The organism is Pseudomonas putida (assembly GCF_003228315.1).
GTDB lineage: Bacteria > Pseudomonadota > Gammaproteobacteria > Pseudomonadales > Pseudomonadaceae > Aquipseudomonas > Aquipseudomonas putida_S.
Genome location: NZ_CP029693.1, coordinates 4,447,917 through 4,560,157 on the forward strand (window position 1 = coordinate 4,447,917; position 112,241 = coordinate 4,560,157).

The window sequence follows — 112,241 nt, forward strand, 5'->3', positions numbered from 1 at the left end:
GCCCGCTGCATCACCCGCCGCGCCGGGCGGTAATCATCGACCGCGTAATGTTGGGTCACGCGGTTGTCCCAGAACGCGACGTCGTCTTGCTGCCAGCGCCAGCGAATGGTGAATTCCGGGCGGGTGGCGTGGGCGAACAGGAATTTCAGAATCGCCTCGCTCTCGGTGTCTGACAGTTCATTGATCTTCGAGGTGAAGCCTTCGTTGACGAACAGCGAACGGCGCCCGCTCACCGGGTGCGTGCGGATCACCGGATGTGACAGCGGCGGATTCTTGCGTCGCGCTTCTTCCCATTGCGCCAATGCTTCAGGGGTATTGCCGTAGCGCTCCAGTGGAAACGAGCGAGTGAAGTCATGGGTGGCGGTCAGCCCTTCGAGCAGGGTTTTCATTGGTGCCGACAAGGCTTCGTACGCCGCGATACCACTGGCCCACAACGTGTCGCCACCAAACTCCGGCAACAGCTTGGCGCTCAGCACCGCGCCCATGGCCGGGGTCGGCAGAAAGGTGACATCGGTGTGCCAGATCGCATTGTCACGCACGTCGGTGACGGCAGTGTCGAGGATCAGCACTTCCGGTTGTTCCGGCACATTCGGGTAGATCGGGTGAATGTGCAGGTCGCCGAAGTTGGCCGCGAAACGCGCCTGCTGTTGCGGGGTGATCGGCTGGTCGCGGAAGAACAGCACCTGATGCTTGAGTAGCGCCTGCTCGATGGCGTCGCGCTGTTCCAGGTTCAGCGGCTGGCTGATGTCGACGCCGCTGATTTGCGCGCCGAGGGCGGAGCTTAAGGGGACGATGTTCAAGATACTCATGAAAGTTCTCTTCAATTCGGGGTGTATCCAATTCCCTGTGGGATTTGCACATGACTAATGTTCAGTGGGATTGGCCGTGCCAAGGCACCAGCTTTCGCTGCAGGGCACGCAGGCCCATTTCCATGGCAAAGGCGATCAAGGCGATCACCAGAATCCCCAGCACCACCACGTCGGTGACCAGGAACTGCGCGGCGGACTGCACCATGAAGCCCAGGCCGCTGGTGGCGGCGATCAGCTCGGCGGCGACCAGGGTCGACCAACCCACACCCAGGCCGATGCGCACGCCGGTCAGGATGTCCGGCAGGGCGCTGGGCAGAATCACATGACGGATCAATTGCGCGCGAGTCGCCCCCAGGGACTGGGCGGCGCGCAATTTCGCCGGGTCGACGGTGCGCACGCCAGTGGCGGTGGCAATGGCGATCGGCGCGAAAATCGCCAGATAGATCAGCAGGACTTTCGACAGCTCACCGATGCCGCACCAGATCACGATCAGCGGTAGATAAGCCAGTGGCGGAATAGGGCGGTAGAACTCGATCAGCGGATCGAGCACACCACGGGCAATACGGTTGGCGCCGATGGCAATGCCCACCGGCACGGCGGTCAGCACCGCAAAACCCAGGCCCAGGCCGATGCGGCTGAGGCTCGCGCCCAGGTGCTGCCACAGGGTCGAGTCCATGTAGCCGGTGGTTGCCAGCAGCCAGCCTTTTTGCAGCACGGCGGACGGTGGCGGCAGGAACAGCGGTTCGATCAAACCGCTCGCCGTGACGGCCCACCAGATCACAATCAGTGCCACCAGGGTCAGCGCGCTGATCCAGCGAGTGCTCAAGCTGCGACGTACCGGAACCAATGTTGAGCCCGGTTTGACCGCCGCGACGGGAATTTCATAGCTGCTCATGCGCGCTCCTGCCGCTGGGCGGCGCTGCGTTGGGAGAACACTTTGGCGAGCACGTGTTCACGGGTTTCGATAAAACGCGGATCTGACTTGATCGAACGTGCCGACTCGCCGGCGGCGTAACGCTGGCCGAAATCCAGGTGAAGGCGTTCGACGATTTGCCCGGGGTTCGGCGCCAAAAGGATAAGGTCGGTGGCGAGGAACACCGCTTCTTCAATGTCGTGGGTAATCAGGAACACCGGCTTGGCGGTTCGGCGCCAGACTTGCAGCAGCAGTTCCTGCATCTGTTCGCGGGTGAAGGCGTCGAGGGCGCCGAACGGTTCGTCCATCAGCAGCACGCGCGGGTCGGCGGCGAGGGCGCGGGCCAGGCCGACACGCTGTTTCTGCCCGCCGGACAGTTGCCAGATGCGGCGGTGTTCGAAACCGGAAAGGTCCACCAACGAGAGCATCTCGCGGGCACGCAGTTCGCGCTTTTCCTTCGCAACACCGGCCAGCTCCAGGCCGAAGCCGACGTTGGCCAGTACGTCCTGCCAGGGCAGCAGGGCGTCGTCCTGAAACACCACGCCGCGTTCGGCGCTCGGTCCTTTGACCGGCACGCCATCGAGGGTGATGCGCCCGGCGCTGGGCTCGACGAAACCGGCAATCAGGTTCAACAGCGAGGTCTTGCCACTGCCGGACGGGCCGAGGGCGACCAGCAATTGCTGGGGCCCCAGGGTCAGGGAAATATCCGCCAGCACCGGTGTCGGGCTGCCGGGGTACTGTGCGCTGATGCGCTCCAGCTGTAGCAAGGCCATCGCTTTAACTCCCGATCAGTTGCTGATGAATTTGGCGCTGACGTACGGCGCGTAGTCCGGCAGCACGGCCTCGACCTTGCCTTGCTCCTTGAGGAACACGGCGGTGTCGGTGATGGCCTTGGTGGTTGGCGCGCCGAGGGTGACCACCTGATCAGCCGCCAGCGGGTAGACGTTGCCTTGCAGCAGCAGCGGGATGTCGCTGGCCTTGGCGCCCGAGAGCTTCACCAGCTTGTCGACATTGGACGGGTTGGCGAGCCAGGCTTGCGGGTCCTTGCGGTAGTCGGCGTAGGCATCCAGGGTCACTTTGGCAAACGCGGTGACGATTTCAGGATGCTTCTCGGCGAAGTCCTTGCGCACGATCCAGGCATCGAAGGTCGGCGCGCCGAACTTGGCCAGCTCGCCGGAGGTGATCAGCACTTTGCCGTTTTCTTTGGCCACGCCCAGGGCTGGATCCCAAACGTAGGTGGCGTCGATATCACCGCGTTTCCACGCAGCGATGATCGCCGGCGGGGCGAGGTTGAGGACGGTGACTTTGGAAGGGTCGATGTTCCAGTGTTTCAGCGCGGCCAGCAGGCTGTAGTGGCCGGTGGAAACGAAGGGCACGGCGATCTTCTTGCCGATCAGGTCTTGCGGCGTCTTGATCCCGGAACCGTCGCGCGCCACCAGGGCTTCGGCCGCGCCGATCTGGGTGGCGATGAGGAAGGTTTCCACCGGCACCTTGCGGGTGATGGCCGCAGTCAGCGGGCTGGAACCGAGGTAACCGATCTGCACGTCGCCGGAGGCGATGGCGGCGATGATGTCGGCGCCGTTGTCGAATTTGCGCCAGCTGATTTCGGCCTTGGTGGCTTTCTCGTAGGCGCCGTCGGCCTGGGCGACTTTTGCCGGATCGACGGTGGTCTGGTAGGCGACGGTGACGTCAGCCGCTTGGGCAAACAAACTCGCCGCAGCCAGGGACGCGGCCGCCAGCAAGCGAAGGGGGAAAGTGAATTTCATGGGGATGCTCCTTGTCAGGCGACCGAGAGTCGGCGTGAAAGGAGACTAAATGATCTAAGAATTCGAAAATAAATAACTTTTTCGAATTAGCTTATGTGGGGAAGATTTTAGAGCGACCGCTGCGCGGTCATCGCGAGCAGGCTCGCTCCCACAGGGATAACTCATAACCTGTGGGAGCGAGCCTGCTCGCGATAAGGTCCGCAGGACCTTCAAGGGATCAGTTGCTGATCGCCAGAATGCTCGCCTGATACGCCCCGACAAACACATCGAAATCGCCGACTTCGTTCTGTTCCAGCTCCACCTGCTCTGCCAGCGACGAGCGCGCGCGCTCTTCAAAGGTCGCCTGCACGTTGGCGGGCAGCGGCTCACTGCGGAAAAACTCCGCATGGGTTTGGCTCTGGCGCAGGGAGAATTGGGCAAAGCTTTCCTTGTGCTCGGCCATCGCCGCCAGGACCTGGGCCGAGGGTGTCAGGGACGGGTCATTGACCTTGGCCATCTGCGCATCCAGCGCCTTGCTGTGAGCGTCGCCGCCATGGCTCTGATCCAGCAGCGCGGCCAGCGGCGCGATGTTTTCCAGCAATTGGCTGGCCCATTCCTTCAGGTCTACCGGTTGGCCATCGCGCTGCAGATGCAGGCCTGGACGCCGGCCTTCCTTGACCACCTTGAGGAAGTTCGAGGTGGCGTTGCCGCAGCTGGTATTGGTCAGCAGCGGGCTGTCGTTCAGGGCGCAGAACAGCAGGAAGGCGTCGAGGAAGCGCGATTCGGTGATGTCGATACCCATCGGCAGGAACGGGTTGATGTCCAGGCAGCGTACTTCGACGTACTGGATGCCACGGGCCATCAGGGCCTGGATCGGACGCTCGCCGGAATAGGTCACGCGTTTCGGGCGGATGTTGGAGTAGTACTCGTTTTCGATTTGCAGGATGTTGGTGTTGAGCTGAACCCACTCACCGTCCTTGTGCGTGCCGACTTCAACGTACGGGGCATAGGGTGTGGCCACCGCTTTGCGCAGGCTGTCGGTGTAGCTGACCAGATCGTTGTAGCAAGGCGTCAGGCCGGCCTGGGCGTTGCTCTGGTAACCCAGGTCGCTCATGCGCAGGCTGGTGGCGTACGGCAGGTACAGGGTGTCCGGATCCAGTTGTTCCAACTGGTGCGAGCGACCGCGCAGGAAACCGGCATCCAGCGCTGGCGAGGCACCGAACAGGTACATCAGCAGCCAACTGTAGCGGCGGAAGTTGCGGATCAGGGCAATGTAGGACGACGACTGGAAATCGCGGTCGGTACCGACAAAACCTTCAGCCGCCTTGAGCAACGGCCAGAGTTTTTCCGGCAGGGAAAAGTTGTAGTGAATCCCGGCGATGCACTGCATGGTCTTGCCGTAGCGCAGGGCCAGGCCCTTGCGGTACACGTACTTGAGCTGACCGATGTTGGACGTGCCGTAGTAGGCGATCGGGATATCTTCCTCGGCCGGCAACGGGCACGGCATCGATGGACTCCACAGGTACTCGTTGCCGAGTTTGCTGTAGGCAAAGCGATGAATGCTGTCCAGGCTCGCCAGCGTATCGGCCGGATCGGTCAGGGCCGGGGTGATGAACTCCAGCAGCGACTCGGAATAGTCGGTGGTGATCTGTTCATTGGTCAGCGCGGAACCCAGTTCTTCCGGGTGCGGCGTTTGCGCCAGGCGACCTTCGCCGGTCACGCGCAGGCATTCACGTTCGATGCCGTGAAGGCACTGTTCGAGCAGAGAGAGGTTAGCGCGCTCGCCGAGCAGGGCCAGGCGGCGGTTGAGAAGTTCGCTCAAGTTGGATTCCTTCACGCGTCAGTCGCCCCAATATGGGGGTGGGCAGGACGGTCTACAAGGGTGAAGTTAAAACTGGCGTTATCGCCTGGTTTTCGGACTGATCGCCGCAATTCCCTGTGGGAGCGAGCCTGCTCGCGAAGAGGGAGTGTCAGCCGACATTGAAGTCACCTGACACACCGCCTTCGCGAGCAGGCTCGCTCCCACAGGAAAATTCGGCGCTGCGGTCACAGCGCCGAAATTACCTCAAATTGATGGCGACTAGCTACAGGACAGCGAACGTGCCTTGTGCTTTTGCGACCAGTTTGTCGCCTTGCATGACGTCGGCCTCGACCACCAGGGCGCGACGGCCCGGGTGGATCACCCGGGCCGTGCACATCACCTCGCCGTCGGTGACGGCGCGGATGTAGTTGATCTTGCACTCGATGGTCGCGCTCTGCTGGCCGAAGCCGTGGCTGCTGGAGCAGGCCAGCCCCATGGCAATGTCCACCAGGCTGAACAAGGCCCCGCCGTGCAGTTTGCCGGCGCGATTGCGCAGCTCAGGTTCCAGCACCAGGGCGACTTGCGCCACCCCGGTTTCCAGGCTGTGCAAACGGCAACCCAGCAGCTTGAAAAACGCGCTTTCGGTGTACCCGGCCGGGATGTCCATCAGCGCTTCTTCAACTGCTTGGCGTTGGCGAACAGCGACGCCATGGCGTTGTTGCTCGGAGCCGCCGTCGCGGTTTCCTTGCGGGGTGCGTTGTTCTGCGACTGGCGTGGCGCCGAGCCAGGACGAGCACCGCGAGCGCCATCGATTTTCTCGCCCGGTGTGTCGCTCATGCGCATCGACAGGCCCACGCGTTTGCGCGGAATGTCGACTTCCATGACCTTCACCTTCACCACGTCGCCGGCCTTCACCGCTTCACGCGGATCCTTGATGAACTTCTCCGAAAGTGCGGAGATGTGCACCAAACCGTCCTGATGCACGCCGATATCGACGAAAGCACCGAAGTTGGTCACGTTGGTCACGACGCCTTCGAGGATCATGCCCAGCTCCAGGTCCTTGAGGTCTTCGACGCCTTCCTGGAACTCGGCGGTCTTGAATTCCGGACGCGGGTCACGGCCCGGCTTTTCCAGCTCTTGCAGGATGTCGGTGACCGTTGGCAGACCGAAGGTCTCGTCGGTGAATTTCTTCGGATCGAGGCGTTTGAGGAACGCGGCGTCGCCGATCAGCGAGCGGATGTCACGGTCGGTCTCGGCGGCAATGCGTTGCACCAGCGGATAGGCTTCCGGGTGCACGGCAGACGAGTCCAGCGGGTTTTCGCCGTTCATGACGCGCAGGAAGCCGGCGGCCTGTTCGAAGGTTTTTTCACCCAGGCGTGCGACTTTCTTCAGTGCAGCACGGGTCTTGAAGGCGCCGTGCTCGTCGCGGTGGCTGACGATGTTCTGCGCCAGGGTCGCATTGAGGCCGGAAATGCGCGCCAGCAGCGCCACGGACGCGGTGTTCACGTCCACGCCAACGGCGTTCACGCAGTCCTCGACCACAGCGTCCAGGCCACGGGCCAGCTTCAGTTGCGACACGTCGTGCTGATACTGGCCGACACCGATGGATTTCGGATCGATCTTCACCAGCTCCGCCAACGGATCCTGCAGGCGACGGGCAATCGACACCGCGCCGCGGATCGACACGTCCAGGTCCGGGAATTCCTTGGCCGCCAGTTCCGATGCCGAGTACACCGATGCGCCGGCCTCGGACACCATGACCTTGGTCATCTTCATGGCTGGGTATTTTTTGATCAGCTCAATGGCCAGCTTGTCGGTTTCGCGGCTGGCGGTGCCGTTACCGATGGCGATCAGGTCCACCGAATGCTTGGCGCACAGGGCGGCCAGGATGGCGATGGTCTGATCCCACTTGTTGTGCGGCACGTGCGGGTAAACGGTGGCGTGATCCAGCAACTTGCCGGTGGCATCGACCACGGCGACCTTGCAGCCGGTGCGCAGGCCCGGGTCGAGGCCCAGGGTGGCGCGTGGGCCGGCCGGAGCCGAGAGCAACAGGTCGTGCAGGTTGTGCGCGAATACGTTGATCGCTTCGGTTTCCGCGCCGTCGCGCAGTTCGCCCAGCAGGTCGGTTTCCAGGTGGGTGTAGAGCTTGACCTTCCAGGTCCAGCGCACCACTTCGCCCAGCCATTTGTCGGCCGGACGGTTCTGGTTCTGGATGCCGACGTGCTGGCCGATCATGCCTTCGCACGGGTGCATGGTGCCCGGCAGTTCATCGCCGACTTTCAGCGCGGAGCTGAGGATGCCTTCGTTGCGGCCACGGAAAATCGCCAGGGCACGGTGCGACGGCATGGTTTTCAGCGGTTCGTCGTGTTCGAAGTAGTCGCGGAACTTGGCGCCTTCCTCTTCCTTGCCGGCAATCACGCGGGCACTGAGGATGGCTTCCTGCTTGAGGAAATTGCGCAACTTGTCCAGCAGGCTGGCGTCTTCGGCGAAGCGCTCCATCAGGATGTACTTGGAACCCTCGAGGGCGGCCTTGACGTCGGCGACGCCTTTTTCGGTGTTGACGAAGCGTGCCGCTTCGGTTTCTGGGGTCAGGCTCGGGTCGTTGAACAGACCGTCGGCCAGCTCGCCGAGGCCGGCTTCCAGGGCGATCTGGCCCTTGGTGCGGCGCTTCTGCTTGTACGGCAGGTACAAGTCTTCGAGGCGGGTCTTGGTGTCGGCGAGCTTGATGTCGCGTTCAAGTTGCGGGGTCAGCTTGCCTTGCTCTTGAATGCTGGCAAGGATGCTGATGCGCCGTTCGTCGAGTTCTCGCAGGTAGCGCAGACGCTCTTCTAGATGACGCAATTGGGTGTCATCGAGGCTGCCGGTCACTTCTTTCCGGTAACGGGCGATGAAGGGAACGGTAGAGCCTTCATCGAGTAGCGCGACGGCCGCTTCGACCTGTTGTGGGCGTACGCCGAGTTCCTCGGCGATGCGGCTGTTGATGCTGTCCATAAAACCACCTGACAAATTGTGAAAGCAGGCTCGCAGGTGCATCGTAGGGCCCTGGCGAGTCTGGTTGAGCGGTCTAGCCTGCACCGCTGCCTGGATCAAAAGGTATCCCGTTGACCCGTGAAATCGAACAATTACTGCCAGTGCCATGAAAAATAAAAGTTGGCCACCGGGTGTAACGATCAGACGTTGCCTGACACAAAAGGCCGCGCATTATAACCAGCGTTCGGTCATTCGGGGGCATCGCGGCCTGCAGGTGCAGGGGCCGGTTTTCTGGCGGTACAGGAAAAATCTGCTAACAATGCACACGGTGCGTATAACGGCAGCTAAGCCATAATGCGCGCCGAGCTAAAAGGAGCATCCAATGAGCAGCACTGCAAACATTGCTGAAGGCGAAAAAATTCTTATTGTTGACGACGACCCGGGCCTCAGCAGCCTGCTGGAGCGTTTTTTCGTCAGCAAGGGCTACCGCGCCCGTGCCGTACCGAACACTGAGCAAATGGACCGCCTGCTGGCGCGCGAAGTGTTCAACCTGGTCGTCCTCGACCTGATGCTGCCCGGCGAAGACGGCCTGACCGCTTGCCGCCGCCTGCGCGGTGCGAACAACCAGATCCCTATAATCATGCTGACCGCCAAGGGCGACGAGCTGAGCCGCATCAAGGGCCTGGAACTGGGCGCCGACGATTACCTCGCCAAACCATTTAATCCCGATGAGCTGATGGCCCGCGTCAAGGCCGTCCTGCGCCGTCAGTCGGCCCCGGTGCCAGGCGCACCGGGCAGCGAAGACGAAAGCGTGACCTTCGGTGACTACGAACTGTCCCTGGCAACCCGCGAGCTCAAGCGCGGTGAAGAAGTGCACATGCTCACCACCGGTGAGTTCGCGGTACTCAAGGCGCTGGTGATGAATGCCCGTCAGCCACTGACCCGCGACAAACTGATGAACCTGGCCCGTGGCCGTGAGTGGGATGCCCTTGAGCGTTCCATCGACGTGCAGATTTCCCGCCTGCGCCGGATGATCGAACCCGATCCGTCCAAGCCGCGTTATATCCAGACCGTCTGGGGCGTGGGTTACGTGTTCGTGCCGGACGGCGCCGCCACCAAGTGACCGGCCCATTGCAGGAGCGGGTCGGCGGTTGAAAGGTCAGATGACCTTGGCCGCAGACTCGCGACCTGCAATATGCGAGCATCGCTCGTTCCTGCAAGTGTGTAGCGCCTATCCATGAAAACCCCGGTTTGGTTTCCTCAGAGTTTCTTCTCCCGCACCCTTTGGCTGGTGCTCATCGTCGTTCTGTTTTCCAAGGCACTGACCCTGGTTTATCTGTTGATGAACGAAGACGTGCTGGTGGACCGTCAGTACAGCCACGGCGTCGCCCTGACGCTACGTGCCTACTGGGCAGCGGATGAAAACAACCGCGACAAGATTGCCGAAGCTGCCACCTTGATTCGCGTGGTAGGGGCCGGTGTGCCGGAAGGCGAGCAACATTGGCCTTACAGCGAAATCTATCAACGGCAGATGCAGGCCGAGCTGGGGGCCGACACCGAGGTGCGATTGCGCATGCACACGCCTCCGGCATTGTGGGTGCGAGCGCCAAGCCTGGGTGATGGCTGGCTGAAAGTGCCGTTGTATCCGCATCCGCTGCGTGGTCAGAAAATCTGGAATGTGCTGGGCTGGTTCCTGGCCATCGGTTTGTTGTCCACAGCGTCGGCATGGATCTTTGTCAGTCAGCTCAACCAACCCCTCAAACGCCTGGTCTACGCCGCCCGGCAACTCGGCCAGGGTCGCAGCGTGCGTCTACCGATCAGCGATACGCCCAGTGAGATGACCGAGGTGTATCGCGCCTTCAACCAGATGGCCGAAGATGTCGAACAGGCCGGTCGCGAGCGTGAGCTGATGTTGGCCGGGGTATCCCATGACCTGCGTACGCCGCTGACCCGCTTGCGCCTGTCACTGGAGCTGATGGGCGATCGCAGCGACCTGACGGACGACATGGTCCGCGATATCGAAGACATGGATGCGATCCTCGACCAATTCCTGGCCTTTATCCGCGATGGCCGTGATGAGTCGGTCGAGGAGGTGGACCTGAGCGATCTGGTCCGCGAAGTCGCCGCACCGTACAACCAGATGGAAGAAAAAGTGCACCTGCGGCTGGAGCCGATCCAGCCGTTTCCGTTGCGTCGGGTGTCGATGAAGCGGTTGCTGAACAACCTGATCGGCAATGCGTTGCACCACGCGGGCAGTGGCGTGGAAGTGGCCGCTTACGTCTCCGGTGACACTGCCGCTCCCTATGTGGTGTTGAGCGTGATGGACCGTGGCGCCGGCATCGATCCGGCGGAACTGGAAGCGATCTTCAACCCCTTCACCCGTGGCGATCGTGCCCGGGGTGGCAAGGGTACGGGGTTGGGCCTGGCGATTGTGAAGCGGATTGCTTCGATGCATGGCGGCAATGTTGAATTGCGCAACCGTGAGGGCGGAGGGCTGGAAGCTCGGGTCAGGTTGCCGCTGGGTTTGATGTTGCCGCGGGATGCGGTTTAACGGCTAAAAAAGATCGCAGCCTGTGGCAGCTCTACAGGGTACGCATTCCCATGTAGGAACTGCCGCAGGCTGCGATCTTTTGCTTCAACCCTTCCCTTTGGTCCGGGTCATGTTCGGCCCACCATTCTTCTCCAGGTGCTCGATGATGATCCCCGCCACGTTCTTGCCCGTGGTGGTCTCGATGCCTTCAAGACCCGGCGACGAGTTCACTTCCATCACCAGCGGTCCGTGATTGGAGCGCAGGATATCCACGCCCGCTACCGTCAGGCCCATGACCTTCGCTGCGCGCAAGGCGGTCATGCGCTCTTCCGGCGTGATCTTGATCAGGCTGGCGCTGCCGCCGCGATGCAGGTTGGAACGAAACTCGCCGGGCTTGGCCTGGCGTTTCATCGCGGCAATCACCTTGTCGCCCACCACGAAGCAGCGAATATCAGCGCCGCCGGCCTCCTTGATGTACTCCTGAACCATGATGTTCTGCTTGAGGCCCATGAAGGCCTCGATCACCGATTCCGCCGCCGTCGCGGTTTCGCACAGCACCACGCCAATACCTTGGGTACCTTCCAGCACTTTGATGACCAACGGCGCACCGTTGACCATCGCAATCAGGTCGGGAATGTCGTCGGGGGAGTGGGCGAACCCGGTCACCGGCAGGCCGATTCCACGGCGTGACAGCAATTGCAGCGAACGAAGCTTGTCCCGCGAGCGGGCAATGGCCACCGACTCATTGAGGGGAAACACACCCATCATTTCAAACTGGCGCAACACTGCGCAGCCATAAAACGTCACGGATGCCCCGATCCGAGGGATCACCGCATCGAACCCTTCCAGCGGTTTGCCGCGATAGTGGATTTGCGGCTTGTGGCTGGCGATGTTCATGTAGGCACGAAGGGTATCGACCACCACCATTTCATGGCCGCGTTCAATGCCGGCTTCGACCAGGCGGCGGGTGGAATACAGACGCGGGTTACGCGACAGCACAGCGATCTTCATGCAACACCTGTGGAAGAGGTAGATACCGGGAACACCGGCTTGTCTTGTACATATTTAATGCCCGGATTGACCACCAACTGGCCTTCGATCAGGGCTTTGGAACCGAGTAGCAGGCGATAACGCATGGATTTGCGGCAGGCGAGCGTGAACTCGACCCGCCAGACCCGATCACCGAGGGCCAATGTGGTGCTGATCACGTATCGCACCTGCGCGTGACCGTTGGAGCTCTTGATGGTTTTTTTTGTTACCAGCGGCGCTTCGCAGCGACGGTGACGCAGTTGCACCACCGTGCCCAGGTGCGCCGTGAAGCGCACCCATTGCTCGCCATCGCGGTCGAATACTTCGATGTCGGTGGCATGCAGGCTGGAGGTGCTGGCGCCGGTGTCGATTTTTGCCCGCAGGCCCGCGACTCCCAGATCCGGGAGCGCCACCCACTCGCGCAGACCGACAACGGTCAAATGGTCAAATGTCTTCAAATTTGCTCAACCGGTAGAAACCGCGGTGGCCAGAGGCGGCCGAATTCGCGGTATTCACGCAGAATAATGGTTCAAAGGCGACAGATATCTACGGACCCGATTTCCTGTTTCCCAAGGAGGTTAGGAAATGTCGGCATTGTAATCCGGGGTCACGTAATTTTTCGTACGACAGAACGGTAGTACAGTTCACCAATATTTCAGAACGAGGAAATCCCATGGCACAAAAAAACGAAGAGGACGACAAAGTCCGCCTCGATAAATGGTTGTGGGCTGCACGTTTCTACAAGACACGCGCCCTGGCCAAGGCCGCGATCGAAAGTGGCAAGGTGCATCACCGGGGCGAGCGCTGCAAGCCGGGCAAGGAGCCGCGTATCGGTGATGAGTTCGAGATTCGTACCGGTTTCGATGAGCGCACGGTAGTGGTCCAGGCATTGTCGATCGTGCGCCGCGGCGCGCCGGAAGCACAGACGCTGTACACCGAAACCGAGGCCAGCATCGCCAAACGCGAAGCCGCGGCGGCCCAGCGCAAGGCCGGCGCCCTGGGGGTGAGCACCGACGGCAAGCCGAGCAAGAAGCAGCGGCGGGACCTGTTCAAGTTTCGCGGCAGCAGCAACGAATAGGCGCAATTGGAGCCCTTTGTCCGCGACCTACTTGCAATTGTCCGGACGAGTAACCATATCGGGGGATTCCCCAACGGCGTAACGAGCAAAAACCAGCCGCTCGTCGAATATCGCTACGGCACCCGACCCCATGGGCCATAAAGAGGGCCTGCGGCGTCAGCGGCGTTGAATTCCATCTTTCACCATTCAGATACTCAGACTTATGACCGACCTACCGGATACCGACTTCACTCAACGCTTCATCTTCGATGACAGCGACACCCGTGGCGAAATGGTTTCGCTGGAACTCAGCTACGCCGAAGTCCTCGCCAAGCACGCCTATCCGGAGCCGGTCGCGCAACTGCTCGGCGAACTGATGGCGGCCGCGTCGCTGCTGGTCGGCACCCTGAAGTTCGATGGGCTGCTGATCCTCCAGGCCCGCTCCGAAGGCCCGATCCCGCTGCTGATGATCGAGTGCTCCAGCGAGCGCGACATCCGTGGCCTGGCCCGTTACGAGGCGGACCGCATCGCGCCCGATGCGACCCTGTCCGACCTGATGCCGGATGGCTCGCTGACCTTGACCATCGACCCACGGCAGGGCCAGCGCTATCAGGGTGTCGTTGATCTCGACGGCGAGAACCTGTCCGAGTGCTTCACCAACTACTTCGTCATGTCCCAGCAGATTGGCACGCGCATCACGCTCTGCGCCGATGGCCGTCGTGCCCGGGGCATCCTGTTGCAGCAACTGCCTGCCGACCGCATCAAGGACGAGGAAGAGCGCGCCGCCAACTGGCAGCACCTGTCTGCGCTGACCGGGACGCTGACTGTCGATGAGCTGTTGAGTCTGGATAACGAAACCGTTCTTCATCGTCTCTACCACGAAGAGCAGGTTCGCCTGTTCGATGTGCAGAAACTGCGCTTCCGCTGCAGTTGCTCCCGCGAACGTTCGGCCAATGCCCTGGTCAGTCTGGGAATGGAAGACGCGCAAAACCTGGTGGTCGAACACGGTGGTCATATCGAAATCGACTGCCAGTTCTGCAACCAGCAATACCTGTTCGATGCGGCCGATGTCGCTCAATTGTTCGCCGGAGCGGGTGTCGATACGCCGTCAGATACCCGTCACTAAAACGGTTCAGCGCAGGTAAATTCACTGGCCAGTGCCGGAATAACGCCGTTACGACGGGAGGGCCCTACTCTTTTTGGGCATTTCTGGCATAATCCGGGCCACTTTTTTCGCGGTAGTAGTGCACGACTTTCTACTACAAAACGTTTGGAGCACACTCGGCCACTGGCCGACGGGGAAACTCATGACGCAAGCCAATAACGCCGTGTACACCGATCTGAGTGTTGATGATCTGGTAAAAGAAGCCCTGAATCGCGGTGAGGGCGAGCTTGCCGATACCGGCGCACTGGTGGTTCGTACCGGTCACCGTACCGGCCGTTCGCCAGTCGATCGCTTCATTGTTGAAGAGCCGAGCACTCAGGCCGCTATCGCCTGGGGCCCGATCAACCGCAAGTTCCCGGCCGACAAGTTCGATGCCCTGTGGGCTCGTGTTGAAGCATTCAACAACGCGCAGGAGCACTTCGTTTCCCACGTTCACGTAGGTGCCGCCGACGAGCACTACCTGGCTGTGAAGATGACCACCCAGACGGCCTGGCAGAACCTGTTCGGCCGCTGCCTGTTCATCAACCCGGAGCAGTACAACCCGGCTGGCCGTGCAGAGTGGCAGATCCTGAACGTTGCCAACTTCGAGTGCGTGCCTGAGCGTGATGGCACCAACTCCGATGGTTGCGTGATCATCAACTTCGCACAGAAGAAAGTGCTGATCGCCGGCATGCGTTACGCCGGTGAAATGAAGAAAGCCATGTTCTCCGTGCAGAACTTCCTGCTGCCGGCCGCCGACGTGTTGCCAATGCACTGCGCCGCCAACATCGGCGAAGCAGGCGACGTGACCCTGTTCTTCGGTTTGTCCGGTACCGGCAAGACCACCCTGTCGGCCGACGAAAGCCGTTACCTGATCGGTGACGACGAGCACGGTTGGGGCGAAGGCGTTGTCTTCAACATGGAAGGCGGCTGCTACGCCAAGTGCATCGACCTGTCCGAGAAGAACGAGCCGGTCATCTGGAAAGCCATCAAGCACGGCGCTGTACTGGAAAACGTCGTGATCGACGATGCCAAGCACGCCGACTACGCCGATGTCAGCCTGACCCAGAACAGCCGCGCGGCCTACCCGCTGGAGCACGTTGCCAAACGTTCCGAAGCGAACCTGGGCGGCGAGCCGAATGCTGTGATCTTCCTGACCTGCGACCTGACTGGCGTACTGCCACCGGTGTCGATCCTGAACAACGAGCAGGCGGCCTATCACTTCCTGTCCGGCTACACCGCGCTGGTCGGTTCGACCGAAATGGGCTCGGGCAGCGGTATCAAGTCGACTTTCTCCACCTGCTTCGGCGCACCGTTCTTCCCGCGTCCGGCTGGCGAATACGCTGAGCTGCTGATCAAGCGCATCAACGGCTTCGGCTCCAAGGTTTACCTGGTCAACACCGGCTGGACCGGCGGTGGTTACGGCGTCGGCAAGCGCTTCAACATCCCGACCACCCGTGGCGTGATCGCAGCGATCCAGAGCGGCGCTCTGATCGGTGCCGAGACCGAGCACCTGGACACCATCAACCTCGACGTGCCAAAGGCCGTTCCGGGCGTTGAGACTGGCCTGCTGAACCCACGCAACACCTGGGCCGACAAAGCCGCCTACGACGAAGCCGCCAAAGCACTGGCCGGCCTGTTCATCGAGAACTTCAAGAAGTTCGACGTGAGCGATGCGATCAAGGCTGCGGGTCCAAAGCTGTAAGCTTTGGTTTGAAGCCATGAAAAAGCCGCCCCTCGGGGCGGCTTTTTTGTGCGCGACGTTTCAGGTCTTCAGGTGCAGGATAAACGCCCCGACCAGCACCAGCATGACCCCCAGCACCTGCACTTTCGCCAGCCGCTCCTTGAAGAACATAAAGCCCAGGATCGCCGCGATCCCGCCCGACAATGTGCTGATCACCGTCACCACCGAGACGGAGCCAGCCACCGCGCCCCAGGCAAACGCCGAAAAGCCGCCGAGGTTCATCACGCTGGCACCGGTCAGCGTCAGGCAGTTTTTCAGCGGCGGGATTTTCAGGCCGTCGTCGACTCTCAGGACGATCGCCACCAGCACAATCAAGCCGATCAGGTACGCGAGCCACAGCATCGTCACAGGCCCCAGGGCGTGCAGCACATAACGACCTTGCAGCCAGAAACTGGTGCCGTAGAAAGCCGCCGCCAACAGTGCGAAGGCAATGGAACTGCTCGCTTCAGCGGTGTGCGGTACTTGCGGTTCGGAGTGAATGCTGGAGAGGGTCACGCCGATTACACAGAGCGCGATACAGGCCAATTGCAGCAGGCTGATGTATTCACCCGCGGCCCAGGAAAGCAGGGTCGTCACCACGCCGTAAGTAGTGACCAGCGGTGCCACGATCGAGGCTTTACCGAGGGCGAAAGCCTTGGACAGCGACAGCGCGCCTGCCACTGTAAGCATTGCGGCGACAACCCCGAGCAACCAGGTTTCCAGTGGCGCGGCCATGGCGCGCAGAATGAAGACGGGGAAGCTGATCAACAACAGGCTCATGATGCTGAAGCCCAACGCCTGGCCGAAATACACGGCACGTTTAACGCCAACCGCACGGGCGTTCACACCCACCAGGAAATCCGTACCGCCCCACAACAAGGCGGCCAACAACCCCATCAGTACGTCCACGCAATATCCTTATCGTTATGCGCCCGGGACTTCACAGGCCTTCGAGTACCTCTGTGTCCCAACGTTGGGCCTTGATCGCCCGGTAGAGCATGCCGATGGTCAACGGCACCTTCTCGCCACGACCCTTGGCCTTGCGCTTCACATACACATCGTAGCCGTCGGGCTGGAAATAGCGATAGTTGTCGTAATCCGCGAAATCGATGGGGAAACGGTCTTCCAGGGTTTCGATCAGGTGCTTGGCATCGGCGCCGTTGCAGCGCAGGTCGAAATTGATGGAGGTGGTGAGACTGATGGTTTTGCGTACGGGCAGGCCGATTTCTTCGTGGAGGAGTTGGATGAGTTGGTGGAGGGTGGGGTCGTCGGGGAGGGCGGGGGAAAGGTTCATTGAAGGTCTATCTGACTGGGGGTGGGGCTAGTCGTGGAATGGCTCGCACATTCAAGAAGCACTGGCATTTATTCCATGGCAATGGAGTTTGAGGCGGGAGCGGTTTGGCGGCGTGGCGCTATTCAGCTGGCTAGAGCATTCAATACATGGACAGGGTCATTATGTATGGCTTTCAGCAAAGCTTTGGCCGGGCCCGTCGGTTCGCGGCGGCCCTGTTCCCAATTGCGCAAAGTGCCCAGTTGCACGTCGATCAAGGCTGCGAACTTGGCCTGTGTAAGTCCGGTTGCCTTGCGGATTTCTTTGACATGCAATGCGTCGACAGTGAATTCGCGAGAGGGCTTGCGCTCGCCTCGCAAAATTTCATTCATTTCTTCAACGCTTCCCATCAGCTCATCAAAAAATTTACTCATGTTTATCTCCAGTGCTCTATAGCTTCCTTCAATGCTTTACGTTCGTCGCCAGTCAGGTCCTGCTGTTCATTTTTAGGGTAGATCATCAATAAAACGATCTGTGACATCGAGACGAAGTGATAGTAGATCACTCGCGCTCCACCCCGTTTGCCGTGACCTTTGGCTGCGATCCTGATTTACCGAATCCCGCCCGTATTTTCAATCACATCACCGGCCAAAGGATTCAATACCAGTACATTCTGAAAGGCCGCGTAGGCTTCATCATCTATCAGATCTTTGGCCCTGCGAGTGAAGACGGAAGTTTCGATAAAAATCATAGCAAGTGTACGCCATTGACTTACTTTTGGAAGTGTTGGTCTGGATGATCTTCCTTGGTAGAAAGAAAGAGCGGTCATCCATCGGGTGATGATCAACCGGCGCTTTTCGGGAGACGTTGCCGGGCAATGTCGAGAAGGTCGTTGCCGTCCTGGGTCAGCAAGTACAGGGCGCTGATGATGTTCGGGATATCGCTGGCGTCGGCTTGTTTGAAGCACAGGCAATACAGGGTTTCGAGCAGGTCGCTGGCGGCGCGGATGCGTTGGCGAGCGGCGTCGAGGATCTCGAACGGATCGGCTTCGGTGTCGATGACCAGCACCGCGGATTCGCTGTAACTGGATTTGAGCGGTCGGTAGCGGTTGGTCAGTGGATCGGCGTTGTTCATCGAGTGGGTCCTGAGCGAAATCGGCAAGTGTTTCCGGCAGGCCGAGACGCTGTTTTCAGCCGCGGCGAAGACTATAGATGGGTGTCTTCCGATGCGACAAGACGGCCGTGATGGACAGGTTTTGTAGGGATTTTGTCGGTTTTGAGGACGGGACTACACGTTGATGGCATTTCTTTGCCGCGTAACTGCCAAGGGTAAAAATACCTACGGGATTGTCAGACCATGCGTGGTCAGGTCCGTTTAATGCAGCTTCAGAAACTGTAGGTATTTTCGATTTTTTCGGTGATCGATATGGCCTCTTCGCGAGCAGGCTCGCTCCTACAATGGATCTGCCTGTGCCGGACCGCTGTGGGAGCGAGCCTGCTCGCGAAGCAATCTGTCAATCAGTCATCTCCCAAGCCACCCGCTGTATCATCCCGTATCGTTTCGCCCCCGACCTTTGCTCGACTCGCTGCCATCGCCGTCTAGGCTTTGGGCTTCGCAGCGGTCAACGGAGTGACAGCTTATGCACAACACCCTGGAACAGGTTTTCGGTTATCCACAGTTTCGGCCGGGTCAGGAGGCGGCCATCAGCGCGGTGCTGGCCGGGCGCTCGGCGGCGGCGATTTTCCCGACCGGTTCCGGTAAGTCCCTGTGCTACCAATTGCCGGCGGTCATGCTGTCGCACCTGACGCTGGTGGTTTCGCCGCTGTTGGCGCTGATGCAGGATCAACTGGCATTCCTTAAACGCCATGGCATTTCTGCGGGCAGTATTGATTCGGCACAGAGCCGCGACGAGGCCAGCGATGTCATGGCCCGCGCCAGGTCCGGGGAATTGAAGATCCTGATGATTTCCGTGGAGCGCCTGAAGAACGAGCGCTTCCGTAACTTCCTGCAGCAGGTACCGATTTCGCTGCTGGTGGTGGACGAGGCGCACTGCATTTCCGAATGGGGCCACAACTTCCGCCCTGACTACCTCAAGCTTCCTGACTATCAACACCAGTTCAACATCCCGCAAGTGTTGCTGTTGACGGCCACTGCAACGCCCCAGGTGATCGCCGACATGCAGGCCCGGTTCGCCATCGCTCCCGGGGACGTGGTGACCACCGGCTTCTATCGGTCGAACCTCAATCTATGGGTGGAACCGGTGCGCGGCCAGGACAAGCGCCGACGCCTTGTCGAATGGATGAGTCAGCGTCCGGGCCAGCCGAGCATCGTCTACGTCACCCTGCAAAAGACCGCCGAACACATCGCCGAGCACCTGCAGCGCAACGGCATTGCCGCCGAGGCCTATCACGCCGGTTTGCCCCACGAGCATCGCGAAGCGCTGCAGAAACGCTTCATGGACGGACTGTGCAACTGCATCGTCGCCACCATCGCCTTCGGCATGGGCATCGACAAGAGCGACATCCGCAACGTGGTGCATTTCGACCTGCCCAAATCCATCGAAAACTACAGCCAGGAAATCGGCCGTGCCGGACGTGACGGTCAGCCGTCCGACTGCCTGGTGCTTGCCAACCGTGACAGCCTCAACGTGCTGGAAAACTTCGTCTACGGTGATACGCCAGAACTGGACGGCATCCGTCATGTGCTCGACGAGTTGCAAGCAAGCGCGCCGGAGGGGCAGTGGGAGTTTCTGCTGGGACCATTGGCTGACAACAGCAACATCCGCCAGCTGCCGCTCAAGACCTTGCTGGTGCAGCTGGAGCTGCGTGGGATCATCGCCCCGCGTTACGCCTACTACGCCGAGTACCGATTCAAATACCTTGAGGAGCCTGAAGTGTTGCTGGCCCGTTTCGAAGGCGAGCGCAGGGATTTCGTCGCGGCGATCATCCAGACCTCCACCCGCGCTCGTACCTGGGCCACGGTGAATTTCGAGACCTTGTACGAACAGCATCGAGCCGAGCGCGATCGGGTGGTCAGGGCGCTGGATTACTTCCAGGAGAAAGGCTGGGTAGAACTTGAAAGCAAGCTGATGACCGAGGTCTACAGCCTGCTGCGCAGTGATTTCGACAGCGCTGCATTGAGCGAAGAACTGCACGCTTACTTCACCCGGCATGAACAGACCGAAGTCGCGCGGATACACGCCATGCTCGATCTGTTCGCCACCGATCGCTGCCTGGGTTTTCGACTGGCCGAATATTTCGGCGACCACGATGCGCCGCTGCAGTGCGGACACTGTTCGGTGTGCCACGGACAGGTGGCCCATCTGCCAGAGCCTCCCGCGTTACCGGCGCTTGTGGATAAGAATTTCGAGGCGTTGTGCCACGAATTTATCCACAGGCATGAGCAACACACCGGGCATGCGCCGTCGGCGCAGCGGCTGACGCGGTTCCTCTGCGGAATCAGCGTGCCGTTGTTCACCAAGCTGAAGGCGCGGACGATTACGGGGTATGCCGTGCTGGAAGATTACCCCTATGCCGAAGTAAGGTCGTGGGCTCAGGCGCACCTCTAACCTGTGCAGGCGCTACGATCTTTTGTTCTTTTTCTCAGGAACCAACCCGATGCCCCAACGTACCGAATACCCGCATTTCCAGCCCATCACCACCCGCTGGCACGACAACGATGCCTACGGTCACGTCAACAATGTTACCTACTACAGCTTCTTCGACACGGCGGTGAATACCTACCTGATCGAGGTCGGTGGCCTGGATATTCACGAGGGTGAGGTGGTGGGTTTCGTGGTGAGTTCCACCTGCGACTACTTTGCTTCCATCGCCTTTCCGGACCGAATCGAGATCGGCCTGCGGGTGGGCAAGCTGGGTAATAGTTCGGTGCAGTATGAGCTGGCGGTTTTCAAGCAAGGTGAAGACGAAGCTTGTGCAGCGGGGCGCTTCGTCCATGTATTCGTCGATCGTGCGTCGAACCAGCCGGTGACGATTCCAAGCGGGTTGCGCGGGGCCCTGGAGCGTCTGGTGGTTTAGGCCAGGCAAAAAAAATCGCAGCCCTCGGGCTGCGATTTTTTTACCTGCGCGTGAAACCGCTTTGATTAGTCGCGGTGGCGCCAGTATTTGTGGTGCTTGCGGTGGCCATAATGGTGGCCACGGTCGTGACGGTAATCGTCACGGTAGTAGCGACGGCCGCCGCGACGATCATCATCGTCGTCTTCATCGGCTTTGTTGCCCATGTAGTTACCCAGCGCGCCACCAGCGCCGCCGCCGGCTGCGGAGCCGATCAGGCTGCCGGTGGTACCGCCCATGCTGCGGCCAACGACGTTACCGCCTGCCGCGCCCAGCGCACCACCAATGGCGGCTTCGCCACGGCTGTGTTTGTTTGCGCCGACGGCGCTACCACCCGCGCCGCCCAAGGCTGCGCCGATGGTGGAACCTGTATTGCCGCCAAGCGACTGGCCGACGACCGAGCCTAGAACCCCGCCCAATGCGCCGCCCACACCTGCTTCGGTGGTGCCGCCAGCAGAGGCAAAGCCACTGACCAGGCCAAGGGACAACAAGAGAATCGAGGAGAACTTCATGGAGGAACCTCAAGGGGATGACGGCGCGATCCTGAGGCTGTGTCATGGGTGTGACAATCGAAATCCGACGAGTAACACGACTTGAGCACATTTCTATAAGTTACTGTTTTTTAGACGGAACTTAATGGTTTTTCGCCGGTCTTTAACTACTTCGGAATGGCCGTTTTTGTGAAAAAACGGCCTTTTTTGTGGGCGTTTGGAAAGTGATTGCATCAGCTTTGAAATGATCTTTGACAGGTCAAACGCCATCGCGGGCAAGCCATGCTCCCACAGGATTTGTGTCGTGCATGGAAAATGCGTACGACACAAATCCTGTGGGAGCATGGCTTGCCCGCGAAGAGGCCGGACCTGCTATCTCATCAAGCCGACCTGGCCAGAATCAACCCACTCTCACTCGCCGCTTCCAGCCGGATCGCCACGAACTTCGACGTCGGCGTATGGCTGCCATCCCCAGTACTTTCCAGCGGCACCAGCGGATTCACTTCCGGATAGTACGCCGCCGCCTGCCCGGCCGGGATATCAAACGCCAAAAGCGTGAAGCCTTTCACCCGACGCTCGACGCCATCGTCCCACAGCGAAACGATGTCGGCCTTCTGGCCCGGCTTGAAGCCCAGGCGAATGATGTCGGCCTCGTTGACGAACAACACATCGCGCTGACCCTTGACCCCGCGATAACGGTCGTTGAGGCCATAGATCGTGGTGTTGTATTGGTCGTGGGAGCGCATCGACTGCAGGATCAGATCCGGCTGTACGCCCGTGGAGCGCGTGCGTTCGTGGATCAGGTCCTTTGGCAGCTCGTTGGGACGGAAGTTGGCCCGGCCTGAAGCGGTGGCCCACTTGCGCGCGCCGGCGGTGTTGCCGAGATAGAAGCCACCCTTGTTCTTGAGCTTCTCGTTGAAGTCCTTGAAGTTGGGGATGGTGTCGGCAATCAGGTCGCGAATACGGCTGTAGTCCGCCACCAGCCAGTTCCAGTCCACCGGGTGGTTGCCCAACGTCGCTGCGGCGATGCCGGCCAGGATCGCCGGCTCCGAGCGCATCTGGTTCGACAGCGGCTCTAGCTGGCCGTTGGACGCGTGGACCATGCTGAAGGAGTCTTCGACGGTCACCGCCTGTGGCCCTTCGGTCTGGCGGTCGATGTCGGTGCGGCCCAGGCACGGCAGGATCAGTGCGTCTTTACCGTGGGTCAGATGGCTGCGGTTGAGCTTGGTGCTGATCTGCACGGTCAGGTCGCAGTTGCGCAGGGCCTGGAACGTGCGTGGGCTGTCAGGAGTGGCCTGGGCGAAGTTGCCGCCCAGGGCAATAAACACCTTGGCTCGACCTTCGGCCATGGCATGGATCGCCTCGACCACGTTGTGGCCGTTCTCACGGGGTACCTTGAACTGGAAACGACGCTCCAGCGCATCGAGGAAGACCGCTGGCGGGCGTTCGTTGATACCCATGGTCCGGTCACCCTGCACGTTACTGTGGCCACGCACCGGACACAGACCGGCACCCGGCCGGCCAATGTTGCCGCGCAGCAGCTGCAGGTTGGCCAGCTCCTGGATGGTCGCCACCGAGTGGCGATGCTGGGTGATGCCCATCGCCCAGCACATGATGACGTTCTTGCTCTTGGCGTACATGCGCGCCGCTTGCTCGATTTCAACCAGGGTCAGGCCCGACTGCTCGACGATCTGCTCCCATGGCGTCTCGTCGATGACCGCCAGGTATTCCAGAACGTTGGCGCTGTGTTCGTTGAGGAAGTCGTGATCGAACACCGCCGGGGCACCGGTTTTCTGCGCCTCGCGCTCCCATTGCAGCAGGAACTTGGCCATGCCGCGCATGATCGCCATGTCACCGCCCAGTGCCGGGCGGAAGTAGGCGGTGTTGGTTGGCTTGTCGCCGTTGGTGAGCATTTCGATCGGGTGCTGCGGATGCTGGAAGCGCTCCAGTCCCCGTTCCTTCAAAGGATTGATGCACACCACCTGGGCACCGCGTTTCACCGCTTCTCGCAACGGTTCGAGCATCCGTGGGTGGTTGGTGCCGGGGTTCTGGCCCCAGACGAATATCGCATCGGCGTGTTCGAAGTCATCGAAGGTCACGGTGCCTTTGCCCACGCCAACACTCTGCGACAGCGCGACGCCGCTGGCCTCGTGGCACATGTTCGAGCAGTCGGGAAAGTTGTTGGTGCCATAGGCGCGCACGAACAATTGATAGAGAAACGCCGCTTCGTTGCTGGCACGTCCCGAGGTGTAGAACTCGGCCTGATCCGGGCTCGGCAGAGCGCGCAGGTGCTTGGCGATCAGGGCGAAGGAGTCGTCCCAACTGATGGGCTGGTAGCGATCGGTTTCGGCGTTGTACACCAGCGGTTCGGTCAGGCGGCCCTGATACTCAAGCCAGTAGTCGCTCTGCTCCAGCAATGAGGTGACGCTGTGCTTGGCGAAGAATTTGCCGTCGACACGACGCTTGGTCGCTTCCCAGTTCACCGCCTTGGCGCCGTTCTCGCAGAACGCCACCATGCCGGCTTCCAGCGAGTCACCCCAGGCGCAACCGGGGCAGTCGAAACCACCGTTCTTGTTGGTCTTGAGCATCATGCGCAGGTTTTTCAGCGCGTTGTCGCTGGTCAACCAGGCCTGGGCAACGCTGATCAGCGCGCCCCAGCCACCGGCCGGGCCTTTGTAGGGTTTGTAACGGGGAACGGGTGTCTGGTCGGCTTGACGGTGTTGACTCACGCTTGGTTCTCCAAAGCCGGGCTGTAGACCCGCGGCGCATTCTTTTGTGGCAGATGAATGAGATTGAGGTTGTGGCGACGGGCCCATTGCACGGCAAGGCCCGTGGGCGACGACAGGCTAACGAGGGTCTGGATGCCTGCACGCAGCACTTTCTGGATCAGTTCGAGGCTGCAGCGGCTGGTGACAATCGCCAGGCCGCCAGCCATCGGGATGTTGCGGCGGATCAGCCCGCCAATCAGCTTGTCGAGGGCGTTGTGTCGGCCAATGTCTTCACGACCGAGCAACAGCTCACCCTGGTCGTTCATGAATACCGCCGCATGCACCGCGCCGCTGTACTGGCCCAGGGGCTGGAAGGCGCCGATCCGCTGGCGCAGGCCCTCGAGCCATTCGGCCGGCGGCAAGGGCGCGCCGGGCAGCACTTTCAGCTCGGGCAATGCTTGCTCGACCGCTTCCACGCCACAGAGCCCGCAACCGCTGGTGCCGGCCATTTGCCGACGTTGCTGCTTGAGATTCCAGAACGCACGGTTGGCGATGGTCACTTGCGCGTATTGCGCCGATCCCGAGCCGGTCAGTTGCAGGTCATAAATGTCATTGGCGTCCTCGATGATGCCGCTGCCGAGGCTGAAACCGACGATGAAATCTTCAAGGTCGGTCGGCGTCACCAGCATTACCGCCTGGCTGATGCCGTTGTAGGCGATCGACAGTGCCACTTCCTCGGCCAGCGCGGTGCTGGTCGATTCCGTGTTTTCGAGGTTGCTGTAGCTGTAGGACTGGCTGGCAGCAGGCGCGGGCGTTTCTACGGCGGGCGCCGGGCAGGAAGGGCGCTGGGTGTCCATGGCATCACCGAGGGTTTGATCAGGTTTAAGACTAGGCGCGTCAACTTGTCGCGTCTAATCGCTAATACTGATCTACCGATAGATGCCGTCGATCAAGCGCCTGCCAGCGATTGCTGATAAATCGCGAAACAGGCTTCCGCCAGCGCTGATCGTGGCGCGCTTCGGCGCATGATCAACCCCAGCCGGCCGAGGGTCTGGGCGTTCTCGATGGGTTGCAGGCGCAAATCATCGGTCAGGCTTTCCAGGCCGCTGTCCAATGGCATGATCGCGCAGCACAAGCCGCCATGCACCGCCTGCAGCAGCTGATGCACGGCATCGGTTTGCAGCAGGGGGCGGGGTGTGAGGCCACGGCTGTGGAAGTTGTGGTCGATGGACTGGCGAAAGTGCATGCCGCTGGTCAGCATGCCCAGCGGTAGCTCGATCAGCGATTCCCAGCTCAGCGGCGCCTCGCCGAAGTTGAAAAAACGGTGATCGTAGAGTAAGCCCATGCGGGCCTCGCTGAACGTGAGCGAATCGAAGTGCTCGGTATCCAGGCGCTCCAGGTACGACACACCGAGGTCCAGGCGGTTGTTCGCCAATTGCTCGAGGATTTGCTCGGAACTGAGCGAGGACAACTCGAAGCGCAGGTTCGGGTGCTCGGCGTGCAGGCGTTGCAACAGCGGCAACGGGTCGAAGCTCGACAGCGGCACCACGCCCAGGCGCAGGGTGCCGACCAGATTGCCGCGACAGGCCGCCGCTTCAGCGTACAAACCGTCATAGGCCGCCAGCACTGTGCGCGCCCAGGCCAGCACCCGTTCGCCTGGAGCGGTAAAACCTTCGAAGCGCTGCCCGCGATTGACCAACGGCAGATCGAGCTCTTCTTCGAGGCTGCGCAAGCGCATGGACAAGGTTGGCTGGGTAATGTGACAGCGCGCGGCGGCCTGGCCGAAGTGCCGGGTTTCGTCCAGAGCGATGAGGAATTTCAGCTGCTTGATGTCCATCTTCGCTCCAGGGAAACGGGAAAGCTGCGGATTCTATCGTTAGGGGCGAAGCCGCGTCATTGGTCGGGTTGGATCCGTGCCTTGGATGGGTGGTCTAGGCTTTTGCGTCTGGACAACTAACTTTCCAGGGAGAGCAAACGATGAGTCTTTTAAGCTTTGTGAAAGAGGCAGGCGAAAAACTGCTGGATCTGTTGACGCCCGGTAACGCCAATGCCAGTGAGCAGTTGAAAGATCACATCAGTAAGGTTGGCCTGGGTAATCCGAACGTACAGGCGACGGTAGATGGCGACAAAGTCACTGTGACCGGCGAGGTAGGCAGTCAGGAGGAGAAAGAAAAAATCCTGCTGGCAGTGGGCAATATTGCCGGAGTCGGCAGCGTGGATGATCAGATCACCGTGACCGGGCCAGTGGTGAAGGCTGCCGTATTTGTCACCGTTGTGAAGGGCGACACCCTCAGCGCCATTTCCAAGCGCGTGTATGGAGATGCCAACCTGTACAACAAGATCTTTGAAGCCAACAAACCGATGTTGTCCCATCCGGACAAGATCTATCCGGGGCAGTCATTGCGGATTCCCGAGTAAGGCTTGAGACCGCATGAAGGCCATCGCGGGCAAGCCTTGCTCCCACAGGATTTGTGTCGTTCACAAATGATGTTCACGACACAGTACTTGTGGGAGCAAGGCTTGCCCGCGATGGCCGCGCCTCGGTCTCACAGCCCGGTAATCAAATCCCGATAATCCCCCACCGCCGCAAACTCCGCCGTGTCCTTCGGCCCCTTGCGGCTGTCCGGCTCGCGCACTGCCAGCAAATGCGCCACGCCGAAATTTCGTGCACTGCGCAATATCGGCAAGGTGTCATCGATGAACAGGCTGCGCGCCGGGTCGAAATCGATGTCCGCCTGCAACGCGTCCCAGAACTGTGGGTTTTCCTTGGGGAAGCCGTAATCGTGAGAGCTGATCAAACGCTCGAAGTACGGAGCCAGTTCAATTCTCTCCAACTTCAGCGACAGTGAGTCGCGATGGGCGTTGGTGATCAGAATCACGCGTTTACCGGCCTGTTTGATTGCCTCCAGGAACGTGTCCGCATCCGGGCGTAAAGCAATCAGGTGGGCGGTTTCCAGTTTCAATTCGCGCACCGGCAGTTTCAGTTCGGCACTCCAGAAATCCAGGCAGTACCACTGCAGCTGACCGGCGTTGCGTTCGAACAGCGGCTGCAACTCCAGCTCGGCCATGGCCCGGCTGACCCCGTGCAATTCGGCGTAGCGCCGGGGCAAGTGCTCCAGCCAGAAATGGTTGTCGAAGTGCAGGTCCAACAGCGTGCCGTCCATGTCCAGCAGGACGGTGTCGATGTCAGGCCACGGTAATAAAGGCATGGCAGTGTCTCGGGCAATAGATGGATATCTGGCGTAAACAATCGGAAAGCCGCGTTATAGTAGCGCGTTCACGCCAAGGAGCTTTGCATGCGCCAGAAACCCACCGTCCTCGCCCGCGAGATCGTTGCCACCAGTCGCTTGTTCTGCGTCGAAGAGCTCAAGCTGCGCTTTTCCAATGGCGTGGAGCGTACCTATGAGCGTTTGGTCGGCAAAGGCGCAGGCTACGGCGCGGTGATGGTCGTGGCGATGCTCGATGCCGATCATGCGGTGCTGGTCGAAGAGTACTGCGGCGGTACCGATGAATACGAACTGTCGCTGCCCAAGGGCCTGATCGAACCGGGCGAAGATGTGCTGGCGGCGGCGGAGCGTGAACTCAAGGAAGAGGCCGGTTTTGGCGCGCGGCAGCTGGAGCATTTGACCGAGTTGTCGTTGTCGCCTGGTTACATGAGCCAGAAAATCCAGGTGGTACTGGCCACCGACCTCTACGAAGAACGCCTGGAAGGTGACGAGCCCGAGCCGATGGGCCTGGGCAAGGTCAACCTTCGGGAGTTGTCGGCGCTGGCTCAAAATCCGCAGTTCACCGAAGGTCGTGCCTTGGCGGCGTTGTACCTGGCCCGAGATTTGTTGACCCAACGCGGAGTGTTTCTGCCATGAATTTCCCTCACCCATTGATGACGCCTGTGATTGAGCTGGCCTTGAAGGCTGGCGATGCGATCCTGCCGTTCTGGCGCATCAATACCGAAGTGACTGCCAAGGCCGACGATTCGCCGGTCACCGCCGCCGATCTGGCCGCCCATCACGTGATAGTGGCCGGGCTGACGGCGCTGGACCCCAGCATCCCGGTGCTGTCCGAAGAAGACGCCAACATCCCTCAGGACGTACGCGCCGGCTGGCAACGCTGGTGGCTGGTCGACCCGCTGGACGGCACCAAGGAATTTATCTCTGGCAGCGAAGAGTTCACCGTCAACATTGCCCTGATCGAGCAGGGGCGCGTGGTGTTTGGCGTGGTTTCGATGCCGACCAACGGCCGGTTTTATGTGGGCGGCGCCGGATTGGGTGCATGGCGCGGCGACAAGGGTACCGAGCCGCAACCGATTCAGGTTCGTGACGTGCCACCGAGGGGGGCCGCGTTCACGGTGGTCGCCAGCCGCCGCCATTCCAGCCCGGAGCAGGAGCGCTTGCTCGCCGGCTTGAGTGCCGGCCTGGGTGAGCTGGAATTGGCGAACATCGGCAGCTCGCTGAAGTTCTGTCTGGTGGCCGAAGGGGCGGCCGACTGTTATCCGCGCCTGGCGCCGACTTCCCAGTGGGACACGGCGGCAGCACAAGGCGTGCTGGAAGGGGCGGGCGGTGATGTGCTGGATCTGGACGGTGAACCGTTCAGCTATCCGGCGCGGGAATCGTTGTTGAACGGGTTTTTCCTGGCGTTGCCGGCGAAAGCGGCGTGGCGGGAGACGTTGCTGGAATTGGCGCGTTCGTAACCTTCGCAAGTCGCAGTCAATTCTGCGAAATCCCTGTGGGAGCGAGCTTGCTCCCACAGGTTTTTGTAGATATCCCAGGTTACCGGTGCAGGACGTACTGCCCGACAAACCTCACCGCATCCTCATCACTCCCCGCATTCACCACCCGCGTATTCAGGGTCAGGCGCGCCCGCCCGTAGCGCTGATACATCGCCAGAAACTTCTTCCACACCTGCGCGTTCGGCGCCGGGCAGATGGCATGGGCATCGCCCGTCACCGGCAGCGGATAGTTGATCTGCCCTTCCTGGATCACGATGTGCCCGTCGGTGATGCCTTCCTCCTTCAAGCGCAGATGCATCCAGCCCCAGCCGGCCAGTACCGCGCCGCAATACAGGCTGCCGCCGAACATGGTGCTTTTGTGGTTGACGTTGGCATCCAGCGGCAAGTGCAGGCGCAGTTGCTGATCGTGCCAGTCGAGCACTTTGAGGCCCATGTCCCGGGTGAGGGGGATGTCGTGGTGGAGGACGGATTCCAGTTGACGACTGTCGCGGCTCATTCAGCAGCCTCTTGTGTGCAAGGGTTGATGGGACGGTAGCTCAATCGAGTTCTTCGCTGTGGCTGGCAGCACCGCTGTCGGCGAAGCTCAGGCCGTGTTTGCGCAGTTTGTCGTGCAAGGTCTTGCGCGGAATGCCCAGGGCTTCTGCGACGCTGCGCAAGGAGCTGTGCGAGCGCGCCAGCTCGGCGGCAATCAGGGTCTTTTCGAAGTTTTCCACTTGCTCGCTCAGGCCGCCGTTGACCATTTCCACGAGGGTCCCGGCGGCGCCCTGAGCCTCGTTGTTGTCCAGCGCCAGTTCCAGGCCAAGGGCAAAGCGTTCCGCGGCGTTCTGCAATTCGCGTACGTTGCCGGGCCAGGCGTGGCGCAACAGCAGCGCGCGTTGCCCCGGTTGCAGCTCGTGGGGCGGCAAGCCATGGCGTGCGCTGGCCTCGTCGGCAAAGTGCTGGAACAGCACCAGCGCATCTTCGCCACGCTCGCGCAGCGGTGGAATGCGCAGTGGCGCGACGTTCAGACGGTAATACAGGTCGGCGCGGAAACGCCCCTGATCGGCGGCCTGGCGCAGGTCTTCCTTGGTGGCGGCGATGATGCGGATGTCCAGCGGGATCAACTGATTGCCGCCGAGGCGCTCGACCACACGTTCCTGCAGCAGGCGTAGCAGTTTCACCTGCACATCCAGGCTCATGCTCTCGATTTCGTCGAGGAACAACGTGCCGCCGTTGGCGAATTCGAACTTGCCGATACGCCGCTTCTGCGCCCCGGTGAAGGCGCCGGGTTCGTGACCGAATAATTCGCTCTCGACCACCGACTCGGCCAGGGCGCCTGCGTTGATCGCCACGAACGGGCCGTTTCGGCGGCTCGACAAATCGTGCAGTGCCCGGGCCACCACCTCTTTACCGGCACCGGTTTCGCCGAGGATCAAAACGTCCGCCTTGGTCGCTGCCAAAGCGCCGATCTGCTCGCGCAGTCGCGACATCGAGGGCGATTGCCCGACCAGCCGTGCGCTCAGCTCATTGCGATCGCTCAGGGCCAGCCGCAGGCTGCGGTTATCCAGCACCAGGCGGCGCAGGGCCAAGGCACGGCGCACGCTGTCGAGCAGGGCGTCGCTGGAGAAGGGTTTTTCCAGAAAGTCGTAGGCCCCGGCACGCATCGCTTGCACGGCCAACGGCACGTCACCGTGTCCGGTGATCAGCAATACCGGCAGCTCCGGGTCCTGGGCATGCAGTTCGGTGAGCAACTCGATGCCGTCCATGCCGGGCATGCGAATGTCACTGACCACCACCCCCGGCCAGTCACGCTCCACTTGCGCGGCCAGCCCCTTGGCCTGAGCCAGCGACAGAACCTTCAGGCCGGCCAGATCGAGGGTCTGGCTCAGGGCCTGGAGCAAGTGGGGATCGTCGTCGATCATCACCACCTGAATGTGATTGTCGATGGTCATGCACTTCGGTCCTCGGACGGTTGCAGGCTTACACCCGGTGCGCCTGCGCGCAGTTTCAAAGTAATCAGCGCGCCGCCTTCCTTGTGGTTGGCGAACGACAGTTCGCCGCCGAAGGCACGCATCAGGGTCTCGCAGATCGCCAATCCCAGGCCAAGCCCCTGGGTGCGGGTCTTGGTGGTGTAGAAGGGCTCGCTGGCGCGGCCAAGGGCCTCCATGCAGAAACCGGGGCCGTTGTCGCGAATGTACAGGTTGACGCCATCGGCGCTGGATTGGGCACTCAGCCAGAGTTTGCGCGGCGGGCCTTTTTCCGTGAGGGCATCCAGGGCGTTGGCCAGCAGATTGCCGAGCACCTGGCGCAAGCGGGTTTCACCAGCCTCGACCCACAGCGTCGCGGCGGGCAAGTCGCGGATCAATTCCACGTCCATGCTGCGCCGGCGCTTGGCCAACAGGGCCAGGGCGTCGTCCAGCGCCGGTTGCAGGGCGACGCTTTCCGGGGCGTGGCGGTCGCGCCGGGCAAAGGCGCGCAAGTGGGCGATGATTGAGGACATGCGCCCGGTCAGCTCGCTGATCAACTTGAGGTTGCCGCGGGCGTCGTCGGTGCGCTGATGATCGAGCAACACTTCGGCGTTTTCCGCGTAGCTGCGAATGGCGGCCAGCGGTTGGTTGAGTTCGTGGCTGATGCTCGCCGACATGGTGCCCAGCGCCGACAGTTTGCCGGCCTGCACCAGATCATCCTGGGCGCGCACCAGCTCTTGTTGCGCCTGCTCGCGTTCCAACACTTCCTGTTTGAGGCGCCGGTTGAGGCCTTCCAGGTCGCTGGTGCGTTCGGCGACCCGGTCTTCCAGCTCTCGTCGGGCCTTGGCTTCGAAGGCGATGCGCTCCAGGTAATGTCGGCGGCGCTGCATCATCAGGCCGAGCAACAGCATCACCACCAACAGGGTTGCGCCGCCAATCGCCACCACGGTGCGCACCGGGCGGTCGATCAGGGTTCGGGGGGCGAGGATGCTGACGTTCCAGCCGGTTTCCGCCATGGTCTGGGTCTGGGTCAGCCAGGCCTTGGGATTGAGCTTCAGGGGCTTGGGCTCGCGGGTCGGGTAGGGCTGGATCGCGCTGATGGCCAAGCGTTCGTCTTCGCTCAAGGGGCGAGTTGCGCGAAAGCGCCATTCCGGTCGCGAAGTGAGGATGACCACGCCGTTGTGATCGGTCAGCAGCAGTTGTTCCGGAGTTTTGCCCCACAGGCTTTCGGTGTGGTCGAGGTCAACCTTGACCACCAGCACGCCGGTGATTTTCTCGCCGTTGCGCACGGCGGCGGCAAAGAAGTAACCGCGTTTGGCGGACGTGGTGCCCAGCCCGAAAAAGCGCCCGAGCCGCCCGGCCATGGCTTCGCTGAAATACGGCCTGAAGGAAAAATTACGCCCGACGAAACTGTCATGTTTATCCCAGTTGGAGGCCGCCAGAGTCTTGCCGGTGGTGTCCATCAGGTACATGACTTCGGCACCGGTCTGGGTGCTGATGTTTTTTAACAGTCGGTTGGCATTGCCCTGGGTGACGCTATCGTCCGGTGCGCCCAGCACGGCGCGCAGGGCCGGCAGGTCGCCGAGAATCTGCGGCAGCACTTCATAACGGTGCAGGGTACCCAAGAGGTTGGCGACGTAGAGGTCCAGGGTCTGGCGATTCTGCCCGGCCAGTTCGCTGCGGTAATAGCGCTCGGCCAGATGCTCCAGCGGCCACAGCAACGGCGCCAGGCACAGCGCGAGCAAGGCCAGGCTGCGCCAGCGGGGTCTGCGAGGAAGGTTTGCACTCATGGGCATCGGGCGCCTTTGCGGATGGGCACAGTATGGCTAGGCAAAGGTGTCGGCGTCCTTGAACAGTGCCGCGCTCTGATCCTTGGCTGATAGTAGCGGTGCGCCGTCCAGCTGCCAGTCGATGGCCAGGTCCGGGTCGTCCCAGCGCAGGGAGCGCTCGGCTTGAGGGTCGTAATAGTCCGTGGTCTTGTAAAGCACCTCGGCCGTTTCGCTCAACGCCACAAAGCCGTGGGCGAAACCCTCGGGAACCCACAGCTGGCGATGGTCTGCGGCGCTCAGGCGCACCGTGAGCCATTGACCGAAATGCGCCGAGCTGCGGCGCATGTCCACCACCACGTCCAGCACTTCGCCACTGATCACGCGAACCAGTTTGCCCTGGGGTGTTTCCAGTTGGTAATGCAGGCCGCGCAGCACGCCCTTGCGCGAGCGCGAATGGTTGTCCTGGACGAAGGTCGCCTGTGCGCCGGTGGCATGGGCGAAGGCATCGGCGTTGAAGCTTTCGAAAAAGAAACCACGATCGTCCTCAAACACCCGGGGCTCGATGATCAAAATACCGGGTAGCTCGGTGGCAATGACATTCATGGTTTTCTCCGACGGTTGGCATGCTGGGCGACATTCTTGCGCAAAGCGTCGCCGGGTGCGAGTCACCACTGGGCGGGCAAGCGGGGGGTGGGGGGTTGCGTATCGGCGCGCGCAGTGGCGATATAGGCGCCTAATAAATTTAACACCTTCATAGAAGAGGTCTGTTCCATGCCGCTCGCCACCTTGATTCACCGCGCCAGTTTGCCCAGCCCGCAGGTCTCTGCGGAGCAAGCACTTGAGCTGTTGCAGGAACATTACGGGCTGAACGGCAGGCTGCAGGCCCTGGGCAGCCAGCAGGATCTGAACTATCGCGTCGACAGCGATCAGGGCCGCTTCGTCCTGAAAATCTGCCGTGGCGACTATTCGGCGCTGGAGTTGCAGGCCCAACATGCCGGGCTCAAGCACCTGGGGCAGCATCCGGATGTCCACGTGCCGCGGGTGATCGCGGCAAAAAACGGTGAGGATCTGCTCTCCCTGGACGTAGCCGGTCAGGCGGTGCATGTACGCCTGCTCGATTACATCGAGGGTCAGTCCCTGACCCACCTCGACCATTTCAACCGCACGGTGGTGGCCGGCTTCGGTCGCCTGTGTGGCGAGATGGACCTGGCGCTGGCGGATTTCGACCATCCCGGCCTGGTGCGCACGCTGCAATGGGACGCGCGTCATGCCCAGGCCCTGATCGCGCATTTGCTGCCGGTCATCCAGGATGAGGCTCAGCGCAAGCTGATCGCCGAGGCTGCAGCGCAAGCCAAACGCCATTTGCAGCCGCTGGTGGACAAGTTGCCGGTGCAGGCCATTCACATGGACATCACCGACGATAACGTGGTCTGGCAGCGCGACGCCGAGCGTCAGTGGCAGTTGCAGGGGGTGATCGATTTCGGCGATCTGGTGCGCACCTGGCGCATCACCGATCTGTCGGTGACTTGCGCCGCCTTGCTGCACCACGGCGATGGCGATCCCTTCTGCATTTTGCCGGCGGTCCAGGCCTTTCACGCGGTCAATCCGCTGACCCACGAAGAATTGCTGGCGCTGTGGCCGCTGATCGTCGCCCGCGCGGCGGTGCTGGTGCTCAGTGGCGAGCAGCAGGTCAGCATTGATCCGGGCAACACCTACAGCCGTGACAACCTGACCCACGAGTGGGAGATCTTCCGCGTGGCGGCTTCGGTGCCGTTGGCACTGATGGAAGCCGCGATCCTCGCCGCCGTCGGGCAAAAATTGCCGGCCATTGTCAGCGAAGGTTTTGCGCCGCTGCTGCCAAGTCTGGTGGGACGTGAATTCGCCTTGATCGATCTGGGCGTGCTCAGCCCGCACTTCGAGGCCGGTAACTGGGAACAGGAAGGCATTGACCAGCGCCTGCTGGACGAAGCCGCCACGGCCCACGGTCTGGCGGCCAGCCGTTACGGGCAATACCGCCTGTCCCGGACCCGGCCGGACAGCGCCATCGAACCGGATACCTGCCCGTTGCACGTCGAGTTGCGCGTGCCCCAGGGGACGGCCGTCGAAGCGCCGTTCGCCGGGGTGGTGCATCAGGCTTCGCCAAATGTGCTGCAACTGGATGGGCCGCAAGTAAGCGTGCGCCTGTGGGGCGTGACGTCATCGGTGCATGCCGGTGCCGCACTGGTCAAAGGCCAGGTGCTGGGTACCGTCAGCGGACCATTGCGGGTGCAACTGAGTCGGGACGCATCGTTCAATGCACCGCTGTTCTGTACGCCGACCCGCGCAGCGGCCTGGCAGGCACTGTGCCCGTCACCGGCGGCGTTGCTGGGGCTGGCCTGTGACGCCGAAGATGAACTCGACGCGCAGACCTTGCTGGCCCGTCGCGACGCCAGCTTCGCCCGCACGCAAAAACACTATTACGTCGACCCGCCGCGCATCGAGCGCGGCTGGCGCAATCACCTGATCGACATGCAGGGCCGCTCGTACCTCGACATGCTCAACAACGTCGCGGTGCTCGGCCACGGTCATCCGCGCATGGCCGCCGTCGCCAGCCGCCAGTGGTCGTTGCTCAACACCAACTCGCGGTTCAACTACGCCGCCGTCGCGGAATTTTCCGAGCGCTTGCTGAAGCTGGCGCCGGATTCCATGGACCGGGTGTTCCTGGTCAACAGTGGCAGCGAAGCCAATGACCTGGCGATTCGCCTGGCCTGGGCCTACAGCGGCGGGCGCGACATGGTCAGCGTGCTGGAGGCTTATCACGGCTGGACCGTGGGCGCGGATGCGGTGTCGACCTCGATCGCCGACAACCCCAAGGCGCTGGAAAGTCGCCCGGACTGGGTGCATCCGGTGACTGCACCGAACACCTATCGCGGCGAATTCCGTGGCCCGGACAGCGCGCCGGACTACGTGCGCAGCGTCGACCATCACCTGGCAAAAATCGCCGAACAGAAACGCCAGCTGGCCGGTTTCATCTGCGAGCCGGTGTACGGCAATGCCGGCGGTATCTCGCTGCCAGCGGGCTACCTGAAAGAGGTCTATGCCAAGGTGCGCGCCCAGGGTGGCGTGTGCATCGCCGACGAAGTGCAGGTCGGCTACGGGCGCATGGGGCACTTCTTCTGGGGCTTCGAAGAGCAGGGCGTGGTGCCGGACATCATCACCATGGCCAAGGGCATGGGTAATGGCCAGCCACTGGGCGCGGTGATCACCCGTCGGGAAATCGCCGAAGCGCTGGAGGCCGAGGGTTACTTCTTCTCGTCCGCTGGCGGCAGCCCGGTCAGTTGCCAGATCGGCATGGCGGTGCTGGATGTGATGGAAGATGAAAAGCTCTGGGAAAACGCTCAGGTCGTGGGTGGCTATTTCAAGGAGCGTCTTGAAGCGTTGATCGATATTCATCCGCTGGTGGGCGCGGTGCATGGTTCCGGGTTCTATCTGGGCGTGGAACTGATCCGCAACCGCGAAACCCTGGAGCCCGCGACCGAAGAAACCACCGCGCTGTGCAACCGCCTGCGCGACCTGGGCATCTTCATGCAGCCGACCGGCGACTACCTGAACGTGCTCAAGATCAAGCCGCCGATGGTCACGTCGCGCCAGAGCGTGGATTTCTTTGTGGACATGCTGTCGAAGGTGTTGGCCGAAGACCTGTAATCACAAAACCCATTGTGGGAGCGAGCCTGCTCGCGAAGGCGGTCGTGCAGTCGACATTGATGTTGACTGGTAGGCCGCTTTCGCGAGCAGGCTCGCTCCCACATTTGCTTTGTACTGTTAATTCGATTGTTATCGGGTTTATGTGCGTAAATTTAGACGAAAGGCGATAATGCAGCTTTAAAAGCCGATATTTATCGGATATAAAGTCGCCAATGCCAGGGCGTGGTTGAACCACGCCCGAACGTCACGCACTTGCCCGGAGATGCTTCATGAGCCGTAACGTTACTGTCGCTGCCACGCAAATGGCCTGTTCCTGGGACCTTGAAGGCAACATCGAAGTCGCTGAAAGGCTGGTCCGCGAAGCCGCTGCCAAGGGCGCGCAGATCATCCTCATCCAGGAATTGTTCGAAGTGCCGTACTTCTGCCAGAAGCCGAACCCGGATTACCTGCAACTGGCCACGACCGTTGAAAACAACGTCGCCATCAAGCATTTCCAGAAAGTCGCGAAGGAGCTGCAAGTCGTCTTGCCGATCAGCTTCTACGAACTGGCGGGCCGCGCACGCTTCAACAGCATCGCAATCATCGATGCCGACGGCAGCAACCTCGGGATTTATCGGAAAAGCCACATCCCGGACGGTCCTGGCTACCACGAGAAGTACTACTTCAACCCGGGCGATACCGGCTTCAAGGTGTGGAACACCCGCTACGCGAAAATCGGCGTGGGCATCTGCTGGGACCAGTGGTTCCCGGAGGCTGCGCGCAGCATGGCGCTGCAAGGCGCGGAAATCCTGTTCTACCCGACCGCGATCGGCAGCGAACCCCATGACAAGACCATTTCGTCCCGGGATCACTGGCAGCGCGTGCAACAAGGCCATGCCGGCGCTAACCTGATGCCGCTGATCGCCAGCAACCGCATCGGCAACGAAGAACAAGACGGCTACGACATCACTTTTTATGGTTCGTCGTTCATCGCCAACCAGTTCGGCGAGAAGGTGCAGGAGCTCAATGAAACCGAAGAAGGCATTCTGGTTCACACCTTCGACCTCGACCAACTCGAACACATCCGCAGCGCGTGGGGCACGTTCCGTGACCGTCGTCCGAACCTGTACGACGCGCTGAAAACCCTCGACGGCACCCTGGAGTCCTGATCGACATGACCACTTTGAAAAGCACCCCGCGCGCAGACGGTTTCTACATGCCGGCCGAGTGGGCACCCCAAACCCAGGCCTGGATGGTCTGGCCCGAGCGTCCGGACAACTGGCGCCTGGGCGGCAAACCGGCGCAAGCCGCGCACGTGGCGGTGGCCAAGGCCATCGCCCGTTTCGAACCGGTCACCGTGGCGGTGTCCGCCGGCCAGTACGAAAACGCCCGGGCCCGCCTGGACGTGCCGAATATCCGTGTTGTAGAGATGTCCAGCGATGACGCCTGGGTCCGTGATACCGGCCCGACGTTCGTCATCAATAACAGCGGCGAAGTCCGTGGTGTGAACTGGGACTTCAACGCCTGGGGCGGTTTTGACGGCGGCCTGTACTCGCCGTGGAACCGTGACTCCCAGGTGGGCGGCAAGATCCTCGAGATCGAGCGCAGCCCGCGCTACCGCACCGAGGGCTTCGTGCTTGAAGGCGGTTCGATTCACGTCGATGGCGAAGGCACGCTGATCACCACCGAAGAATGCCTGCTCAACCGCAATCGCAACCCGCACATGAACCGTGCGGAAATCGAAGCGGTGCTGAAAGACAACCTGGCTGTGGATAAGATCATCTGGCTGCCGGACGGTCTGTTCAACGACGAAACCGACGGCCATGTGGATAACTTCTGCTGCTACGTGCGTCCGGGTGAAGTGCTGCTGGCGTGGACCGACGACCCGCAGGATCCGAACTACCCGCGCTGCCAGGCGGCGATGAAAGTGCTGCAAAGCAGCACCGACGCCAAGGGACGCCCGTTCACGGTGCATAAGATGCCGATTCCGGGTCCGCTGTACGCGACCGAGGAAGAGTGCGCTGGCGTCGATCCGGTGGATGGCACACAGGAGCGTAATCCGTCGGTGCGTCTGGCCGGTTCCTACGTGAACTTCCTGATCGTCAACGGCGGCATCATTGCGCCAAGCTTCGACGACCCGCTGGATGGCCCTGCCAAGGAGATCCTGCAGTCGCTGTTCCCGCAGCACGAAGTGGTCATGGTTCCGGGCCGCGAACTGTTACTGGGTGGCGGTAACATTCACTGCCTTACCCAACAGCAGCCTGCGCCGCACAAGGAATGAGTGAGCCCGTAACATCCTGAGTTAATTGTGAAAAAATTCAGGCAAACGTTTTCGCGCGTTGCCTTGCATACAGCCCGCATTCCGCAAGGTTTGCGGGCTTTTTTGTATCGGTTTGCCAACAAGCAGGGCACCTTGGCATAGCTCTTGTATTGCACATGTTGCAAAACAGGGAGGGGAGAACTTTAGTCGTTCTGTCATAAACCTTGGATAAGTTAGCCGCTCACAAACCGGGAGAGAGCGCTGAAATGAACGCCGAAGTGAAGGTAGTGGGCGAGCGGGCGCTGCATCCCCTGGCAGTCAATGGTGAATCGCTCCAGATTCTGGCGCACTGGTTCAAGTCCAATGGAACGCGTCCGATCAGCGAGACTGATCCGCGCCGGACAATAATCGAGCGCTACCCCGCTGGTTTATTCAGCGAAGCGGAACTGGATGCATTGTGGGATGTGATGGAAGGATAAGAAGAAAAACAACGGATTGAACAACAAAAGCGCTGCCGGGATGGCAGCGCTTTTTTTATGGACGCAGGATTTGCAGTCACCGTTGTCCACTGTAGGAGCGAGCCTGCTCGCGATTGCGGTGTGTCAGCCCAGACTTTTTGACTGATGTACCGCTATCGCGAGCAGGCTCGCTCCTACAGGGTGTCGCAGTGTGTTTAGAAGCTGTAGGTTCCAGTAACGACGACACTGCGCGGTTCCCCCGGCAGAATCTGCGCCGCACTGGTCGCCGACGAGTAGTAAGTCTTGTCGGTGATGTTGTTCAGCGCCGCGCGCAGATCCCAGTCCTTGTGCCGGAACCCGGCCAGTGCGTCCCAGCGTCCGTAGCCCGGTAGCACCGTGGTGTTGAGGTTATCGGCATATCGATCGCCCACCAGGGTCAAACCGGTTTCGCCATACCAGCCCATTTCCGGTTTCCAGGTCACGAACAGGCTGCCGTTGTGCTTGGCCACGTTGCTGATGCGCTTGCCTTCAAAGCCGTTGTTGTCCTTCTCGACCGTGGCGTCCTGTACACCCACGCCACCGCGCACGTACCAGTTGCCGGTGATCTTGCCGGCGGCGGTCAGTTCGATACCGCGAGAGCGTTGCATGCCGGTGAGCAGGGTAATGGTCGGGTTGTTCGGGTCGCTGGTGCGGCGGTTGTAGAGTTCCAGCTCGTAGATCGCCAGGGTGGTGCTCAGGCGATCGTCCAGCCAGTCGCTTTTCACGCCGATTTCTTTCTGTTTGGTCAGTTCGGGGCTCAGGTCATTGGTGTTCCCGGGCGCGCCCGGCGTGATGCCGATCAGGCCACCGCCAACCGGGGAAAAGGTCTTCGACCAGGAGGCGTAGAAGGAATGATTCTGCAGCGGTGTCCAGACCAGTCCTACACGCGGGCTGGTGCTATGACTGTCACGGTCCTCGGAAATGTCCCGCAGTTTGTTGGTGGATTCGATGTCGAACGTGTCGTAGCGCAAACCGCCGAGCAGTTGCCATTGATCGTTCAATTGCAGCTGATCCTGCACATACACCGCGCGGCTTTCGACTTCAGTGTGGGAGCTGCTGCTGACCTGCATGCGCCCGGTGTGGCGCAGGTCGCGATTGGGGTTGTTCAGGTCCAGAGTGGGGACGGGCGAGCTGCCTGGCCCGGAAGTGGCGGCGGTGTACAGCGTCGGGTCGCGGCGCTGGCTGCCGATCTCGATTCCGGTCAGCAGGCGATGTTCCAGGCCAAACGTATCGAAACCGCCTTCCAGCTCCACATTGTTGTAAACGTTACGAGTAGTCAGGTCTTGTTGCCAGTGCTGCCGCGTGACCCGGTTGGTCGCCGGGGTGTAGCCGGTCTGGTAGGTATTGTCGAAATCGCTGTTGAGCTTGAACACGCCGAGGGTCTGGCGCAGTTGCCAGTTGTCGTTCAGCTCGTACGTGAGTTTCGAGCGCAGGGATTGCGACTTGTCGTCGATGAAATCGTTGTCGCTGAAGTAGGTCGTATCGCGCCCCACATCCGCCGGGCGACCGTTGACCCCGGGAATGCCACGATCCGGCGTGCGGTTGTAACGGCTGTATTCGTATTGCACCAGCCAGTTCAGGTCGGGGGTCAGTTGCCAGCTCAGCGACGGCGCGAACAACTGCCGATTGCCGCTCACCCCATCGCGGAAACTGTTCTGGTCCATGTTGCCCATGTTCAGGCGCAGGCTGATGTTTTCGGATGGGTCGGAGCTGAGGTCCGCGTACAGGCTGCGCAGATCGTCGCTGCCACCCTGGGCTTCGAGGGTCGAGCGGCGACCGAACTCCGGCAGCTTGCTGACCCGGTTAACGATCCCGCCCTGGCTGCCACGGCCATACAACACGGCCGCCGGCCCCTTGAGCACGTCGATGCGTTCGATGTTGTGCAAGTCGCGCACGTATTGGCTGTCGTCGCGGATGCCGTCGAGGTAGAAGTCGTTACTGGCGTCGAAGCCGCGAATGCGCAAGCTGTCGAAGCGGGTGTCGGCGCCGCTGCTGACGTTGGGGATGCCACTGAGCGCAGTGCCCAGGTCGTTGGTGCCGTAATTGGCAACGTTCTCGGTTTTGATCGAATCGATGGCCTGGGGAACATAGCGAACCGGCGTGTTGGTTCGGGTTGCCGTGTTGGTTTCCTTCACGCGAGGGTCATCGGCTTCCGCTTCGGCGTTGATGGCCGTGGCAGGCAGGGTGGTGGGTGCAGCGTAGGAAAAACCGGCAGACAGAAATGCGGAAAGCCCAAGACTGGTGTAGGGCAAAAGGCGAAAAGGGGCAGGCATTGAAAAGCGCATCCGTAGGATTTTTAGGGGTGTAGCGGGAACGGTGCGAATGGTAATGGTTGTTATTAACTTGCGTTAATTATTCTTGATTGAGTGCTGTTCTGGTTTGTTTCGAATTGTGTCGATATTGCTACGTTTGGCTTGTTTCCCTTCCTTCGACCTATGAAAAAATCACTGGAAGTTGAATTTTTCTGCCACGTAAAGTCATTTCTTAGACGATTTTTGCCTAATTGCAGACGATTCATGAAATTGACACATCGTGAAATCCACAGCTACGATTCGGCCCAACGCCTGTGGCAGACCGCCATAACCCCAAAATAATAAAAAGGCCCGCCGCGATTCATCGTGGGCGGGCTTTTTTGTTTGCGGAACGAAAAAAGAGCGCGATAGTGCCGTTTCAGCCGTTCGACACAGCGCGTTTCAACCCGTAATAAGGAAAACAAAATGTTGAACAAGCGAATCAGCCTGATCGCTCTGGGGATTTTGAGCGCTTCACAGGCCATGGCTAACGACCAGGCCGAATCCAAGGGTTTTGTCGAAGACAGCAGCCTCAAGGTGCTGCTGCGCAACGCCTACATGAACCGTGATTTCAAAGACGGTAACGCCGACAAGTCCGAGTGGGGCCAAGCCGCCATCGGTACGTTCTCGTCCGGTTTCACCCAGGGCACCATCGGTGTCGGCGTGGATGCCTTCGGTCTGTACGCGCTGAACCTGGAGCGCAGCGAAGATCGCAGCGGCGCGCAAGGTATCGACTTCTTCAAAAAAGGTGACAGCGGCCAACCGGCCGATGACCTGGCCAAGGCCGGCGCAGCCGTCAAATTCCGCCTGTCCAGCACCACGCTGACCTACGGCGACCAGATGCCGGCCTTGCCGGTGTTGGCTTACGACAACGGGCGATTGCTGCCGGAAAGCTACACCGGCACCCTGATCACCTCCAAGGAGATCAAGGGCCTGCAACTGGATGCGGGTCGCTTCACCGCCGAATCGCGCAAAAGCGCTGAAGGCCGTGACAGCGGTGGCCTGAAGTCGATCAACGTGTTGGGCGGCAGCTACCAGTTCACCGAACAGTTCAAGGCTGCGCTGTACGCGTCCGACGTCGAAGACGTGTTGAAGAAGCAGTACGTGAACGCCAACTACGTGTTCCCGCTGGCCAAGGATCAGTCCCTGACCCTGGACTTCAACGGCTACCGCACCAAGCTGGATGATTCCTACATGCGCGACGTCGGCGCCACCGGCGACGACAACAAGATCTGGAGCCTGGCCGCCATCTACGCCACCGGCCCGCACTCGTTCACCCTGGGCTATCAGCGCAGCACCGGCGACAGCAACCTGGGCTACCCGTACGGCGGCTACCAGAAAGACCAGAACCGCGTCGGCGACGGTGGCAACACCATCTACCTGGCCAACTCCTACTGGTCCGACTTCAACGCCGAAGACGAACGCAGCTGGCAACTGGGCTACGGACTGGACTTCAGCACCTTCGGTGTACCGGGCCTGAGCTACAACTTCGCCTACGTGCGCGGTGACAACATCACCACCTCCACCAGCACTGGCGGCACCGAGCGCGAAATCTTCAACCAGTTCAAATACGTCGTACAAAGCGGCCCGGCCAAGGACCTCAGCGTGAAACTGCGCAGCTCGATCCTGCGCGTGTCGCAGAAGTCGAGCGAGTACAACGTTGGTGGTAACGAAGTGCGTGTGTTTGTGGATTACCCGATCAACATCTTCTGATGATGGGTTGTGGTATCGAGGCCTGATGAAAGGCTGAGAAAAGAAGAAGCCCCCGACTAGATCGGGGCTTTTTTTCGTGTGCTGAATGGATCATGTCGTCAAAAGTCGATTTCGGGAACACGTTCTGAAAACGTGTCGCTCGCGGCGACATGTTCCGAAGACGTGTCGCAAAAAGTGGAAAATTGCGACACGTTATGCCTTCGATGAGTACGGAGACAGACAAACGTGCATTGTTGATTTATACGGCAATGCCGTATAGTCGAGCCTATGTTTACTATCATCGAAACCGAAATTTTCAAGCGCTATGCTGAGTCCATCTGGGACGATGGCGAACGTCATGAATTCATTACCTGGTTGGCGGCTAATCCGCTGGCCGGCAATGTAGTTCCTGGCAGCGGCGGTCTGCGCAAGGTTCGTTGGTCCCGGAGCGGGATGGGCAAACGAGGTGGTACACGCGTCATTTACTACAACACGCTTTCAGAAGGCTCTATCTGGTTGCTGATCGCCTACACCAAGGCGAAATTCGACAACTTACCCGCGGCCTTTCTCAAGCAACTGAAGGAGGAAATCAGCAATGGTCAATGAACTGGAGCAATTCCAGCAGGACTTGCTGGACTCTGTGCGGCAGATGAAAGCCGGCAAGGCCGCTCGCGTGACAGAGATACCGCTGTCAGTGGCAGCTGAAGCGCGGGCCAAAGTAGGTATTTCCCAGAGCGCGTTCGCCAAACTGATTGGTGTCAGCCTGCGGACGTTGCAGGACTGGGAGCAAGGGCGGCGGCAGCCGACGGGAGCAGCGCAGACGCTGCTGCGTGTGGCGAGTCAGCACCCTGAGGCGTTGCGTGATTTGCAGGCTGTTTAGGATGTAAAGAAAGGTTCTGGGCAGCCTGTTCCCTGAATGCAGTGAGCAGGTTGACCGTTTCATCTCAAAACCATGAAGCAATCAGGTATCCGCATGTTTAGGAATGGGGACTCAGTAAACCCATAGCCCGCTCGAACAAATTACACCACGTAACTAATGATGTTCCCGTTCCCACCTTTATCCCCTCCAGCGAACTCCCTAAATTGAGCTCCAACGCCTCTCCCATCATCCCGACGGGAAGGTCACTGGAGATTCCTCAATGCCTTTCGTAAGTGTCCGCATTACCCGCGATGGCGTTACCACTGAGCAGAAAGCTCAGGTGATCGCCGAAATCACTGAAACACTGGAACGCGTTCTCAACAAACGCCCTGACCTGACCCACATCGTGATCGAGGAAGTCGACACCGATAACTGGGGTTACGCCGGAATCACCACCACCCAATACCGCAAGCAATTGGCGGAGGAGGGGCAGTCATGACCGCTTCGGTGAGCATCGATTTCGTCTCCGATGTGGTGTGTCCCTGGTGTGCACTGGGCGCGACCGCGCTGGAGCAGGCGATCGAAAACGTGGCGGGTGAGATTTCGGTGGAGCTGACCTACAAGCCTTTCGAACTGAACCCGAACATGCCACCGGAAGGCGAGAAAGCCGTCGAGCATTTGATGCGCAAGTACGGACGCACCGCTCAAGACGTCGCTGCCGGCAAAAAGATGCAAATCGAGCGCGGTGCAGCCATCGGTTTTACGTTCGACCTGGACAAGCGCACGCACTTCTACAACACCTTCGACGCTCACCGGCTGTTGTTCTGGGCGCAGGAAGAAGGGCGTCAGGTAGCGCTGAAGAAGATCCTGCTGCGCGCTTACTTCAGCGAAGGCCGGAACCCGAGCGATCAACAGACGCTGGTGCAACTGGCCGGTGAAGCCGGGCTGGACGAGGCCCGCGCACGCAAGGTGCTGGTGTCCGGCGCGTATGGCGACGAAGTGCGTGAGCTTGAGGGGTTTTACCAGCAGCGCGGCATCAATTCGGTCCCGGCCATGGTCCTGAACGGTCGTCACCTGGTGTCCGGATCGCAGTCGGTCGAGTACTACGAACAAGTGTTGCGGCAAATGGCGTCGGCCCCCGTTGAAGCCTGATTCACCGAATTTCAAATCCCATTATTTTTTAGAGGTAAACATCATGAGCAATTCGAAAAAAGTCATCGTTATCACGGGCGCATCCCAAGGTCTCGGCGATGGCATGGTCAAGGCCTTCCGCGAACAGGGTTACCGGATCGTCGCCACTTCGCGCTCGATCAAGCCATCTACCGATCCGGACATCCTCACCGTGGCCGGCGACATCGGCGAACCGGAAACCGCCCAGCGCGTAATTCGTGAAGCGATCGCCCGTTTCGGCCGCATCGATACCCTGGTCAACAACGCCGGTATCTTCATTGCCAAGCCGTTCACCCAGTACACCGCCGAAGACTACGCCAACGTGTTGTCGGTGAACCTCAACGGCTTCTTCTATATCACTCAACTGGCCATCGCCGAGATGGAAAAACAGGGCAGCGGCCACGTGGTGAACATCACCACCAGCCTGGTCGATCACGCGATCGACGGCGTGCCATCTGTACTGGCTTCGCTGACCAAGGGTGGCCTGAACGCGGCGACCAAATCCCTGGCCATCGAATACGCCAAGCGCGGCATCCGGGTGAACGCCGTGTCCCCAGGCATCATCAAGACCCCGATGCACGGCGAAGAAACCCACGCCGCTCTGGGCGCCCTGCACCCGGTCGGCCACATGGGCGAGATCGACGACATCGCCAACGCAGTGGTGTACCTGGACAACGCCAACTTTGTCACTGGCGAAATCCTGCACGTAGATGGTGGTCAGAGCGCGGGTCACTAAGCGTCGGGTTTCAAACGGCGGAAACAACAAAGCCCTCGCAGTGATGCGAGGGCTTTGTTTTCAGGGCGAGGCACCACAGCGAATCAGGAAGCCTGCCGGTCTATGTCGCGCCGAAGCACGACAGCGGTGGTGATGTCTTCAACGGTTTCGTGACTGGCGACGGCATCTCTGACCCGATTCAGATCGTCGATTGTTCGCGATTCGATCTCAATGACCAGATCGAGCTGGCCACTGACCGAGGAGACGCGTCGTACTTGCGAGTTTTGCGCAAGCAGGTCCAACAGACTGATGGCCGGCGTGCGCTTGAGGCTGACAAGAAGGATGGCGCGAATGACGTTGGCATCGATTTCCCCGATATCAGCCCGGTAGCCTCGGATCACGCCATTGCGTTCAAGGTTGATCACGCGCTCGCTGGTCGCGCTCCTTGAAAGTCCGATTCTCGCGGCCAGGGCCTTCAGGGCAATGCGAGCCTCTCTGGAAAGAATGTCGAGTATTTCGCGATCTTTCGTGTCCAGGTCGCGCATCAGAACTCCCTAATTTGGCTACCGAATTTGTGCCGGTCGATTCCGGCAATATGCAGGCCAAAGCCGACCGCATACCTACTGCCGTCCCAGGCTTCGCGTGCCAAGCTAACCGAAAAAAATGGCTTGGAAAACAATTACTATGACCAACCTATCCCATCCCGCCCCCCAGTTCTCGACGGGGGATGCCGAAAAGCTCGGCCAACAGCTTTTCAACGTTATCGGTACGGCCACACCTCTGGACGGCGAGCGAGATCGCAACTATCGGTTGAAGACGGCGACCGATGCGGGGTGGATTCTGAAAGTCGTCAACTCGACGGAACCTCGGGTTGAAAGCGAGTTTCAGACGGCCATTCTCAGCCACCTCGCCAGTTACAGTCCCGAGCTTGCCGTGCCTTTTCTCAAGAAAAGCCTGGCCGGTGAATTCCTGGCTTCTGCAGTGGCACCTGATGGCGAAACTCATGCGGTTCGCATGGTCAGCTGGCTGCATGGAACGCCACTTGCCGAGGTCCCGCGTACATTCGAATTGATGCGCAGCCTTGGCCAATCTTTCGGTGAAGTCGATCGTGCGCTTCAGGGTTTCATCCATCCGGGTGCAGTGCGGGATCTGGACTGGGATTTGCGCCACGCCGCGCGTTCACGTTCACGCCTGCATTTCGTGGAAGATGCCGGCAGAAGGGCGATTCTGGAACGCTTCATTGATACGTTCGAAAAAACGGTTCAACCGAAGCTGGCGCGTTTGCGCACTCAAGTCATTCATAACGACGGCAACGACTGGAATATCCTCGTCGATTCGCAGGATCACCGGAAAGTCTCGGGCATCATCGATTTCGGCGACGCGGTCCATACGATCCTGATCGCTGAAGTCGCCATTACCTGCGCTTATTCCATCCTCGACATGGAAGATCCCATTGGCGCGGCAGCGGCCCTCACGGCCGGTTTCCATGAGAAATATCCTCTGCACCCGGAGGAGCTTGATGTCCTCTTCAACCTCATTGCGATGCGCCTGGTTACCAGTGTCACCCTGTCGGCATGGCGATACGGCCAGACTCAAGACAACCCTTACCTTGCCATCAGCGAAGCGCCGGCCTGGCGCCTCCTGGAAAAAATGGACCGCATGAACCCACGGCTGGCGACGGCGATTCTGCGCAAGGCCTGTGGTTTTGATGCGATTGAAGGCGCGGGCGCGGTTCGCCGTTGGGTGGCCGAAAACAGCAAATCTTTCGCGGACATCGTGCGTCCATCGGCGTCGACCATGAACAAAGCCATCGCACCATTCGGTGATGCTTCGCATGTGATGACGATCGCTTCAGCCGAGCAGCGCCCTGCGGAGGCAACGAAGTGGTGGGCCGAGTTTTCTGCCGAACACAAGGTGCCGCTCGGCATCGGGCCATGGGGCGAGGAAAGAACCATCTACACCGGCGCGGCGTTCGAATCGCGATTCATCGAAGGGCAGCGTCGGATCATTCACGTCGGCGTCGACTTGATCATGCCGGCCGGGACGCCGCTCTACACGCCGGTTGCCGGTGTGGTGCAGAGTGTCGAAGTCGAGCGAGAGCCGCTTGGCTATGGCGGCTTGATCATGCTCAAGCACTCGCCTGAAGGTTGCCAGCCATTTTTGACTCTCTGGGGTCACATGGCCCATGAAGCGCTGGCACGCCTCAAGCCCGGCGACCAACTTGAGGCTGGTGCGCTTGTCGGCTACATGGGAGCGGATGCAGAAAACGGAGGGTGGATTCCCCATGTGCATTTTCAGATGTCCACCGACACCGGGCTGAAAGCGAGCGAGTTCATTGGTGTGGGAGAGCAGGCTTACCTTGACGTGTGGGCCGATCTGTTCCCCGATGCATCGACGCTCGCGGGGATTCCTCCGGAAACCTACAGCCAGGACGGCCGCACCAAGGCCGAGATCGTTGCCAAACGGAGGGAGCTGTTGCTTCCAAACCTGTCGATTTCCTATTCAGATCCGATCAAGTTCGTGCGCGGAGACGGGGTCTGGCTGATCGATAACTTCGGCAGGGCGTATCTGGATTGCTTCAACAATGTGTGCCACCTCGGCCACTCTCATCCGGATGTGGTCCAGGCGATTTCGCGGCAAGCCGCACGCCTGAACACCAACACCCGTTACCTGCACGACAACATTGTGGAATACGCAGAGCGGCTGACTGCCACGTTGCCTGAGGGATTGGCGGTCGCTTCCTTCGGCTGTTCAGGCAGTGAGGCCAACAGCCTCATGCTTCGTATGGCGCGCAATCACACCGGTCGCAACGATGCCATCGTCCTGGACTGGGCTTACCACGGCACAACACAGGAACTGATTGACCTCAGCCCTTACAAATACAAGCGCAAGGCGGGTAAAGGACGTGCAGACCATGTGTTCGAGGCGGTGGTCCCGGATGCTTACCGGACTGCGCAAAACTGGCCCTTCGAGGAACTGGGCAAGCGTTTCGCTGAGAACGTGGCGGATCAGATCGAGGCCATGCGCAAGCAGGGCAGGGCCCCGGCGTTCTTTTTGGCGGAGTCCATCCCGAGTGTCGCCGGGCAGCTGTTCTTCCCGGAAAACTACCTGAAAGAAGTCTATGCAATGGTTCGTGCAGAGGGCGGTCTTTGCCTGGCTGACGAAGTCCAGGTCGGCTTTGGTCGTGTAGGCAGTCATTGGTGGGCTTTTGAAACCCAGGGTGTGGTGCCCGATGCCGTATCCATGGGTAAGCCTATTGGCAATGGACATCCCATGTCTGCGGTTGTGACTACGCGAGAGATCGCCGACAGCTTCAACAACGGCATGGAGTACTTCAATACCTTTGCCGGTAGTCCGGTTTCCTGTGCGATAGGGCTTTCGGTGCTCGATGTGATCGAGCGGGACAACTTGAAGCTCAATGCACTGACCATCGGTAACTACCTGCTCGATGGCTTCCGCAAATTGCAGCTGCGATACGAAGTCATAGGCGATGTGCGCGGGTTGGGTCTGTTTCTCGGGATCGAACTGGTCACGGATCGCAAAACGAAAGTTCCGGCCACGGAGTTGGCCAAAAAAGTCGCCGACGGTGCCAGGGAGCGAGGTGTTTTGATCGGTACCGAAGGCCCCTATGACAACGTTCTGAAAATGCGTCCCTCGATGATTTTCAGTCAGAAGAATGCTGATTTTCTGCTTGAGGTCCTGGACGACAGCTTCAGGGCTGCACTCCAGTAAGGCGTCTGGATCAAGGCGTGCGACAAGGAATATCGGCTCAGTCCTGTCGCACGTTGTCTGCCCGGCATAGTGTCGGCCAACTCCGGCAATGTGTCAGGCAGGCTGGCACCTTGCCGGGTGCTTTCCAAAATGGCCTGTGCAAAGCTTTTCGTGAAGGCTGGGTGAAGAGCCCCAAAAAAATAAATACAAATTCTTCCGAGGTGCCATCCAATGCTGACTAAAAAGATCAAGAACTTGATTGTTGCTTCCACTGTGGCGGCTGCGGCACTTGTTTCCACCTGCGCTGTTCATGCTGATGATTTGAAGTCGATCCAGGATTCCAAAGAGATCCGAATCGCCATGAGTGGCCAATACGTTCCCTTCAGCTTTGTGAACGAGAACAACAAGGTTGTCGGGTTCGACGCCTCCATCAGCGAGGCACTGGCTGAGCGAATGGGGGTAAAAGTGACGATCATCACGACCCCGTTCGACGGGATCATTGCCGGTCTTCTGGCGAAAAAATACGACGCCATTATCGCGTCCATGACCATCACCCCGGAGCGCCAGAGGGCCGTGGATTTCGTCGGGCCCTATTACCATGCTGGCCGTACGATCGTGGTGAAGGACAGTTCTGCGATCAAAAGTTTTGATGATCTGAAGGATGTCGTCGTTGGCGTGACGCTCGGGGATGCCCACGATAAATGGGCCAGGGCGCGGGGCAACCTGAAGGTGAGATCGTATAAAGGTCTCCAGGAAATGCTGGTCGATCTGGATGCCGGTCGTATCGATGCGCTGGTGATGGACAGCGTTCCTGTGCTGGTCGCAGTCAAGGAAACAGGGCAGAAAGTTCGCATCATTACTCCACCCGACAGCGATGGTGGCATCGAGGGCATGGGCATTGCGCTGCGCAAGAATAACCCTGAGCTCAAGGCCACAATGCAGAAGGCGCTCGAAGAGATGCTCGCCGATGGCACCTACGAAAAGATCTCGATGAAGTGGATTGGCAACGATATCCGCTAGTTCATCGTGAGCATGGCTCGACTTGTCGTCGGGCCATTGAATCGGACTTTTCTGAGCGTTCCCATGGACCTGACACTGATACAGCGCACCTTCCCGTTTTTCCTGGAGGCGGCCTGGATAACAGTGCAAGTCTCCGTACTTGCACTGTTACTTGGCTTCCTGGTCGCCATCGTGCTGGTGGCTGCGCGGTTGTCCACTTTTCTCATGTTTCGAAGCCTCGCGAGACTCTACATAAGTGTGTTTCGCGGTACTCCCTGCCTGGTTCAACTGTTCATCATTTACTTTGGCGGGCCGCAGATCGGCCTTGAACTTGAGCCCTTCACCGCAGGTGTGATCGGCCTGGGTCTGAACATTGCGGCTTACATGGCGGAGTCCATTCGTGGCGCCATCATCAACGTTGATCCCGGCCAGGAGGAAGCTGCACGTTCAATCGGTTTTGGGCGGGGGCAGACGTTATGGCTAATCAAGCTGCCACAAGCCGCAAAACTGATGATCCGCCCACTGGGTGTTAACGCTGTCGCGCTCATCAAGGGATCTGCTTTGGTGTCGACGATCTCGGTCGTTGAACTTTCCTATACAGCGCAGCGTTTTATCAGTTCTACGTACAAGCCTTTTGAGATTTTCGTGGTGTCTGCGCTGCTTTATATCGTGATGGTCTATTCGGTTAGATACATCGTTGACTATCTCGATAACCGCTTCGCGGCAAGGTGAGAGCATTCAGATGCAAAACCTGGATCTTGGTATCGTTACACCCTATTCCGAACTGCTTGCGACGGGCCTTTGGTGGACGGTCGTCATGTTTTTAAGCTCCAGCGTATTGAGTTTGATCGCCGGGGTAGCTTTTGCACTTACCGTTCTTTATGCACCCAGGATTCTGGCGCTGCCCGTGCGCTTTATTACATGGCTGCTCATGGGGACGCCACTTCTGCTTCAGCTGTACCTGATTTATTACGGACTGGTGCAAGTGGGCATCGATATTCCTGCACTGGTGGCCGGCATCATAGGCCTTAGCCTGCACTTCGCCGTCTACAACGCCGACGTCATTCGTGCCGGCGTGATGTCGGTGGACCCTGGTCAAATCGAAGGCGCCCGGTCCATTGGATTCAGCCGTGGCCAGACTCAGCGCTACATCATCGTGCCGCAAGCGCTGCGCAGGACTATTGCGCCGCTTGGGAACAATCTGATTGTCCTGCTGAAGGACACCTCGCTGGTTTCCATCATTGGGATTGCAGAGTTGGTGTACAGCGCACAACTTGCAGTCAGCGAGACCTATAGCCCGTTTGAGTTTTATCTGACGGTGGCGGTTATTTACTATGCAGCCAATCTTGTTCTCGAGACCGGCCTGCATCTTCTCGAACGCAAGGTAGAGATGTCACGATGACCAGAAATGAATTCATGGTTGAGGTGAAAGGGGCTCGTAAGTCTTACGGAGCACTTGAAGTTCTCAAGGGAATCGATCTTTTCGTATCGCGTGGACAAATCATCGCCATCATCGGACCCAGTGGGTCCGGTAAAAGCACGCTTCTGCGGTCAATCAATCACCTGGAAGTGCTTAACGATGGAGAGATTTGGCTGGAGGGTGAGCAAGTCAATCGGCCTTTGAAAGGTCGTGCGTTCGAACAGCATATAAATGCCGTGCGCCAGCAGATGGGTATGGTGTTCCAGCACTTCAATCTATTTCCGCACTTGACCGTGTATGAAAACATTGCGCTTGGCCCGATAAAACTCAAGGGGCTCGCGAAGAATGAAGCTCGTGATTTGGCAATGGAATATTTGTCGAAAGTAGGACTGGCCAACAAGTTCGATGAATATCCTTCTCGCCTGTCGGGCGGGCAAAAGCAGCGCGTTGCCATAGCCAGGGCGCTGGCGATGCAGCCAAAAGTCATGCTGTTCGATGAGGCCACGTCAGCACTGGACCCGGAACTGGTCGAAGAGGTCAACCTGGTCATGAAGCAACTTGCTGCGGAACACATGACGATGCTGATCGTCACGCATGAGATGCGCTTTGCGGGTGAAGTGGCGGACCGGATTGTCTTTATGGACGGTGGGGTTGTGGTAGAGGAGGGTGCGCCGGGAGAGATTCTGCAAAACCCGGTCCATGAACGAACACGGTCGTTTCTGAAGAAGCATCTGCACGATAGATGAGGGGCGCTTAACGCAGAAAAACAAAAGGCCCGCATTGCTGCGAGCCTTTGTTTTGAAGGGTGCCTTATTCCAAGCTCCATTGCTCCAGGCATTTCCAGTCAGGTGGAAATCCCATGAGTCCCAAATAACCTGATTCTTGCTTATCCATGATTGTGGCCAAGCGAGTCTTCCACTGGCTGTCGGGACTGATTAGGTCGGTTAGATAGGCCAGTATCGTCAATACAATGTATAGCCGTTGCCTGGGTTGAGGCCGATCAGAAGGTGCATTTGGGATGGTCCATTCTTTGGGTAAGGCAGGTCGAATCGAGAGTTCTCGGTTCCATAGCCGTGAGTGATGGGCGCAGCAGTTTCGAATGAAGGTCAGAGTGTGTAGCCAGGAAGCCAATACATCGAAGGGTAGATTGAATCTGGTGGCGATAGCTTTCTTGTCGGCACTTCTGCCTATGGCATTGAAGAGGGTAGATACCGTCCCGAGGCTGAGTTCTTCCAGAATCGCCCAGGCGGGTGGGAATTCAGGGTGGGCATAGGTCGCTCCGTAGTATCGGAAGTAGTTATCCCGTATACGATTTTCGATCCTCTGTTGCTGCAACCCATCGACTTGTCGACCATTTTTGATGCGCTCAATATCGCGTTTGAGTTTGCTGCGCTCCTTATTCAGTTGCTCCCGCAGCGGACGCAACAATTCGAGATGCGGGTATGACGAAGAGAAAACTGATGCGTCAGCTATCCAATCAGGCCCATATTTGGGGCACATGTGATTGCTAATAGTCGCTCGTGCAGCGACTTCGACACGCTCGATGGCATCCATGGTCATGCGTCGCAACAAACCATCGAAGCGGTAGATGTCGGCGACTGCTTTCAGGGTGGTGCCGGGTTTGAAGGTGTGTTCAGGGTCTGGCTCCTGGAAGGGGCGCATGTACGGGCTCAGGCGAAACAGCGTGACCACTTCGAGAAAACGCATGGCCCGATCATCGTTGGCAACTTGCAGGCCTCTTTGCTTAAGCAGTTCCAATTGCTGTTCTACGCTGAGGGCCGGCTTGTCGAAGGGCCTCATGTAGTTTTCTCCAGGCAAAAAAAACCCGCACGATTTGAGCTTGCTGACCGGGTCAACCTAGGCTTGGCGGGTGTGTTGGGGTGCATTATAGGTAGCTTGAGAGGGCATCGATGGCTTGGGTGAAGATTGGTACTTTCCCCGAATTGGCTGTCGAACAGGCCCGCAACGAAGCGCATAAACTTCTCGCCGAATTTGCTACTGGCGCGAATCCTGCCGCCGTGCGTCGCGCTGTCCGCGAGGAGCCATCCTTCGCCGAGATGCTGATCGACATGTTGGCAACCAAGAAGAAGCGCGATGGCTCCCAGATCACTGAGCGTACTAAGAAAGACTATTTGGATACCGCTCGGATTCATATGGGGATTATTGCTGGGAACAAGCTGTCGCACATCACCCGATCTGAGGTGAAGACCATCCACTCCAAGGCTAGCAAGAAAAGCGTACGACAAGCGGATAAGGCCGTGGCCATCATTTCGTCAGTGTTCAACTTCGCAATTGATCAGGAACAATTCAGCGGCATTAACCCAGCAAGCCGTATACAGAAAAACCCGGCACCCTCTCGGGATCGCTTCGCGCAAGCCGATGAACTGCCCTTCCTGCTGGCAGCCATCGCAGACTCAGATTTGGCTGATTACTTCCTTCTGTCGCTGCTGACTGGGGCGCGCCGCTCTAACGTACAGGCAATGGCTTGGCGAGATATTGACCTGGACGGGGCCATTTGGCGTATCGGTATGACCAAGAACGGCACGCCTCAGAATGTCACTCTGTCGCCAGAAGCCGTGACCGTGCTGCGAGTACGCAAGCGCCTCGCAAAGTCGTTGCCCTTCGTGTTCCCTGGTAGCGGGAAAACCGGCCACTTGGTGGAACCCAAAAAAGCTTGGGCGACCGCGCTATGCCGGGCCAGCGTCCGACGCTTGCTAGATCAACTGCAAGCTCTCAACAAGTTGAGCAGCGAAGAGCGGCTAGCGGCTGAAGAACTGGTGCTACAAGCGCCAGTTAGGGCTAGGAAGAAGTATGAAGCAATGGCTGCCGCCGCAAACATTGATCCGGCCAACTACGACATGACCGACCTGCGTATCCACGACCTGCGTCGCACTCTGGGTAGTTGGCAGGCCAAAACCGGCGCTTCGCTTGCGATCATCGGTAAAAGCCTCAACCACAAGACACACCAAGCTACGGCAATCTATGCACGCCTTGACCTCGACCCGGTGCGCCAGTCTGTCAACATCGCCACCCAAGCCATGCTTGAGGCGGCAGGTCTCAAGGGGTCGGCGACCGTGACAGCATTGGTGACCAGCCTCCAGACGAAACGTAAAAATGGGGGCACTGCTGAATGCCTCTGAATGTCCTACAGATAGAAAAGTTATTCTCTGGGGATTCCGTGGCGCCCTTCCTGGCGGAATTCGTACGTATGGGGGATGACCACGGTGTCCGTGTTTATTCGCTAGCCCAAAACTATTGGTATTTCCGCTTCAAAGCACCGCATCACATGCTGGAAGGCCACGAACGCAACCCGTTTTGGGTTCGGCGAACTTTGGAGCAATGCCGAACCTGGGGTTGCCCAGTCCCTTTCTGGGCCCTTGATTACGTGATGCGTGCCGCTGCCAACTGTGCGGGTTACCCCTGGTCGAAAGAGAATGACGAACGCAGGGCAGAGGCATTCGTGGAGGCTATTCGCAAGTCATCCGTTTCTGAAAAACATCGTAAATACGATTTGCCTTGGGGCGAGCTCCCAAAGTTTTCTCGGCAAGAACGGAAGCGTGTTAAGGCCGCAATGGCTGACTTACAAGGTGAAAATACGTCAGAAGAAACTTCAATGCGGCTTCTGACTGCCGCCGAAAAATGTTGGAGCGAATGGGCGCAATTCGTCACCGCAATTACGTTTGATTCTGAGTAACTTCGAGGCCGATCTGATGGCGGTGTTGCGATAGGCGTTGTTAATACAAGTTGGGTTAAAAATCATCTTTTCCCACCCAGCAAAATTTTCGGTATTTCTTGAAACTGGCTCCGTCATGCCACTGCCGGCACGACCTTGTTCCCTTTTGCGGAGCCTATTTGATGACCGTAGCCATGCCCAAAACCCTCCAAGACAATATTGAGACCCTCATCGAGGACTACCGCCTCAATATTGCCAAAGCGCTGGGCTACGACCCGCAAGCACCACCCGTCCTGATCGATGACAAGCAAGCCGCCCAAGTTCTGGGGGTTAGTGCCAATACCTTGTCTGTCTGGCGTTCGCTAGGTCGGTATGGAATCCCTTTCGTCAAGTCGGGCCGCCTTGTGCGCTATCGGGTGGACGACCTCGCTAAGTTCCTAGCCCTCCGCACCGTGACCCATACCGGCAAAATCGTCTGATCAACGCAACGCGGAGGCGCATAGGCCTCCGCAAACTACTGCGTGGAGAACCGTCATGCCATTCTCATACGTTAGCGAAATCATCGAGGCAATCGAACTCGATGATGTCCCATGGGACCAACAGTGCCAGGCCATAATGCGCCTCTACCAGTTGATATTGGATGCCAATCAGGCTGAAACGCTTGCTTTTCTGGAGCCGTCTGATGAAGCAGTCGCAGTAGATTTCCTCGACTGTGTAGACGCGCTGGCAGTCGCCCCCATTTTCGACGATGACACCGCCCTAGATCGGGACGCGTTACGAGCTTCCCGCGAAGTCGTTCGGCTGATGAATGCAGGCCGCATAACGGTTCTGACCAGTTGTGGAGGAGCCTGAGCATGAACGCCATCCACGCCTTTCTCGAGGTAATGCAAGCCGTGTTTGGTCGGCTGAATTTTATGCCTGTAGCAGACGGAAAAATTTACCGTTTTCACGTTCCCGGCGATCGACATGGCAAGTTCAATGGCTGGTACGTGCTTCATCTCCACGTGATTGCCTACGGCTGTTTCGGCAGCTGGAAGATCGGAGTTACGCACCACTGGACCAGCCGCAAGCCAGCCAATCCACTGGAGGCCGCACAGGCGCGCCAACACGTCGCACAGACTAAGCGTCAGCATGACGCCGAAGAACTGCAGCGCCAGAATAGCGCCGCCGAATATGCGCGTGGACTTTTGAGTGCTGCAAGTCCTGCCAATCCCCATCATCCCTACTTAGTTGCCAAGGGCTGTCTCCCTCACAGGTTACGCCAGCGTGGCAACGAGTTGCTGGTGCCGATGTATCACGACAGCCAATTGGTTAACGTGCAACGCATCTTTCCAGACGGCACCAAGCGGTTCCTTGAGGGCGGCATGATCAAGGGGTGCTACTCACCTATCGGCCATCCGGTACCGGGCCAGTCGCTGACCATCTGCGAAGGCTGGGCGACTGGCGCCACACTCCATGAGGACACTGGCGCCCCAGTGGCCTGCGCTATGAGTTGCCATAACCTACTAGCAGTGGGTAGGCATCTTCGCCAGCGCTATCCCGATATCAAGCTGATCATTGCCGGTGACGATGACCGCCTGACCGAAGTCAACCCCGGAAGAACAGCTGCCACAAAGGCTGCTGCCGCGCTCGGCTGTGGCCTTGTATTTCCCCAGTGGCCATGCAATGCGCCTCGGGGACTGAGTGACTTCAACGATCGCCGACAGTGGGGGACGAGGCAATGAATGGCTCAGAACCGCCACCTTACGAGCTACTGCCACTTGAAGCCTACGACGACATGCCTGCTCAGGGCGCTAGGTCGAAGCAGTCGCCGAACATAAATTGTCATGCCGAACTTACACCGGCCTCCAGCATCAGCCCGCAGCCGATTAACTGGCTGTGGCCTAACTGGATTGCCCGAGGCAAGTTGACCGTTCTTGCGGGAGCCGGCGGCAGCGGCAAAACGACCTTGGCCATTGGATTGATCGGCACTCTGACTAGCGGAGGGCGCTGGCCTGATGGTGAGCGGTGCTCGAAGCCTGGAAATGTACTCATTTGGAGCAGCGAAGACGATATAGCGGACACATTGGTCCCTCGATTGGTTGCTGCTGGCGCCGACTTGAGCCGCGTGCACTTCATCAAGGCCCGGATTAATGAAAACGGGGATCGTGAGCCTTTCGATCCGGCCAACGATATCAATCTGCTGAACGAAAATCTCGCAACCATCGAAGGCGGGGTCGCTTTGTTGCTCATTGATCCCATCGTATGCGCTATTAAGGGCGACATGCACCGGGCCAATGATGTACGACGGGGATTGCAGGCTGTCGTGGATTTCGCTGAGAAGAACAAATGCGCCGTGCTGGGCATCAGTCACTTCAGCAAAGGGAGCATCGGCGGCATTCCAGCTGAACGGGTGATCGGCAGTCAAGCTTTCTCAGCTCTGGCTCGCACAGTCCTGGTAGCCGCCAAACAGGAAAACTCCAACACACGCGTGCTCGCTCACGCCAAGTCGAACATTAGCGACGATCAGGGTGGAGTGGAATATTTCATAGTGCCTTGCACTATCGGCGATGGCATCGAAACCACGTGCGTGCATTGGGGAGACAAGATCGACGGCAGTGCTCGCGACATTTTGGCCAATGCAGAGAAAATCGAAAAGATCGATTCAGAGGACTATGAAAAGCGCACCGCGCTGGAGAGCGCGTGCCAGTTTCTTCAGGAAGAGCTTAAGGACGGCCCCGTCGCATCTGAACAGATTGAGGCAGATGCAAAAAATGCTGGCTGCTCATGGTCGACGGTCAAACGCGCAAAAAATAAAATCGGCGTTTCGGCAAGAAAAAAACCTGAAAAAAATGGCAGTTGGGATTGGATTCTGCCCGAAGATGCTCAAAAGGCTACGAAGGCGCTCACAGAAGACAATGAGCATCTTCAGGAGGAAATGAGCACCTTCGACGACTCCGACACGGAGGAACTATGATGGGGGCAGCTATCGATTTTCTCCACCAGCATGGGCTCAATGCTAGGGCCAATGGGGAACGTATTGTCGTATCCCCGGCCAGCCGCGTTACTGATGACGTACGGCAATATGTTCGCGCCCACCGCCTCGAACTACTGGCTGAGTTGGCGGCTAACGACAGGCAGGAGCGCCGCACAGCCTGGCACATCACCCGAGAAGGCAAGCCACTCTGCATGTTGATTGGTGAACCCATGACCCACGTAGAGGCGCTGGAGATCGCCCGCTGGCACTGGCGGGATGTGGAGGTAGTTCCACTAAAGGGACGCGATGACCAGATCTAGTAAATCACCCGTGGTTATTAAGACAGGAGCATCGGCTCATTTTTTGACGATTCCTACCCATATCCGAAGGCTGAATTCAAAATTTTGATGTATGTCAGGAGCGGCGACTTTTCGCCTAGAGTGGTCATTCGCGATAGACAGAAAACGGCCAGTTTTATTGAAAAAGTAGCTCCCCTTTCTGGTCTGCGGCTAAATTATCGCATCGGCCAGCAGGGAGCTACGCAGCATGAGCGTCAGGCCGAGTAAACTTCATTTATTACTGTGAATGCCAACTTATGGCTGTGGATTCGACCAGTCGATACAGTAGATTGGCAAAATCGTTCAGCGTGCGTTTGATCCGTTATCTGACTGCCAATAGCCATGAGTTAATGAACTATGATAGGGCTGCTGTAGCTGATTGCTTTCCCACTTCGATCATTATAAATTAACCGTACTCTGTATACGCCGATGGTGTTGGCAGTTAAAAATGGTAACCGCGCAAAGCCATCAACATCAGTTTGCACTTTTCCCGTATAAGACTGAGCACCAACTACAATTTCACCAGATTCAGTAGCTAACAGGTATTCAATTTGTTGATTTGGTTCCGGCGTCATAATGCTATCCATATGTACGGTGCGCACCCAAAACGAAGTTTTTTCGGATAGTTTCAAAGCTAGCGTAGCATCGCGCCATGGTAGCGGGCACTTTGGTACCTCACCAAATCCGATAACAGCATACACTTCGAGGTGATCTCTAATGGTGTCGATACTTAGGGCTCGCTGGGCGCACGTCGGCCAAGTTATGAATATATAAAGTAACAGCATGACTACAGAGAACAATACGCCAGAAATTAAAGCAAGTAGCTTCCGTTGCCGCTGAACCAAGGCGATAAACATTGACCCTCCTCATTTTTCGAGCAAATGTATGCCTTCAGAGGGGAACGCTTGAAGTGTAGGGGCATTTAAGGCCCGTTGTTTTAAATCTTCAATCTGCGTGTTTGATAGCTGCGGGGTGAACTGGACAGTCTTAATTGCTTCCGTTCCAAGTATCGTCGGATATCCAGCGAACATAGCGTTCAAATCATCTCCTAAGACCAGCGTGTCTGTAAAGTCTGTACTTTGGTAAAGCGCTAGAATTTTTTGATACTGATCGGTAGTTATTTTGTTGTTCCGATAGTCATCAGCTAGCTCGAGAAGTTTTTTAGTTTTTATTGCACGTTCACGCTGAGCTCTATCCATAAAAGTATTAATTTTTTCTTGCGTGATGCAAGGTTGAGTAGTGTCCCCCAAATCAGAAAAATACTGTTTCGTGGTGTCACTGCAAGCGACAGCCATTACAGCGGAGAAGGTTACAGGTGCTTCTAATCTGCCCGTGTAAGTGACACGACGATGAAATTTCATTGATTGATTGAAGAATGATTCACTATATCCTGCGTTTACGCTAATACTCCAACCGAAAAGGTTAAAACCGCCGCCTCCACCACCGCCAGGGTCAGGTGCTTCGGGGTTTGGCTCGAACTTGAAAAAACCAGTTCCATTCAGCGCGGCATCATTAATTGCTTGAAATATAGTTTTCATGGTCTCGCCGATTTCGCGGCCATGTATTGCGGTGTCTAATGAACCCTCGATCTGGGAGAAGGTGCAGACGTTTTCCTTTTGCAAATCCTGCCATATTCCTTTGTATTGTAGTCGACCTATTCTGATATAACCTAGATTGACCGATCCACCCGCGCTTTTCCTGACCTGATGCCAGACTTGCGCGAGATCGCAATCTATATCGTAGGTCCATGGATCACCGACAAACTCGGCCTTTGCGTTTACATTTAATGAAAATGTTGGGTTGGCCGGAACTTCCGATCCAACCTGTGCTAGAGCAAGCGACGCTGCAAATAGCGATGAGAGACTACCAGCCGAAAAAGCGACGTCCGTACCAATTTGAATGCCATTTGGTAACTGCTGTTCAACCTTTCCATATGCACCGATAATCCCGGCGACTAGTGCAGACGCAATTTTTGGGTCGCGCAACTGCAAGGGCAGTAATTTTGGCTGCATTACACCAAACTCTTTAGTTAGCGAGGCAATTAAGTCTGCTCTAGTCTTATCGGATATATCGTAGGCAAAGGTTCCGCTGATGATGCCGCCGGATGCGGAGCGATAATTCCCTTTGGAGTCCTGAATAAAATAAGGTGGGCCGAAACCAAAATGTACTACTCTGAAGGTTTTTAAACGCTGTCCGAGAAGCACGTCGGATGTTGTTGGAAGGTACCAAAACTGAGTGCTATCCAAGGAGTCCTGATAAGCAATGGCACCTGGAATGCTTGTACCTTTACTGAAATATGGTGCAGCGTGGCTTTGATTGACTAAAACAAAAAAGAGCAGTACGAAAAAAACGCAACTCCGGCGTAAGCTCATGACATACCTCTGCCCGGTTATTTGATCTAATTTTCCGACTCGTTTTTTTGCAATCATGTGCAATTTTCTGATTATTTCACAGTGCAGTGATTCACTGCTTCATGCCATAGCGTCATGCCTAAGTAAAATTATTCGAGCTCTCGATGGACGTAATAAATTCAGCTGTGAATAAGTGCCAATTTACTTGCTAGCTTGCTAGGTAGCCGACTTTGTCAGGAAATCAATAAGCGCAATTGATAAATTTCTATTTAGCTGGTGATTATTACGTGCGATTTAATCTCTCTGCTTGAAAACTAGGTTGGGAGTGTGTTGCTGTCAAAGATCTAATTCGAATTTTGTTAATTTCTATTTGCGATTTAAAAATTCATTTTGTCTGTCTGTGTATCTGGTTTGTTTGTTTCGTTGCTGTTACAGTTGGCATGCCGGGCATAATATAAAGCATGAATTTGAGAGGTTTAGGAGATTTTTTTGGTGGACTACCCCATTCCAATAGACATTTTTCGGCCTCATAGAGAGGCGCTTTCAAAGTTCTCAGGGCTGACGCCGTTCAAGTGACTATGAGGGCAAGTACGGTGCGTAGTGGTGAACTAACCCCTGACACGATGTTAAGTTTTTCTCAGTCTGAGCTGGCGTCAGCCCGCCATTGAACTGGTGCGGTCGAATCCAGTTGAACCGATGCATAAAATAATGGCTGATGTTTCGGTGCGCTTCTTGGGTGGTCATGTAGCCCACGGTCGGTATCCACTCGGCTTTCAAACTCTGGTACACACGCTCCATCGGCGTGTTGTCCCAACGGTTACCACGACGGCTCATGCTCTGGCGCATGCGATAACACCAGAGTCGTTGGCGACACTGACGGCGGCCATATTGGGGGGATTCAATCGGTCGTCGTAACACTGGATTGTTGAATTGACTTTAGATTCTTGTTCAGCGCTCAAAGCCGACGCCCCCAAGCTACTCCACCACGACACGGCAGGCCGAGACCTGGCCATCGTCTATCTTGTATATATGCGTTCGGATTTAGTTTCAGACTGACCGAGGCATGGGGAGGGAACCCGGGTGGGGGGACCGCCACAAAATGGCCGACAAGGCTCCAGCGGGCACAATGCCTTTTCTCAATACTAATTAGAGTGATTTCGAGGCCCAAAAATGGCCAGAAGACAAGGTGAAATCCGAAAACTGCCTGATACCTCGATCGATGCCAAGGTTGAGCTGATACAGGCGGCGCACTTGGTTCTGACGCCGACACGCCAGCTTGACCCGCGTGCACAGCATATATTCGAGATGATTATGAGCATGCGGCCAATGACCATGTGGGGAGCCTATGACCTACAGTTGGCGACCGACTTGGCTGAGATCAATGCCCGGATCGAATGGACTCAAAAGATTTTAACTGTCGAGGGTGACGTGCTGACCACTCGTCTCGGAACGCCGATCATCAACCCGAGAGCAACCCACTGCGGCAACCTCAAACGCCAGGCGGTGACCTATGTGCGAGCATTGGGGTTGTCGGCAGGTCAACGGCATTTGGGTGATGAGCCGAATCGAAAACGAGCGAACGCGCAGTTCGATTTGCAGCGAGCCTCATATGGGGCAGAAGGTGATCCGTTGTTGGCATAATCGGCTGGGGTGGGATAGGCGGCCACTGCTACGGCTGAAAGGACTTCATCTGCATGCTCGCGTTATCTTTAGCCTCGGTAATGGTCGAGTACGCGTATGGAGCACTTCGGGCGCTCCTGGACTGGCCTTCGATACTCTTTGAGGCAAAAAAGTGATCACGATCTGAGATCACTCCGAAACCAGTGATCTTTTGAACGTCATTGACCCAAAGACACAAAAGCCCCGCCAGTAGCGGGGCCTTGAATTCGACGTGAAAATCACAATGCGATTGACGGGAGACTCATCGAGGACGGGTTGATGGGCGCAATATTGTAGCGCTCAGGCTGAACGGCTCCTGATTTCACCAGGCGATCGTAACGCTCGTTGATAGCTGTGAGGCGTTGAGACCGCTCTACCGAACGGCTTGCTGACTCCCGTTCAAGTGCTTCAGATGTACGGTTTGCAATTGTCGTCATGGTATCCCTCCCTCACTGGTTATGTGTAGTGAAGCATAAAAGCAGATCGTTGGCGTTCTGCATGCTCTGTGATCAGTTCTGAATAAACGCGCAGATTCTGCCTCAATTCCTGATCGTCAGTATAGTCTTCGATCTTCAGCTTCAGACCACCGGTTAACGTGTTGATTCCAATCATTCTCCCGTGTGAATGCCAGCGATTGTTATCGCTGAGATCTTTTGCAATTTGTTCGGCACGGGCTTCTTTTTCCGCTTCAGAAACGGCCGTTCCCGGATTGGTACAAGCGTGGACGGTCCAGTCTTTGAACTTATATTTTACAAGCCAAAGCTTGAGCAGGCTGACAGAAAGATCCCTAGCTTGTTCATAACGGCGAAGGGTCGCGAGATCCTGTCGCTGTAACATCATAAATTCCGCATCTGTGAGGCTGCCTGCGGCAGATTTTTCGATAAGTTGGTTCACCTTATCAATGTAACCAAGAGCAGGGACCAGTTGCCCATCTGCTAAGGGAACCTGCGGGTCTATAGGACCCAAGGATGAGGTGTAGTCCATGAAGATTTTATCGCCCGACATGCAAAAAATTGTGCCAGCGGACATTGCGGCGGTAGGTACCACAAAAAATACTTCATCAAAGTAGTGGCGAGTTACCTCAACCATTTTTTCGACAGCTTCCACTACCCCGCCCGGGGTCGCTATTACAATGCAAATTCGATTCGGGTTTTCAGTGTTGTCGCGATGCCGCACTAACTCCTCGATCGCATTTACATACGCGCTCTGAACTGCGGGATGTATAGGCCCAGAATATGCCAGAACTGAGCACCCGAAATGCTTCGCAATCAGGCCTCGATAATGGCTTAAAGCAAGAAGAATGTGATTATCCAGACTAGGCATCTTAGAATTCTTAGACCTCTCTACCCAACAGTTCAAGTGACTTTTGTATTAAAGCCACCTTAGCTGGCATTTTAAGGTCGCGCCATCTTGCCTTCAATTTCCTGGCACCGACCCGAATCATGGTTGCGGTTATTCACTGATGGAGGGATACCCCCCCGCAAGGAATAATTTCGGCGGGGCTATCAGCGATACAGCCTGTTGAGCTTCCGGGGAAATCTATTATAGCCGTTAGGCAAGCAGTCAAGGCTCTGGCCGCCCGGGATGCTTTTCTGGGTTTCTAAGAGCGTGTTGGCCAACGTCGGGGGAATTAATTTTTGGTAGGGTCGAATGGTCGAGGGGGAGCTCAGGTAGCAAGGCACCTAATCCTCCCCTGATCTAGCGCAAGTTATCACCTAAAACCGTATCTGCCGAAATGATTGATTCGCTGACCTAGAGGTTAGTCCAGCTAAACCGTGGGCTGGGATTGAGTGGTTGTCTGCTCACCTTATCATCAATCCAAGCACCGAAGAATCAAATCAGGCCATGCCCACTAATAGTTGGACTAGTTCATGAATACTGGTTGAAGGATTTAAATTGCCTGACCTGTCAGAAATCTTTTTTATCTCACGAGAATTTGCCAGTGCAGTTTCAAGCTTATCCTTGTATCGTATCCAGGTACCCTTCGTTCCTTTGTCGTATGTTGTATCATGCTTCTTAAGCTCGCTAAGCGCTACCGCGCCTATTGATTTTGTTCCAGTTTTGGTAAACGCATTTCGATGAAGCACAAAATGTAAAAGCAACCAATATTCGAAGCATGGATACGATAATATCGCGGTGAATCCATCGCCTTGTTTAGCAATTTTCTCTAGTGCTTCATCAAGGTTTTTATGATCGTCTTTGTCGATCACACAAAAAACTTGATCATACTTGGCGCCCTTTTCCTCCTCTACAACCGTAACAGCATATTCGTATACGGAGACAGGGTCAGAGCCACATTCTTCTCCGCAGATTTCTATGGTTGCAGTTTTTAGCCGTAAATCATGCCTAAGCTCACGGAAATAGTTTGGCTCAGTCTTTGATCCCTCGCAGACTATCAGATATCTCTTTCCGGCCTCCTTGGTGCTTTTCTTCCGTTGAAATGATGCAGCCGCTTTACCACTACGAGACTTCTCACTCCCCATGGCTATAATCCTTTACGAAGGGGATTCCACCATATCTTCCCGCTAAATAACCTTTTTCTAAAGCCTCATCCTCTCTTACCGAGTAGTCAGAAAGCGGAGTAAGAACAGAGGACTGTTTACGATCCTTTTCTATCATCCAGATTTGATCGCGGCGAAGAATTCCTTGGCCCAAAACACTAGTGTCATGAGTTGTAAATATTACTTGAGCCTTGGACCCTTTTGAGTGAAGAATTTTTATAAGTTGATGTACTACGAGTGGATGCAAGCTGCTATCGAGTTCGTCGACAAAAAGTATTCTGTCGGAACTAATAACATCGAGCCACGGCCCGGCAAAATTAAATAAAGCTTTGGTGCCGGCAGAGATTTCATCATCATCAAACTCAATGAGACCCGAGCCGTCAATGGATTCTAAATAAAACTTTGGTTCGGCGATTTCTCTACCGGACATGGTTTTTATAAACTCTTCCTTAAGTATCTTGGGCATGGCGTCTGGGATTTGGGATGGGTCGAATTTTTTTCGATCAATCTGAATGTCAGCAATGCACAAATCAGCGTGACTTAAGAATGATAGGATGTCATCTTTTTTTGTCTCAAATTTATCAACCGTAAAGTTCCAATTCAAAGTGGTTGGGTCTAAGGTTGCAAGCCTGCGTCGAAACCAATTAAATACTGGTTTTAATTGTTCGTTGTTTAGCTGAATGGCGGAGGCGAGAAACAAAGTGTTGGGTCGAGTATTTAGTCGCCAATCCGTTCTGCGTCGACCGCCTTGGAATAATTTACTCCAAACATAACTATACGAATCAGTTTCGATATCATAATCTCTTTGATACCATTTTTGCTGATGCCCAGAAGGGTATGCGTATAACCATTCAGATGTAACTCTTTCTGAGTTGGCAGTAAAACCAAACTGATAGCGAATCCCCTCCTCAAAGAAGCTTATTTCAAATTCACTGTCTGCCTCTCTTGATACTTTAGAAAGTTTGAAAGGCAAAACCGCTATTTCGTCATCTGCTTGGCTTTCATTTGCTGAAAAACAAACCATCCAGTCCATGAAAGTCATCGCGTCCACCAAACTACTCTTGCCAGAGGCGTTAGGGCCGTAAATGACAGCAGTTTTTAGTAGCCTAGGGAAGGCTTCTTCGCTGCCTACTTCAAAGGTGTTCTCATTCAAGAACTCTTTATAGTAGTTCGAGGCCACCATGCTAATGGTCTGGCGCTCTCTGATTGACTTGAAATTTTCAACACTGAACTCAATGAGCATGAGTATAAATCATCCTTTAATCGGCTTTTTTACGGATTTTCCGCAAAAAATACAACGTAGAGTGACTTTTACTCTGTCGTTCACACCAATTCAAGTGGTATTCGTCTGGTTGACTGCTGATGCGAGCTTCGCGGCAGCCCTTATACAAAGGCGCTCAGCTGTGCGAGCACGCGCGTGCACTCGAGTCGTAAGCCAATCCGAGTCAAAAAATTCAGGAATTTCGGAGGGTTCCAGTGACAATCAGCTCTGCGATACCTTGCCGAATGTATGTTAGGTTTTCGTCAAGTACTTCGAGTGCACCGCGCACATTGTCGGCAACTTCTGCCGATCCGCGCATCTCAACCCAATTTGAGATTTCCTCGACAGCGGCGCTAAGGGCTATTTGGTTCTGATTAAGTCGATCGAACAGGCTAGCTATCAATTTGGACTCGGTCATAGCGTTTCTCCTTGTTTCGAGGAAGCGTAGCCTATTGCTTCTGTCGCTCGAAATCATGATGACGGGTAGTCCTAGTCGGTGCAAAAAGGCGTCACCAACGTAATACGAAGCACTCTTATCCGACTCGAGAGTGTGGCCTTTTATTCTGTTATTCTCTCGACTGATTCGCGTTGGCGGCCGATCCCATCTCATGCTTGGCCAAAATCCTACTCATATGGAAAGGTTGATTTAACGAGTAGGAGATGCAGAAGACTGATCCATTGTGCACTAGCAAGCATCAGCGATGCGTGCCTGTTCATCTAGATGCGTGTGGCGCGTGGTGAGGGTGTTTTCAGTTTGAAGCTAGCCCTGAGATAGCCCGCTTCAGAAATGAAAAAGGCCCGCATCGCTGCGAGCCTTATTCTGTATGGTGCCGGCACCAGGAATCGAACCCGGGACCTACTGATTACAAGTCAGTTGCTCTACCATCTGAGCTATACCGGCGTGTCAGGGCGACGATTATAGCGATTGGGCGGCTTCTGTAAACCCCTGAATTCTGACTATTTTTGCCCGGCGGATTGCACAGGATCCCTGGCGTGCCTGGATCGAGCTTTTCCATGGTTTTAGCGCGATCTGCATGCCTGATTAGCTGCCCTCGAATGCCCACCTTTTCTAATCAAACAGCCCATTGGTTCTGCGGTTATTTCCTTTTGGTCGAATGCTTATGCACAACCGGCTTGGCAATGCGCGGGTGATTCGGCCAATTTGTGGATCCGTTCTCATGTGCACGCAAATCACTGTTTTTCGGGTTTTTTATTTGGGTGTACGAAAAATGAACAGTGCCGTTTCACCCCTGAAACAGCTGTAAATGTTGGATCCATGTTGGTTTCATCAACAGAGTTATCCACAGGCTGGGAGCCTTTAAACGCGCTCGGCCAATATCAGGAAATTGCGCGGCGTGAGCGGGGTTTCACAGAAGGTGCCGAGGCGAACGCTGTAACTCTGTTCGTGCAGGAAAAGGGCTCGATCGAGCACCAGCCAAAGCTCCAGCGGGCGTCGGAAAAGTCCGCGCAGAAGTTCCAGATTGCGTACCTGCGCCAGGCGCTGCCAGCCCTTGGCTTCCCATGTCGACCAGTCTTGCGTGTCGATTGTGGATAACTCTTTTAGTTGGGCCAAATGATGGCAGTAATCGGCGAAGGGTTTATCCAGCCAATGACTCGGCAGGGAAGGGGTGGGCAGGTATTCGTCGATGCCGCGCAGCTGTCGCTGCAGCAGGTCGAACGCCAAGCGTCGGGCCATCGACGTGTCACGCTGGCGTCGGACCCGGGCACCGGCGGTCACGGTTTCGCTCATTGGCAACGCCAGATCGTCGAGTGACAGCTGTAGGGCGGAGCCGTTTGCTGCGGAAGAAATCGGCGAGTACAGGGTCTGGCTGATGCGGTTGTAGCAGCAAGGGGCGATGGCGAGTTGTTTGCATCCGGCTGAGCTGGCCAGCTGGATCAGGCGCACGTGCAGATCGCCGCAGGCGTGGAGCGCAATGGGCGTGTGTTGAGCGCTCAGCAATGAGGCCGCACCGGCAGCGAGTACGTCCTGCTCGACGTGCAGAGTGTGCAGTTGGTGGCGCTCACTGAGGGCTTGGCCGCTGGCAACCAGCGCCGGGTCGTATTCGAGGCAGGTCAATTGCTGACCGGGTTGCAACAAGCGTCGCCCCAAATGGCCCTTTCCCGAGCACCAGTCCAGCCAATGCGTGGGTGTATCGGCAAACTGCAGCCGGCTGGCGAAGGCTTCGATCTGTTGCCATTTGCGTCCCGGCACATCGACGTTCAATCGATGACCCGCCGCTTCCAATGTGTGGGCGGGTAATTCATCCACGGCACTCAGCGCCAGTGATGTCGCCGCCAGCGAAGCAAAAGGCTGCGGTGCATCCATCAGGGCAGGTTGGTTGTGTGCGTTTTCCGCCTCTTCCAGGGACCGCCCGCGTAGCCAGGCGGCCAGTTCAGGGTAGGACGTTTCCCAAGGCAGTTGCAGGTGAGTGAAGGGGCGTGGTTTCCACAGCGCCTGATGCTGCGTCAGAAAGGCATCCAGCGCGGTGAAGCGGGCGAGCAGGTTCTCGCCCGTCAGCACGCCGGCATCAACGCCCTTGGCAGGCATCGACGCGCAGCCAGCGCTCCAGCAGCTTGAAGCCGCGCACCAGCACATAAGCCATCAGCAGGTAGAACACCCCGGCGGCAAAGAAGATCTCCACCGGCAGGTAGGTCCGGGCAATGATGGTGCGGGCCATGCCGGTCAATTCCAGCAAGGTCACGGTGCTGGCCAGGGCGCTGGCCTTGAGCATCAGGATCACTTCGTTGCTGTAGGCCGGCAGGCCGATGCGCGCGGCCCGGGGCAAGATGATGTAGAACAGCGCCTTGGGTTTGGACATGCCCAGGGCGCGGGCCGCTTCGATCTCACCGGGTGGAATCGCCTGAATGGCACCGCGCAGGATCTCGGCTATATAAGCCGCGGTGTGCAATGTCATGGTGGCGGTAGCGCACCAGAACGGATCGCGCAGGTACGGCCACATCGAACTGCTGCGGATCACGTCGAACTGCGCCAGGCCGTAGTAGACGAGGAACAGTTGAACCAGCAAGGGTGTGCCACGGAAAAAGAAGATGTAGCCGTAGGGAAATGCCCGCACCCACCACAGCCGCGATGAGCGCGCGATACCCAATGGAATCGCCAGCAGCAGGCCGGCGATCACGGCGATGGCCACCAGCTCCAGAGTCAGGGAAGCGCCCTGGGCCAGTTTCGGCAGCCACTTGATGATGACTTCCCAGTTCATTGGGTGCTCCTCGCGAAGCCGCGAGCGGCGCGTTTTTCCAGGAAGTGCATGCCGGTCATGGCCAGAACCGTCAGGCCCAGGTACATGAAGGCCGCGACCATATAGAAGGTGAACGGTTGCTTGGATACGGTGACGCCAATCTGCGCGTGACGCATGATTTCTTCCAGGCCGATCACCGACACCAGCGCGGTGTCCTTCATCAGGATCATGAACAGGTTGCCAAGGCCAGGCAGGGCGATGCGCCACATCTGCGGCATGATCAAGCGGGTGAAGATGCGCCACTTGGACAAGCCAAGGGCCACGCCGGCCTCACGATGGCCCTTGGGAATGGCGAGGATCGCGCCGCGAAACACTTCCGTGGCGTAGGCGCCGAAGCACAGGCCCAGCGCGATCACGCCAGCGGCGAAGGCGTTGAGCTCCAGGTCGGGATTGCCGAAGAACTCGCCCAGGGCACGCATCATGTTGACCGTGCCGAAGTAGATCAGCAGCACCCAGAGCAATTCCGGGACGCCGCGAACCAACGTTGAATAAGTGCCGCCAAGCCATTGCAACGGCTTGTACGGGGAGGTCTTGGCCAAGGCGCCAAGCAGACCGAGCACCAGCCCCAGGCACAGGGCCGTGAGCGCCAGTTTCACAGTCATCAGCGCGCCAGCGGCGAGCGCCGGGCCGAATCCGTAGAGGTCGATAATCATGGATTTCTTTTCAAATCGCGGCAGGCAAGGCCGGGGACCGGCGCAGTCAGAAGGCGGCGCCGGTCCGGCAGGTCAGTATCAATAGATGCTGAACGGGAAGTACTTGTCGTTGATCTTCTTGTAGGTGCCGTCAGCGACGATCTCTTTCAGCGCGACGTTCAGCTTCTCGCGCAGCGGGTCGTTCTTGCGCACGGCGATACCGATCTTGTCGCTTTCTTCCACCGGGTCGCCCTTGAATTCGTAGGACTTGCCAGCGTCGCTTTTCAGCCACTCATAGTTGACGTACTTGTCGGCGAGAATGGCGTCCACACGGCCGGCAGTCAGGTCGAGGTAGGCGTTTTCCTGGGTGTCGTAGAGCTTCACTTCAACGCCAGGCATGTTGTCTTCCATCCAGGTACCGGAGAGGGTCGCACGTTGTGCGCCGATCACTTTGCCTTTCAGGGCGTCCTTGTCGGTTTTGAAGTCCACGTCTTTCTTGGCGATGAACTGCAGCTTGTTCGAGTAGTACGGGTCGGTGAAGTCCACCGCTTGCTTGCGCTCGTCGGTGATCGACATCGAAGAGATCAGGAAGTCGAACTTCTTGGCATTCAAGGCGGGGATGATGCCGTCCCAGTCGGAAGTGACCACGGAGCATTCGACTTTCATCTTGGCGCACAGGGCGTCGCCGATTTCCTTGTCGAAGCCGACAACGTTGCCGCTGGCATCCTTGTTGTTGAACGGCGGGTAGGCCGCTTCGATGCCCATCTTCAGGGTTTCGGCCATGGCACCGGCGCTGAAGGCCAGGGTGACGGCGGCAGCCAGGAAGACCTTTTTGTAGTTCTGCATGCGGGTAGCTCCGTTAGCGGTTGCTGGACATGAATTGTTTGCAGCGCGCCGAAAGCGGGTTTTCAAACACCTGCTGTGGCGATCCTTGCTCTTCGACCAAGCCCTGGTGGAGGAACACCACTTCACTGGAAACCTGACGGGCGAAGCCCATTTCATGGGTGACCAGCAGCATGGTGCGGCCTTCTTCGGCCAGGGCGCGGATGACATTAAGTACTTCCTGGACCATTTCCGGGTCAAGGGCGGAAGTCGGCTCGTCAAACAGGATGACTTTGGGCTGCATGGCCAGGGTGCGGGCGATGGCCGCGCGTTGTTGCTGGCCGCCGGACAACTGCGAAGGGTAGGCGTGGCGCTTGTCGGCGATGCCCACCTTGGCCAACAGGGCTTCGGCGACTTCAATGGCTTCGGCCTTGCTCTGGCCGAGCACGCGGCGCGGGGCCTCGATGATGTTGTCGAGCACGCTCATGTGCGGCCACAGATTAAAGTTTTGAAACACAAAACCAATCTCGCTGCGCAGGCGATTGATCTGCTTGCCGTCGGCGGCAACCAGTTCACCGTTCTTCGCGGCCTTGAGCTTGAGTTCTTCGCCAGCCACCAGGATCTGGCCCTGGTGTGGGTTTTCCAGCAGGTTGATGCAGCGCAGGAACGTGGACTTGCCGGAGCCGGAGGAACCCAGGATCGAGATCACATCGCCGTCACGGGCGGTCAGCGAGATGCCCTTGAGCACCTCCAGCGAACCGTAGCGTTTATGCAAGTTGCGGATTTCAAGCGCGGGCGTGGCCTCAGCCATGTGCGTTCCTCATATATGTTGCGCTCCTGCTGTTGGTGGCCTTCCTGGAGAGGCGGCCAACCTAGCATAGCGTTTCGATGGCAGCCAACCGCACCAAGGACGGTAAACGGGTGGCATTGGGCAGGTTGTCGCATCGGCACAGCAGACTGTCGCCCCACCAACAACCGAACAGCCGTTTGAGCCGCGCTTTCAGTGGGAAAGCGGGGCGGCTGTCGCAAAAAAAGGCGCGATGTTGCCAGCTTTGGCGGGGTGTTGGAAGCGTTAAAGGACCAGACGTTGCCGATCTGCACTTTTATCGAGCGTCAATCGCATTTTGGGGTGTGTTTCCGGTGCACCGTTTCGTTTCTAAAGTGGGTCGGCGGGTAACGTTTTGGCAAAGTGCCATTACTTTCAATGACTTGCGATGACTGTCCGGTCGTGTTGAGATCACCGGACTAGAGGGTTTTGAAACATTTTGGCGCAATTATTGCGTGCAGATTCCGGAACGCCCCGTTGGTTTCTTTTTACAAAAGGGACATCCACACGGGATGCATGCATTCGCTTTTCCTTACAAAGGTAGTTTCAATGAGCAGTACCCAAAGCTCTAACGGCCTCGAACAGGGGCTTAAACCGCGCCACGTGACCATGCTGTCGATTGCCGGGGTTATCGGCGCCGGCTTGTTCGTTGGCTCGGGCCACGCCATTGCTGCAGCCGGCCCGGCCGTGCTGTTGGCTTACGCTGCCGCCGGCATGTTGGTGGTGTTGGTGATGCGCATGCTGGGTGAAATGGCGGTTGCCTCGCCTGACACCGGCTCCTTCTCTACTTATGCCGATCGCGCGATCGGTCACTGGGCCGGTTTCACCATCGGCTGGCTGTACTGGTGGTTCTGGGTTCTGGTAATCCCGCTGGAGGCCAACGCCGCCGCGACCATTCTGCATGCCTGGTTCCCTGGCGTGGACATCTGGGCCTTCGCCCTGGTCATCACCATGCTGTTGACCGTGACCAACCTGTTCAGCGTGAAGAACTACGGTGAATTCGAGTTCTGGTTCGCTCTGATCAAGGTGCTGGCCATCATCGGTTTCATCGTTCTGGGCGTCATGGCGATCTTCGGCTTCCTGCCGGGCAGCCAGGTCAGCGGTGTTTCGCACCTGTTCGATACCCAGGGCTTCCTGCCAAACGGCATGGGCGCCGTGTTGGGTGCCATCCTGACCACCATGTTCTCCTTCATGGGTACCGAGATCGTGACCATCGCGGCCGCGGAATCGAAAGACCCAGGCAAGCAGATCTCCAAGGCCACCAACTCGGTGATCTGGCGTATCGGTTTGTTCTACCTCGTGTCGATCTTCATCGTTGTGGCCCTGGTGCCTTGGAACGATCCAGTGCTGGCCAGCCTGGGTTCCTACCAGACCGTTCTTGAGCGCATGGGCATCCCTAACGCCAAGATGATCGTCGACATCGTGGTACTGGTTGCCGTGACCAGCTGCCTGAACTCGGCGCTGTACACCTCGTCGCGCATGCTGTTCTCCCTGGGCAAGCGCGGTGATGCACCGGCCATGTCCACCCGCACCAACAAGAGCGGCACCCCTTACTGGGCGGTGATGCTGTCCACTGGCGCGGCGTTCCTGTGCACCTTCGCCAACTACGTGGCGCCAGCTGCGGTGTTCGAGTTCCTGCTGGCCAGCTCCGGCGCCATCGCGCTGCTGGTGTACCTGGTGATCGCATTCTCGCAACTGCGCATGCGTAAGCAGCGTATGGCTCGCGGCGAGAAGATCGTCTTCAGCATGTGGCTGTTCCCGGGCCTGACCTACGCGGTGATCGTCTTCATCGTGGGCGCCCTGACCATCATGCTGTTCCAGGAAGCCCATCGCGTGGAAATCATCGCGACCGGCCTGCTCAGCCTTATGGTGGTTGCAGCGGGCATGCTGGTGGCTCGCCGTCGTCGCAACGAAGGCGGTGTTGCCGCCGTTGCGCGCTGAGTCATTTGGCTTGAGTTAGCGTTGTTGAAGTAAAAAACGGCCGCTGTCAGTGATGACAAGCGGCCGTTTTGTTTATGCAGGCACTCCGGCTCAGGGTGTGTCGACCCAGTCTTCTACGCGAATTCCCGGTACCCGTTCAAACTCCCGCACGTTGTTCGTGACTACGATGAGTCCTCGTGAGCGCGCATGGCCCGCGATCAGGTAGTCGTAAGGACCAATTGGCTTTCCGCTTCTTGCCAGTTCGGACCGAATCATTCCGGTGTGTGCAGCTGCTTCATTGTCGAAAGGCAAGATCTCAAGGCGGGCTGCGAATCCCTCGACGATAGACAGGTTCTTTTCGGGGGCTGCGGATTTTTCCGCCCCGTAGACCAGCTCCATCAGGGTTACGGCACTGATGCACAGCTGGCCGTAATGACGGTTGAACGCGTCGCGCACGACCTGTGGTTTGTTCTTGATGGTAAAGATGCAGATGTTGGTATCCAGCATGTATTTGATCATCAGAACGACTCACGCTCCTGATCAGCGGGTTGCTCGCGATCGGTCATGAAGTCCGCAGAGACATTGTCGCCGTCGAACCAGCTATCCCATGCTTCACCGGCAGGCGTGATGATACGAGCTCTACCTACGGCGACCACATCCACTCGTTTAACATCGCTAGGCATTGCAACAGCCTTGGGTAGGCGAACCGCTTGGCTTCGATTGCTCATGAATAGGGTGGTTTGTTCCATTTGAACCTCCTGCGCTTTGGGCTGGGGCGATGTGCTCAGAGGATAGGTTTCGTGGGGGATATGTCAACGGGATATACAATTCTGGCGACGAAGGGCGGCGTCCATTCGAAACAAAAACGGCCGCTCATCAGTGATGACAAGCGGCCGTTTTTGTTTGCGCTGTAACCCTTACTCGGCTTTTTCTTCCGGCTCATCCTGCGACTGACGGTAGACATCCAGGGCGTCGCCGAAGTCTGCAATGAACTGCGGGTCGGACAGCCATGTCTGGGCGGCGTCGCGGTCCATGCCATCGGCCCACATGCGGTAGTCGATCAGCATGTCGGCGGCCAGGTGGGTGGCGGCCATGCCTTCGTCGTCGGCGTTTTCCATGTCCAGCAGTTCCGGGTGGTCGACGATGATAAAGGCCAGATCCCTCAGCAGGACGGAAAGCATTTCGCTACGGCTGGTGGCTTCCGCCTCGCGCATTTTGCTGAACATCGCCAGGGTGTATTCCGGGATCGGCTCCGGGAGATCCTGGTCATCGTCAAGTGCCAGGGGTTTGCGGCCGACCATGCGGATTTGCTTGGCTTTGGCTTTGGCGCGTTTGGCGCGTTTCTGTTGCTTGTTCAGGGAGGCCATGGGAACTCAGTTCGGTTTCTGTTGGGTTTGGTCTTGGATGGCTTTGGAAGCCGCCACGTAGTCCGCTTGGAATTCCGGGGATTCGATCCACGCCATTGCTGTGGCTTCGTCGGCTTCAGTGGACCATTGGCGATACTCGATCAGCGCGCCGATGATGAAGTCAGTCGCTGTTTCTTCACCTTCCTGTTCCAGTACCAATGCGAGCAGTGGATGTTCCAGAAACGCCATGCACATGGCCTGTTGGCTGATCTTCTGCGCGTCGATCATTTCTTTGAACATATCGGTCAGGTCCACCGATTCGAAGTCGATGCGATCATCGTTCGGGTCCAGCTCGACTGGCGCTGCGGCGCGCTGGGTGCGGTTCTGCTTGGCTTTGGCCTTGGCGCGGGAGGCGCGTTTTTGCTGCTTGTTGGCGGAAGCCATGGGCGTCGTTCCGTAATTCGTTGAAAGGGCAATGGCTCAGGGGCGTGGCACGGTCTGCCCGGGTGCGTCGGGGGCCAGTTCGCCGTGTTGCAGCCAGGACAATGCAATGGGCCATAGTGTGGCTTGGTATGCGCTACGAAAAAAGGCGAAATGTCCGACTTCATTTTCGCCGATGTCTTCTGGAGTGATGCGCAGGTGGGTGTTGGAGCTGCCGGTGAAGTACCCCAGCAGGCGCTCGATGGCCGGAATGGTGCCGTAAGGATCGTCGCTGATGCTGATGGCGAGGATTTTCGCGTTGACCGCGGCGAAGGGCAGGTGACCAGTGGTTGCCTGTAACAGGCGGCCACTGGGGCGTTTTTCATAGCGCGGCGTGGGTGTGGCCCAGTCGCGGACCACACCGGCGGGAGTGTCCTCAAGCCAGCCGAGGCGCTTGCCGGGAAAGAAGCCGCACAGCAAGGTCACGATCGGCATCAGCACATGCCATTTGCCGAGCATGCGCCAGCGGTGAGCGGGCGCGTAATCGCGCCAGTAAGCGAACTGCGCTCCGACCGTCACCAGGCGTCGGATCACCTTCCCCGACGCTCCCAGGCCTGCTGCACAGCCTCCAAAGCTGTGGCCGACCACGTCGACAGGCTGGCCGGGGAACTCGTGCTGTGCGCGCTGGAGCATCGCTTCGAAATCCAGGGCGCCCCAATCGGACCATGACGCTCGAAGTCCCTTGATGGAGGCCGGGCGAGATTCGCCGATTCCGCGATAGTCATAGGTGATGACATCAAAATCTTTGGCGAACAGGTAATCGGCGAAGCGTGAGTAGTGTCGACAGCGGACTGAGGTCGCGGCGTTGATGATGACGACCGGGCGGGAAACGTCCCGTGCAGCATGCCGCCAGGTGAAACCACCGAGCACGAAACCGTCGGTGGCCGGTTGCTTGAAAGGCTCCGCAACCGTGTCTGTCGTCAGTGGCAGCTCGATTTGAGTGGGGGCCAGAGGTGGCATGTCCTGCAAATTCATGGGCGCTGAACCTTTGCGGGTAGCTGCCAACGATAGTCTTCAAGCAGTGTTTGAACAATCCGTTGCCGCTCTCACGGTTCCTGTTGAAGTCGTTCCTCAAGGAGTGCCTGCTCTCGGTCCAGCTCCGCTCGTAGCTCCTCTTCGCTGGGAAGTACGAGTTGGTACTTGCTGGCGAACAGTTGTTCATTGCCCTTCAATACCGAATAGCGCACCACAGACTCATCCTTCTTCGCACAGAGAATGATTCCGACAGTAGGCCCATCTTCTGCTCCGCGCTTCAGGTCGTCGTACATGCGCACATACATGTCCATCTGCCCTACGTCCTGATGGGTCAATTCACCACGTTTGATATCGAAAACGACAAAGCACTTGAGCAGGTAGTTGTAAAACACCAGATCGATGTAGAAGTCCTTGCTGTCGGTGCTGATGCGCTGTTGGCGGGCAATAAAGGCAAAGCCTTTACCCAGCTCGAGGAGGAAGCCTTGCAGTTGATCAATCAAAGCCTGTTCGATCTCGCTTTCCTGAAGCTTGCCTGCATTGGGCAGGCCGAGGAACTCCAGCACCATCGGGTCACGGATGAAGTCCCGAGGGCTTACCTTCATTTGCTGGATGTTGGTGTTGGCTTCCCGCATGACGGGTATCCGGTCTCTACTCGCCAGGAGTCGCTCGTAGTAAAGGGTATTGATCTGGCGCTCCAGCGCTCGACTCGACCAGTTTTGAGAGGCTGATTCGTTCATGTACCAAAGGCGAGCACTTTCGCTGTCCACTCTCAGTAACCTGCGGTAGTGGGTCCAGCTCAATTCGTGACGCAGTGCGTCACAAATCGGGAAGGCCTGATAAAACAGGCGCATGTAGCGAAGGTTTGATGCATCAAAACCTTTTCCGAAGTCAGCGGTAAGGGTCTTGGCTAACTTGGCCAGCAGTTGCTTGCCATAACCCGCCCTCCGGGCTCCCGCCTGCTCGAACTCAACAATATGTCGACCGATCTGCCAGTAGGTTTGCACTTGAACGGTATCCACTGTTCGCAGCACTGTCTGTCGTGCCTGGCGAATCAGCTCACCAATATTGCCAAGCAGTGATGCGATCTCTGGGTCATGTTTGTCATCGGGTATGAGGGCGCTCATCAAGTCTTCCGCGGCTGGTTGAACAGGCAGAAGAGGATGACAAAGAGTGTTGGCCGAGGATGCCGGGCGCGGCCGAGAAACTGGAAGGAAGTCTCTTGGATTGTTGGCAGGACCGGCCCGATGGCGTGTGAGATATCAGAGTTGTTTCATGTAGTACGTTTCGTACTGGACTCAATCACCAATCCATCTAAAACCCCGCCGCGATACCTGAACTCCAAATTAAGTAACGATTGGGTTCTGTAGAGCCCGGGAGTCGTCATCATGAAGCGTTTCCATTCACTGATGTTGCCCCTCGCCACGGTCGGCGTTTTAATGTTTCCCGCCTTGTTGCAAGCCTCCAGCCTGGATCCTGTCGACAGCATGGGCGTGCAGGTTCAGCGGCAGGAGCAAAACGGGATTACCTATCTGTCTGGCGGTATTGGCGAGGATGAAGCGAAAGCCATTCAGCAGACTACGGGTTACAACCTGCACATGACGTTTTCTACCGGGCCGAAGGATGAATACGTGCCCGATGTAAATGTGGTCGTTCAAAAAGCGCCGGGTCAGGCGGTTTTGACCCTGAACCAGGCCGGTCCTCTGGTCTACGCCCAGTTGCCTCCTGGCAAGTACACCGTTGTCGCGACTCGGAATGGGGTAGAGCGGCATGACACTGCGAATGTGGGTAGTGGTGCGGCGCGCAATCTGGTCTTTCACTGGAATGACCTTAAGTAGTCATGACCTGTGAGCGGATCGCTGGAGGTGGCCGCAATTAAATCGCAGGCATAAAAAAACCCTGAATCTTTCGATTCAGGGTTTTCGGTATTTGGTGCCCAGAGACGGAATCGAACCGCCGACACGGGGATTTTCAATCCCCTGCTCTACCGACTGAGCTATCTGGGCAACGGGGCGCATTAAACGGGTTTTTCAGGGGGGCGTCAAGCAAGTTTTCAAAAAAAATTTAATTATTACCGTCGCTTACGTTCCGACCCCCGAAAAAACGGGTTATTCGGACGGCGGCACGTAGCCTTCGGCCTTGGCGTATTCCTCGCCGGAGAAGTACTTGTCCATCTCGCCTTGCAGATATTTGCGATCTTCGGCGTTCATCATGTTCAGGCGTTTTTCGTTGATCAGCAGGGTCTGGTGCTTTTGCCAGTCGGCCCAGGCCTTGGCGGAGACGTGGTCAAAAATGTCCTGGCCTTTGGCGCCCGGAAACGGAGCGCGTTCCAGGCCTGGCAATTCTTCTTTGTACTTGCGGCACATGATGGTGCGGGTCATGACGACTCTCCTGCGTTCAATACGACGGCCGCGCGTTCGAGCAAGGTCTTGACCGGGGCGGCGAGGCCCAGGCGCGGCGGGGTGGCGAGGTTATACCAGAGCCAGTCGGCCTCGGCCACGTGATGGCCGCTCTCCTGGACCTGAACCAGCACGGGTTCGATGGACAACTGAAAATGACTGAAGGTGTGTACGAGGTCAGGCAGCGCCTGTTGCGCGCCAAGCTCCAGCGAGTGTTGCGCTGCCAGATGTTGCAGGTCGTCGAGGTCATCGAGTTCCGGCAAGCTCCACAGGCCGCCCCAAAGGCCCGTTGAAGGGCGACGGTAAAGCAGGATCTCGCCTTCACCGTTGGCAAGCATCGGCATCAGCGTGCGCTTCTGCGGGATGGCCTTGCGTGGCTTGGGAATCGGATAGCGGGTTTCCAGGCCGAGCATGTGCGCTTCGCAGCCCTTTTCCAGCGGGCACAGCAGGCAGCTCGGCTTGCTACGGGTACAGAGCGTGGCGCCAAGGTCCATCATCGCCTGGGTGTAGGCATTGACCCTGTCGTGGGGCGTAAAGCGCTCAGCGTTCGCCCACAGCTGTTTGGCGACCTTCGGCTCGCCGGGGTAGCCCTCTTGCGCGGTAAAGCGCGCCAGCACCCGTTTGACGTTGCCATCAAGGATCGGCGCGCGCAGGCCCATGCTGATGCTGGCTATGGCCCCGGCGGTGGACAGGCCGATACCCGGCAGGTCGGTGAGTTTTTCCACATCCCGCGGAAACTCGCCGCCGTACTGCTCGACGACGATCTTCGCGGTTTTCTGCAGATTGCGTGCGCGGGTGTAGTAACCCAGGCCCGTCCACAGGTGCAGCACTTCGTCCTCGGGCGCGGCGGCCAATGCCTGGACCGTCGGCAGCGAGGCCATGAAGCGGTCGAAGTAGTTCAGCACCGTGCTGACCTGGGTCTGCTGCAACATGATTTCCGACACCCATACCCGATACGGGTTGATGTCCTGTTGCCAGGGTAAATCATGCCTGCCGTGGCGGTCGAACCAGTCCAGCACCGCCGTTGAAAACTGCTCGGCTCTCATCGTTTGAACAGCCCCTTGAGTGCATCCTTGAGTTCCGGGCTGACCTTGTCACCAAGTTTCTCGTCAATTTTTTCGCCAATCCGCTCGCCGGCCATTTTGCTGGCGACCTGACCCATGCGCTCGTTATCCAGACGGCAGGCCTTCGCGCCCAGCTCGAGTGGACCACGGCAGCGCAATGGCCATTCGATGCCGACAAACTTCTCGCCCACCTGACAGGCCGGGTCAGGCATGTCGCTCTTGTCGCCTTCGACGATGATGCCGACGCGATAGTCCATGCCCAGCACCCGCAGATCGACATCGCCGTTGCCATTGACGGTCATGCCCGGGATACGAATTTTCATGTCCGGGTTACTGGCCACGCCGTTACGGAAATTCAGGTTGCCCTTGAGCTCCTGGAACGGTGTGTCCTTGCCACGCGGTTCGCCACTGAGGGTCTTGCGGTTGAGCGTGGCGATGCCTCTGCACAGCTGCTGTTCGAGGTTGGCATTGAGCAGCACGCCATTGTTGATGACGAAACTGGCGTTGCCGTTGAGGGTTTCAATCAGCGCTTTCTGGCTGTTGCCGCTGCCGGTGAGGGTGCTGTTGAGAGTGACCAGGCCTTTGACCGGAGGATTCTTGCCCTGGCTTTCGAGGATTTTCTCCACCGGCACACGGCTGATCTGGGTCTGCAGGTTGAGCAGTGGCGCCTGAGGGCGTACATCGAGGGTGCCCTTGGCGTCGAAGCTGCCTTCGTACAGGTCGCCACGCAGGTTCGACAGGGTCAGCAGTCCGCCCTGGCCGTTGGCCTTGAGGGTGGCGTTGTGGATCGGCAGTTTTTCCAGGGTCAGCTGGCCGAAGGTCAGGTCGGCGTCGACGTCCAGCTTACTCAGGCGCTCAACCGGCAACAGGCGTTCATTGCTCCACGCCTCCTTGGTCGGTGCTTGCGGCAGCGGCGTGGTGCCTGCGCCCGCCATTGCGTCGGCTTCGGTGCTGGCAACTTCCGCCTGGCGCACCTGTTTTGCGCTGTTGGCCTCGGCGGACTTTGGCGGCAGGTAGCGGTCGACGTTGAAGGTATCGGCCTTGAGGGTGGCGCGCAGTGACTGTTTGGCGAAGTCTTCGACCGCGATGCGGCCGCTGAAGGTGCTGTCGTCGACTTTCAGATTGATGTCATCGAGCACAAGGCTGGTAGGTGTACCGGCAAGACGGCTGACCAGTTCGACCTTGCTCAGGCTGCCTTCAGCCATCTTTGGCATTTGCTGGCCGATACTGTCGACGAATTTCGCCAGATCGAACTGGGCAATCGACAGACCGCCACTGACCTGCGGCGTCTTGTCGAGCTCGTTGACCTTAAGCTCGCCCAGTGCACGAAGCTGATTGGCGGAGATTTTGATGCCGGTCCATTCGGCGACATTGGCGGCCCTGTCCAGCAGCAACTGGCCCTGGGCGGCAAAGGTCATGGTCTTGCCTTGCAGCGGATCGCCGGCCAGTTCACCGGACAGTTTCATGTCCTCGAGCTTGTAGCGTTGCAGTGCGCGTTCGAAGCGCAGTTCGCCGTTGAGCTCGGTCCGGACCCGCAGGACAGGCTGATTGGTGCCCAGGAAGGCGGTGAGTTTCACCGGAATGTTGGTGGAGTCGTGTACCGGGCCGGTGCTCAGCTGGATGCTTTCCGCACTGAATTGGCGACCGGTTTTCTCGTCGCTGAATTCAACACGGGCGTTGTTGACGGTCAGGCTGTCGATGTCCAGGCGAATGGGTTGCGCCGGTTTTTCCGGCTGGGGGGCAGGTTGCGATGCCGGCTCGCCGGCGGTGGCCGCTGGGGTGCCAGCGGTGTTCGCAGTGGTCGGCACCTTGCCGATGTCTTCCCAGTTGCCGTGGCCGTCCTTATCGCGGTTCAGGCGCAGGTTCAGGCCTTCTACACGCACGTCACTCATCTGCACTTCGCGGCGCAGCAATGGCAGTACGCGGACCGAGAGACCGAGCATCTGCAAGTCGGCGAAAGGCTCGGTTGGCTTGGCCAGGGTTGCCACCCCAGCGTCGTGCAATTCCAGGCCCAGCCACGGGAACAGGCTCCAGCCGATATCGCCATTGAGCGTCAGCTCGATGTGGGCCTTGTCGCGGGCAATCTGACGAATCTCGTCTTTGTAGTCGTTGGGATCGAAGAGGTGGGTCAGGGCAAAGCCCAGCGCCACAATGATCAGCAACAACCCGAGAAGTACCAGACCCAGGATTTTGCCGAACGCTTTCATGGGCGAGTCCTTGTAATTAATCGAATTCAAAATTTAGCCGACGAGTATAGCGCCCCGCGGCGGACGACCGGTCAGTGATCACTCGGACAGGGCATCAAGCGGCACGTTCAGCTTCGCCGCCAGTGCCTGGGCCTCCAGGTGACCGGTGGGTGCGAGCAGATGCAAGGTCGCGCCGGCCTGGGCAGCCATGGTCTGTGCCGCTCGCACCAGACGCTCCGCGACCCCACGGCGGCGGGTGATTTTTCGTACGCACAATTGGGACAGATGCCAGACGTCCGCTTGCCGTTGCAGGCGAGCGGCGCCGAGCAGTCGATCATTGAAACGTCCTGCAATCAACGAGCCTTCCAGCAGATTTGTTTCAATCAGTTGCACGTCCCCGGTGAACGGCGCAAACAGCCATTGCGGAGCGTCACGATAGATTTTCTGCAGATCTTGCTGATCCTGATCGGTGGCGTGATTCAGCAGTTCGACAATGACCGGCATGGTGTCTCCTTCGAATGGGTCGTGATGTCCAGACGCAGCCTTCGGTAGGGGAGCGCATGAGTTAAGGGTGGTACGAGAACAGACAACTTCGAAAAACGTGATGTCACTTTGGTTTTTCTGTCACGTGCAAATGGTAACCTTCGCCCGTTCGTCCGTCCTTCTGCGACCCGATGTCGCACCAAAATGAAGCTTTACCGAAAAAACAGTCGTGCCCGCGTGCGCCAAGGCTGGGGGTGAAGAGTGGCTGGCGAACCATACTAATAATTGGGGGATACACAATGACCACGAGTATTGCGGCTGACGGCTATGCCGGCCAGCCCTCGTTCCTGTCCAAGGAGCGGATCATCGCCAAGCCCGGTTTCAACCGTTGGCTGGTACCACCGGCTGCTCTGGCCATCCACCTCTGCATCGGCATGGCCTACGGCTTCTCGGTGTTCTGGTTGCCGCTGTCCAAGGCCCTGGGCATCACCAAGCCGCTGGCCTGCGCGCCCGACATGAGCTTCATCGCCCAGGTCTTTTCTTCGCAATGCGACTGGCCGATCTCCATGCTTGGCTGGATCTACACCCTGTTCTTCATTTTCCTGGGCTGCTCGGCAGCGATCTGGGGCGGCTGGCTGGAGCATGCCGGGCCGCGCAAGGCTGGCGTGGTGTCGGCCCTGTGCTGGTGTGGCGGCCTGCTGATTTCGGCGTTGGGTATCTATACCCACCAGATCTGGCTGATGTGGATCGGCTCCGGGGTGATCGGGGGTATCGGTCTGGGCCTGGGTTACATCTCGCCAGTATCGACCCTGATCAAGTGGTTCCCGGACAAGCGCGGCATGGCGACCGGCATGGCGATCATGGGCTTCGGTGGTGGCGCGATGGTCGGTGCGCCGCTGGCGGCTGCGTTGATGAACCATTTCGGCTCGCCCGAAGGTGTCGGCGTCTGGCAGAGCTTCGTGGCCATGGCCGCGATCTACTTCGTGTTCATGATCGGTGGCGCGCTGTCCTATCGCGTTCCGCCAACCGGCTGGAAGCCTGAAGGCTGGACCGCTCCGGCGAAAAAGGCTTCGAACGCGATGATCACCCATCGTCACGTGCACGTGAACGTGGCGTGGAAAACCCCGCAGTTCCGTCTGGTCTGGCTGGTGCTGTGCCTGAACGTATCGGCCGGTATCGGCATCCTCGGCATGGCTTCGCCGCTGCTACAGGAAGTTTTTGGTGGCAAGTTGCTGGGCAATGACCTGGCGTTCGGCCAACTGGACGCTTCGCAATTGGCTTCGATCGCTGCCATCGCTGCCGGCTTCACCGGCTTGCTGAGCCTGTTCAACATTGGTGGCCGGTTCTTCTGGGCCTCGTTTTCGGACTACCTGGGTCGCAAAAACACCTACTTCGTGTTTTTCGCCCTGGGCTTTGCGTTGTACGGACTGATTCCGAACCTAGGTCACTTGGGTAGCGTTGCGCTGTTTGTGGCGGCGTTCTGCATCATCCTGTCGATGTACGGCGGCGGTTTCGCGACTGTTCCAGCGTATCTGGCTGACCTGTTCGGTACGCAAATGGTGGGCGCGATCCACGGTCGCCTGCTGACTGCATGGGCGGCGGCGGGTGTGTTGGGTCCGGTATTGGTGAACTACTTGCGTGAGTATCAGCTGAGCATCGGCGTAGAACGTGCCGCTGCTTATGACATCACGCTGTACATCCTGGCGGGCCTGCTGGTGTTGGGTTTCCTCTGCAATCTGCTGGTGCGCCCGGTGGCCGACAAGTACTTCATGACCGACGCTGAACTGGCGGCCGAACAGGCGCTGGGCCACGACAAGGGTTCTGACAGCAGCACTTCGCTGGAGTGGAAAGCCGCTGCGGGTACCAAGCCTTTGGCCGTGGCTGCGTGGCTGGTGGTGGGAATTCCGTTGGCGTGGGGTGTTTGGGTGACCCTGCAGAAGACGGCGGTGCTGTTTCACTAAGTAAAATGCACTATCTCTGTAGGAGCGAGCCTGCTCGCGATGCGGGCCTGACAATCGACAGAAATGTTGGATGTGAGGGCCCCATCGCGAGCAGGCTCGCTCCTACAGGTGTTTTGAGGTGTCCGAAATGGCTTGTATGGACATGTCTATCGCCGATGAATCGCAGGTCTGTCCGTCAGCGATATCACCTCCCGTGTTTCTGTTTGGCGCCCGCACGCCTATAATGGCTGCCTTTTTCGCCCAATGATTTTGCGGAGCTGGTGATGGCCGAACGTAAGGCGTCTGTCGAGCGCGACACTCTGGAAACCCAGATCAAAGCCTCGATCAACCTCGATGGCACCGGTAAGGCCCGATTTGATATCGGTGTTCCTTTCCTTGAGCACATGCTGGACCAGATCGCCCGTCACGGGTTGATCGACCTGGATATCGTCAGCAAGGGCGACCTGCATATCGATGACCACCACACCGTGGAAGACGTCGGTATCACTCTCGGCCAGGCATTCACCCAAGCCATCGGCGACAAGAAAGGCATCCGTCGCTACGGTCACGCCTATGTGCCGCTCGATGAAGCGCTGTCGCGCGTCGTGATCGACTTCTCCGGCCGCCCAGGCCTGCAGATGCATGTTCCGTACACCCGCGCCACCGTCGGCGGGTTCGACGTTGACCTGTTCCAGGAGTTCTTCCAGGGCTTCGTCAACCACGCCAACGTCACCCTGCACATCGACAACCTGCGTGGCCACAACACCCACCACCAGATCGAAACCGTGTTCAAGGCTTTCGGCCGCGCGCTGCGCATGGCCGTCGAGCTCGATGACCGCATGGCCGGGCAAATGCCATCGACCAAAGGCGTTCTGTAATGCAGACAGTCGCGGTTATCGATTATGGCATGGGCAACCTGCACTCGGTGGCCAAGGCCCTCGAGCACGTCGGCGCCGGCAAGGTGCTGATCACCAGCGATGCGAACGTGATTCGCGAAGCCGACCGGGTGGTTTTCCCCGGCGTCGGTGCGATTCGCGATTGCATGGCGGAAATTCGTCGTCTGGGCTTCGACTCGCTGGTACGTGAAGTCAGCCAGGATCGTCCGTTCCTCGGCATCTGCGTCGGCATGCAAGCCTTGCTCGACACCAGTGAAGAGAACGATGGCGTTGACTGCATCGGCCTGTTTCCGGGGGCGGTGAAGTTCTTCGGCAAGGACCTGCGTGAAGACGGCGAGCACCTGAAAGTGCCGCACATGGGCTGGAACGAAGTGAAGCAGACGATCAATCATCCGCTGTGGCACGACATTCCGGACATGGCGCGTTTCTACTTCGTGCACAGCTACTACATCGCCGCCGCCAACGCGCGTCAGGTGGTGGGCAGCGGTCACTACGGCGTCGATTTCGCCGCGGCGCTGGCCGAGGGTTCGCGTTTCGCCGTGCAGTTCCACCCGGAGAAGAGCCATACCCATGGCCTGCAATTGCTGCAGAACTTCGCGGCGTGGGACGGTCGCTGGTAAATGGCCGTCAAGAAATCCAAACCGCCGATCCTGACCCTCACGCCCGAACAGGAGCGTGAGGCCAATCAGAAAATTCAGCGGTTCATGGAGGAGCGCTTCGAACTGGAGCTGGGTTCGTTCGAGGCGGCGGAAATTCTTGAACTGTTTACCCGCGAAATTGCTCCGCACTATTACAACAGGGCGATTTTCGATGTGCAGACGCACCTCAAAGAGAGGTTCGAAAGCATCGAAAGCGACCTGTGGGCGCTCGAGAAAAACTGATTTCCGAGCCAAGCTGAACATTCAATTCTGAAGGTTTGCCAGATGCTGATTATTCCCGCTATCGATCTTAAAGACGGTGCCTGTGTTCGTCTGCGCCAGGGCCGCATGGAAGATTCCACAGTGTTCTCCGATGACCCGGTGAGCATGGCTGCCAAGTGGGTGGAGGGCGGTTGCCGCCGTCTGCATCTGGTCGACCTCAACGGTGCGTTCGAAGGCCAGCCGGTCAACGGCGAAGTGGTCACTGCCATCGCCAAGCGCTACCCGAACCTGCCGATCCAGATCGGCGGCGGTATCCGTTCCCTGGAAACCATCGAGCACTACGTGAAAGCGGGCGTGAGCTACGTGATCATCGGCACCAAGGCGGTGAAAGATCCAGCCTTCGTCGCAGAAGCCTGTCGTGCATTCCCGGGCAAGGTGATTGTTGGTCTTGATGCCAAAGACGGTTTCGTCGCCACCGACGGCTGGGCTGAAATCAGCACTGTTCAGGTGATCGACCTGGCCAAGCAGTTCGAAGCCGACGGCGTGTCCGCCATCGTTTATACCGACATCGCCAAAGACGGCATGATGCAGGGCTGCAACGTTCCGTTCACCGCTGCGCTGGCGGCTGCCACTTCGATCCCGGTGATCGCTTCCGGCGGTATTCACAACCTGGGTGACATCAAGACGCTGCTCGACGCGAAGGCGCCAGGCATCATCGGCGCGATCACCGGACGCGCGATCTACGAAGGCACCCTCGACGTCGCCGAAGCGCAAGCTTTCTGCGATTCGTACAAAGGCTGAGGACTGACCATGGCGCTGGCCAAACGCATCATCCCTTGCCTGGACGTGGACAACGGCCGGGTGGTCAAGGGTGTGAAATTCGAAAACATCCGCGACGCCGGTGACCCGGTGGAAATTGCCCGTCGTTACGACGAGCAGGGTGCCGACGAGATTACCTTTCTCGACATCACCGCCAGCGTCGACGGCCGCGATACCACGTTGCATACCGTCGAGCGCATGGCCAGCCAGGTGTTCATCCCGCTGACCGTGGGCGGCGGCGTGCGTACCGTGCAGGACATTCGCAACCTGCTCAATGCCGGTGCGGACAAGGTGTCGATCAACACCGCGGCCGTGTTCAATCCGGAATTCGTCGGCGAAGCGGCGCAGCATTTCGGTTCGCAATGCATCGTCGTCGCGATCGACGCGAAGAAGGTGTCCGGCCCGGGCGAAACCCCGCGCTGGGAAATTTTCACCCATGGCGGTCGCAAGCCGACCGGCCTCGACGCGGTCGAGTGGGCGAAGAAAATGGAAGGTTTGGGTGCCGGCGAAATCCTGCTGACCAGCATGGATCAGGACGGCATGAAAAACGGCTTTGATCTGGGCGTCACCCGCGCCATCAGCGATGCGCTGGGCATTCCGGTGATCGCTTCCGGTGGTGTCGGCAATCTGCAGCACCTGGCCGACGGCATCCTCGAAGGCCACGCCAGTGCAGTGCTGGCGGCGAGTATTTTCCACTTCGGCGAATACACCGTTCAGGAAGCCAAGGCCTATATGGCTCATCGCGGGATTGTGATGCGCTAAACAAACCAATGCAGGCCAGTGGACATCATGGCGGGCTCAAGGCACTCTTGGGTACGCCATGGATTTCGGTAGCCAGACATGCTTAAACGCCTTCTTCTTGCCCTCGCCAGCGCCTCCGTGTTGTTGATCAACGGGGCTCACGCCGATGACCGACCCGATACCGACATGGTGTTGCTGACGGAAAACTTCCCGCCGTACAACATGGCGAAGAACGGCAAGAACTTCGCTCAGGACGAAAATATCAATGGCATCGCCACCGATATCGTCCGCGAGATCTTCAAGCGCGCCGACATTACCTACAGCCTGACGCTGCGCTTCCCATGGGAGCGGATCTACAAACTCACCCTGGAAAAACCGGGCTACGGCGTGTTCGTCATGGCGCGGCTGCCTGATCGCGAAAAGTTGTTCAAATGGGTCGGTCCGATTGGCCCGGATGACTGGATCATGCTGGCCAAAGCCGATAGCAAGATCACCCTCGAAACCCTGGACGACGCACGCAAGTACAAGATCGGCGCCTACAAAGGCGATGCAATTGCCGAGACCTTGACCAAGCAAGGCTTGAATCCGGTGGTGGTGCTGCGAGATCAGGACAATGCGAAGAAACTGGTCAACGGCCAGATCGACCTGTGGGCCACAGGTGACCCGGCCGGCCGTTACCTGGCAAGGCAGGACGGCGTGACCGGGCTCAAGACGGTATTGCGCTTCAACAGTGCTGAACTCTATCTGGCGCTGAACAAGGACGTGCCGGATGAAATCGTGACCAAGCTGCAGGCTGCTCTGGATCAGTTGCGCAAGGAAGGTGGGGTCGACGACATCATGGCGCGGTATCTGTAACGACTGGTTCGACTACCTGTTGCATAGAGGTAAGGACATTGCAGTCTGTTTCCGCCGGGTACTCGGTCAGGTACAGGCTGTCTATGTCGGTGTAGAGGACGTCGTTGGCCACTTGGGTGCCGTCCTCGCGCAGCAGTTTGTAGTCACTTTCAATCACATAAGCCGCCAGACTGGTTTTTTTCGCGATGCGGGTGATGACTTCCACGGCAGCGGAGGTTGTCCAGCCGATGTGTGAGTTTTCAGTGTGTGTGAACGCTTTGCTCAGTTTCGCCGAGAAGCGAATCGCAGAGGACAGCAGTACATGCAGGCTCATCGGGTTTGACACGTAGAGCGGCCATTCGGACGCGACCCTGATGGTGGTGGCGTCAGTGAACCCCTCCAGTGACTCAATCCTCTGCACGCGTGGCGCTGTCCATTTGAAGGTCTGGCCGATAGTGCCGGTATTGTGCCCGTGCCCGACGAGCACGTAGCGATCCGATCTTTCCAGGCGGTAGAACGGGGATGTCTGGAATTGCTCGAGCTGTGTCAGGTTGAGGTCTATGACCGCGAACCATGGAAGGTGGACCGTTTGAGTGATCGTGGCCATTTCTTCGGCGGTGGGCGATTCATGCCCGGAGAGTGCAGGGGGCTCGGGCGTACGAGCGACTTGCAGCGGTATCTGCATGCGCAGTGAGTAGGCGACGGTATTGGCCGCAGGCCTGTCATGGCTGTTGACACCGATAAAGGTGCCCGGCGAAAAGTAGATCTCGCCCGCCTCGGCACTCGGCGGCTCGATGCCCCAGGCACTGAAGTCCTGGCTGGCGCCGCTGCCACTGTCGCTCCAGATCCTGTTGCTGACGCTGGAGGCGACCACCAGATCTTCCCGGACGCAACGCACGGTATTGAGCAGTGGTTTGTCACGACCATTGGAGCAGACCATTCCCAGTGCCACATAACCGGCAGGAGGAATCGGGCGCCATATCGTGCAGTCGGCGTCGGCGCGGGAGCGCAAATCTTTCCAGACCCGCTCAAAGTCCTCAGGCGCACTCAGCGCTTTTCCTTTCGAGGTATCTCCATCCTCTGCCGGACCTTCGCAAACCACGGCCACCACGGTGTTGCCGTTGATGTTGTCGAAACCGGGGGTGACGAAATCGCCGAGTGGAAAATATCCCGGCAAGGTATCGGGGGCGGGAGTCGGGCGCCAAAAGCTTCCAGGTTTGGAATTGGAGCCCTTGCTGTCCCAGATGCGGTGAAACTCGGTGGTGAAGTTGATCAACAGATTACCGAGCTGTATCGGCGCCCTTTGCGCGATGGGTGATGCTGCGTTTTCGCTGGTTTGCATATTCGATCCTGATGCTCAAGGGTGACTTTAGGAAGCCACGGAGGGTTGAGCGCCTACTTTCAGGATGCGGGATGGGTGTCTGGCGGTAGCTATCTATTGATGTCTGGCGGAGGTTATCGGTAGGTACCGTCTTTGCCATGGGCGGCCGTGGCCCGATTTCCGCGCACGCTGATCATCTGCCGGATATCAATCCAGTCGATTCCCTGGGACTTGAGCTTCGGCATTTCCCGCTCGAGTACCGCCAGCGTCTGTGGATAAGGGTGGCCAATCATCACCGCCGAGCCCTGCTTGCGTGCCAGCTCAATAGCGGTTTGCAGCTGGGTATAAATGGCAGCTTCAGTGCGCTCGTCATCAAGAAACACATCCCGCGAGACGCTCGCCAGATCGATCTTCTGTGCCTGTTGCGCTGCCACGGTCTGCGCGCTTGTGCGGCTGTCGACGAAGAACTTGTGCCGGCGTTGCAGCTCACCCATCAACCACGCCATGGCGACGGGTTGCGCAGTCATGCGGCTGCCCATGTGGTTATTGATGCCGGCGGTGTAGGGCACCATTTTGAAGGCGGCGTTGAGGCGCTTTTCGAGTTCTTCGATGGGTAGTTCAGGATGCCAGGCGAACGGGCCGGTGGCCGGGTCCATGGGCATATGCAGGATGACGATCTTGCCGGCACGGTGGGCTTCGCGGGCGAATTCGGTGGCGTGGGGTGTGTCGGGCATGATCGCCGTGGTGACCGGGCCGGGCAGGGCCAGCACGCGGCGATCCCGGGGCAGGTTCTGCCCCAGGTCATCGATGATCAGCGTCAGGTAGGCCTTGTGAGGTGCCGACCCGGCGGGTTCGGCGTGAACCGTACCCGCCAGGCAGCACAACAGAACGAGGATGAAGCGCAGACCCATCCTCAACGGCCGGAGGTGATGCTCAGCCCTTTAAGCAGGCTCAGGGCCTGGGCCAGTTGGTAGTCGTCGTCTTGCGGCATGGCCTTGGCCTTGGCGCCGGAACCGGTCGGTTTGTCTTCGCCGCCGTTGCCATTGCCCAGGTGACCTTGCAGGTCGGCTTCCTTGAAGTAGTCGCCGTCCTGTTCGCTGGTGATCTTGGCCTTGCGCACTTCGATGTCCGGGACGATGCCCTGGGCCTGGATCGAGCGACCATTTGGCGTGTAGTACAGCGCCGTGGTGATCTTCAGTGCGCGATCGTTGTTCAGCGGCAACACGGTTTGCACCGAGCCCTTGCCGAAGCTGGTGGTGCCCATGACTACCGCGCGCTTCTGATCCTGCAGTGCACCGGCGACGATTTCCGAAGCCGAGGCGCTGCCGCCGTTGATTAGCACGACCATCGGCACGGCCTCGCTTTCGTCCTTACCGGTGGCGGAGAAGCGCAGTTCGGAGTTGGCGATGCGACCCTTGGTGTAGACGATCAGGCCTTTGGTGATGAAGTGATCGACCACTTCCACGGCCGCCTGCAGTACGCCGCCCGGGTTGTTGCGCAGGTCGAGCACGATGCCCTTGAGCTTCTTGCCGTTGTCCTTGCGCAGCTTGGCCAGGGCCTTGGAGACCTCTTCGCCGGTCTTGACCTGGAACTGGGTGATGCGGATATAGCCATAGCCGGACTCCAGCAACTGGCTCTTCACGCTTTTCACTTGAATGATGGCGCGGGCCAGGGTCACGTCGAACGGCGTGCCACCGTCGCGTACCAGAGTCAGGGTGATTTTCTGGCCGATCTTGCCGCGCATCTTGTCCACGGCTTCGGTCATGCTCTGGCCGCGAGTCGGCTGGCCGTTGATCTTGACGATGAAGTCGCCGGCCTGGATGCCGGCCTTCGACGCCGGGGTGTCATCGATGGGCGACACCACCTTGATGAAACCGTCCTCGGCGCCGACTTCGATGCCCAGGCCGCCGAATTCGCCGCTGGTGCTTTCCTGCAGTTCGGCAAAGTCTTCAGGGCCCAGGTAGGCAGAGTGCGGGTCGAGGTTGCTGAGCATGCCCTTGATGGCGTTTTCGAGCAGGGTCTTGTCGTCCACGGGCTCGACGTATGCCGCCTTGATGCGGTCCATGACCTCGGCGAAGGTGCGTAGCTCTTCCAGCGGCAATGGCGCCTTGGTGGTCGCTGCAGTGCCCGCAGGTGCGGTCGCCGGGGTTGGTTGAGCAGCGAACGCCAACGGCGCGCCGATCACCAGGGCGATCGTCAGGGCCAGCGAGGTAAGGCGGGACAAATGCAGCATGTCGAACGAACTCCTGAATTGGATGGCACGCTTATCCTTGTGTGCGACACCATTGTGCCGGGTCACTTGGGTGACCCTGCTGACGAATCGCAAAATACAGCGCCGGGGTGTCCTGTCCGCCACTGTTACCAACAGTGGAGATGGACTCACCGGCTTTCACCACATCACCCGCAGACTTGAGCAGCGTCTGGTTGTGACCGTAAAGACTCAAAAAACCGTTGCCGTGGTCGAGGATCACCAGCAGCCCGGCGCCCCGCAGCCAGTCGGCGAACACCACACGACCGCCGTGCACCGCATGTACGGCGCTGCCGGCGGAGGCGCCGATCATCACGCCGTCCCACTTGGTCCGTGAATCATCGCCACGGGTTTCACCGAAGCGCGCCAGCAATCGGCCGTCGACAGGCCATGGAAGCTTGCCGCGGGTAGACGCAAACGGACCGCCAAAAGTTTCGCCGGAGCTTGAAACCAGTGCACCAGGCGTTGATCTGACCGGTTTACGTGGGGCTTCATCGCTGGCATCCGCCTGCTCCTGGGCCTCACGTAAACGCTTTTTTTCCGCTTCCTGCTGGGCGATCAGCGCTTTTTGCCGCGCTTCTTCTGCCTCACGAGCCTGGCGTGCCAGGGTTTCCTCAATGGTTTTAAGGACTTTAGACAGGTCTGCCTGATCCTGCTCGCGGGCCGCCAGTTTTTGATCGCGAGCCTTCACGTCGTCATTGAGCTTGGCCAGGGCCTGCTGGCGCTCCTGACGGACCTTGTCGAGTTCGGTGCGCTGGGAATCGAGATTGCCTTGCTGCACCAGCAGCTGGGCCTGCTGTTTGGCGATGTCCTGTTCGACATTGGCCAACTGGCGGAGGGTTTCGTTGAAATTCTTCAGCTGTTCCAGGCGGGCCTGGCTAAGGTAGTCGTAATAGGTGAGGGTACGGGCGAATTTTTCGGGATTCTGCTGGTTGAGCAGTAGTTTCAGGTATTCCTGGCGACCGTTCTGGTAGGCGGCCCGGGCCTGGATGGCGATCAGTCGTTGCTGTTCAGTGCGCGCGCTCTGGAGTTTTTTTTTCTCCGCATCGAGTCGCTGCAGCTCGGCTTCGCTCTTCTTGAGCTCTTTTTGCAGGGCTTCGACCTGCTTCTCGAGCTTGCCCATCTCGGTTTCAGTGCCCTTGAGGTCTTTCTGCACGCCGGATTTTTCTTCCTGCAGCTTGCTCAAAAGCTTCTTCAGCTCGGCAATGTCCTGGCGCGTGGCTTCCAGCTGCTGTTGGGTTTGCGCGCGCTCGTCCGCGAAGGCCGGTTGGAGCAGGCAAGTCAGAGCAAGGGCTATCAGGACGCGAAGCATAGAGGCGGGCAGCACCAGGGAAAGGGACGGCCTAGTATGCCCGCCCCACGCTGCAAAAAAAACGCCCAATTGGGGCTGTGTGATAACTGGGCCGAAAAACACCGCAAACCCCCTGTAGGAGCGAGCCTGCTCGCGATGGCGTCCTAACATTCAACATCGATATTGACTGTTAGATTGCTATCGCGAGCAGGCTCGCTCCTACAGGGACTTGCGGTGTTTGGTAAAGCCGGATTAGACGAGGATCGAAGTCCCGGTCATTTCCGCCGGCTTTTCCAGACCCAGCAGCTTCAGCATGGTCGGCGCCACGTCCGCCAGTACGCCGCCTTCACGCACCTTGAGGTCGCGCTTGCCGACATAAATGAATGGCACCGGTTCTGTGGTATGGGCGGTGTGGGCCTGGCCGGTGGTTTCGTCGGACATCTGCTCGACGTTGCCGTGGTCGGCGGTGATCAGGGCTTCGCCGCCGACTTTTTCCAAGGCATCAACGATGCGGCCGACGCACTGATCCAGGCATTCAACGGCTTTCACCGCCGCTTCGAACACGCCGCTGTGGCCAACCATGTCGCCGTTGGCGTAGTTGACCACGATCACGTCGTAGCGCAGGTTTTCGATAGCCTCGACGATGCGGTCGGTGACTTCCGGCGCGCTCATTTCCGGCTGCAGGTCATAGGTGGCGACTTTCGGCGACGGGATCAGGATGCGCTCTTCGCCCGGGAACGGCTCTTCGCGACCCCCGGAAAAGAAGAAGGTCACGTGGGCGTACTTCTCGGTTTCGGCGATGCGCAGTTGGGTCTTGCCGTTTTTCGCCAAATAGTCGCCCAGCACGTTTTCCAGGCTGCCAGGGGCAAAAGCCGCCGGGGCCGGGATGCTGGCGGCGTATTGGGTCAGCATCACGAAGCCGGCCAGTTTTGGCTGACGGCGGCGTTCGAACTCCTTGAAATCGTCTTCGACGAACACACGGGATAGCTCGCGGGCACGGTCGGCGCGGAAGTTCATGAACACCACGGCGTCGCCGTCTTCGACTTTCACCGGCTCCCCGATAGATGTGGCTTTGACGAATTCGTCGCTTTCGCCGCGCTCATAGGCGGCCTGCAGGCCTTCCTGGGCGGTGGCGGCGTTGAATTCGCCCTGGCCGTCGACGATCAGGTTGTAGGCCTGGGCCACACGATCCCAACGGTTGTCACGGTCCATTGCGAAGTAACGACCGATCAGGCTGGCGATGCGGCCCTTGCCCAAGGCCTGGAAGGCGGCGTCGAGCAGTTCGATCGACGATTGCGCGCTTTTCGGCGGTGTATCGCGGCCGTCGAGGAAGGCGTGCAGGTAGATGTTCTGTGCACCGCGCTTGGCGGCCAGTTCGGCCATGGCGACCAGGTGGTCCTGGTGGCTGTGCACGCCGCCATCGGACAGCAGGCCCATGAAGTGCACGGCTTTACCGGCAGCAACGGCTTTATCCACCGCCGCGCAGATGGTCGGGTTCTCGAAGAATTCGCCGTCGCGGATCGATTTGGTCACGCGAGTGAAGTCCTGGTACACCACGCGGCCGGCGCCGAGGTTCATGTGACCGACTTCGGAGTTGCCCATCTGGCCGTCCGGCAAGCCGACGTCCATGCCGCTACCCGAAATCAGGCCGTTCGGCACGGTGGCCCACAGACGATCGAGTACGGGCTTCTTCGCCGCGAACACAGCGTTGGATTCAGGGCTGTCACTGTGACCGAAGCCGTCGAGAATCATCAGGACCAAAGGTTTAGGCGTGGTAGTCATGGAATCCACTCGGCTGAGATAAAAAGGGGCGATGGAAAAGGGAGTGGCAGTTTAAAGCGAAGTTCCGGCCACGTCACCGCCGGACGGGGTTTGGCCCACCTTGGGGGCTGTGTATACTGGCCGACATTTTAATGCCCTGGAACCTCCTTCGATGGTTGCTCACCTGATTGAATTCGCCACCAACCACTACATCCTTGTCGGTATCTTCGTCGTACTGCTGGCTTTGCTGATTGCCTATCAAATGCAGGGCGGCGGCCGTAGCCTGAGCACCGGCGAACTGACCGCTCTGGTCAACAAGGACGCGGGCGTGGTGGTGGACATCCGTCCAAGCAAGGACTACGCCGCCGGTCACATTGTCGGCGCCGTGAACATTCCTCAGGACAAACTGGCTGCACGCATCGGCGAGCTGGAAAAGCACAAGGCCAAGACCATCATCCTGGTCGACGCCCTCGGTCAGACCGCCGGTACCCACGCTCGCGAACTGATGAAGGCCGGCTTCACCGCCGCCAAGCTGTCCGGTGGCGTTTCCAGCTGGAAAGCCGACAACCTGCCGCTGGTGAAGTGATATGAACAACGTCGTCGTCTATTCCAGCGATTACTGCGGTTACTGCTCGCGAGCCAAGCACCTGCTTGCAAGCAAAGGCGTGGCTTTCGAAGAGATCAAGGTCGATGGCAAGCCTCAGGTGCGCGCCGCCATGGCTCAGAAAGCCGGACGCACGTCCGTGCCGCAGATCTGGATCGGCAGCACCCACGTAGGTGGTTGTGATGATTTGTTCGCCCTGGAACGTGCCGGCAAGCTCGACGCGATGCTCAAGGCCTGAGTTCCTTACCCAAAATAAGCAAAACTAAAAGACCCCTGGATCAAGAAGGATCTGCGATGACTGACCAACAGAACACTGCTGCGAACGAAGAAGAAACTGCACCGCAATTCTCCTTGCAGCGCATTTATGTGCGTGACCTGTCCTTCGAAGCCCCGAAAAGCCCGGCGATCTTCCGCCAGCAGTGGGAGCCGAGCGTCGGTCTGGATCTGAACACTCGCCAGAAGGCACTGGAAAACGACTTCCACGAAGTCGTGCTGACCCTGTCCGTCACCGTGAAGAACGGTGAAGAAGTGGCGTTCATCGCCGAAGTGCAACAGGCCGGTATCTTCCTGATCAAGAACCTGGACGCCGCTTCGATGAGCCACACCCTGGGTGCGTTCTGCCCGAACATCCTGTTCCCGTACGCGCGCGAAACCCTGGACAGCCTGGTGACCCGTGGTTCGTTCCCGGCACTGATGCTGGCTCCGGTGAACTTCGATGCGCTGTACGCGCAAGAGCTGCAGCGCATGCAGGCGGCCGGCGAGACTCCGACCGTTCAATAAGCGGTCTCAAGCGTCAAAGCAATTTCAATGTGGGAGCGAGCCTGCTCGCGAATGGGGAGTGTCAGATGACATCAATGTCGCCTGACGCACCGCTTTCGCGAGCAGGCTCGCTCCCACATTTGTTATGCGCTGTTATTTGAAGTCGTTCTGCCGCCAGGCCTCGTAAACGGCCACCGCCACGGTATTGGACAGGTTCAGGCTGCGGCAGCCTTCACGCATCGGCAGGCGCAGGCGTTGTTCGCCGGGCAGGGCATCCAGCACTTCGGCGGGGAGGCCACGGCTTTCCGGGCCGAACAGGAAGGCGTCACCCGGGGCAAAGCTGACGTCGTGGAACGGCCGCGATCCCTTGGTGGTGAAGGCGAACAGCCGTGGATGGCCCAGGCTTTCCAGGCAGCTGGCCAGGTCCGCATGCCGTTGCAGGGTGGCATACTCGTGGTAGTCGAGGCCGGCCCGGCGCAGGCGCTTGTCGTCCATTTCGAAGCCCAGCGGTTCGATCAAATGCAGGTGGCAGCCACTGTTGGCGCACAGCCTGATAACGTTGCCGGTATTCGGCGGAATTTCCGGTTGGAAAAGGATGACGTGAAACATGCACGGCTCCGAAGGTAAAGATGTGCGGCATTCTACGCCGCAACCCGACGATCGTTCGAAACTATTCCCGCGCGTCATGGCATCGCTGGCGATTGTCGGCGTCATGGTGGGCATGATGATCGGTCGCCTGACCACCCCCGATCCCACCGAGTTGCAGCAGGTCGAGGTAACGGATGGCGGATTGGTGGTGTGGTTCAACAACGAGCCCAAGACCCATGGCGAGATCGTCGACGGCAGCCTTGCGCTGCTGTTCGAGGCAGAAGGCAAGGCGCAGCAAGGTCAACTCAAACTCAACGACAAGAGCGTGAACTGGCGGGTGCGTTTGAGTGATGAGGGGTTGCTGATGACGGTGGTGGCGGCCCGGCCGCTGCAGGGCGACTGGGCCGGTAGCGAGGTCGATGACCGCTGGCGGCTGGAGATCCATCTCCGGGAGCAATAAAAGAGGGAATCCCCGGCCTGCCTGTACCAAGGTCCCCAAAAGGGCGGGTTCGCGCACGATGTCGTGAACCCGGTGTAAAGAGGGAATCCCAGGCCTGCCTGTACCAAGGACCCCAAAACGGCAGGGCTCGTCGCTTGTGCGGTGTGAGCCCGATGTAAAAGAGGGGATTCCCCGGCCTGCCTGTACCAAGGTCCCCGAAACCGGGAAGTGAACTGATTCACTGATGAGACCATTGCAGGGGGCGTGCCAGGTTTTAACAAGTTGAAACAGAAAGCTGTTTAATATCGCTGAAAGCCCCGTGATTCGGGGCTTTCGTGTTTTTTCGATAGGGGTTCGATTGCGAACTTCGGTGGGATTTTGTGTCAGTCGCCGTGCGCGATTGCGGTTCACGGTGCATTGCGGCGGTGCATCGGGTCTTCAAAAGCATCGCGGGCAAGCCTTGCTCCCACAGGGTTTACACATAACCTGTGGGAGCAAGGCTTGCCCGCGATTGGGTCTGAACGGCGACGAAAATGTTAAGGCTGTTTAGCTTTCATCCCCCTCATCCTCATCCCCGCCATCCACCTTCATCCCCAGCTCCTTGATCTTGCGAGTCAGGGTATTACGCCCCCAGCCCAGCAACACCGCGGCATCCCGACGACGACCCGCCGTATGCTTGAGTGCGGTTTCGATCATGATCCGCTCGAAGGCGGGTACGGCGCTGTCCAGCAGGCTCGACTGGCCGCGAGCCAGGGCCTGGTCGGCCCATTGGCGCAGCGCCTGCTCCCAGTTGGTCACCGGTGCCGAATCCTGCGGCAGGCTCAGCAGCTCCGGCGGCAGATCGCCGATGTGCACTTCACGACCGGAAGCCATCACTGTGATCCAGCGGCAGGTGTTTTCCAGCTGACGCACGTTGCCTGGCCACGGCAGGTTCTTCAGGTATTCCTCTGTCTCGTTTTTCAGCAGCTTCGGCTCGACGGCCAGCTCCTGCGCGGCGCGGCTGAGGAAGTGCTTGGCCAGCGTCGGAATGTCCTCACGACGGTCCGACAGGCGCGGAATATGGATACGGATCACGTTCAGGCGATGGAACAAGTCCTCGCGGAATTTCCCGGCGTGCACCAGGGTTTCCAGATTCTGGTGGGTCGCGGCGATGATCCGCACATCGACCTTCACCGGCACATGCCCGCCCACGCGGTAGAACTCGCCATCGGCCAGGACCCGCAGCAGACGCGTCTGGGTGTCGGCTGGCATGTCGCCGATTTCGTCGAGGAACAGCGTGCCGCCGTCGGCCTGCTCGAAGCGCCCGCGGCGCAGGTTGGCAGCGCCCGTGAAGGCACCTTTTTCGTGGCCGAACAGCTCGGACTCCATCAGATCCTTCGGAATCGCCGCCATGTTCAGGGCGATGAACGGCGAAGCCGCGCGCGGGCTGTGGCGGTGCAGGGCGTGGGCCACCAACTCTTTACCGGTGCCCGATTCGCCGTTGATCAGCACGGTGATGTTGGAGTGACTCAAGCGTCCGATGGCACGAAACACTTCCTGCATCGCCGGCGCTTCACCGATGATTTCCGGGGTGCGGGTCAGCGCGGGAGCGACTTCCAGGCCTTGCTGCTCCTGGGCGTGCTGGTTGGCGCGCTTGACCAGCGACACCGCTTCGTCGACATCGAAGGGCTTGGGCAGGTATTCGAATGCGCCGCCCTGATAGGACGCGACAGCGCTGTCCAGATCGGAATGCGCGGTCATGATGATCACTGGCAGCCGAGGGTGCTGTTCGCGAATCCGTGCCAGCAGGTCCAGGCCACTGGCGCCGGGCATGCGAATGTCGGAGATGATCACGTCCGGTTGCTGGCGGGCCAGGCGGCTCATCACGCCATCGGCGCTGTCGAAGCTCTGCGTGGTCATGCCTTCCTGTTGCAAGGCTTTTTCCAGGACCCAACGGATAGAACGGTCGTCATCGACGATCCACACGGTTTCACTACGGCTCATGTCGATGTGGCTCCTTGTTCCAGTGGCAGAAAGATCGAGAACGTGGTGTGGCCGGGGTGGCTGTCACACTCGATCAGGCCCTGGTGCTGGCTGATGATGTTCTGGGTAATGGCCAGGCCCAGCCCGGTACCGTCCGGGCGACCGCTGACCATGGGAAAGAAAATGGTTTCCTGAAGTTCCGCAGGAATGCCCGGGCCGTTGTCGATGATTTCGAGCTTGGTCACCAGGCGATGGCGCACGTGGCCGATGGTGAATTGGCGCATGGTGCGAGTGCGCAAGGTGATGCGGCCCAGGCGCAGTTCGTTCTGGCTGCTGATGGCTTGCATCGCGTTGCGCACGATGTTCAGCACGGCCTGGATCATCTGTTCACGATCGATCAGGACGTCGGGAATGCTCGGGTCGTAATCGCGCACCAACGTGATGCAGCCCTGGCTTTCCGCCTCGACCAGCTGACAGACGCGCTCCAGCACTTCGTGGACGTTGCACATGGCCAGCGATGGCAGCTTGTTGGAGCCAAGCATGCGATCCACCAGATTGCGCAGGCGGTCGGCCTCTTCAATGATCACATTGGTGTAGTCGCGCAGGCTGTCTTCCGGCAGCTCGCGGGCCAGCAGTTGTGCCGCGCCGCGAATCCCGCCCAGCGGGTTCTTGATTTCATGGGCCAGGCCGCGCACCAGCATCTTGCTGGTTTCCTGCTTCGACAGCTGCGCCTCTTCCTTGGTGATCCGCAGCAGGCGATCGCGGGGGTGGACTTCGAGCAGCAGCATCGTGTCGCCGCCACTGAGGATCGGCGTGACCGCGTAATCGACCGTCAGGGTCTGGCCGGTGAGGGCCGTGAGCATGGCTTCGCGCTTGGTGAACGGGTGGGCCTGCTGGACCGCCTGGCGTAACGAATTCAGGGCTTCGGTGGATTCGGTAAAAAGTTCGCTGATGAACTGGCCATGGCTGCGCTGGCCGCTGATGGCCAGGAGCATTTCCGCCGCCGGGTTCATGTACTCGAGGCGCAACTCGGCGTCGAGCAGGATCGTCGCCGTGGTGAGGTTGTCGAGCAGCAAGCGGTGTAGTGCGTCACTGATGGTCATTCAGGGACCTCTTTTGGCGCATGAATAAAAAGCCGATGCGAGGAAACTGCAAGAACCAAACCAAGGCTCCGAAAAGAAGCGCGCGGCCCCTGAAACAGGCGTTTGACGCTCGATTGCGTGGCGCTATGCCGGCTTTGGCGGGTCGTTTCGAACCAAAATGGGTTGCAGCGGGAAAACGATGCAACTATTCGCACCAATATAGTGCGCAAACCTGAACAGGGTTAGAAGAAGCGCAAAAACGGATTTTTTTCTTCCACAGGTTTGTCGGCGAGCGGGCATTCCGGGCGCTGGCCGAAGTCTTCTAGGGTGCAGGGTTTGACCTTGCGTTTTTGCGCCAGCGACATGCGCAGCATGTGCATCGGCTGATTGGCGGTGCGTTCGACGATCTGGCCTTGTTCGTCGAGGATTTCAACCGACAGTTGATGGGTGCCTCGGTCGACGTTGGTCAGCGGGAACACCGGACTCAGGCCGGGCTCGGCGGTGGGTTGGCCGTCGAGTAGCAAGCGATATCGATGACCGTGTTGCAGGCCCGGCTCGCTGGTGACGCTGACAATGATTTCGCCGGCGGTGCTGCGCACGGTGGCATCCGGTTCCGGCACCAGAATGCGCAGCAGGTCATAGCGAAACGGGGGTTTATGCTCGGGCTTGCGAGTGCTGGCGATGGCAGGCGCAGTATTCATGGCGGGCATTCGATTGCCGGTTGCCAGCGGTACATGTTTGGCGTTGCCAGCTTTTGGCTGGTCGGTGAACACGCGATTGCCTTGGGCATCGACGTAGGTGAACACCTCTGCCGAGACGGGCAGCGCAAGCAGGCAGGCGATCAGCAGCCAGGCCTTCAAGGCTTGTGCACCCGTTGCACGGTAAAGGTCACCGTGGGGCTTTGCTGTATGACCGTTTCCCCGTCGATCACTTGCACAGCCAGGCTGTGCTGTCCGCGATCGATGTTGACCAGTTGCAGAGCCGGGACATTCCCTGCTTGACCGTAGGGCTGATCATCCAATAGCAGCCTGAACAAATGCGGACCTTGCAGGCGCGGTTTGATCAATACATTGACAGTGAAGGTGCCGTTATTGGCGCGCAGGGCTTCGGTGGAGGGCAAGCCAGCGAGCTCAAGCACCTCGTAGATGCCATGGGGCTGTTCACGGCTGCCGGTTCTGGCTGCTGGTGCGGGCTTGCCCGGCGACTGGGGTTCGACGCTGTTGAGCGGCGGCAGGTCGACCGGCTGGGCGATCACGCCATCGGGGGGCTGGTTGCTGTAGGCGGTATGGCCGTCGGCGTCGGTGTACTTGTAGATCTGCGCGGCGGCGGGCAGGGCGATCAGCAGCAAGATATAGAGGAAAACACGACCCATGAAATCGACCGCAAGTGAAAGCGTTGGGTTGCAGCATAGGTCAGGGGTGGCGGTTGTCTCAAACTGTTAACACTTGGGCATGATTTGCCCGGCTTCCTGTAGGAGCGAGCCTGCTCGCGATCGCGGATTAACATTCAACATTGAATGTGACGGTCATGCCGCAATCGCGAGCAGGCTCGCTCCTACAGGGGATTCAGTGGCCATTAAATCGCGGGCATAAAAAAGGCCTCCCGAAGGAGGCCTCTTGTTCACGCCGCTTGCGCAGGCGCTACCGGATCAGCAGCTGTAGTACAGGTCGTATTCCAGCGGGTGTACGAAGGTACGTACCTTGATCTCTTCTTCGCTTTTCAGGGCGATGTAAGCGTCGATGAAGTCGTCGCTGAAAACGCCGCCTTTGGTCAGGAACGCACGACCCTTGTCCAGCTCTTCCAGGGCTTCTTTCAGGCTGCCGCAAACTTGTGGGATCTCTTTGGCCTCTTCAGGCGGCAGGTCGTACAGGTTTTTGTCAGCGGCATCGCCAGGGTGGATCTTGTTCTGGATGCCGTCCAGGCCAGCCATCATCAGTGCGGCGAAGCACAGGTACGGGTTGGCAGCCGGATCCGGGAAGCGCGCTTCGATACGGCGGGCTTTCGGGCTCGACACGTAAGGAATACGGATCGAAGCGGAACGGTTACGGGCCGAGTAGGCCAGCATCACTGGAGCTTCGAAGCCTGGAACCAGACGCTTGTAGGAGTTGGTGGCCGGGTTGGTGAAGCCGTTCAGGGCCTTACCGTGCTTGATGATGCCGCCGATGAAGTACAGGGCGGTATCGGACAGGCCGGCATAGCCTTCGCCTGCGAAGGTGTTCTTGCCGTCTTTCCAGAGGGACATGTGTACGTGCATGCCCGAGCCGTTGTCGCCGTACAGAGGCTTAGGCATGAAGGTAGCGGTACGGCCGTAGGCGTCGGCAACGTTGTGCACAACGTACTTCAGGGTTTGGGTTTCGTCGGCTTTCTTCACCAGGGTGTTGAACTTGACGCCGATTTCGTTCTGGCCGGCAGTTGCCACTTCGTGGTGGTGAACTTCGACGGTCAGGCCCATTTCTTCCAGTGCGTTGCACATGGAGGTACGGATTTCGTGGTCGTGGTCGAACGGTGGAACCGGGAAGTAGCCGCCTTTGACGCCTGGACGGTGGCCCTTGTTGCCGCCTTCCACGTCCTGGTCGGACATCCACGAACCTTGTTCGGAGTAGATCTTGAACATGGAGCCGGAGATGTCGGACTTGAACTTCACCTGGTCGAAGATGAAGAACTCTGGCTCTGGGCCGGCGTAGGCGGTGTCACCGATGCCGGTCGACTTCAGGTACTCTTCGGCGCGCTTGGCGATCGCACGTGGGTCGCGGTCGTAGCCTTGCATGCTCGAAGGATCGACGATGTCGCAAACCAGGATCAGGGTCGGCTCTTCGGTGAACGGGTCCAGTACGGCAGTGCTGTCGTCCGGCATCAGGATCATGTCGGAGGCTTCGATGCCTTTCCAGCCAGCGATGGAGGAACCGTCGAACATCTTGCCGACTTCGAAGAAGTCTTCGTCCAACGCGTCGCGAGCCGGCATGGTCACGTGGTGCTGAGTACCGCGGGTGTCCGTGAAGCGCAGATCAATCCACTTGACGTCATGATCTTTAATGAGTTGAACCGACTTCGACATACTGTCCTCCGGGGTGGCTTAGGGCGGGTAGTGGATGCCCTTAAATGTTTGTGATGCCGGCGCGAATACTCTGCCAAGGCAACCTGCCTCACAAGGGAGCAAATTGCATGCCAGTGCCCCAGCATGGGTTTTTTGCCCCAAATTCACGCTTATAGAGGTGTGAAAGCCAAAAAACCGGAAATTCCCGCCCCTTAATGTGGCGTCGAAATTGGAAAGTGAACCGTTTTGGTGCGCGCGAAACCTTCTGCACATTAATTGGTTAAACCTTGAGCAATTTCCGCTATAATCCGCGCCCCCCTTTTTCGGCTGGCCCAGCGCGCGCTGTTTTCATGAAACTAATCGTAAAAGTCTTCCCCGAGATCACCATCAAGAGTCGCCCTGTCCGGACGCGTTTCATCCGTCAGTTGGCGAAGAACATCCGTGCCGTGCTCCGCGACCTGGACCCGGCTGTGGTGGTGAACGGTGTGTGGGACAACCTCGAGCTGGAAACCCGCGTCAGCGACCCGAAGGCCCTGAAAGAGATGGGCGAGCGCCTGAGCTGCATGCCGGGCATTGCGCACTTCCTGCAAATCGACGAGTACCCGCTGGGCGACTTCGATGACATCGTCGAAAAGTGCAAGCAGCACTACGGTGAGGCGCTGGCCGGGAAGATCTTCTCGGTGCGTTGCAAACGCGCCGGCAAGCACCCATTTAGCTCCATCGATATTGAAAAGTACGTCGGCAGCCAGTTGCGCCGTCAGTGCGGTGCCGCCGGGATCGACCTGAAAAAGCCGGAAATCGAAGTTCGCATCGAAGTTCGCGACCAACGGTTGTTCGTGATCCACAGCCAGCACAACGGCATCGGTGGTTATCCACTGGGCGCCCTGGAGCAGACGCTGGTGCTGATGTCCGGTGGTTTCGACTCCACCGTGGCGGCCTACCAGATCATGCGCCGTGGCCTGATGGCCCATTTCTGCTTCTTCAACCTGGGCGGACGGGCCCACGAACTGGGCGTCATGGAAGTCGCGCATTTCATCTGGAAGAAGTACGGCAGCTCGCAACGCGTGTTATTTGTCAGTGTGCCGTTCGAGGAAGTGCTGGGAGAAATTCTCGGCAAAGTCGATAACAGTCATATGGGCGTAGTATTGAAGCGTATGATGTTGCGCGCTTCCTCCGCGATTGCCGATCGACTGCACATCGAGGCGCTGGTGACCGGTGAGGCGATCTCCCAGGTATCGAGCCAGACGTTGCCGAACCTGTCCGTGATCGACTGCGTGACCGACAAGCTGGTGCTGCGCCCGCTGATCGCCAGTCACAAGCAGGACATCATCGACACGGCCAACGAAATCGGCACCGCCGACTTCGCCAGGCACATGCCGGAGTACTGCGGGGTCATCTCGGTCAACCCGAAGACCGCCGCCAAGCGCTACCGCGTGGAGCACGAAGAGAAAGAATTCGACATGGCGGTGCTTGAGCGTGCGCTCGAGAACGCCAAGCTGGTCCCTATCGATCGCGTGATCGACGAACTGGGCCAGGACATTCAGATTGAAGAAGTCAGCGACGCGCTGGCCGGTCAGATCGTGATCGACATCCGCCACCCGGATGTCGCCGAGGATGACCCGCTGGAGCTTGCTGGCATCGAGGTACGAACGATGCCGTTTTATGCTCTGAACGCTCGTTTCAAGGAACTGGACCCTACTCGCCAGTACCTGTTGTATTGCGACAAAGGCGTGATGAGTCGCCTGCATGCCCACCATCTGCTCAGTGAGGGGCATGCCAATGTGCGCGTTTATCGACCGAGCTAAGTGCCCGGGGCTGTTTGCCTGTGGCCTGCGTCACCGGCCCCCCGACGCCACCGTCAAGCTGTAACGGCTTTCACGGACGCTACTGTTAATCGCTGCCAAGACTTGTCAGCACACCGAATCCTCTGATCGAGATACACAAGTGATCGAAAATCTACGCAACATCGCCATCATCGCCCACGTTGACCACGGTAAAACCACCCTGGTAGACAAACTCCTGCGTCAATCCGGCACCCTGGAGCGCAACGAGCTCAACGACGAGCGCGTGATGGACTCCAACGACCAGGAAAAAGAGCGCGGCATTACCATTCTGGCGAAAAACACCGCCATCAACTGGAACGGCTACCACATCAACATCGTGGACACCCCGGGCCACGCCGACTTCGGCGGCGAAGTAGAGCGCGTAATGTCGATGGTCGACTCCGTTCTGCTGCTGGTTGACGCTCAAGACGGCCCTATGCCGCAAACCCGTTTCGTGACCAAGAAGGCGTTCGAAGCCGGTCTGAAGCCAATCGTCGTGATCAACAAGGTTGACCGTCCGGGCGCGCGTCCTGACTGGGTTCTGGACCAGATCTTCGACCTGTTCGACAACCTGGGTGCCACCGACGAACAGCTGGACTTCAAAGTCGTCTACGCCTCGGCCCTGAACGGCATCGCCGGTCTGGACCACACCGACATGGGCGAAGACATGACCGCGCTGTACCAGGCGGTTGTCGACCACGTTCCAGCACCAGCTGTTGACCGTGACGGCCCGTTCCAGATGCAGATCTCCGCTCTGGACTACAACAGCTTCCTGGGTGTTATCGGTGTTGGCCGTATCGCTCGTGGTCGCGTCAAGCCGAACACCCCGGTTGTCGCTATCAGCGCCGACGGCAAGAAGCGCAACGGTCGTATCCTGAAGCTGATGGGTCACCACGGTCTGCACCGTGTGGACGTTGAAGAAGCAGCGGCCGGCGACATCGTCTGCATCAGCGGTTTCGACGAGCTGTTCATCTCCGACACCCTGTGCGACATCAACACCGTTGAGGCGATGAAGCCTCTGACCGTTGACGAGCCAACCGTTTCCATGACCTTCCAGGTAAACGACTCGCCATTCTGCGGTAAAGAAGGCAAGTTCGTGACCTCCCGTAACATCAAGGATCGTCTGGACAAAGAGCTGCTGTACAACGTTGCACTGCGCGTTGAAGAAGGCGACTCGGCTGACAAGTTCAAGGTTTCCGGCCGTGGTGAGCTGCACCTGTCGGTACTGATCGAAACCATGCGTCGCGAAGGCTTCGAGCTGGCCCTGGGTCGTCCTGAAGTGATCATCCGTGAAGTCGACGGCGTGAAGCAGGAACCGTTCGAAAACGTGACCATCGACATCCCTGAAGAATCCCAGGGCAAGGTCATGGAAGAGATGGGCCTGCGTAAGGGTGACCTGAGCAACATGGTGCCGGATGGCAAAGGCCGTGTTCGCCTGGAATACAACATCCCTGCTCGCGGTCTGATCGGTTTCCGTAACCAGTTCCTGACCCTGACCAACGGTGCTGGCATCCTGACCTCGATCTTCGATCGTTACGCTCCAGTGAAGTCGGGCCACATGTCCGGCCGTCAGAACGGCGTTCTGGTTTCGGTTGAAACCGGCAAGGCTCTGACCTACTCCCTGGAAACCCTGCAGGCTCGTGGCAAGCTGTTCGTAGAACACGGCCAGGAGATCTACAACGGTCAAATCGTTGGTCAGAACAGCCGCGACAACGACCTGGGTGTAAACCCAACCAAAGGCAAGAAGCTCGACAACATGCGTGCTTCGGGTAAAGACGAAACCATCGCTCTGGTTCCACCTGTTCGCTTCACCCTGGAACAGGCTCTGGAATACATCCAGGAAGACGAGCTGTGCGAAGTCACGCCTAAGTCCATCCGTCTTCGCAAGAAGATCCTGGACGAAAGCGAGCGTACCCGCGCTGCCAAGAAAGCCAAGGCGTAAGATTTAGCCAGGCTTGAAAAAACGCCCCCGGTCGAAAGGCCGGGGGCGTTTTTGTTTGTGCGTCATTGGCGAGGCTGGATTGCGCTTGTTTAAAGCTGTGCATGCGTGGGGGCAATCCCCAGGCTACGGTTGATGGCTACCCAATGCAGCGCAACATCGACGTTGGCCTGAGCCTGACTGCGCCGCACATTGAAAAGACTGCGCTCGGCGTCCAGCACTTCCAGCATGGAAACAGTGCCCGCCTGATACTGATGCCTGGCCAGATCGACCGCCCGCGCCGCAGCGGCAGAGGCCTTGTCGAGCTGGTTTTGTCGATCGATTCCCTGACCATAAGCCTGAATCGACGTATGGGTTTCGCGCAGTGCCTGCAGAAGGCTCTGCTGATAGGCCAGTCTGGCCTGTTCACGACGGGCATCGCCCGCCTCGATACGTGAGCCGGTCCGGCCGAAATCGAAGAGCGGCTGGAATAGTTGACTGGTCAATGCCCAGGGCGCTGCGCCTCCCTGTTCAAACAATGCCAGTGCACTCAAGGTCAATTGAGGGTAACGCGCTGCCTTGGTGGCAACGAGGGATTCATCGGCGGCGCGCAACCGTTGTTCCGCGGCCCGCACATCCGGACGCTCGCGCAGCACCTCGGCAGGAATCGACAGCAGTTGCTTTAGTGCCGGCTCGGAGAAACCCATGAGTGGGGGCGATGGCTCGGCAAGCAGGCTGTCGATCCTGGTCTGCTCGCTGGCCAACAGGTATGCGAGGTTGTAGCGAGCCGATTGTGCCTGCTGCCGCGCTGCGGGTATTTCTGCCCGTGTGATAGCGAGCTGGGATTCGATGCGCTCCAGATCAAAACGATTGGCCGACCCTGACGCCAGGCGGGCCCGTGTCACACGTGCGGTCTGCTCCTGGTTGATGTCGGCCTGGGTAGCGATTTCCATCAGTTGCTGCGCCAGCCGGTATTGAAGGTAACTGTTGGTCACCTCTGCCATCAGGCTGAGCCGCAGGCTCAGATAGTCCTGGTGGGCCGCATTGAGCTCGGCGCCAGCTTCATTGCGCAAGGCTTTGAGCCGACCGAACAGATCAAGCTCCCAGACCATATCCACGCCGTAGGAGTACTTGTTGCTCGCGCTTTCCTGCGCCGTCCGGGATCGGCCGTACTTCGCTGCGATGTCGAATTCCGGGTAAAGGTCGCTCGCGAGCACATTGTGTTGGGTGCGCACTTCGCGGACCCGCTCGATAGCAACGGCCAGGTCCAGGTTGTCGCGAAGTGCGTCATTGATGAGTTGGTTCAGCACCGGATCTTCGAAGCTTTCCCACCAGCGCGGCGCCAGGGAGGCGAGCGCGGTACCGGGTTCTTTTGTCGAGGCAGTCTCCATCGGAGGGCCTTCGGTCGCAGTATGGCTGGTGCAGCCGGTAAGGGACGACAACAGAAGCAGAGTGAAGAGCGGAGTTTTGTGCTTCATCTTGCATGCTCCATGTCAGAAACCTGCCGGTGATTGTCTCCATGAAACAAGCGCTCCAGGGCCAGGAACACCACGGGTGTCGTCAGCAAGGTCAGCACCTGGCTGAGCAACAGGCCGCCGATGATCACCACCCCGAGCGGTTCGCGCAACTCTGCGCCAGTACCGAACGCCAGCATCAACGGCACCGCACCCAACATTGCCGCCAAGGTTGTCATCAGAATCGGTCTAAAGCGTGCCAGGCAGGCCTGATGGATCGCTTCTTGTGGCGACAGGTCATGTTCGCGCCGGGCTTGCAGGGCAAAGTCGATCAGCAGGATGCCGTTTTTCTTGACGATGCCGATCAGCATGATCAAGCCGATCAACGCCATGATCGAGAAGTCCAGTTGCCACGCCCACAGCAACAGAATCGCGCCGATACCTGCCGAAGGCAGGGTGGAAAGGATGGTCAGGGGATGCACAAGACTTTCATAAAGCACACCGAGAATGATGTAGACGGCAATCACTGCGGCAAGGATCAGATACGGCTGACTGGCCAGCGAGGCCTGGAACGCTTGAGCGGAACCCTGGAAAGTGCCGTTCACCGAAGCAGGCATGCCAACCTCCAGTTCCGTGTTCTGCAGGGCGGCAACCGCCTGGCCAAGGGCAACGCCGGGGGCCAGGTTGAAGGACAGATTGGCCGCTGGCAGCATGCCGTTGTGATTGATCACCACGGGGCCGTTCGTGGACGGTTCAACCCGCGTAAATGCCAGCAAAGGGACCATCTCGCCGGTCAACGGAGAGCGCAGATGGAAGTAGCTCAGGCTTTCTGCATTTCCACGTTGCTCGGTGGATAGTTCGAGCACCACCTTGTACTGGTTGACCTCGGTTTGATACTCACTGATCTGGCGCTGTCCGAAGGCGTCATAAAGCGCGTTATCGAGGTCGCGAGCAGTGAAGCCATAGCGCGCTGCTTCATCCCGATCGAGGGTGATTCGGGTGATGTTTGCATCCAGTTGCAGATCGTGGGACACGTCGCGAAACAGTGGATTTGTGCGCAAGCGATCGGCCAGCGCCGTCGCCCAGGTGGCGAGTTCTTCACTGTTCTGCGCTTGAAGGACGTACTGATACTGGGCCCTGGGCTGTCCCGCGCTGAGGTTGATGTCTTGAACCGCACGAAGCGATGTCTGGACGCCAGGTACCTGCGCCAATTGAGGGCGCAGCCGATCAATGACCTGGCTTATTGTCGCGTCCCGATCTCCCGGGTCGTTCAATACCAGCCAGATCCGACCATTACCGATCGAGTCGGTGGTGCTGCCACCGATGGCATGGTTGTAACTGATGACGGCCGGGTCCTTGCTGAAAATCGCCTCAAGCTGTTTGTGCTTGGCGACCATTTCTTCATAGGAAATGTCGGCGGATGCGCGAGTGAATCCCATGATGAAGGCCGTATCCTGCAAGGGGAAAAAGCCTTTGGGGATCATGACGAAGCTGGCAACGCTGAGTAGCACGCTGGCCAGAAACACGCCCAGCATGAAGCGCTGATGCCCAAGCGCCCAACTCAACGCACGGTCGTACGAACGCAACAGCCAACTGAAGAAGCCTCCCGATTCGGGGTGCTCGGGCGCTTTCATGAACAGAGAGGCCAGTGTTGGCGCCAGTGTCAGACAGGCCACGACCGAAATGACGAGCGTGGCGACCAGTGTCAGGGCGAACTCACTGAACAAGCGTCCCACGACACCGCCCATGAACAGCAAGGGGATCAATGCAGCGATCAGTGACACGCTGATCGTGACCACCGTGAAGCCGATTTCGCTGACGCCCTTCAGTGCCGCGGCACGCTTGTCCTCGCCACGCTCCAGGTGGCGATGAATGTTTTCGATCACCACGATCGCGTCATCGACGATGAACCCCACTGAGATGACGATGGCCACCAGTGTCAGGTTGTTCAGGCTGAATCCCGCCAGGTACATCACCGCGCAGGTTGCAACGATGGATACGCCGAGCACGATGGTGACGATCAGTGTCGCTGACCACTGCCGCAGAAAAATTGCCATTACGCCAATCACCAGGACGATGGCGATGGCCAGTGTCAACTCGACTTCATGCAGCGACGAACGGATGGTGCGGGTTCGGTCGTTGATCACTTCGACCTTCAAGTCCGCCGGTAAAGCCGCCTGAATCCCGGGCAGTGCTTTGTCGATGCGATCAACGATGGCGACAATGTTCGCTCCTGGCTGGCGCCTGATCAGCAGCGACACACCGGACTGGCCGTCGGGCCAGCTTTGCGCGTACTCATCCTCTGCACCCAGGCTGACCTTGGCCAGGTCCCGCACCCGAATGGCCGCGCCATTGCGCCAGGTCACGATGATGTCGTCGTACTGCGCGGGTTCGAACAGTTGATCGTTGACTTCCAGATTCGATACCCGATGCTCGCCGAACAATGCGCCCTTGGGCAGGTTGACACTGGCTTGTTGTACCGCGGTGCGGATGTCCGCCAAGGTCACGCCGGCGGCCGCAAGAACTTCCGGCCTGGCCTGGATACGAATGGCCGGGCGACGCTGGCCGATCACGTTGATCAGGCCGACGCCATCAAGTTGGCTCAGTCGACGCGACAGCACGGTTTCTGCGAGATCGCTGACTTCGGTCAAGGGGAGCGTGTCGGAGTAGGCGCCGATGATCATCACCGCGCCGTCCGCCGGGTTCACCTTGCGCCAGACTGGCAGGCTGGGCATGTCGCTGGGAAGTCTGGATGAAGCG

At 58.5% G+C, this 112,241-nt stretch carries 107 protein-coding genes, 2 tRNA genes and 2 pseudogenes (2 of these 111 cut by a window edge); 47 read left to right on the plus strand and 64 right to left on the minus strand.

Annotated elements, in window-relative coordinates:
- From tauD to DKY63_RS20890, 7 genes are all read right to left on the minus strand, one after another.
- A protein-coding gene (gene tauD, locus DKY63_RS20860) for a taurine dioxygenase (RefSeq protein WP_110965814.1) crosses the window boundary here: on the minus strand, positions 1-809 show its 5' portion. Its footprint begins 34 nt before the window's first position; the window shows 809 of its 843 coding nt (coding positions 1-809); the start codon lies at positions 807-809; its stop codon lies off the left edge, out of view.
- A gap of 61 nt (positions 810-870) precedes the next feature.
- Complete coding sequence (tauC, locus tag DKY63_RS20865) at positions 871-1,704, minus strand: taurine ABC transporter permease TauC (RefSeq protein ID WP_110965815.1); 834 nt, start codon at positions 1,702-1,704, stop codon at positions 871-873.
- Positions 1,701-2,495, minus strand: coding sequence for a taurine ABC transporter ATP-binding subunit (gene tauB / locus DKY63_RS20870; protein ID WP_110965816.1), 795 nt, complete (start codon positions 2,493-2,495; stop codon positions 1,701-1,703). Before tauB ends, tauC begins: the two co-directional genes overlap by 4 nt.
- Positions 2,496-2,510: 15 nt before the next feature.
- Positions 2,511-3,488 (minus strand): taurine ABC transporter substrate-binding protein, encoded by a 978-nt coding sequence (gene tauA / locus DKY63_RS20875; RefSeq protein WP_110965817.1) that lies wholly within the window; start codon positions 3,486-3,488, stop codon positions 2,511-2,513.
- A gap of 217 nt (positions 3,489-3,705) precedes the next feature.
- Entirely contained in the window at positions 3,706-5,289 is a 1,584-nt protein-coding gene (gene gshA, locus DKY63_RS20880; RefSeq protein WP_110965818.1) for a glutamate--cysteine ligase, read from the minus strand.
- 262 nt (positions 5,290-5,551) lie between these two features.
- The gene (locus tag DKY63_RS20885; protein ID WP_110965819.1) at positions 5,552-5,935 is read right to left on the minus strand and encodes a PaaI family thioesterase; all 384 of its coding nucleotides are present in this window, start codon (positions 5,933-5,935) and stop codon (positions 5,552-5,554) included.
- Entirely contained in the window at positions 5,935-8,259 is a 2,325-nt protein-coding gene (locus DKY63_RS20890) for a Tex family protein (RefSeq protein ID WP_110965820.1), read from the minus strand. Before DKY63_RS20890 ends, DKY63_RS20885 begins: the two co-directional genes overlap by 1 nt.
- 361 nt (positions 8,260-8,620) lie before the next feature.
- Here DKY63_RS20890 and ompR point away from each other — a divergent pair, with 361 nt between their 5' ends.
- Both ompR and DKY63_RS20900 read left to right on the plus strand, forming a co-directional pair.
- A complete protein-coding gene (gene ompR / locus DKY63_RS20895; protein ID WP_020795794.1) occupies positions 8,621-9,361 on the plus strand; it encodes a two-component system response regulator OmpR in 741 nt (246 codons plus the stop codon).
- Between the two features lie 114 nt (positions 9,362-9,475).
- Positions 9,476-10,789, plus strand: a complete 1,314-nt coding sequence (locus DKY63_RS20900; RefSeq protein ID WP_110965821.1) for an ATP-binding protein — start codon at positions 9,476-9,478, stop codon at positions 10,787-10,789.
- Positions 10,790-10,873: 84 nt separating this feature from the next.
- Here DKY63_RS20900 and rimK read toward each other — a convergent pair whose 3' ends face one another.
- Together rimK and DKY63_RS20910 are read right to left on the minus strand one after the other, a co-directional pair.
- Positions 10,874-11,779: a 30S ribosomal protein S6--L-glutamate ligase gene (gene rimK / locus DKY63_RS20905; RefSeq protein ID WP_110965822.1), complete on the minus strand. Its 906-nt coding sequence runs from the start codon at positions 11,777-11,779 to the stop codon at positions 10,874-10,876.
- The gene (locus DKY63_RS20910) at positions 11,776-12,237 is read right to left on the minus strand and encodes an ATP-dependent zinc protease family protein (RefSeq protein ID WP_204354365.1); all 462 of its coding nucleotides are present in this window, start codon (positions 12,235-12,237) and stop codon (positions 11,776-11,778) included. Before DKY63_RS20910 ends, rimK begins: the two co-directional genes overlap by 4 nt.
- A gap of 233 nt (positions 12,238-12,470) precedes the next feature.
- Between DKY63_RS20910 and DKY63_RS20915 the strand changes: the two genes are divergently transcribed.
- The 3 genes from DKY63_RS20915 to DKY63_RS20925 all read left to right on the plus strand — a co-directional run bounded on the left by DKY63_RS20915 (position 12,471) and on the right by DKY63_RS20925 (position 15,703).
- Positions 12,471-12,875, plus strand: coding sequence for an RNA-binding S4 domain-containing protein (locus DKY63_RS20915; protein WP_110965824.1), 405 nt, complete (start codon positions 12,471-12,473; stop codon positions 12,873-12,875).
- 202 nt (positions 12,876-13,077) lie between these two features.
- Positions 13,078-13,980, plus strand: coding sequence for an Hsp33 family molecular chaperone HslO (hslO, locus tag DKY63_RS20920; protein WP_110965825.1), 903 nt, complete (start codon positions 13,078-13,080; stop codon positions 13,978-13,980).
- A 181-nt stretch (positions 13,981-14,161) separates the two neighbouring features.
- The gene (locus DKY63_RS20925; RefSeq protein WP_110965826.1) at positions 14,162-15,703 is read left to right on the plus strand and encodes a phosphoenolpyruvate carboxykinase; all 1,542 of its coding nucleotides are present in this window, start codon (positions 14,162-14,164) and stop codon (positions 15,701-15,703) included.
- 60 nt (positions 15,704-15,763) lie between these two features.
- Here DKY63_RS20925 and DKY63_RS20930 read toward each other — a convergent pair whose 3' ends face one another.
- The 5 genes and pseudogenes from DKY63_RS20930 to DKY63_RS20950 all read right to left on the minus strand — a co-directional run bounded on the left by DKY63_RS20930 (position 15,764) and on the right by DKY63_RS20950 (position 18,125).
- A complete protein-coding gene (locus DKY63_RS20930) occupies positions 15,764-16,618 on the minus strand; it encodes a DMT family transporter (protein ID WP_110967955.1) in 855 nt (284 codons plus the stop codon).
- Between the two features lie 43 nt (positions 16,619-16,661).
- Positions 16,662-17,015 carry a DUF1493 family protein gene (locus DKY63_RS20935; protein WP_110965827.1) on the minus strand — a complete coding sequence of 118 codons (354 nt, stop codon included), beginning with the start codon at positions 17,013-17,015 and terminating at the stop codon, positions 16,662-16,664.
- A 122-nt stretch (positions 17,016-17,137) separates the two neighbouring features.
- Complete coding sequence (gene nadS / locus DKY63_RS20940; RefSeq protein ID WP_110965828.1) at positions 17,138-17,425, minus strand: NadS family protein; 288 nt, start codon at positions 17,423-17,425, stop codon at positions 17,138-17,140.
- Positions 17,426-17,427: 2 nt separating this feature from the next.
- A pseudogene (locus DKY63_RS20945) lies at positions 17,428-17,742 on the minus strand (type II toxin-antitoxin system RelE/ParE family toxin).
- A 92-nt stretch (positions 17,743-17,834) separates the two neighbouring features.
- Positions 17,835-18,125, minus strand: a complete 291-nt coding sequence (locus tag DKY63_RS20950; RefSeq protein ID WP_110965829.1) for a hypothetical protein — start codon at positions 18,123-18,125, stop codon at positions 17,835-17,837.
- Between the two features lie 505 nt (positions 18,126-18,630).
- On the opposite strand from DKY63_RS20950, the gene DKY63_RS20955 reads away from it, so the two are divergent.
- Both DKY63_RS20955 and DKY63_RS20960 read left to right on the plus strand, forming a co-directional pair.
- On the plus strand, positions 18,631-20,559 hold the full coding sequence (locus tag DKY63_RS20955) for a RecQ family ATP-dependent DNA helicase (protein WP_110965830.1): 1,929 nt from the start codon (positions 18,631-18,633) through the stop codon (positions 20,557-20,559).
- A gap of 49 nt (positions 20,560-20,608) precedes the next feature.
- On the plus strand, positions 20,609-21,028 hold the full coding sequence (locus DKY63_RS20960) for an acyl-CoA thioesterase (RefSeq protein ID WP_110965831.1): 420 nt from the start codon (positions 20,609-20,611) through the stop codon (positions 21,026-21,028).
- 65 nt (positions 21,029-21,093) lie between these two features.
- Here the strand turns inward: DKY63_RS20960 and DKY63_RS20965 are convergent, their stop codons facing one another.
- The 4 genes from DKY63_RS20965 to DKY63_RS20980 all read right to left on the minus strand — a co-directional run bounded on the left by DKY63_RS20965 (position 21,094) and on the right by DKY63_RS20980 (position 26,100).
- Positions 21,094-21,576, minus strand: a complete 483-nt coding sequence (locus DKY63_RS20965; RefSeq protein ID WP_110965832.1) for a glycine zipper domain-containing protein — start codon at positions 21,574-21,576, stop codon at positions 21,094-21,096.
- A 359-nt stretch (positions 21,577-21,935) separates the two neighbouring features.
- Positions 21,936-24,284, minus strand: coding sequence for an FdhF/YdeP family oxidoreductase (locus DKY63_RS20970; RefSeq protein WP_110965833.1), 2,349 nt, complete (start codon positions 24,282-24,284; stop codon positions 21,936-21,938).
- Positions 24,281-25,120: a formate dehydrogenase accessory sulfurtransferase FdhD gene (gene fdhD, locus DKY63_RS20975; RefSeq protein WP_110965834.1), complete on the minus strand. Its 840-nt coding sequence runs from the start codon at positions 25,118-25,120 to the stop codon at positions 24,281-24,283. Before fdhD ends, DKY63_RS20970 begins: the two co-directional genes overlap by 4 nt.
- Before the next feature lie 92 nt (positions 25,121-25,212).
- Positions 25,213-26,100 carry a LysR family transcriptional regulator gene (locus tag DKY63_RS20980; RefSeq protein WP_110965835.1) on the minus strand — a complete coding sequence of 296 codons (888 nt, stop codon included), beginning with the start codon at positions 26,098-26,100 and terminating at the stop codon, positions 25,213-25,215.
- A 140-nt stretch (positions 26,101-26,240) separates the two neighbouring features.
- Here DKY63_RS20980 and lysM point away from each other — a divergent pair, with 140 nt between their 5' ends.
- Entirely contained in the window at positions 26,241-26,681 is a 441-nt protein-coding gene (lysM, locus tag DKY63_RS20985) for a peptidoglycan-binding protein LysM (protein ID WP_110965836.1), read from the plus strand.
- Positions 26,682-26,809: 128 nt separating this feature from the next.
- Here lysM and yrfG read toward each other — a convergent pair whose 3' ends face one another.
- A complete protein-coding gene (yrfG, locus tag DKY63_RS20990) occupies positions 26,810-27,472 on the minus strand; it encodes a GMP/IMP nucleotidase (protein ID WP_110965837.1) in 663 nt (220 codons plus the stop codon).
- Positions 27,473-27,559: 87 nt separating this feature from the next.
- Between yrfG and nudE the strand changes: the two genes are divergently transcribed.
- Complete coding sequence (gene nudE, locus DKY63_RS20995; protein WP_110965838.1) at positions 27,560-28,126, plus strand: ADP compounds hydrolase NudE; 567 nt, start codon at positions 27,560-27,562, stop codon at positions 28,124-28,126.
- Positions 28,123-28,950 (plus strand): 3'(2'),5'-bisphosphate nucleotidase CysQ, encoded by an 828-nt coding sequence (cysQ, locus tag DKY63_RS21000; RefSeq protein WP_110965839.1) that lies wholly within the window; start codon positions 28,123-28,125, stop codon positions 28,948-28,950. The genes nudE and cysQ overlap by 4 nt, the downstream gene beginning before the upstream one ends.
- 79 nt (positions 28,951-29,029) lie before the next feature.
- Here the strand turns inward: cysQ and DKY63_RS21005 are convergent, their stop codons facing one another.
- Genes DKY63_RS21005 through rfbC form a run of 4 tightly spaced genes read right to left on the minus strand, consistent with a single transcriptional unit; the run spans position 29,030 to position 33,307 of the window.
- Entirely contained in the window at positions 29,030-29,485 is a 456-nt protein-coding gene (locus tag DKY63_RS21005; RefSeq protein WP_110965840.1) for a YiiD C-terminal domain-containing protein, read from the minus strand.
- Between the two features lie 40 nt (positions 29,486-29,525).
- A complete protein-coding gene (locus tag DKY63_RS21010) occupies positions 29,526-30,920 on the minus strand; it encodes a sigma-54-dependent transcriptional regulator (protein WP_110965841.1) in 1,395 nt (464 codons plus the stop codon).
- Complete coding sequence (locus tag DKY63_RS21015) at positions 30,917-32,725, minus strand: sensor histidine kinase (RefSeq protein WP_110965842.1); 1,809 nt, start codon at positions 32,723-32,725, stop codon at positions 30,917-30,919. Before DKY63_RS21015 ends, DKY63_RS21010 begins: the two co-directional genes overlap by 4 nt.
- A gap of 36 nt (positions 32,726-32,761) precedes the next feature.
- A complete protein-coding gene (rfbC, locus tag DKY63_RS21020) occupies positions 32,762-33,307 on the minus strand; it encodes a dTDP-4-dehydrorhamnose 3,5-epimerase (protein ID WP_110965843.1) in 546 nt (181 codons plus the stop codon).
- A gap of 168 nt (positions 33,308-33,475) precedes the next feature.
- Here rfbC and DKY63_RS21025 point away from each other — a divergent pair, with 168 nt between their 5' ends.
- From DKY63_RS21025 to DKY63_RS21040, 4 genes are all read left to right on the plus strand, one after another.
- Positions 33,476-36,388, plus strand: coding sequence for an aminotransferase (locus tag DKY63_RS21025; RefSeq protein WP_110965844.1), 2,913 nt, complete (start codon positions 33,476-33,478; stop codon positions 36,386-36,388).
- Positions 36,389-36,657: 269 nt separating this feature from the next.
- The gene (gene aguB, locus DKY63_RS21030; RefSeq protein WP_110965845.1) at positions 36,658-37,536 is read left to right on the plus strand and encodes an N-carbamoylputrescine amidase; all 879 of its coding nucleotides are present in this window, start codon (positions 36,658-36,660) and stop codon (positions 37,534-37,536) included.
- Positions 37,537-37,541: 5 nt separating this feature from the next.
- Positions 37,542-38,648 (plus strand): agmatine deiminase, encoded by a 1,107-nt coding sequence (gene aguA, locus DKY63_RS21035; protein WP_110965846.1) that lies wholly within the window; start codon positions 37,542-37,544, stop codon positions 38,646-38,648.
- 245 nt (positions 38,649-38,893) lie between these two features.
- Positions 38,894-39,106, plus strand: coding sequence for a hypothetical protein (locus DKY63_RS21040; RefSeq protein WP_110965847.1), 213 nt, complete (start codon positions 38,894-38,896; stop codon positions 39,104-39,106).
- A gap of 194 nt (positions 39,107-39,300) precedes the next feature.
- On the opposite strand, the gene DKY63_RS21045 is transcribed toward DKY63_RS21040, so the two are convergent.
- Entirely contained in the window at positions 39,301-41,397 is a 2,097-nt protein-coding gene (locus tag DKY63_RS21045; RefSeq protein WP_110965848.1) for a TonB-dependent receptor, read from the minus strand.
- A 444-nt stretch (positions 41,398-41,841) separates the two neighbouring features.
- Here DKY63_RS21045 and DKY63_RS21050 point away from each other — a divergent pair, with 444 nt between their 5' ends.
- The 6 genes from DKY63_RS21050 to DKY63_RS21075 all read left to right on the plus strand — a co-directional run bounded on the left by DKY63_RS21050 (position 41,842) and on the right by DKY63_RS21075 (position 45,872).
- Positions 41,842-43,128 carry an OprD family porin gene (locus DKY63_RS21050; RefSeq protein WP_110965849.1) on the plus strand — a complete coding sequence of 429 codons (1,287 nt, stop codon included), beginning with the start codon at positions 41,842-41,844 and terminating at the stop codon, positions 43,126-43,128.
- A gap of 267 nt (positions 43,129-43,395) precedes the next feature.
- Complete coding sequence (locus DKY63_RS21055) at positions 43,396-43,713, plus strand: transcriptional regulator (RefSeq protein ID WP_110965850.1); 318 nt, start codon at positions 43,396-43,398, stop codon at positions 43,711-43,713.
- Positions 43,703-43,987 carry a helix-turn-helix domain-containing protein gene (locus DKY63_RS21060; RefSeq protein ID WP_162634913.1) on the plus strand — a complete coding sequence of 95 codons (285 nt, stop codon included), beginning with the start codon at positions 43,703-43,705 and terminating at the stop codon, positions 43,985-43,987. Before DKY63_RS21055 ends, DKY63_RS21060 begins: the two co-directional genes overlap by 11 nt.
- A 259-nt stretch (positions 43,988-44,246) precedes the next feature.
- On the plus strand, positions 44,247-44,465 hold the full coding sequence (locus DKY63_RS21065; RefSeq protein ID WP_056852134.1) for a tautomerase family protein: 219 nt from the start codon (positions 44,247-44,249) through the stop codon (positions 44,463-44,465).
- Positions 44,462-45,118, plus strand: a complete 657-nt coding sequence (locus DKY63_RS21070) for a DsbA family oxidoreductase (protein ID WP_110965851.1) — start codon at positions 44,462-44,464, stop codon at positions 45,116-45,118. Before DKY63_RS21065 ends, DKY63_RS21070 begins: the two co-directional genes overlap by 4 nt.
- 43 nt (positions 45,119-45,161) lie before the next feature.
- On the plus strand, positions 45,162-45,872 hold the full coding sequence (locus DKY63_RS21075) for an SDR family NAD(P)-dependent oxidoreductase (protein ID WP_110965852.1): 711 nt from the start codon (positions 45,162-45,164) through the stop codon (positions 45,870-45,872).
- Positions 45,873-45,955: 83 nt separating this feature from the next.
- Here the strand turns inward: DKY63_RS21075 and DKY63_RS21080 are convergent, their stop codons facing one another.
- The gene (locus DKY63_RS21080) at positions 45,956-46,396 is read right to left on the minus strand and encodes an Lrp/AsnC family transcriptional regulator (RefSeq protein ID WP_110965853.1); all 441 of its coding nucleotides are present in this window, start codon (positions 46,394-46,396) and stop codon (positions 45,956-45,958) included.
- A gap of 139 nt (positions 46,397-46,535) precedes the next feature.
- On the opposite strand from DKY63_RS21080, the gene DKY63_RS21085 reads away from it, so the two are divergent.
- From DKY63_RS21085 to DKY63_RS21105, 5 genes are all read left to right on the plus strand, one after another.
- Positions 46,536-49,583: an aminotransferase class III-fold pyridoxal phosphate-dependent enzyme gene (locus tag DKY63_RS21085; RefSeq protein WP_110965854.1), complete on the plus strand. Its 3,048-nt coding sequence runs from the start codon at positions 46,536-46,538 to the stop codon at positions 49,581-49,583.
- Between the two features lie 210 nt (positions 49,584-49,793).
- Positions 49,794-50,582 (plus strand): ABC transporter substrate-binding protein, encoded by a 789-nt coding sequence (locus DKY63_RS21090; RefSeq protein ID WP_110965855.1) that lies wholly within the window; start codon positions 49,794-49,796, stop codon positions 50,580-50,582.
- Between the two features lie 63 nt (positions 50,583-50,645).
- Positions 50,646-51,293 carry an amino acid ABC transporter permease gene (locus DKY63_RS21095; RefSeq protein ID WP_110965856.1) on the plus strand — a complete coding sequence of 216 codons (648 nt, stop codon included), beginning with the start codon at positions 50,646-50,648 and terminating at the stop codon, positions 51,291-51,293.
- A 10-nt stretch (positions 51,294-51,303) separates the two neighbouring features.
- Entirely contained in the window at positions 51,304-51,963 is a 660-nt protein-coding gene (locus tag DKY63_RS21100) for an amino acid ABC transporter permease (RefSeq protein WP_110965857.1), read from the plus strand.
- Entirely contained in the window at positions 51,960-52,727 is a 768-nt protein-coding gene (locus tag DKY63_RS21105; RefSeq protein WP_110965858.1) for an amino acid ABC transporter ATP-binding protein, read from the plus strand. The genes DKY63_RS21100 and DKY63_RS21105 overlap by 4 nt, the downstream gene beginning before the upstream one ends.
- A 64-nt stretch (positions 52,728-52,791) precedes the next feature.
- Here the strand turns inward: DKY63_RS21105 and DKY63_RS21110 are convergent, their stop codons facing one another.
- Positions 52,792-53,781: an Abi family protein gene (locus DKY63_RS21110; RefSeq protein WP_110965859.1), complete on the minus strand. Its 990-nt coding sequence runs from the start codon at positions 53,779-53,781 to the stop codon at positions 52,792-52,794.
- Positions 53,782-53,891: 110 nt separating this feature from the next.
- Here DKY63_RS21110 and DKY63_RS32415 point away from each other — a divergent pair, with 110 nt between their 5' ends.
- From DKY63_RS32415 to DKY63_RS21140, 6 genes are all read left to right on the plus strand, one after another.
- Positions 53,892-55,121: a tyrosine-type recombinase/integrase gene (locus DKY63_RS32415; RefSeq protein ID WP_110965860.1), complete on the plus strand. Its 1,230-nt coding sequence runs from the start codon at positions 53,892-53,894 to the stop codon at positions 55,119-55,121.
- Positions 55,112-55,675 (plus strand): hypothetical protein, encoded by a 564-nt coding sequence (locus DKY63_RS21120; protein ID WP_110965861.1) that lies wholly within the window; start codon positions 55,112-55,114, stop codon positions 55,673-55,675. The genes DKY63_RS32415 and DKY63_RS21120 overlap by 10 nt, the downstream gene beginning before the upstream one ends.
- 161 nt (positions 55,676-55,836) lie before the next feature.
- Positions 55,837-56,133, plus strand: a complete 297-nt coding sequence (locus tag DKY63_RS21125; RefSeq protein WP_239499319.1) for a helix-turn-helix domain-containing protein — start codon at positions 55,837-55,839, stop codon at positions 56,131-56,133.
- A gap of 55 nt (positions 56,134-56,188) precedes the next feature.
- Positions 56,189-56,506: a hypothetical protein gene (locus DKY63_RS21130; protein WP_110965862.1), complete on the plus strand. Its 318-nt coding sequence runs from the start codon at positions 56,189-56,191 to the stop codon at positions 56,504-56,506.
- Positions 56,507-56,508: 2 nt separating this feature from the next.
- A complete protein-coding gene (locus DKY63_RS21135) occupies positions 56,509-57,378 on the plus strand; it encodes a toprim domain-containing protein (RefSeq protein ID WP_110965863.1) in 870 nt (289 codons plus the stop codon).
- Positions 57,375-58,610: an AAA family ATPase gene (locus tag DKY63_RS21140; protein WP_239499320.1), complete on the plus strand. Its 1,236-nt coding sequence runs from the start codon at positions 57,375-57,377 to the stop codon at positions 58,608-58,610. Before DKY63_RS21135 ends, DKY63_RS21140 begins: the two co-directional genes overlap by 4 nt.
- 685 nt (positions 58,611-59,295) lie before the next feature.
- On the opposite strand, the gene DKY63_RS21150 is transcribed toward DKY63_RS21140, so the two are convergent.
- From DKY63_RS21150 to DKY63_RS21160, 3 genes and pseudogenes are all read right to left on the minus strand, one after another.
- Positions 59,296-59,805: a hypothetical protein gene (locus DKY63_RS21150; protein ID WP_110965864.1), complete on the minus strand. Its 510-nt coding sequence runs from the start codon at positions 59,803-59,805 to the stop codon at positions 59,296-59,298.
- A gap of 9 nt (positions 59,806-59,814) precedes the next feature.
- On the minus strand, positions 59,815-61,377 hold the full coding sequence (locus DKY63_RS21155) for a hypothetical protein (RefSeq protein ID WP_162634914.1): 1,563 nt from the start codon (positions 61,375-61,377) through the stop codon (positions 59,815-59,817).
- Between the two features lie 490 nt (positions 61,378-61,867).
- Positions 61,868-62,199 (minus strand): annotated as a pseudogene (locus tag DKY63_RS21160) (integrase core domain-containing protein); the annotation flags it as partial.
- Between the two features lie 270 nt (positions 62,200-62,469).
- On the opposite strand from DKY63_RS21160, the gene DKY63_RS21165 reads away from it, so the two are divergent.
- Complete coding sequence (locus DKY63_RS21165; RefSeq protein WP_110965866.1) at positions 62,470-62,940, plus strand: hypothetical protein; 471 nt, start codon at positions 62,470-62,472, stop codon at positions 62,938-62,940.
- A 257-nt stretch (positions 62,941-63,197) separates the two neighbouring features.
- On the opposite strand, the gene DKY63_RS32195 is transcribed toward DKY63_RS21165, so the two are convergent.
- The 11 genes from DKY63_RS32195 to DKY63_RS21215 form a co-directional block, all read right to left on the minus strand.
- Positions 63,198-63,395 carry a hypothetical protein gene (locus DKY63_RS32195; RefSeq protein WP_162634915.1) on the minus strand — a complete coding sequence of 66 codons (198 nt, stop codon included), beginning with the start codon at positions 63,393-63,395 and terminating at the stop codon, positions 63,198-63,200.
- Positions 63,396-63,414: 19 nt separating this feature from the next.
- Positions 63,415-64,281 carry an SDH family Clp fold serine proteinase gene (locus DKY63_RS21170; RefSeq protein WP_110965867.1) on the minus strand — a complete coding sequence of 289 codons (867 nt, stop codon included), beginning with the start codon at positions 64,279-64,281 and terminating at the stop codon, positions 63,415-63,417.
- Between the two features lie 515 nt (positions 64,282-64,796).
- On the minus strand, positions 64,797-65,441 hold the full coding sequence (locus DKY63_RS21175) for an RloB family protein (protein WP_110965868.1): 645 nt from the start codon (positions 65,439-65,441) through the stop codon (positions 64,797-64,799).
- The gene (locus DKY63_RS21180) at positions 65,431-66,702 is read right to left on the minus strand and encodes an AAA family ATPase (RefSeq protein WP_110965869.1); all 1,272 of its coding nucleotides are present in this window, start codon (positions 66,700-66,702) and stop codon (positions 65,431-65,433) included. The genes DKY63_RS21175 and DKY63_RS21180 overlap by 11 nt, the downstream gene beginning before the upstream one ends.
- A 211-nt stretch (positions 66,703-66,913) precedes the next feature.
- On the minus strand, positions 66,914-67,138 hold the full coding sequence (locus DKY63_RS21185; protein WP_110965870.1) for a hypothetical protein: 225 nt from the start codon (positions 67,136-67,138) through the stop codon (positions 66,914-66,916).
- Between the two features lie 407 nt (positions 67,139-67,545).
- Positions 67,546-67,621: transfer RNA gene (locus DKY63_RS21190), tRNA-Thr, on the minus strand.
- A gap of 417 nt (positions 67,622-68,038) precedes the next feature.
- Positions 68,039-69,268 (minus strand): methyltransferase, encoded by a 1,230-nt coding sequence (locus DKY63_RS21195; protein ID WP_110965871.1) that lies wholly within the window; start codon positions 69,266-69,268, stop codon positions 68,039-68,041.
- On the minus strand, positions 69,249-69,938 hold the full coding sequence (locus DKY63_RS21200) for an ABC transporter permease (protein ID WP_110965872.1): 690 nt from the start codon (positions 69,936-69,938) through the stop codon (positions 69,249-69,251). Before DKY63_RS21200 ends, DKY63_RS21195 begins: the two co-directional genes overlap by 20 nt.
- Positions 69,935-70,630: an ABC transporter permease gene (locus DKY63_RS21205; RefSeq protein WP_110965873.1), complete on the minus strand. Its 696-nt coding sequence runs from the start codon at positions 70,628-70,630 to the stop codon at positions 69,935-69,937. Before DKY63_RS21205 ends, DKY63_RS21200 begins: the two co-directional genes overlap by 4 nt.
- 78 nt (positions 70,631-70,708) lie before the next feature.
- Positions 70,709-71,455 carry an ABC transporter substrate-binding protein gene (locus tag DKY63_RS21210; protein ID WP_110965874.1) on the minus strand — a complete coding sequence of 249 codons (747 nt, stop codon included), beginning with the start codon at positions 71,453-71,455 and terminating at the stop codon, positions 70,709-70,711.
- A gap of 13 nt (positions 71,456-71,468) precedes the next feature.
- Entirely contained in the window at positions 71,469-72,242 is a 774-nt protein-coding gene (locus DKY63_RS21215; protein ID WP_110965875.1) for an ABC transporter ATP-binding protein, read from the minus strand.
- Between the two features lie 564 nt (positions 72,243-72,806).
- Between DKY63_RS21215 and gabP the strand changes: the two genes are divergently transcribed.
- Positions 72,807-74,198 carry a GABA permease gene (gabP, locus tag DKY63_RS21220; RefSeq protein ID WP_110965876.1) on the plus strand — a complete coding sequence of 464 codons (1,392 nt, stop codon included), beginning with the start codon at positions 72,807-72,809 and terminating at the stop codon, positions 74,196-74,198.
- 90 nt (positions 74,199-74,288) lie between these two features.
- On the opposite strand, the gene vapC is transcribed toward gabP, so the two are convergent.
- From vapC to DKY63_RS21250, 6 genes are all read right to left on the minus strand, one after another.
- On the minus strand, positions 74,289-74,696 hold the full coding sequence (gene vapC, locus DKY63_RS21225; RefSeq protein ID WP_110965877.1) for a type II toxin-antitoxin system tRNA(fMet)-specific endonuclease VapC: 408 nt from the start codon (positions 74,694-74,696) through the stop codon (positions 74,289-74,291).
- On the minus strand, positions 74,696-74,926 hold the full coding sequence (gene vapB / locus DKY63_RS21230) for a type II toxin-antitoxin system VapB family antitoxin (protein ID WP_110965878.1): 231 nt from the start codon (positions 74,924-74,926) through the stop codon (positions 74,696-74,698). The genes vapC and vapB overlap by 1 nt, the downstream gene beginning before the upstream one ends.
- Positions 74,927-75,094: 168 nt before the next feature.
- Positions 75,095-75,544 carry a hypothetical protein gene (locus DKY63_RS21235; RefSeq protein WP_110965879.1) on the minus strand — a complete coding sequence of 150 codons (450 nt, stop codon included), beginning with the start codon at positions 75,542-75,544 and terminating at the stop codon, positions 75,095-75,097.
- A gap of 6 nt (positions 75,545-75,550) precedes the next feature.
- Complete coding sequence (locus DKY63_RS21240) at positions 75,551-75,967, minus strand: hypothetical protein (RefSeq protein WP_110965880.1); 417 nt, start codon at positions 75,965-75,967, stop codon at positions 75,551-75,553.
- 36 nt (positions 75,968-76,003) lie between these two features.
- Positions 76,004-76,978: an alpha/beta hydrolase family protein gene (locus DKY63_RS21245; protein ID WP_110965881.1), complete on the minus strand. Its 975-nt coding sequence runs from the start codon at positions 76,976-76,978 to the stop codon at positions 76,004-76,006.
- A gap of 71 nt (positions 76,979-77,049) precedes the next feature.
- A complete protein-coding gene (locus DKY63_RS21250; RefSeq protein WP_110965882.1) occupies positions 77,050-78,102 on the minus strand; it encodes a PDDEXK nuclease domain-containing protein in 1,053 nt (350 codons plus the stop codon).
- A gap of 261 nt (positions 78,103-78,363) precedes the next feature.
- Between DKY63_RS21250 and DKY63_RS21255 the strand changes: the two genes are divergently transcribed.
- A complete protein-coding gene (locus DKY63_RS21255) occupies positions 78,364-78,813 on the plus strand; it encodes a carboxypeptidase regulatory-like domain-containing protein (protein ID WP_110965883.1) in 450 nt (149 codons plus the stop codon).
- Between the two features lie 92 nt (positions 78,814-78,905).
- Here the strand turns inward: DKY63_RS21255 and DKY63_RS21260 are convergent.
- The 5 genes from DKY63_RS21260 to DKY63_RS21280 all read right to left on the minus strand — a co-directional run bounded on the left by DKY63_RS21260 (position 78,906) and on the right by DKY63_RS21280 (position 83,128).
- Positions 78,906-78,981: transfer RNA gene (locus tag DKY63_RS21260), tRNA-Phe, on the minus strand.
- A 102-nt stretch (positions 78,982-79,083) separates the two neighbouring features.
- Positions 79,084-79,356 carry an oxidative damage protection protein gene (locus DKY63_RS21265; RefSeq protein WP_110965884.1) on the minus strand — a complete coding sequence of 91 codons (273 nt, stop codon included), beginning with the start codon at positions 79,354-79,356 and terminating at the stop codon, positions 79,084-79,086.
- Positions 79,353-80,420 (minus strand): A/G-specific adenine glycosylase, encoded by a 1,068-nt coding sequence (gene mutY, locus DKY63_RS21270; protein WP_110965885.1) that lies wholly within the window; start codon positions 80,418-80,420, stop codon positions 79,353-79,355. Before mutY ends, DKY63_RS21265 begins: the two co-directional genes overlap by 4 nt.
- The gene (locus DKY63_RS21275; RefSeq protein ID WP_110965886.1) at positions 80,417-82,645 is read right to left on the minus strand and encodes an AsmA family protein; all 2,229 of its coding nucleotides are present in this window, start codon (positions 82,643-82,645) and stop codon (positions 80,417-80,419) included. The genes mutY and DKY63_RS21275 overlap by 4 nt, the downstream gene beginning before the upstream one ends.
- Positions 82,646-82,723: 78 nt before the next feature.
- Positions 82,724-83,128 (minus strand): acetyl-CoA sensor PanZ family protein, encoded by a 405-nt coding sequence (locus DKY63_RS21280; protein ID WP_110965887.1) that lies wholly within the window; start codon positions 83,126-83,128, stop codon positions 82,724-82,726.
- 278 nt (positions 83,129-83,406) lie between these two features.
- On the opposite strand from DKY63_RS21280, the gene DKY63_RS21285 reads away from it, so the two are divergent.
- The 7 genes from DKY63_RS21285 (at position 83,407) to DKY63_RS21315 (ending at position 89,218) form a co-directional block, all read left to right on the plus strand.
- Complete coding sequence (locus DKY63_RS21285) at positions 83,407-85,068, plus strand: OFA family MFS transporter (protein ID WP_110965888.1); 1,662 nt, start codon at positions 83,407-83,409, stop codon at positions 85,066-85,068.
- 263 nt (positions 85,069-85,331) lie between these two features.
- Positions 85,332-85,925: an imidazoleglycerol-phosphate dehydratase HisB gene (gene hisB, locus DKY63_RS21290; protein WP_024778052.1), complete on the plus strand. Its 594-nt coding sequence runs from the start codon at positions 85,332-85,334 to the stop codon at positions 85,923-85,925.
- Positions 85,925-86,563, plus strand: coding sequence for an imidazole glycerol phosphate synthase subunit HisH (gene hisH, locus DKY63_RS21295; RefSeq protein ID WP_110965889.1), 639 nt, complete (start codon positions 85,925-85,927; stop codon positions 86,561-86,563). The genes hisB and hisH overlap by 1 nt, the downstream gene beginning before the upstream one ends.
- Complete coding sequence (locus DKY63_RS21300) at positions 86,564-86,824, plus strand: DUF2164 domain-containing protein (protein ID WP_110965890.1); 261 nt, start codon at positions 86,564-86,566, stop codon at positions 86,822-86,824.
- Positions 86,825-86,866: 42 nt separating this feature from the next.
- Positions 86,867-87,604 (plus strand): 1-(5-phosphoribosyl)-5-[(5-phosphoribosylamino)methylideneamino]imidazole-4-carboxamide isomerase, encoded by a 738-nt coding sequence (gene hisA / locus DKY63_RS21305; RefSeq protein ID WP_110965891.1) that lies wholly within the window; start codon positions 86,867-86,869, stop codon positions 87,602-87,604.
- Positions 87,605-87,613: 9 nt separating this feature from the next.
- Entirely contained in the window at positions 87,614-88,384 is a 771-nt protein-coding gene (gene hisF / locus DKY63_RS21310) for an imidazole glycerol phosphate synthase subunit HisF (protein WP_007897430.1), read from the plus strand.
- Positions 88,385-88,462: 78 nt separating this feature from the next.
- The gene (locus DKY63_RS21315) at positions 88,463-89,218 is read left to right on the plus strand and encodes a substrate-binding periplasmic protein (protein WP_110965892.1); all 756 of its coding nucleotides are present in this window, start codon (positions 88,463-88,465) and stop codon (positions 89,216-89,218) included.
- On the opposite strand, the gene DKY63_RS21320 is transcribed toward DKY63_RS21315, so the two are convergent.
- The 5 genes from DKY63_RS21320 to gpmI form a co-directional block, all read right to left on the minus strand.
- The gene (locus DKY63_RS21320) at positions 89,199-90,539 is read right to left on the minus strand and encodes a Vps62-related protein (RefSeq protein ID WP_110965893.1); all 1,341 of its coding nucleotides are present in this window, start codon (positions 90,537-90,539) and stop codon (positions 89,199-89,201) included. The two genes, DKY63_RS21315 and DKY63_RS21320, sit on opposite strands and share 20 nt — an antisense overlap.
- A gap of 113 nt (positions 90,540-90,652) precedes the next feature.
- Positions 90,653-91,429, minus strand: a complete 777-nt coding sequence (locus DKY63_RS21325) for a divergent polysaccharide deacetylase family protein (protein WP_110965894.1) — start codon at positions 91,427-91,429, stop codon at positions 90,653-90,655.
- Between the two features lie 2 nt (positions 91,430-91,431).
- Positions 91,432-92,751 (minus strand): S41 family peptidase, encoded by a 1,320-nt coding sequence (locus DKY63_RS21330; protein ID WP_110965895.1) that lies wholly within the window; start codon positions 92,749-92,751, stop codon positions 91,432-91,434.
- Positions 92,752-92,782: 31 nt separating this feature from the next.
- Positions 92,783-94,078, minus strand: coding sequence for a murein hydrolase activator EnvC family protein (locus DKY63_RS21335; RefSeq protein WP_110965896.1), 1,296 nt, complete (start codon positions 94,076-94,078; stop codon positions 92,783-92,785).
- Positions 94,079-94,309: 231 nt separating this feature from the next.
- Positions 94,310-95,839 carry a 2,3-bisphosphoglycerate-independent phosphoglycerate mutase gene (gene gpmI, locus DKY63_RS21340; RefSeq protein ID WP_110965897.1) on the minus strand — a complete coding sequence of 510 codons (1,530 nt, stop codon included), beginning with the start codon at positions 95,837-95,839 and terminating at the stop codon, positions 94,310-94,312.
- A gap of 151 nt (positions 95,840-95,990) precedes the next feature.
- Between gpmI and DKY63_RS21345 the strand changes: the two genes are divergently transcribed.
- From DKY63_RS21345 to secB, 3 genes are read left to right on the plus strand one after another with little or no spacing between them, the layout of a single operon-like run.
- Positions 95,991-96,404: a rhodanese-like domain-containing protein gene (locus DKY63_RS21345; protein ID WP_110965898.1), complete on the plus strand. Its 414-nt coding sequence runs from the start codon at positions 95,991-95,993 to the stop codon at positions 96,402-96,404.
- A 1-nt stretch (position 96,405) separates the two neighbouring features.
- Entirely contained in the window at positions 96,406-96,660 is a 255-nt protein-coding gene (gene grxC / locus DKY63_RS21350) for a glutaredoxin 3 (protein ID WP_110965899.1), read from the plus strand.
- A gap of 56 nt (positions 96,661-96,716) precedes the next feature.
- The gene (gene secB, locus DKY63_RS21355) at positions 96,717-97,202 is read left to right on the plus strand and encodes a protein-export chaperone SecB (protein WP_110965900.1); all 486 of its coding nucleotides are present in this window, start codon (positions 96,717-96,719) and stop codon (positions 97,200-97,202) included.
- A gap of 132 nt (positions 97,203-97,334) precedes the next feature.
- On the opposite strand, the gene trmL is transcribed toward secB, so the two are convergent.
- On the minus strand, positions 97,335-97,790 hold the full coding sequence (gene trmL / locus DKY63_RS21360) for a tRNA (uridine(34)/cytosine(34)/5-carboxymethylaminomethyluridine(34)-2'-O)-methyltransferase TrmL (protein WP_110965901.1): 456 nt from the start codon (positions 97,788-97,790) through the stop codon (positions 97,335-97,337).
- Here trmL and DKY63_RS21365 point away from each other — a divergent pair.
- Positions 97,789-98,229: a hypothetical protein gene (locus DKY63_RS21365; protein ID WP_110965902.1), complete on the plus strand. Its 441-nt coding sequence runs from the start codon at positions 97,789-97,791 to the stop codon at positions 98,227-98,229. The genes trmL and DKY63_RS21365 overlap by 2 nt on opposite strands.
- Positions 98,230-98,754: 525 nt before the next feature.
- Here DKY63_RS21365 and ntrC read toward each other — a convergent pair.
- The 5 genes from ntrC to glnA all read right to left on the minus strand — a co-directional run bounded on the left by ntrC (position 98,755) and on the right by glnA (position 104,307).
- Positions 98,755-100,191: a nitrogen regulation protein NR(I) gene (gene ntrC, locus DKY63_RS21370; protein WP_110965903.1), complete on the minus strand. Its 1,437-nt coding sequence runs from the start codon at positions 100,189-100,191 to the stop codon at positions 98,755-98,757.
- Positions 100,188-101,273 (minus strand): nitrogen regulation protein NR(II), encoded by a 1,086-nt coding sequence (glnL, locus tag DKY63_RS21375; protein ID WP_110965904.1) that lies wholly within the window; start codon positions 101,271-101,273, stop codon positions 100,188-100,190. Before glnL ends, ntrC begins: the two co-directional genes overlap by 4 nt.
- Positions 101,274-101,494: 221 nt before the next feature.
- Positions 101,495-102,112: a DUF4124 domain-containing protein gene (locus DKY63_RS21380; RefSeq protein ID WP_110965905.1), complete on the minus strand. Its 618-nt coding sequence runs from the start codon at positions 102,110-102,112 to the stop codon at positions 101,495-101,497.
- Complete coding sequence (locus DKY63_RS21385) at positions 102,109-102,624, minus strand: DUF4124 domain-containing protein (RefSeq protein WP_110965906.1); 516 nt, start codon at positions 102,622-102,624, stop codon at positions 102,109-102,111. The genes DKY63_RS21380 and DKY63_RS21385 overlap by 4 nt, the downstream gene beginning before the upstream one ends.
- Positions 102,625-102,900: 276 nt before the next feature.
- Complete coding sequence (glnA, locus tag DKY63_RS21390; RefSeq protein WP_110965907.1) at positions 102,901-104,307, minus strand: type I glutamate--ammonia ligase; 1,407 nt, start codon at positions 104,305-104,307, stop codon at positions 102,901-102,903.
- A gap of 329 nt (positions 104,308-104,636) precedes the next feature.
- Between glnA and thiI the strand changes: the two genes are divergently transcribed.
- Both thiI and typA read left to right on the plus strand, forming a co-directional pair.
- Complete coding sequence (gene thiI, locus DKY63_RS21400; protein ID WP_110965908.1) at positions 104,637-106,091, plus strand: tRNA uracil 4-sulfurtransferase ThiI; 1,455 nt, start codon at positions 104,637-104,639, stop codon at positions 106,089-106,091.
- A gap of 139 nt (positions 106,092-106,230) precedes the next feature.
- Positions 106,231-108,051, plus strand: a complete 1,821-nt coding sequence (typA, locus tag DKY63_RS21405; RefSeq protein WP_110965909.1) for a translational GTPase TypA — start codon at positions 106,231-106,233, stop codon at positions 108,049-108,051.
- A gap of 89 nt (positions 108,052-108,140) precedes the next feature.
- Here typA and DKY63_RS21410 read toward each other — a convergent pair whose 3' ends face one another.
- Positions 108,141-109,505 carry an efflux transporter outer membrane subunit gene (locus tag DKY63_RS21410; protein WP_110965910.1) on the minus strand — a complete coding sequence of 455 codons (1,365 nt, stop codon included), beginning with the start codon at positions 109,503-109,505 and terminating at the stop codon, positions 108,141-108,143.
- Positions 109,502-112,241, minus strand: partial view of an efflux RND transporter permease subunit gene (locus DKY63_RS21415; RefSeq protein WP_110967960.1) — the 3' portion only. 350 nt of this gene lie beyond the right edge of the window; only the last 2,740 of its 3,090 coding nucleotides appear in the window; the start codon falls outside the window, past its right edge; the stop codon is at positions 109,502-109,504. The genes DKY63_RS21410 and DKY63_RS21415 overlap by 4 nt, the downstream gene beginning before the upstream one ends.

What these genes read in the sequence shown, in the direction of transcription:
- DKY63_RS21265 (WP_110965884.1), bottom strand. Translation starts at nt 79,356, where the DNA reads ATGACCCGCACCATCATGTGCCGCAAGTACAAAGAAGAATTGCCAGGC.
- DKY63_RS21180 (WP_110965869.1), bottom strand. Translation starts at nt 66,702, where the DNA reads ATGCTCATTGAGTTCAGTGTTGAAAATTTCAAGTCAATCAGAGAGCGC.
- lysM (WP_110965836.1), top strand. Translation starts at nt 26,241, where the DNA reads ATGAGTCTTTTAAGCTTTGTGAAAGAGGCAGGCGAAAAACTGCTGGAT.
- DKY63_RS21070 (WP_110965851.1), top strand. Translation starts at nt 44,462, where the DNA reads ATGACCGCTTCGGTGAGCATCGATTTCGTCTCCGATGTGGTGTGTCCC.
- DKY63_RS21095 (WP_110965856.1), top strand. Translation starts at nt 50,646, where the DNA reads ATGGACCTGACACTGATACAGCGCACCTTCCCGTTTTTCCTGGAGGCG.
- hisA (WP_110965891.1), top strand. Translation starts at nt 86,867, where the DNA reads ATGCTGATTATTCCCGCTATCGATCTTAAAGACGGTGCCTGTGTTCGT.
- DKY63_RS21150 (WP_110965864.1), bottom strand. Translation starts at nt 59,805, where the DNA reads ATGTTTATCGCCTTGGTTCAGCGGCAACGGAAGCTACTTGCTTTAATT.
- DKY63_RS21365 (WP_110965902.1), top strand. Translation starts at nt 97,789, where the DNA reads ATGCACGGCTCCGAAGGTAAAGATGTGCGGCATTCTACGCCGCAACCC.
- nudE (WP_110965838.1), top strand. Translation starts at nt 27,560, where the DNA reads ATGCGCCAGAAACCCACCGTCCTCGCCCGCGAGATCGTTGCCACCAGT.
- gabP (WP_110965876.1), top strand. Translation starts at nt 72,807, where the DNA reads ATGAGCAGTACCCAAAGCTCTAACGGCCTCGAACAGGGGCTTAAACCG.
- DKY63_RS21100 (WP_110965857.1), top strand. Translation starts at nt 51,304, where the DNA reads ATGCAAAACCTGGATCTTGGTATCGTTACACCCTATTCCGAACTGCTT.
- aguA (WP_110965846.1), top strand. Translation starts at nt 37,542, where the DNA reads ATGACCACTTTGAAAAGCACCCCGCGCGCAGACGGTTTCTACATGCCG.
- DKY63_RS21205 (WP_110965873.1), bottom strand. Translation starts at nt 70,630, where the DNA reads ATGATTATCGACCTCTACGGATTCGGCCCGGCGCTCGCCGCTGGCGCG.
- DKY63_RS21195 (WP_110965871.1), bottom strand. Translation starts at nt 69,268, where the DNA reads ATGCCTGCCAAGGGCGTTGATGCCGGCGTGCTGACGGGCGAGAACCTG.
- aguB (WP_110965845.1), top strand. Translation starts at nt 36,658, where the DNA reads ATGAGCCGTAACGTTACTGTCGCTGCCACGCAAATGGCCTGTTCCTGG.
- glnA (WP_110965907.1), bottom strand. Translation starts at nt 104,307, where the DNA reads ATGTCGAAGTCGGTTCAACTCATTAAAGATCATGACGTCAAGTGGATT.
- DKY63_RS21200 (WP_110965872.1), bottom strand. Translation starts at nt 69,938, where the DNA reads ATGAACTGGGAAGTCATCATCAAGTGGCTGCCGAAACTGGCCCAGGGC.
- DKY63_RS21240 (WP_110965880.1), bottom strand. Translation starts at nt 75,967, where the DNA reads ATGGCTTCCGCCAACAAGCAGCAAAAACGCGCCTCCCGCGCCAAGGCC.
- hisB (WP_024778052.1), top strand. Translation starts at nt 85,332, where the DNA reads ATGGCCGAACGTAAGGCGTCTGTCGAGCGCGACACTCTGGAAACCCAG.
- DKY63_RS20890 (WP_110965820.1), bottom strand. Translation starts at nt 8,259, where the DNA reads ATGGACAGCATCAACAGCCGCATCGCCGAGGAACTCGGCGTACGCCCA.
- DKY63_RS21130 (WP_110965862.1), top strand. Translation starts at nt 56,189, where the DNA reads ATGCCATTCTCATACGTTAGCGAAATCATCGAGGCAATCGAACTCGAT.
- DKY63_RS21175 (WP_110965868.1), bottom strand. Translation starts at nt 65,441, where the DNA reads ATGGGGAGTGAGAAGTCTCGTAGTGGTAAAGCGGCTGCATCATTTCAA.
- DKY63_RS21060 (WP_162634913.1), top strand. Translation starts at nt 43,703, where the DNA reads ATGGTCAATGAACTGGAGCAATTCCAGCAGGACTTGCTGGACTCTGTG.
- DKY63_RS21040 (WP_110965847.1), top strand. Translation starts at nt 38,894, where the DNA reads ATGAACGCCGAAGTGAAGGTAGTGGGCGAGCGGGCGCTGCATCCCCTG.
- DKY63_RS21075 (WP_110965852.1), top strand. Translation starts at nt 45,162, where the DNA reads ATGAGCAATTCGAAAAAAGTCATCGTTATCACGGGCGCATCCCAAGGT.
- DKY63_RS21025 (WP_110965844.1), top strand. Translation starts at nt 33,476, where the DNA reads ATGCCGCTCGCCACCTTGATTCACCGCGCCAGTTTGCCCAGCCCGCAG.
- DKY63_RS20900 (WP_110965821.1), top strand. Translation starts at nt 9,476, where the DNA reads ATGAAAACCCCGGTTTGGTTTCCTCAGAGTTTCTTCTCCCGCACCCTT.
- DKY63_RS21080 (WP_110965853.1), bottom strand. Translation starts at nt 46,396, where the DNA reads ATGCGCGACCTGGACACGAAAGATCGCGAAATACTCGACATTCTTTCC.
- DKY63_RS21165 (WP_110965866.1), top strand. Translation starts at nt 62,470, where the DNA reads ATGGCCAGAAGACAAGGTGAAATCCGAAAACTGCCTGATACCTCGATC.
- DKY63_RS21125 (WP_239499319.1), top strand. Translation starts at nt 55,837, where the DNA reads ATGACCGTAGCCATGCCCAAAACCCTCCAAGACAATATTGAGACCCTC.
- DKY63_RS21135 (WP_110965863.1), top strand. Translation starts at nt 56,509, where the DNA reads ATGAACGCCATCCACGCCTTTCTCGAGGTAATGCAAGCCGTGTTTGGT.
- DKY63_RS20915 (WP_110965824.1), top strand. Translation starts at nt 12,471, where the DNA reads ATGGCACAAAAAAACGAAGAGGACGACAAAGTCCGCCTCGATAAATGG.
- DKY63_RS21005 (WP_110965840.1), bottom strand. Translation starts at nt 29,485, where the DNA reads ATGAGCCGCGACAGTCGTCAACTGGAATCCGTCCTCCACCACGACATC.
- DKY63_RS21280 (WP_110965887.1), bottom strand. Translation starts at nt 83,128, where the DNA reads ATGCCGGTCATTGTCGAACTGCTGAATCACGCCACCGATCAGGATCAG.
- thiI (WP_110965908.1), top strand. Translation starts at nt 104,637, where the DNA reads ATGAAACTAATCGTAAAAGTCTTCCCCGAGATCACCATCAAGAGTCGC.
- DKY63_RS21210 (WP_110965874.1), bottom strand. Translation starts at nt 71,455, where the DNA reads ATGCAGAACTACAAAAAGGTCTTCCTGGCTGCCGCCGTCACCCTGGCC.
- DKY63_RS21285 (WP_110965888.1), top strand. Translation starts at nt 83,407, where the DNA reads ATGACCACGAGTATTGCGGCTGACGGCTATGCCGGCCAGCCCTCGTTC.
- DKY63_RS21065 (WP_056852134.1), top strand. Translation starts at nt 44,247, where the DNA reads ATGCCTTTCGTAAGTGTCCGCATTACCCGCGATGGCGTTACCACTGAG.
- grxC (WP_110965899.1), top strand. Translation starts at nt 96,406, where the DNA reads ATGAACAACGTCGTCGTCTATTCCAGCGATTACTGCGGTTACTGCTCG.
- hslO (WP_110965825.1), top strand. Translation starts at nt 13,078, where the DNA reads ATGACCGACCTACCGGATACCGACTTCACTCAACGCTTCATCTTCGAT.
- DKY63_RS21335 (WP_110965896.1), bottom strand. Translation starts at nt 94,078, where the DNA reads ATGCTTCGCGTCCTGATAGCCCTTGCTCTGACTTGCCTGCTCCAACCG.
- DKY63_RS32195 (WP_162634915.1), bottom strand. Translation starts at nt 63,395, where the DNA reads ATGACGACAATTGCAAACCGTACATCTGAAGCACTTGAACGGGAGTCA.
- hisF (WP_007897430.1), top strand. Translation starts at nt 87,614, where the DNA reads ATGGCGCTGGCCAAACGCATCATCCCTTGCCTGGACGTGGACAACGGC.
- DKY63_RS21105 (WP_110965858.1), top strand. Translation starts at nt 51,960, where the DNA reads ATGACCAGAAATGAATTCATGGTTGAGGTGAAAGGGGCTCGTAAGTCT.
- hisH (WP_110965889.1), top strand. Translation starts at nt 85,925, where the DNA reads ATGCAGACAGTCGCGGTTATCGATTATGGCATGGGCAACCTGCACTCG.
- tauC (WP_110965815.1), bottom strand. Translation starts at nt 1,704, where the DNA reads ATGAGCAGCTATGAAATTCCCGTCGCGGCGGTCAAACCGGGCTCAACA.
- DKY63_RS21275 (WP_110965886.1), bottom strand. Translation starts at nt 82,645, where the DNA reads ATGAAAGCGTTCGGCAAAATCCTGGGTCTGGTACTTCTCGGGTTGTTG.
- DKY63_RS21325 (WP_110965894.1), bottom strand. Translation starts at nt 91,429, where the DNA reads ATGGGTCTGCGCTTCATCCTCGTTCTGTTGTGCTGCCTGGCGGGTACG.
- DKY63_RS21300 (WP_110965890.1), top strand. Translation starts at nt 86,564, where the DNA reads ATGGCCGTCAAGAAATCCAAACCGCCGATCCTGACCCTCACGCCCGAA.
- DKY63_RS21110 (WP_110965859.1), bottom strand. Translation starts at nt 53,781, where the DNA reads ATGAGGCCCTTCGACAAGCCGGCCCTCAGCGTAGAACAGCAATTGGAA.
- DKY63_RS21140 (WP_239499320.1), top strand. Translation starts at nt 57,375, where the DNA reads ATGAATGGCTCAGAACCGCCACCTTACGAGCTACTGCCACTTGAAGCC.
- DKY63_RS21320 (WP_110965893.1), bottom strand. Translation starts at nt 90,539, where the DNA reads ATGCAAACCAGCGAAAACGCAGCATCACCCATCGCGCAAAGGGCGCCG.
- DKY63_RS21315 (WP_110965892.1), top strand. Translation starts at nt 88,463, where the DNA reads ATGCTTAAACGCCTTCTTCTTGCCCTCGCCAGCGCCTCCGTGTTGTTG.
- DKY63_RS20980 (WP_110965835.1), bottom strand. Translation starts at nt 26,100, where the DNA reads ATGGACATCAAGCAGCTGAAATTCCTCATCGCTCTGGACGAAACCCGG.
- DKY63_RS20950 (WP_110965829.1), bottom strand. Translation starts at nt 18,125, where the DNA reads ATGAACAACGCCGATCCACTGACCAACCGCTACCGACCGCTCAAATCC.
- DKY63_RS21345 (WP_110965898.1), top strand. Translation starts at nt 95,991, where the DNA reads ATGGTTGCTCACCTGATTGAATTCGCCACCAACCACTACATCCTTGTC.
- DKY63_RS20935 (WP_110965827.1), bottom strand. Translation starts at nt 17,015, where the DNA reads ATGAACCTTTCCCCCGCCCTCCCCGACGACCCCACCCTCCACCAACTC.
- trmL (WP_110965901.1), bottom strand. Translation starts at nt 97,790, where the DNA reads ATGTTTCACGTCATCCTTTTCCAACCGGAAATTCCGCCGAATACCGGC.
- tauA (WP_110965817.1), bottom strand. Translation starts at nt 3,488, where the DNA reads ATGAAATTCACTTTCCCCCTTCGCTTGCTGGCGGCCGCGTCCCTGGCT.
- DKY63_RS21330 (WP_110965895.1), bottom strand. Translation starts at nt 92,751, where the DNA reads ATGCTGCATTTGTCCCGCCTTACCTCGCTGGCCCTGACGATCGCCCTG.
- DKY63_RS21235 (WP_110965879.1), bottom strand. Translation starts at nt 75,544, where the DNA reads ATGGCCTCCCTGAACAAGCAACAGAAACGCGCCAAACGCGCCAAAGCC.
- DKY63_RS21170 (WP_110965867.1), bottom strand. Translation starts at nt 64,281, where the DNA reads ATGCCTAGTCTGGATAATCACATTCTTCTTGCTTTAAGCCATTATCGA.
- DKY63_RS20885 (WP_110965819.1), bottom strand. Translation starts at nt 5,935, where the DNA reads ATGGACATCCCGGCCGGGTACACCGAAAGCGCGTTTTTCAAGCTGCTG.
- glnL (WP_110965904.1), bottom strand. Translation starts at nt 101,273, where the DNA reads ATGACCATCAGTGACGCACTACACCGCTTGCTGCTCGACAACCTCACC.
- DKY63_RS20960 (WP_110965831.1), top strand. Translation starts at nt 20,609, where the DNA reads ATGCCCCAACGTACCGAATACCCGCATTTCCAGCCCATCACCACCCGC.
- ntrC (WP_110965903.1), bottom strand. Translation starts at nt 100,191, where the DNA reads ATGAGCCGTAGTGAAACCGTGTGGATCGTCGATGACGACCGTTCTATC.
- cysQ (WP_110965839.1), top strand. Translation starts at nt 28,123, where the DNA reads ATGAATTTCCCTCACCCATTGATGACGCCTGTGATTGAGCTGGCCTTG.
- DKY63_RS21215 (WP_110965875.1), bottom strand. Translation starts at nt 72,242, where the DNA reads ATGGCTGAGGCCACGCCCGCGCTTGAAATCCGCAACTTGCATAAACGC.
- DKY63_RS21050 (WP_110965849.1), top strand. Translation starts at nt 41,842, where the DNA reads ATGTTGAACAAGCGAATCAGCCTGATCGCTCTGGGGATTTTGAGCGCT.
- secB (WP_110965900.1), top strand. Translation starts at nt 96,717, where the DNA reads ATGACTGACCAACAGAACACTGCTGCGAACGAAGAAGAAACTGCACCG.
- ompR (WP_020795794.1), top strand. Translation starts at nt 8,621, where the DNA reads ATGAGCAGCACTGCAAACATTGCTGAAGGCGAAAAAATTCTTATTGTT.
- yrfG (WP_110965837.1), bottom strand. Translation starts at nt 27,472, where the DNA reads ATGCCTTTATTACCGTGGCCTGACATCGACACCGTCCTGCTGGACATG.
- DKY63_RS21085 (WP_110965854.1), top strand. Translation starts at nt 46,536, where the DNA reads ATGACCAACCTATCCCATCCCGCCCCCCAGTTCTCGACGGGGGATGCC.
- rfbC (WP_110965843.1), bottom strand. Translation starts at nt 33,307, where the DNA reads ATGAATGTCATTGCCACCGAGCTACCCGGTATTTTGATCATCGAGCCC.
- DKY63_RS21245 (WP_110965881.1), bottom strand. Translation starts at nt 76,978, where the DNA reads ATGAATTTGCAGGACATGCCACCTCTGGCCCCCACTCAAATCGAGCTG.
- DKY63_RS20955 (WP_110965830.1), top strand. Translation starts at nt 18,631, where the DNA reads ATGCACAACACCCTGGAACAGGTTTTCGGTTATCCACAGTTTCGGCCG.
- DKY63_RS21045 (WP_110965848.1), bottom strand. Translation starts at nt 41,397, where the DNA reads ATGCCTGCCCCTTTTCGCCTTTTGCCCTACACCAGTCTTGGGCTTTCC.
- DKY63_RS21120 (WP_110965861.1), top strand. Translation starts at nt 55,112, where the DNA reads ATGCCTCTGAATGTCCTACAGATAGAAAAGTTATTCTCTGGGGATTCC.
- vapC (WP_110965877.1), bottom strand. Translation starts at nt 74,696, where the DNA reads ATGATCAAATACATGCTGGATACCAACATCTGCATCTTTACCATCAAG.
- tauB (WP_110965816.1), bottom strand. Translation starts at nt 2,495, where the DNA reads ATGGCCTTGCTACAGCTGGAGCGCATCAGCGCACAGTACCCCGGCAGC.
- vapB (WP_110965878.1), bottom strand. Translation starts at nt 74,926, where the DNA reads ATGGAACAAACCACCCTATTCATGAGCAATCGAAGCCAAGCGGTTCGC.
- DKY63_RS20965 (WP_110965832.1), bottom strand. Translation starts at nt 21,576, where the DNA reads ATGAAGTTCTCCTCGATTCTCTTGTTGTCCCTTGGCCTGGTCAGTGGC.
- DKY63_RS21155 (WP_162634914.1), bottom strand. Translation starts at nt 61,377, where the DNA reads ATGATTGCAAAAAAACGAGTCGGAAAATTAGATCAAATAACCGGGCAG.
- DKY63_RS21010 (WP_110965841.1), bottom strand. Translation starts at nt 30,920, where the DNA reads ATGACCATCGACAATCACATTCAGGTGGTGATGATCGACGACGATCCC.
- gpmI (WP_110965897.1), bottom strand. Translation starts at nt 95,839, where the DNA reads ATGACTACCACGCCTAAACCTTTGGTCCTGATGATTCTCGACGGCTTC.
- nadS (WP_110965828.1), bottom strand. Translation starts at nt 17,425, where the DNA reads ATGAGTAAATTTTTTGATGAGCTGATGGGAAGCGTTGAAGAAATGAAT.
- DKY63_RS21250 (WP_110965882.1), bottom strand. Translation starts at nt 78,102, where the DNA reads ATGAGCGCCCTCATACCCGATGACAAACATGACCCAGAGATCGCATCA.
- fdhD (WP_110965834.1), bottom strand. Translation starts at nt 25,120, where the DNA reads ATGGACACCCAGCGCCCTTCCTGCCCGGCGCCCGCCGTAGAAACGCCC.
- DKY63_RS20930 (WP_110967955.1), bottom strand. Translation starts at nt 16,618, where the DNA reads ATGGGGTTGTTGGCCGCCTTGTTGTGGGGCGGTACGGATTTCCTGGTG.
- DKY63_RS21410 (WP_110965910.1), bottom strand. Translation starts at nt 109,505, where the DNA reads ATGAAGCACAAAACTCCGCTCTTCACTCTGCTTCTGTTGTCGTCCCTT.
- DKY63_RS20925 (WP_110965826.1), top strand. Translation starts at nt 14,162, where the DNA reads ATGACGCAAGCCAATAACGCCGTGTACACCGATCTGAGTGTTGATGAT.
- DKY63_RS21015 (WP_110965842.1), bottom strand. Translation starts at nt 32,725, where the DNA reads ATGAGTGCAAACCTTCCTCGCAGACCCCGCTGGCGCAGCCTGGCCTTG.
- DKY63_RS32415 (WP_110965860.1), top strand. Translation starts at nt 53,892, where the DNA reads ATGGCTTGGGTGAAGATTGGTACTTTCCCCGAATTGGCTGTCGAACAG.
- DKY63_RS21255 (WP_110965883.1), top strand. Translation starts at nt 78,364, where the DNA reads ATGAAGCGTTTCCATTCACTGATGTTGCCCCTCGCCACGGTCGGCGTT.
- DKY63_RS21185 (WP_110965870.1), bottom strand. Translation starts at nt 67,138, where the DNA reads ATGACCGAGTCCAAATTGATAGCTAGCCTGTTCGATCGACTTAATCAG.
- DKY63_RS21090 (WP_110965855.1), top strand. Translation starts at nt 49,794, where the DNA reads ATGCTGACTAAAAAGATCAAGAACTTGATTGTTGCTTCCACTGTGGCG.
- rimK (WP_110965822.1), bottom strand. Translation starts at nt 11,779, where the DNA reads ATGAAGATCGCTGTGCTGTCGCGTAACCCGCGTCTGTATTCCACCCGC.
- DKY63_RS21055 (WP_110965850.1), top strand. Translation starts at nt 43,396, where the DNA reads ATGTTTACTATCATCGAAACCGAAATTTTCAAGCGCTATGCTGAGTCC.
- DKY63_RS21385 (WP_110965906.1), bottom strand. Translation starts at nt 102,624, where the DNA reads ATGGGTCGTGTTTTCCTCTATATCTTGCTGCTGATCGCCCTGCCCGCC.
- mutY (WP_110965885.1), bottom strand. Translation starts at nt 80,420, where the DNA reads ATGAGAGCCGAGCAGTTTTCAACGGCGGTGCTGGACTGGTTCGACCGC.